This window comes from Shewanella sp. 1CM18E (assembly GCF_023161665.1).
GTDB lineage: Bacteria > Pseudomonadota > Gammaproteobacteria > Enterobacterales > Shewanellaceae > Shewanella.
This window is the reverse complement of record NZ_JALNTW010000009.1, coordinates 1-115,343: the sequence shown is the minus strand read 5'-3', so window position 1 is coordinate 115,343 and position 115,343 is coordinate 1. Positions and strand designations below refer to the sequence as shown.

Genomic DNA, 115,343 nt, shown 5'->3' with positions numbered 1-115,343 from the left:
GATCTTGATAATGCGCTATTAACTAACTTTAGTGGCCAGCAAGTGGGCACCTACCGTGAAAACAGCCATCTATTGCCAATTATTGCCCGCGCACCAGCAGAAGAACGTCTGGACGCGCAAAGTATTTGGAAGCTGCAAATTTGGAGCAGTGAAAACAACACCTTTGTACCTGTCACTCAGGTTGTATCTGACTTTACCACTGAGTGGGAAGATCCGCTGATCATGCGCCGCGATCGTAAGCGAGTGATTTCAGTGCTGGCCGATCCAATTAATGGCACAGATGAAACCGCCGACTCGGTATTTAGAAAGATCAAAGCTGATATTGAGGCGATCTCATTACCGGCTGGCTATGAGCTTGAATGGGGCGGCGAATATGAAACCTCGCTTGAAGCGCAGGAATCAGTATTTAGCTCTATCCCGCTAGGTTATTTGGCGATGTTTTTAATTACCGTGTTGCTGTTTAACTCAGTCAGACAACCGTTAGTAATTTGGTTTACTGTGCCGCTGTCGCTTATTGGTGTGGTTTCAGGCTTATTACTATTTGATGCACCGTTTAGCTTTATGGCGCTGCTGGGGTTACTGAGCTTAACCGGCATGATCATTAAGAATGGCATTGTATTGGTTGATCAAATTAACCTTGAGTTATCTCAAGGAAAACAAGCTTATCAAGCCGTGGTTGACTCGGCGGTGAGCCGTGTGCGCCCGGTATTGATGGCTGCCATTACCACCATGCTCGGTATGATCCCGTTATTGTCTGATGCCTTCTTTGGCTCGATGGCTATCACGATTATCTTCGGCCTTGGTTTTGCGTCAGTACTGACATTAATCGTTTTGCCGGTGACCTACACCTTAGCATTCAGAATTCCTTATCCACGCAAGCAGGCCGCCTAGGCGGATCTCAATCTGTAAGCCTGATAAGGACGCTGAGTATGAGTTCTCAATAAGGAGGTCAACACTCAAGTAATCGTCAACCCCGAAAATTTGCTTCCCGGCGCCCCTGATTAAGTTCGCTTAATCAGGGTTTTTCATTTTCATAGATCCAATATTTAGATAAACAAAAATTTAAGAGTATTTAAGCTATGCGGCTGCTACTGTAGTTGGCAAACTATTGCAGACGAGGAACAGCATGATTTATTGTGCTTCGAATAAGCGGGTTATTAGCACTGTGTTACTCAGCGTAATCCTTACCCTGCCAGTGCAAGCCGCAGCCAAAGAGCAATCTGAAGAATATGCCATTGGCGTTATGGTAAAGTCACTTGACGCTGCGATTGCGCTGCCGTCAGAAGCCTCGCTCAATACCATTAGCCACTACGGCACTGATTCACGTTACTATGTAATGATCCGAGGCTGGTTAGTGCAAGAGTTGCAAGGCGTAGAAAGCCAATTGAGTGCTTATCGCCAAGACGATGAGAACAAAACACGCCTACAACATAAAGTCGACTTTCTAAAGCAAGCGATCCGCCGTATCGATCTTGAATGATCACTTAATTTAAAGACATAGCAGCACACCATGAAGACATCCGTTAAAGCCGTATTGCTATCAGCCCTTGCTTGCCCTGGTGCTGGTCACTTTTATTTAAAAAAGCCTATGATAGGCAGTGTGTTTATCCTCAGCTCATTCGCCGCACTGTCTTACCTTATATGGCATGCGTATGAACGTGCGCAGCTTATTTCACAGCAAATATTGAATGGCGAGATCCCGTTAGAGCTCAATGCGATCTACAGCGCAGTGACTCAAGCACCTGTTGGCAATGAGGCGCTTTATGTCAACCTTGCCACAGCCGGCTTTGTTTTAGCATGGGCTATTGCAGCTCTCGATGCCTACCGCCTAGGTAAGCAAGTCGATGAGCGAGCAAAATAACCAGACATAAAAAAGGGCTACTCGTCAGTAGCCCTTTGCTTCTCAGTTGCGATTTAGCAGACTTGCTAGATACACACATCGCGAATAAACGCGTCTGTTTTAGAGAAATCATGTTGGGTAGTCGGCTTAGTGTAGCTGCGCACTTTTGCCTGAGGGTTTTTCGAAAAATCATATTCACTGGTCGCTGCTAGAGGCTTTGAGAAGTCATGGCGAGTCGACCCTCGTTGAATCTCATTAGATTGCTTAGCTACAGTGATATTTTTTGAAAAATCGTAGTCAGCACGTGCTGCTGCGGTTTTTGAAAAATCTGGTCGTTCTGCCATTGCTGAGGTAGAAATACAGCCAATCGCTAGTGTTAAGGCTACGCTGGTTAACTTTTTCATTTACAACTCCAATCTTATTTGCCTACATTCGCCTAACAACAAGTCTATGTTATTTGTTCATTTTAGAGAACAAAAATGAACCAAGTTTTGCATTTTGATACAAACCCGATCCACGGCAGGCCTAGGAGTGACTGAATTTATAAAGGGTATTTATGCATAAGCATATGAAGTGTTGTGATTTTTGTAATTCTTTTAGCTCGCCTAATAGCGTTACAAAAATACTACGCTGTAACGAAATAATGACACCTAAAATCAGAACAATGCTTAATTAACCATATTTTAATTATGGTTAATTGCTATTTTTAAGCCAACAGCTCTGATAAGTATTGATATGGACTCAACTTATACCAATCACAAAGTCAGCCATAAAAAAAGCGCGATAATTCGCGCTTTTCTAGAGTGAAGTCTTAGCCAATATTAGCCAGGTTTAGCTAATATTTTAGTGGATTAGATTGGAGAGCCCGGTGGGATCGCTAACGGTTTAACAATCAGTTTAAACTCATTATCTGTTAAGCCTTTTTGTACACCTTGCAATAACCACGCGTAATGAGCTGCTTCATAGGCACTTACCCGCTTCACTTTGCGTTTTAGCTGCTTAGTCAAATAGGTTAAGCGTTCTGCTAATTGAGCTTTAACTTCTGGTCGAGTGTTATCGTCATGGTAGCTTGCTAACACGCTATCAACCATGACCGCGTTTACTCGCATCCACACGCCAAGCTCAGGTCCTGTAGGGATATCGCTAAATACAGTGGCAGCAAATACCTTATCGGTAAGCTTAGCGATTGAAAGCTGCTCTTTGTCACTTAGGTAGGCTTGGTTGATTCGGTTAATCCGCGCTGGCGCATAAATTTGCGTTAGCGTAAGTCGACTTAGTGCCTCTGCCATTCCTAAAGGATCGATAATCACACCGAGTGCTGAGTCAAAGCTTTCACGGGTTTTATAATAGTTACCAGCCTTTGGCACTAAGATCTCTTGCAGGCTTTCAGATACAGTTAACTGCTCAGGTGACAGGGTCAACAGTAACGACTCTAGCGCTTGTTGCTGAATCGATGGCGCAACATAGTGCCAAGTCTTACCGTCAACGCTATCGCTGTAGCTATAGGTGCTACCACCAATCATTTTAGCCGCAGCGGCGATCTGAAAACGAGTGAGTAAATAAATTGGCACAAACGCATCTTGCAACTCGCCTTGTGGCTGCTCAGCAAGCAAGGCTTCAACTGAAAAATCTGCGATCGCTTTAGCGCGCACTTCACCGAGTCTATTAAGCTCAGCAACCGGATCGTTGCCGTTATCCCAAAGACTGGCGTAAGCATTACTGGCAGCAGCCGATCTAGAATCAGCCTCACCGATATAACGCAGGCCTTGTTTTGCCACATCGTCACGCAAGCTAGCTAAGCCTGTCGCCTCTGCTTGCGGATCCGCATATTCACTGTAACCATAGGCTACTGTGTATTTGTCCCAAACTCCGATCCCTTCGTCATAAGGCTGGCTAATATCAATTTTATCGCCATTAAGAGTAACTTTAGGGTGTGGATAATCCATCACCGAGGCATTATTATTACTCGATGCGGCAAAGTTATGATCTAGCCCTAGAGTATGGCCAACTTCATGCGCCGATAGCTGACGAATACGCGCTAATGCCAGTTGCATTGATGCTTCATCTGCGGCCTCACGATCTTGCCAACCTGCGGTTAAACCTCGGGCGATCAAATTATCTTGGCGCACTCGCTGACTACCTAGCGTCACATGGCCTTTAATGATCTCGCCAGTACGTGGATCGGTAACCGCTGCACCATAAGACCAACCGCGTGTTGCACGATGTACCCACTGGATCACGTTGTAACGTACATCTTGTGGATCGGCATCTTCTGGCAGTAGTTCAACCTTAAAGCCGTTGATAAATCCAGCCTCGGTAAAGGCATCTTCCCACCAGCGAGCACCATCTAGTAATGCTGAGCGGATCGGCTCTGGCACACCCGGATCGAGGTAATAAGTTATAGGTTTAACCACTTGGCTTGGTGCGCTACCTGGGGTCACCTTTTCTAAACGATGGCGCAGTAAAAAGCGTTGGCGAATATCTTCATCAACGCGGGTGCCGTAATCAAGGTATTCATCAGATAAGTAACCACTTAACGGATGATAAGCTCGCGCTTGATAACCCTCTTCAGGTAAGGCGATAAAAGAGTAACGCATGCGCACTGACAGGTGTTTGGCGTCTGGAGTCACTTGGGCAACATAGTTACCTTTTTTGGCCGAATCGAAGGTAAGTAGCACATCAATATCGCTATTACGCTCAAATGATTTGACCCCTTCAGGCAAAATAAGTGACTTGCTAGCATCTAAGCGATAGCTGCCTTGTTTAGAGCGCTCAAGCGAGTCGCTGATCCCGTGCAGATCGTTCACCACAAGATCGTTAATTGCCACTAAGTTACGTTTACCAGTAACCAGTTTGCCACGCCACAATACTGACTCAGCAAAAGCCTCTTTAACTGCACGCTGCTCGGCGGCGTTGTCAGTATTGGCACGATAATCTGTATTGAGTTGCTTTAAGATCAAATATGGCCCGTGGCGCTCAAACTGCACCATACGAGTGCGACCAAGCTGACCACGATCTAAACCAATATCATTTGATCCCACTCCATGAGGTAAGCTGGTTAGCAGTAAAAATGGCTCATTGAGTTTATTGGCTTCAAGGTAGAGATCGCCAGAGGCTTGCTCATAAAATAGATTAACGAAGCCAGTTGCAGCCTGACTCTTTTTAATCAATGTTGCGGTATTTGTGGTGGCAGCCACTGCACTGGTTACCGGTGCAACAGCGAGGGCGATAGCCAAAGCGAGCTTGTAGGGTCTCATTCGATCTCCTTGATCTTTGTTGGTCGCTACCGTGTTCACTGGGTGTCGGCAGTCTTTATTTTTAGTTAGGAGCTTTAGCCATTTAGCTTAATAAATAGGCTTGCCGCTTAGCAAGCCTATCTTGATCTATTTGAATAACTATCACTTAGCCAGCTTATGGTTTGGATTTTCTACCGCACTCTCCAATCCAGTGACTTAAGGTTTCAAACAACTCAGTAAGTACAATTGGCTTAGTAATATGGGCGTTCATACCAGCCGCTAAGCTTTTCTCTCTGTCACCAGACATAGCGTGCGCCGTCATTGCAATCACAGGCAGCTCTTCACTCGAATAGCGCTTACGCAGCTCTTTAGTCGCTGTTAAGCCGTCCATCACTGGCATCTGAATATCCATCAATACCGCGTCATAGTTAGCTTTATCAATCATGTCTAAGGCGATTTGGCCATTTTCAGCCACATCGACCACATAGCCTGCGCTCTTAAGTAGCTCAGTGGCAACTTGTTGGTTAATGAAGTTATCTTCAACTAGTAAAACATAACCAGCATCTTGATCTACGACTTCTTCATTAACCTCTGGCGTTGGGTTAAGGCGTGGCTCATCGGCAAAGGCTGAAATGATTTCATCAAATAACGATGACGCCTTAAATGGCTTTTGCAGCAAGGCGTATACGTTAGCGTCAGCAACATCTTTTTGCATCGGCTCTGCCGAATAGGCCGTCATCATCATAATAACCGGTCGCTTGTCTAAGCGGCCATCCGCCACCATAGCGTCGATCTTTTTGATCACCTCGATACCGTCCATTTCTGGCATCATCCAGTCGAGCAATAACAGATCCACTGGATTATTTTCAAGCTTATACAAGCCTTCAGGGCCACTTGCCGCGGTATCAACATGGAAGTGGAAATCACGCATCACATTGGAGTAGATCTGTAATGCTGTTGGATTGTCATCAATCACTAAGGTCTTTAGATTACCGAGCGTTTCAGGCACCACTAACGGTAAAACTTCGGCTTCTTCGGCGATCTCAAAACTGATGGTAAAGCTAAAGGTACTACCGGCGCCCATTTCACTTTCAACCTGCATGGTACCGCCCATCATAGACACTAAGTGCTTACTGATAGACAGGCCAAGACCCGTACCACCATATTTACGGGTGGTTGAACCATCGGCTTGAGCAAATGCGTCAAACAAGGTTGCTTGTTGCTCTTTGCTGATCCCGATCCCGGTATCGCGGATCCAGAACTTAAGAGTGATGCGGTGATCGCGCTCGCCGACATCTTCACAACCAAGCTCAATTTCACCGGACTGAGTAAACTTAACCGCGTTTGATAGTAAGTTAATTAGCACTTGGCCTAAACGCAGTGGGTCGCCTTCTAAAATAAGTCCTGCGGTAACTGGTGCATAAAGCAGTAACTCAACGCCTTTTTCCTGTGCTTTAAGGGCATTTAGATCCAGTGCGTGCTCAAGTACTTTATCCAGTGGGAATGCCACCCGCTCAAGCTCAAGCTTACCCGCTTCAATCTTTGAGAAGTCCAAAATATCGTTAATGATCCGCAGCAACGAATGCGCCGAGAAGCCAGCCTTTTCAAGGTAATCCTTTTGCTGTGCGGTTAATGAGGTGCGCTGGGCCAGCTGTAACATACCAATGATCGCATTCATTGGGGTGCGGATCTCATGGCTCATGTTGGCCAAGAATTCACTCTTATATAAGTTTGCCATTTCAGCGTCTTGCTTAGCTTCTAGCATGGCCACTTCATTGCGCTTATGGCGAGTAATGTCCTTATGGGTACCAACCATACGCTTAGGTGTACCGTTGAGCGTAAACTCAACCATTCGCCCACGAGACAGTAGCCAGTGATACTCACCGCTCTTACCTAACATCCTGAATTCAATGTCATAAGCACCGACTGGATCGCTTAGGTATTGTTCACGATATTCTTGTACGCGAATAAGATCGTCCGGATGCACTAACTCATCGATTGTCGATACGAGTGCCGGGAACTCATTAACCTTATAGCCAAGCATTGAATAGTAAGCTGGATTACAGATGATCTGCTCTGAATCTAAATACCAATCCCACAAGCCATCTTCTACCGCGTCCATCGCTAAGTGATAACGCTCTTCCGATAAGCGCAGCTGCTCAGCAGACTCGTACTCGCGGGTAACATCACGCCAAACAGCGATCAAACCCAGCAACTCATGGCGGCTGTTATAGAAAGGTATTTTCAATACATCAAGCAAGACTGGTTTATCTGCGATCTCGACCTTTTCTTGATAACGCAGCGGCACCCTATCGTTGAGTACGCGCTCGTCTTCAGCACGGATCCGCGTAGCTTGCTCATCTGGCGTTAGGGCATCTGAATATTGGCCTATCATCTCGCCTTCACTGAAACCCAGCATACGTTCTGCAGATTTGTTACAGCCTAAATAGCGGCCATCTTTATCTTTAAACACAATCGCTTCAGGGATTGAGTCCAAGAGCGAACGCAGTAAAGCGTACTCTTGCTCACGACGCTCAGTCGTCTCTTTCAAGCGCTCGGTTCTTTGCGCAACTAACTTATCCAGACGGCGATTTTGCTCAGCTAGATGGCGAGTGTATTGCTGGTTCTCTTCAAAAATCCGACTGACTAACTGGAACCATGGCGCCCAGCCAACGGTAATTTTCTCCGGCGGCTTAATTGGCTCTGCCGAACACTCTTCAAGGTGAGTCAGTAGACGCGATGCAGGATTTACAAACGAGCGACGAGTTTGCCAATGCACAATGGTGACCAACAGCGACAGGGCTAATACCACCAGCAAAAACGTCAGTTCTAGTTTTTCCCACGAGTCTTTAAATAACTCATCAACATCTTGTAGGTACAACAAACGCCAGGGCGCGTTATGTAATGCTACAGAATGGATATAGTAGCCATTGCGGATAATGCCTTCATGGGCATCAAACAGTTCTGACTCAGGGATCGAATGCAGCTCAGATGGGATCTTCTGACTAATGTGGTAAACCCGATTAACGTCTGAGGTGTCGATATCGCTGTGGGTCAAAATATTGTTATTTTGATCCAATAAAATTACCGTGCCCGGCATTTTAAAATATAAACGGATTTGCTTACGCAGTGATGCCAGTGTCATGTCTAGATTGATAGAGCCAATAAACTCATTTTCTAAATAGATAGGCACACCTAATGTTGTCAACAAGCCTTTACCTGTAGCCTCTACATAAGCAGGACTCCAGGCGACACTGCGCTGTGGGTTATTCGAGGGCGTGACTAACTGAAACTGTTTCTTATTAAGCAGCTCATCGCGAAAGCGTTGCTCGTCAGATGGCCACGGGAAATAAGACATGATGCGGCGTTTAGAAATATAGTAAATAGATGACGCTTTTGGTGCTGCTTCATTAGCCACAGGAAATGATAACGACAGCTCAAACAGCATCTCAAGTTCTTGATAGAACTTGTCACTACGGCCATTGAGCGATCCTGCACCAGTGATGCGACCCATATTGGTAAACGGCTCGCCACTTTTAGCGTAACTCGGCTCTAGGGTAAAAAACTGGCCACTTTCGTTAAACTTTTCATATTGCGGTAAACGGTCTTTACGCACCAGCTCGCCTAAGCGTAAATGGTCGACAGCAACATTACGTAGGCTCTGCACCGCACGAATACTGGATTCAAGTAATAAATCGACTTGTAATACGTGACGCTCGACTAGCTCTTCAGTTTGCTGAATAAGCTGCGCTTTCTGCCTGTCGAATGACATCCAGGCAGTTAAGCAAGCCATGATGATTACGCCAATATAGGTGTAAAAAACCGCTCTATTATAGTTTTTTAGAATTGTTGACTTCAGCTGAAGAGCCGGTTCAATCCGTTTCATTTACAACCCTTGGTATACTCTTTCGAGATTAATCATAATGCGCCACCCTAATACAGGAGTTCTGAGTTAATAATATCAGTAAGATAGCTTTCAATAATAGCTTAAAAATGTAACTTAAAAGTTAAAAAAGGCCTCAACGAATGTGAGACCTTATTTGTGGTTAAGCAAAAACAGAATGGGCTATAGGTTTTCTTCAGCAAACTCAGCGAGACGTGAACGCACAACGCCATTTAGATAGACGTTTGCACTACCATCAAAGTCTTTAAAACGCTCGACAATATAAGTTAATCCAGAGGTAACTGCGGTAAGATAATTGGAGTCAATTTGCGCTAGGTTACCGCTACAAATTAACTTAGTACCCTCACCCATACGTGTGATCATGGTTTTAATCTGCGATGCAGTTAAATTCTGACACTCATCAAGCAGCACTACCGAGTTTTGAATTGAACGACCGCGCATGAAGTTAATCGATTTAAACTGGATATTAGCTTTATCCATAATGTAGTTCATGCTGCCGCTTGGGTTCACATCGTTTTTGTGTAGCACTTCAAGGGTATCGGTAATCGCCGCCAACCAAGGTGCCATTTTCTCTTCCTCTGTGCCCGGTAGGAAACCAATAGACTCGGCAATTTCTGGCGTATTACGGGTCACGATGACTTTCTCGTATTTGCCACGTTCAACCACCAGCTCTAGCGCAGCGGCCATCGCTAACAGTGTTTTACCACAGCCAGCAGGGCCGGTTAAGATCACCAGATCAATGTCTGGATCGAGCAGCGCCTGCATCGCCATACCTTGATAAATATTCTTGGGTCGTATTCCCCATGCCTCAAGGTTAAGTAGTCGCTCTTGGCCTAAATCTAAAAATTTAAGCTCGGTTGGTGTTTTTTCAATAATACGGCCACAGAAATCACGACCTTCATCTAACAGGTATTGATTGGTGTAAAACATATCGTCACCGAGTTTATCAAGCGGCACGCTATGCACTGTGTGGCGGCCATTACTCTCGGTGGTGACATCATCGGTGTGTGCCCAAAAGTCACCATCAAAACGATGAAATCCTTTGGTTAAAAAGCGAATATCATCAATAAGCTGGTCGGTGCGGTAGTCTTCAACATGTTGAATGCCCGCGCCCTTAGCTTTTAAGCGCATATTGATGTCTTTGGTAACTAATACCACTTTTCTAGGTTGGTGCAATTGTTGTAGATGCAGTGCGGTGTTGATAATGCGGTTATCGTTGTTATCACCTGGCATGCTGCCAATGGTGAATTCGATTTGATGGTCTGGAAATATAGACAGTGTGCCCGATACATCTCCGTGGTCTTCACGAATGGGCAGTGGAACCCCTTGGACAATTTGTTCAGGCGTAGTTGTTCCGCCCAATATATCTTCTAATGCTCTAATCGCAACTCGAGCATCACGGCTGACGTCTCGTTTTCTATCCTTAATCAGGTCCAGCTCTTCCAGAACTGTCATTGGTACGACTACGTCATGTTCCTTAAATGAATATATCGCTAAAGGTTCATGCAGTAATACGTTGGTATCCAGTACAAACAACTTTCTGTCGTCTTGTTCCATGGCGCCTCCAATTGTGCATTAGTATCAATTACAAGATAGGTTCAGCTCCTTTAATGGTTACAGGTTTGTTAACGCTAATTATCATACTGCCACCAATAACCATCGGCTTCAATGTTCTGACTAAATTTTTGCGAATGCTTAATAGATTAATCATTGATATCGAGTCTGTATGACAGTGGCATGACACAAAAAAATACTTCAGTGCAACTGATTATTTAGTACACTATTATTTCAGATTAAGGCGAATATTAGCGGGTTCAATTTTCAATATGCTCGCGATTGGTATAACATACGCGCCCCTTGTGATTCACCCAGTATATGAGAGTTTTAAATGCCGTTTTCCTTAGGTCAACGTTGGATCAGTGACACCGAATCAGAATTAGGTTTAGGTACCGTTGTTGGAGTAGAAGGTCGCATGGTGACCGTGCTTTTCCCAGCCACTGGTGAAAATAGATTGTTTTCTCGCACCGAAGCCCCGCTAACACGTGTTATCTACAACCCAGGCGATAGCGTTGAGAGCCACGAAGAGTGGAGTCTTACCGTTACCGAAGTTGAAGAAAAAGATTCACTGATTATTTACCACGGCACTCATAACGAAACCGGTGAGCAAGTTAGCCTGCGTGAAACTTTGCTTAATCACAATATTCGTTTTAATAAGCCACAAGACCGACTATTTGCCGGCCAAATTGATCGTCTAGATAGATTTAATGTGCGTTACCAATGCCAGTTGCTACGCAACAAGCTAGCTACTTCTGACTTGTTAGGACTGCAAGGGCCACGAGTTGGATTGATCCCACATCAGCAGTGGATTGCACACGAAGTAGGCCAGCGCTTTGCGCCCCGCGTATTACTTGCCGATGAAGTAGGTTTAGGTAAGACCATTGAAGCAGGTTTGATTATCCATCAACAGCTGCTAACAGGTCGCGCTGAGCGTATTTTGGTTATCGTGCCAGACACATTACGCCACCAGTGGTTAGTTGAAATGCTGCGCCGCTTTAACCTGCGCTTCTCGGTATTCGACGAAGACCGCTGTGTTGAAGCTTATGCCGATCATGACAACCCATTCTACACTGAGCAGCTAGTGATCTGTTCGCTTGACCTATTGCGCAAGAAACGTCGCCTAGAACAAGCCTTAGATGCCGATTGGGATCTAATGGTTGTCGATGAAGCGCACCACTTAGAATGGTCTGAAGAAGCGCCAAGCCGTGCTTACCAGATTGTTGAAGCTTTGAGTGAAGAGATCCCAGGCGTACTGTTATTGACAGCAACCCCAGATCAACTCGGTCACCAGAGCCACTTCGCGCGTCTGCGTCTACTGGATCCAGATCGTTTCTACGACTACGAAGCTTTCTTAAAAGAAGAAGATAGCTACAAAGACGTGGCAACTGCAGCCGATGCCCTGGCTTCTGGCGAGTTACTATCTGCTGAAGCGATTACTAGCTTAACTGGCCTGCTATCAGAAAAAGATATCAGCACTAACATCGCATTGATCCAAGATGAATCTGCTGATGTTGATAGCCGTTTCCAAGCGCGCGATGGTTTACTACAAGACTTACTTGATCGTCACGGTACTGGCCGCGTGCTTTACCGTAATAGCCGCGCATCAGTAAAAGGCTTCCCGCAGCGTATTTTGCACACTCACCCGCAAAAAATGCCTGAGCAGTATGTCACTGCTTACCGCGTTAGCTCAATGATGAACAAGCATTTAGATACTAATGCTAAAGTTCGCCAAGTGCTAAGCCCTGAAAAGATCTACCAAGATTTCGATAGTGGCAGTGCGGCATGGTGGAAGTTCGATCCACGTGTAGATTGGTTGATTGATTTTCTAAAGAACAATCGCAGCAAGAAAGTACTGATTATTGCTAGCCAAGCTGAAACCGCTCTAAGCCTAGAAGAAGCATTGCGTACCCGTGAAGGTATTCAAGCGACCGTCTTCCATGAAGGCATGTCAATTATTGAACGCGATAAAGCAGGTGCTTACTTCGCCCAAGAAACTGGCGGTGCACAAGCGCTTATTTGTAGTGAAATCGGCTCTGAAGGTCGTAACTTCCAGTTTGCCAGCAACCTAGTATTGTTTGATCTGCCATTAAACCCAGATCTACTAGAGCAGCGTATTGGTCGTTTAGATCGTATCGGTCAGAAGAACGATGTTGAGATCCACCTGCCTTACTTGGCCAACACGGCGCAAGAAAGACTAACTGAGTGGTATCACCAAGGTTTGAATGCCTTTGAATGCACTTGTCCAAGTGGTCACATTCTATTTAACGAGTTCTCTGCTGAATTACTAGAAACCTTGTTGAATAACGACCAAGAGACCTTGGCCAGCTTACTTGATAACACTAAGACACGTTATCAAGAACTTAAGCTAGCGATGGAGCAAGGCCGCGATAAACTGCTTGAGATCAACTCTCACGGTGGTGAGCGTGCTAACAAGCTAGTACAAAGCCTAGCGGAAAAAGATGAAGATACTCAGCTAATTGGCTCGGTGATTCGTCTATGGGACATTATTGGCGTTGAGCAAGAAGATAGCGGCGAAAATGCGATAGTCTTGCACCCAAGTGAGCACATGATGTTCCCGACATACCCTGGCTTACCAGAAGACGGTATTACTGTTACTTTTGATCGTGAAATGGCATTGTCCCGTGATGATATCGCGCTGATCACCCAAGAGCACCCATTAGTGCAAACGGGTCTAGACTTAATTACCTCATCAGAAACAGGTACGACAAGCGTTGCAGTACTCAAGAATAAGGCATTACCAGCAGGTACTGTGTTCTTAGAGCTTATCTACTTAGCTGATGCGTCTGCCCCTAAGTCGAGCCAGCTATACCGTTACTTACCACCAACACCTATTCGCGTGTTGCTAGATAAGAACGGTAACAACCTGTCAGACAACGTGACTTACGAAAGCTTTAACAAGCAGTTAAGTGCAGTAAACCGTCACATTGCCAGCAAGTTAGTTAATGCATCGCAAGCAATTTTGCACCCGCTATTCGCTAAAGCAGAAACATTTGCAAACGCAGAGCTAAACACACTGACAGAGTGTGCGCGTGAGAAGATGACTAGCCAGCTATCAGGTGAGCTTGAGCGCTTAAAGGCACTTAAAGCGGTTAACCCGAACATTCGTGACGAAGAGCTAACTCACCTTAGTGAGCAGATGAGCGAACTAAACCGTTACCTAGACAGCAGCAAGCTACAGCTTGATGCAATTAGACTGGTATTAGTTAGCCACGCCTAAGTCATTAAATAGAAATCGAAAAGCCCTGAATATTCAGGGCTTTTTTATGGGCGCGAATATACTATACTGATGCGCTTATCATCTATGTTGTCGGTACAAAGGTTGTTTACCAAGATGAAGTTTTCAGCGTTTCTCTCTCAGCTAGTTGTGTTTAGCTGTTTTGCTTATACCCTTTTGGGCCCACATCATCTATTTGCAGCTGAGCAGAAAATGCTTTCAATAGCCGATTATCGCTACTTGCCAGCAAATGAAGTCAAACAGCTGCAAGTTGATGGCAAGCAAGTGCCTGCATTGCTTAGACCTTGGCTGGGTAAAAAACAGTACGGGCTTGCGATAATCGTACCTGACTTATCTGCCCGTGCCGATGCAGCTGGTGTGACGAATTACCTTAGGCTGCAACTCAATCAGTTGGGCTGGGCGACATTAGCAATAACGCCACCGAGTCTTGAAACTCCACCTTATTTTGCCACTAGAGCCGATGATATTAATCAAGCAGGTGAGCAAAATAATTCGCAATTAGCAAACCAAGAAACGCCAGATTTTAGTGCGCAGCAACTAGCCGATATTCAGCAACAACAGCAAACGTTTTTGCAAACATCAATGACCCAGTTAGATAGCTTAGGCAAAGAATTTAGCGGTAAACGAATGCTTATCGCCTTTGGTGAAAGCGCTAACCTGGTAATTGAATTATTAGATAAGCAAGGTTTGCCAGCACCCGATATCTTAGTGGTGATAAACCCTTATAGCGATATTGATAGCGTTAACGCGCAGCTCGCGCCAAAGCTTGCACAGCTGCCAATGCCAATATTAGATCTGCAATCGAAAGATGGCAGCGCTGCTTCAATTGCAACTCAAAGCCAAAGATTAACTTTAGCGCCAGCCAATGCACCAACTCGCTATAGTCAGCAAGTATTAGCGCTGGATCTATCATTAAAGGTAACTTGGGATAACACCTTAAAGCTGATTGCAGGTTTTGCTCAGCGGATCAATAAAGCCTATCCAAATGGATAGGCTTTATCAGTATTTGCTTGGTACTTTTTAGTGCTTAATTAGTACTTATTCAAACTGGGGCTGTTAGTCTTTGCTTAGCTTTAATGCGCCAGCAATTAAGACTACGGTAATACCCATGTAAAGTAGATCCAACATAGATGCCGGCTTCATTTCAGTAAAGAAAGAGAACACTTTAATAATAAGCATCATTAAGATCACTTTGCCTAGCTTGCTCTTTAGTGAGTCTATGCTGCTGATAATAAGGATCTTGCCGCCGGCTTCACTCTTACTCGCTGCATTTAAATTATTGATAAATAACTCATACAGACCAAAAGCAAAAATCAGTAATACCGCGCCTAGTAAAAAGGTATCTAAGATCTCAACCACAACCATAACTAGGTCGTTACGTACCGCATGACTGCCGCTGAATACATACCCCATAATCAACTCAATCATGTGCACAACGTCTCTAAGCCCCATAGCGAACACAACAAAAGCTGCCACGATACAAGATAACACGCCGAACATTACCGATAGGCGGCTGCTCCACAGAAAACGTTCAAAAAGTTCACGCATGAGTATTTAACTCTCCATTGATTAAAGTTAATGCATTTATGATAAACATTAGCAGAATCAATACTCTGCTATCAGATGGAGCGGGAGTTTAAAAGAAGCATGGCGACGACACACATAAAACATGAAATTTCGTGAAGCTGATCACACTTTTAACTTTCGTGTAACTTTACCAACCCGCTTGTCGATTGCTGTAAGATTTTTGTGGATCTTTGCCTTGACGCTTTGCTGCAATAACTCGATTTTTACCTAGCAATAAGCGAACTTGGTACCACGACTCACGGCTTAGTAATTGCCTAATTGAAGCAGACCAATTACGGTTAATACTGGATTTAATTGCCGCATTAGCATCGGGTGAAGTGTTAGATAATTTAGCGGCTAATGCCGTTGCAGCAGCCATAGGTTCAGCTTCAATAGCAGTTATCAAATTAAGGGATTTAGCTTGTTCTGCAGATAAGATATCCGCCGACATAGTAAGCATAACAGCCTGATCTTTAGGCATTAACTCTCTAAGTCCAGCAAGACCTGCCATATCAGGCACTAAACCCCATTTGGCTTCCATGATTGACATTTTGCAATCTGGTGCAGCGATTCGAATGTCTGCCCCTAAAACGATTTGCATGCCGCCACCATAGCAAATGCCTTCCATTACAGCGATAACTGGCACTGGTAAACGTCGCCAGCCTATCGACACTCTTTGAGCAAGATTTGCGTTACCTGGTAACCACTTAAATAACAATCGAACTGCATCGAATGGCGAGCTCATCACACTTTTTACGTCCAAGCCTGAGCTAAAATTACCGCCTTCACCAAAAAGAACAACTGCTGTTAGCGTTTTATCTTTGGCCAAGCTTTTAATGCATGAGTCTATTTCTTTAAAAAGCTTAAAATTCAATGCATTATATTTATCTGGGCGATTCAAACCCACATAAGCAATACCATTGCGCTTGCTAACACTAAGTAAATGATGAGCCATATTTTCAACTTTCCTTGCTAAGTGGTCTGTCCAGATCATCAAGTTAACACATTTGGATTATTTGGTTAATACCTATACCATGTGTGGGGATTATGACGTTCGTCATTTTATTGTCACAAAATAAGCCTTTCTATTGATAGGTTGATATTTGATAATCGGGCCGTGGCGCACCCTCTTCCCAATAAGGGCGGTGTTATGGAAGCTACCCCGAGCGATTTCATTTCGTAGGCAAGATGCCAAGGACATAAAAACGTATTACATATTAAAGTATTACGTTGACGCGCTATTGGCTTTAAAAAGTGACATGCCGTTCTCAGGTGAAGAGTCTCAACCAAATAGAACGACAAGCAAAAAGTAGTAGATGGATAATAGGAAATAATAATAACAATGGCGCTCCCTATATTAATTTGTGACGACTCTGCATTAGCCAGAAAGCAGATGGCGCGCACACTCCCTAAAGATTGGGATGTGGAAATCACCTACGCGACTAACGGATTAGAAGGCATAGAGGCTATTCGTGAAGGCAAAGGCGAGGTAGTTTTTCTCGACTTGAATATGCCAGTCATGGATGGTTACCAAGTATTAGAAGCCATTCAACGCGAAGATCTTCCTGCGCTGGTTATTGTGGTGTCAGGTGACATCCAAATTAAAGCCCATGAGCGAGTTAAAAGCTTAGGTGCGCTCGACTTTATCCAAAAGCCAGTGAGTGCCGACGCCATTAGCCATATTCTACAAGAATACGGTATTTTAGAATTAGCATTAGGTGGCTTAGATAATGAGCCGCCAATGATCCAAGTCGATCTGCGTGACGCCTGCCAAGAAGTGGCTAACGTCGCTATGGGACGCGCCGCAGATCTACTCGCAAAACTGCTTAATGTATTCGTAAAACTGCCGATCCCTAACGTAAATGTGCTTGAGGTCAGTGAACTGACAATGACCTTAAAGGCCACCGAAGAGTACGGCACGGTATCAGCATTATGCCAAGGCTTTATCGGCGCTGGTGTTGCTGGTGAAGCATTATTGCTGTTCCATGACTCTTCTTTTCAAGACATGGCAAAGCTCATGCGGCTTGAAAACCCGGAAGATGAAGAAACAGAACTTGAAGTCATGATTGATACCGCCAATGTGCTGATTGGTGCGTTTCTCAATGGCATCTCTGAGCAACTGCATATGAAGTTTAGCCAGAGTCACCCTGTGATACTCGGCAGGCATTGCAGCGTCAATCAGCTTATCAGCGAAAACTCCGATAAATGGAGCCGCACTTTAGCAATGGAAATCAACTACAGCATTGAAGATCACGATATTCAATGTGATCTATTGCTGCTATTTACCGAAGATTCTCTACCAACGCTCAACTACAAACTCGGCTATTTGCTAGATTAAAATGGACATTAGGATGGCAACAGATCAACAAGCGCTCGACAACAGCGCAATGAACGAACTCCACTGGCTCATCGATATGGTGCAAACCATAGAGGTAGGCTTGGTTGTGCTCGATCGCGATTACAACATCCAACTGTGGAATGGTTTTATGGAGAACCACAGTGGTGTAAGTCCAAATTCGATCAAAGGTAAGAATCTATTTGAGCAATTTGAGTATCTGCCTACTAAATGGTTAAAGCAAAAAATGGAGTCGGTATATCTACTTCAAAACCGCGCCTTTATTAGCTGGGAACAAAGACCGTTTATTTTTGAGTTTAAAAACTACCGTCCTATTACAGGTAGAGCCGACTTCATGTACCAGAATGTCACGCTGCTACCGCTATCATCATTAACCGGTGAGATCACTCATATCAGCATGATTGTCTACGATGTAACTGACGTTGCAATCAATAAGCTACAGCTTAAATCGGCAAATGAGCGCCTCGAGTATTTAAGCCAAATTGATGGGCTAACCCAATTATATAACCGCCGCTATTGGGAGATCTGCTTACAAAGAGAATTTGATCGCTATGCTCGATATGGCAATGAAACTAGCTTAGTCATGCTTGATATTGACCACTTTAAAGCGATAAACGACACCTACGGCCATCAAGCGGGTGATAGAGTGATTCAGAATGTGTCGCATATCATCAACAAGTCACTGCGTGAAACTGACTGCGCTGGCCGATATGGCGGTGAAGAATTTGGTGTTATTTTAGCGAATACCCCAGCAGCCAATGCACTATTTTTTGCCGAGCGTTTACGTAAGAAGATAGAACAATCAGAAATAATGTATGAAGAGCAACTTATCAAGGTCACTATCAGCTTAGGCATTTGCGATATAAAAGCCGACATGACCGATTGTGATATTTGGCTGTCTCAAGCAGACCAAGCGCTTTATCAAGCTAAAGAAGCTGGACGTAACTGCAGCATCACCCAGCAGTAATACAAACAAAAATGCCCATCATATGATGGGCATTTTTAATAATCTCAAACGCTAAAAATTAGTGTAGCGGTTCTTCGTCATCATATTCATCTTCGTCTCTGACTTCTTCGCCATTTTCGTCGATAAAATAGGTGCCCCAACCGTCATAATCAATCTTGTGTTTAGCCGCGATAGTAAGCATTTTCTCACATGCTTCATCAAGCAGATCGGTATCAAGCATCTGACTTGCAACAGCATCAAAACAATAGATCACAGAGCCGTCTTCAAGCTCCATCTCTTCTGCATCATTCACTTCATAGCCTAGCTTAAATGCATCAACTGCCGCTTTTTCTAAGCGATCAAAGTTGGTCGATGAGAAGTGATGCTCAATCGTATACTCAACATCTGGCATTGAACCATCAGCAAGGATAGCCTCAACGATTTCTTTGTTTTCTTGTTTCTGTTCTTTTAACTGACGTTCAATAGACATTGATGACTCCTCAAAAATTTCGCGACCGATTATACCGCTTTGGCCATTAATGCAGAAGCTTCTTGGTTCAACTGAGATAATTTTTCCGACATCATAGTGTGAATGCGCTTTGAAAGCTCTTTCACTTGGGTTTTATCAATACCCGTTGTTTCAATCGGATCCATCATTTCAATAATCACCACGCCGTTATTCCAGCGGTTTAGCTTAATATGACCTTGATTAGACGCCAATACTGGCACCATAGGTACACCAGCAGCTATCGCAGTATAGAATGCGCCCGCTTTAAACGGCAGCAAACCTTTACCACGTGAACGTGTGCCTTCTGGAAAAATCCATACCGACAAACATTTCTCTTTTATCTTACGAGCAGTTGCCGCCATAGTATCGAAAGCTTTACTACGGTTTTTACGGTCGATCAAAATGTTGCCTGATAGCCAGTAAATTTGCCCAAATAAAGGCATCCAAGCTAAGCTTTTTTTACCTAAGCTCACGGTACCTTTTGGCACAACCGCAGTATGGGTAAACATATCGAAGTTGTTTTGATGATTAGCAAGAAAAATACAAGGCTTTTGGCTTTGTTTTTCTGAGTTACGCACAATCACTTTAATACCTAATACCGGTGCCGCCCAAGAAAACACTTTGGCGAACATATGTACGTTGTCTCGGTGACGAGGACGTAAAATACAAGCTAAACCACCGATAACAAAAGCTAATATCAGCATGACTGATAAGATCAAACATCTAAGGATTAACAGCACGATAATCTCCCGCGATTTAATTGGCGCCAGTATAGCCACCAACTAAGTGCGACTCAATATAAATACGACTTATGTCAATGAACAATAGTTTACACGTGTAGCCTGAATACAGGCTAAACCAGAGAAAAACAACGCAACTTTAATGTAAATGACTTAACTGAACTTTAATCGCGTTGAATTTTTGGGAGATTTTAGCTTAGTTCCAATATTGGTAAGGTCAGACCTGCGTCGAATCTTGGGCATTTACTGCGCCATTAACCGCAGTTGTTTTGCTATTTAGACTCAATATTAACCTAAAGATCACCGCGCTTACCGCTAGAGTGGACACTATAGCTGCACCACTAGGTAGATCTAAGCTTGCAGATAACACTAAACCGGCAACGTAGCCAACAAGGCCAACAACATAAGCCCAAAATAGCTTATAACGGCCATAGTAATGGTTCACTGCGAGCGCAGGTAAAATCAAGCTACTAAATACCAAGTAAACCCCAACCAGTTCAACCGATAGCGTAATCACTATGGCAAAAATTAAGTAAAACGCGCGTCCACTTAATAATTCAGGCTTATAAATTAGCGCCGCTAAAATAGAGATATAAAGACAAGCAGGCAAGATTAACTGGCTCCAGCTTACCCATAATATTTGCCCTGACATTAGCTCTTTAAGCATCTCAGCGCCGTGGGGATCATTCGATAGCAACAGCATCGCCGCTACAGCAGCAAGTACATAGAAACAACCAATAATTGCTTCTAACTCATCTGCCATACGCTTAGATAACCAAGCGATAAACCCTGCTCCGCCGATGGCAAAAATAGCAGGCATCCAAACATGGGAGAAAGGCAGCGCTTCGATGTCATGATTCATATGCCCAACGATCGCACCTAAAGCAGCAACCTGGGCAATCGCGAGATCGATGAAAATAATACCGCGCTTAAGCACTTGCTGACCAAGTACCACATGGGTAGATAACACTAAAACTCCTGCAACAAAAGCAGGCAGTAGAATAGATAGAAGATCGAGATCAAACATAACTAAACTCTTATCAAAATAAGGAAAGCTAGGATGGAGCCTAACAAGATGCTCCATCCTAGTATGTGCGCTATCTGCCTGTTAAGTCAGATAGCGCTGCAGGTTAAGTTACTGCTTGGCACTTAACAGTAAATCGATCGCACTGTCATATAAGCTAAACAGATCAACACTCTGATCATTTCCACCTACCGACATCGGCAGAACCAATACCGGCAGTTCTGAACGCTCTGCCAGCCAGTCTGCACCGCGCTCACTTTGATAAGAAGCAATGATGATCGCCAACACGTCCCCTTGCTTAGCGCGATTTAGCAAGCTCGCTAAGTGTGAGCTGCTAGGTGGGATCCCCGGCTTTGGCTCGAGATCAGCAACTTGCTCCATACCTAGCCAGTTAAACAAGTACTTAAAGCTAGAGTGATAAGCTATCACTTTACCGCCTTGTAAGGGCTTAGCTTTAGCTTCCCAGTTTGGGATTGCCGCTTGCCAACGCTTGCTAAAACTTGCGAGGGCTGCGTCATAATCAGACTTAGCTTCAGGATCGAGCAGGATCATCTTAGCAGTTAATGCCTTAGCAACATCTAACATGCGCTCAGGATCAAAGTGCAAATGCGGATTACCTTTAGCGTGCACATCGCCCATTGAACGGTCCACCGAATCTAATTGATCAAGTGTTTCGATCTGCTCTGCAGCAAAAAATAACCCTTGATCGGTAGAGCGAACTTTGGCGTTGGCAGACTTCATTTGCAACATTGGTAGCCAGCCCACCTCAAGATCTGCACCAGCGCAAATCGCAAGGTCAGCTTGACGCATTTTAGCGATTAAGCTTGGACGAGCCTGTACCTGATGCGGATCTTGCAATGCTGTGGTGGCAGAGTAGATCTTAGCGTCTGGCGCTAGCTCTTTAGCCAATGCTGCATACTCAGGCTCACAGGCAAAAATATTTAGCCCGGCAACCGCATTATTAGCAACACCCAATGTTAGCGCTAGAGTCAGCGCCTTTAGGCCTTTTGATAAAGACAACTTAGAATTGATGCGCACCATGAGCCCCCAGAGTCATTACATATTGCAATGTAATTACATTATCGTCTTCTATACCATCAAAGTTAGTCCCTTTCTGATTAGTATATTGTAAACGTACAGTTGAGAAGTGGCTGTGGTGCCAAGCTAGACTAACTTCAGTTTCTTTCAGTTTTTGTGGGTCAAAATGATCGCCGTGCATCATCTGAGTATCCACCTCACCATAGCGTAAACCTGCTGACCAGTTTGGTGAGAATTGGTAAACACTGCTTAGATACCAACCTTCTTGATAATCTTTACCGCCTTCACCATGACCATGTTCTTCATGCTCTTCGTGACCATCGTGGTCCTCATGGTGTTCTTCAAAAGGTTTAAAGTCTGTGACTCTAAAGTACTCACCACTTACAGTAAGGTGTTGGTACTTATAATTGCCGCTTGGTGCCCACTTGTAGACAAAGTCAGCTACATAAGTATTTTCACCTGTGTATTGTGCGCTATGGCTATGGTCATGCCCGTGATCTTCATTAGCTTCCGGCTCTGCATGATCGTGCTCTTCAGCAGCTGTCATACGACCATTTTCATTACGTAAATAGCTTAAACCAGCTTGCCATGAGCTGTTGTCGCCAATATCGCCGCCAAACTTAGTAAAGGCTGTGTAAACACCTAAGTCCTCAAAATTACGCTCACCATGCTCATCTTCGGCGCGCATGCTGTCGCCTTTAAATGCTTCAACGCCCATAGTCCAATATAGATCTGTTGGCGCAACGTAGCTTAAACGCACACCATCATCAAAGTAGTGGCTACCTAAGAATGCGCGGTATGCAGCAGGACGGTCTGAAAACGAGTCTGTGTGTACATGTTGGTTATTAAGGTAACCAATATCAGATAAGAAACGACCGGCACGAATAGAGAAACCGCCAGGCATTGCCAGTGTTTGAATGAAAGCTTCTTCTAAACCAAGTTCAGTTTCACCGTCATGGATTTCAACAATTGCGGTTAATTTACCGTAAAACATATCGTCGATATTGGCGCTCATAGCAAGCTCAGTGTGGCCTAGACCAAAGCCTTCAACACGCTCTGCCATAGGGCGCTCTGCACTTTGATAATATCCGTCAAGCACTGCACTAATTGCTGGGTTAGTTAAAGTTGGATCATTTGCCAAAGCTTGAGTTGAAATTAGTGCGCACGCCGCTGCTACACCTGTAAGGCGCATAGTTGAAACAGTCATATTTACTCCGAAATACAGCTAAGCCTTCCCCGTGGGAATACTCAAAAAATTCTTATTAATTAGTTGTTTTATAAAATGAAGAATTACGCTGTTACTGGAGGGGCGCGGCTATTGAAGAAGCTCACATGACGTGAGGTGGAGACTGGAAGAATGTACTCTTGGCTCTCAACTCCCTGTCGCTCAATCGTTATTTTAAGTTCACAACTTGGCAGCAGGTTATTGACCTGGTGTTGGTGATAACACAGAGTACAATGGTTTGTAGCGCCATCGTCTAAATGACTCAGACTATGAGCTGACGCTGCAAAAGACAGACACAGGAATACGGCTAAAAGCCCCATTACCAGTTTCTGTTTCACGCTACTCATTCGAATCACAGTGTTAACCTTGTGTGTTAAAACGTGACAAGTTTATGTTTCTGATTATTTAAGTCAAGCCTTAATCCTGCCAAAGCGTTACAAAGTTTTTATCTACCGACAGCCTTATTAACTCATGTTCACCGCAAGTAAATTGCAACAACAAATAAGCCGGCTTGCGATTAATAACCAGAATTAAAGGCGCGCCAGCCGCCAGTTTAATAGCCAAAGATAGTGTGAACTAAGTCACCAAAACTTGAAGGCTAATTAATACTGACTTAAGCTGTAACAACTAATATTGCTAGCATGAAATAATATCTATAGTGATATTAGACAAGAGTTTATCTAACGAAAGGCGCAATTATCATGCTTGAATTTCTTCGCTCAAACCTAAAGCTTATCATCATGACTACGCTGTTTTTTGTCGCAATTCTTGGCGGGATTTATTACGTCGAAGCGGCACTTGAAGCACAGGTTCAAGTTATCGATTAGACAGACAATACCGATTAGCTTCCGCTCTAGCTAATCGGTTATTTGTTTAGCTAGTCAGCGAGTTAATTGCTAACTATGCAATTTAGCGATTAAATATAGCCAAACATTTATTTCGGCTTATCTGACATCCCCGATAGCATTTAGCTAATTATCACACCTGAAGCAGCCTCTAGCTGTTGAACTTCTACTTTAAATAATCAATCTAAATATCAGTATCAATCCGACTGTAACTTAAGCCCGCAAACACTCACTTTGAGGCTGCGAGCTCAAAGATATTAGCGATACTTTTTCAGGTGCTCACTATTATCAACAATCTCTTCAATAGGTGCTTCTATCACTTTTAAGCTATCCATCAAATGAGTGATAAACATCACCATGATGCACACAATCGCAATAGGCATAGCCAGTGAACGTGCTTCTGCATCAAAGTAGCTCAATACAAATAAACCTACACCACTGTAAAAGCCGATAATTTTAATCCAAGACAACATGACATTTTTACCAAGCCAAGCCTGGCAAGAAGGACATTGGATCTCACTTCTTAGTCCATTGCCTCTGATGTTTTCAATTTTATCTATCGCTATCTGCTTAGAACAATGACTACATATCACTCGCGTTATCTCTCTTTAAAGGTTTTGCAGCTTCAATTAGCCCCTATTTTGGGGAGCAAAAGTTTAGCAGATTTCCACCTTTAATCCTCACTTTGTTTGCTGCTTTAGCAATAACAAATCGACAGTTTTCCTAAGCCGTAATATTATTACTAAATCCTGGGAACTAACGGACACACCAAATGCATAAAATGCTGCCCAAAATCTTGATAATGATTTTGTGCCTTTGCTCATTTGTAGCAAATGCAGAAAATACAGAGTTAACTAATAATCTTAATAAAATACAGAGCTTAATCGATAGCGATGTAAAAGCATTACCTCACACCAAAGGCGAAATTAAGAACTTTCTTGAATATCGTATTGGCCGTAATGCCGCGTTACTACAAGAAACCTTAAAAGAGCAGATGGACGGTTCAAACCCAGATCTTGCTTTTTTGAAGCCATATATTGCTAAACAACTCGCTTTTACTGATAGCGTTGAAGCTTACTTTAATAAGCAAAAAACCACACTAATGAGTGAAGTCGGTGCTGATGGCGATCGTAAGATCATGCTGGGCCTGATGCAGATCCAACGTGAACAAGACAAACTATTCACCTCAGAACAAGAGTTGTTAGTTTGGGGAAAAGCTGCTGGTATCGATGTTGAAGCAAAAACCGCTGATTTTATCTCAGCGTTAACTTCACGTGCTGATGACTTGAATAGCTTTGTTTACTACAACCAAGAGCGTTTAAGCCAAGCTATTGCTGACGTACAAATTGCTGGTGCAGACGTAAGTGCCGAGCAAAAAGCACTGGTTGTCGAGTTAAAAGAGCGCTTAGATCAAAGCTCAAGCAGCTTATCTACAACGATTGCGATTCTTGACTCTCTCGGGCAAAACACTGCGCTTTATAAGCAAACACTGTTTAGTGTTTCAGGTGATATCACTCAAGATGTATTGAACTTTGATGTAGCAAGTAGCTTACTAACCGAATGGTTAACCATTGCTAAAACACAAGCGATGGAAAACGGTGCTGGCATCATGTTCAAGCTGATTATTTTCTGCTTGATCCTATTCGTATTTAGCTTGATCGGTAAGATTGCTAAACGTGTAGTACAAACAGCGGTAAGTAATTCAAAGCTTAAATTCAGCATGCTGCTGCAAGACTTCTTTATCTCACTATCAGGTAAAGTGGTATTTGCACTAGGTCTATTGATTGCGCTGTCTCAGCTTGGCTTTGAACTTGCGCCACTACTAGCTGGTTTCGGTATTGCCGGTGTGATTATCGGTTTTGCTTTGCAAGACACGCTATCAAACTTCGCTTCAGGCATGATGATCTTGGTTTATCGTCCATTCGATGTGGGTGACTTAATTAACGCTGGCGGTGTAACGGGTCGTGTAAGCCACATGAGCTTAGTATCAACCACAATTAAGACCTTAGATAACCAAAGACTGATTGTGCCAAACAACAAGATTTGGGGCGATACCATCAACAACATTACTGTTGAACACCAACGCCGCGTTGATATGACATTTGGCATTGGTTACGCCGATAACATAGAGCAGGCAGAGCAGGTGCTACGTGACATCGTTATGGCGCACCCATTAGTACTTAAAGATCCTGAGCCAACTATCAAGCTGCATACGCTTGGTGAGTCGTCAGTAGACTTTATTGTACGTCCTTGGGCTAAGCCTGAAGATTACTGGGATGTATACTGGGATATTACTCGTACCGTTAAAATGCGCTTTGACGCTGAAGGTATTAGCATTCCGTTCCCGCAACGCGATGTACATATCTACCAAACTGCAGTTGAAAAATAACTAAGTGTTTCGGTAAATAAAAAGCCCCAACAACGCAAGTTGCTGGGGCTTTTTTGTCTCTATCAACAATAGCAAAAACTAGGCTAAGCCGATGATCTCACCATCATCGTTAACATCAATATTAAGGTAACCCGGTGTTAAACCTAAGCCTGGCATAGTCATCACCTGCCCCACAAGTGCAGTGACAAAACCTGCACCAGCATTTAATCTCAACTCAGTGATAGGTAAATCAAAGCCGGTTGGGATCCCTTTAATATCTGGATCATGGCTAATCGACATCGGCGTTTTAGCCACACATATTGGTAAACCACTGTAGTGATGCTCAGTCAGCCATGCTAACTGTGATTTAGCTTTATCAGATAGGCTCACGCTCGCGGCGCCATAGCCCACTTCCGCTAGTGTCATCAACTTAGATTCTAGGCTCGCTTCAGTTTCATAAAGCTGCTTAAACTCTGATTCTGTTTCAGTCGCACGGTAAACCATTTCAGCCAGCTTAGCTGCGCCCTCAGCGCCCTTGGCAAAGGCTTCACTGATTTCACAACCAAACGCCTTAGTTTGGCCAATGCGCTCAATAAGCCACTCTAACTCAGCATCGGTATCTGTTGGGAAGCGGTTAATTGCTACCACAACAGGTACACCATATTGGCTAACATTATTAATGTGCCACTCTAAATTGGCAAAACCTGCGGTTAATCTTTCACTATCTGGTTGGTTAATATCTTGGTCAGACTGAATACCACTGTTGGCTTTCAATGCTTTAAGAGTAACAACCACAACCGATGCACTCGGTGCGTAACCTGACTCTCTTACTTTAATATTGCTAAACTTTTCAAAGCCCATGTCAGAGCCAAAGCCAGCTTCAGTTACCACAAAGTCTGCAAGTTTCGCTGCAATAGAGTCAGCAATAATTGATGAGTTACCGTGAGCGATATTAGCAAATGGACCAGCGTGAATTAAGCAAGGATCGCCCGATAGCGTTTGCATCAATGTTGGCTCAATAGCATCAACCATTATCACAGTCATTGCGCCAGCAACCCCAAGATCTTCAGCGGTAATCGGCTCACCTTGATAGTTAAGCGCTAATACTAAGCGGCCAATACGCGATCGCAGATCTTTTAAGTCTCGGCTTAACGCCAAGATAGCCATTAGTTCTGATGCAGCAGTAATATCAAAGCCAGACTCATGTACCGGACCGTTAAACGATCCGTAACCCACATTGATCTGCCTTAAGCTACGCTCATTATGATCAACAACGCGGCGCCACAATATCTTGTCAGCATCGATATTGAGTGCTGCTAAACCCGACTGTTCGGTAAACGCCGCAGCGCCTAATCGAGTTTCATGGAACAAACGCGCATCAAGCGCTGCAGCCGCTAAATTATGCGCGCTACTTACTGCATGTATGTCGCCAGTTAAGTGCAAGTTGAGCTCTTCCATAGGCACCACCTGTGCATAACCACCGCCGGCAGCGCCGCCTTTGGTACCAAATACTGGTCCCATGCTTGGCTGACGAATACAGGCACATGTTTTATGGCCGTTATGATTGAGTGCTTGAGTTAATCCTATGGTTGTGACCGTTTTGCCCTCACCAAAAGGCGTAGGCGTTACTGCAGTAACAATGACTAGCTTGGCATTTTTATTATTGGCAAGTCGATTGGTAACCGCTAAAGAAACTTTGGCCTTGTTAGCACCATGCAATGACAGTTCATCAGGATTAATCCCGAGTTTACTGGCTATTTGGCTAATAGGTTGGCAAATATGTTGACGCGAAATTTCAATATCTGACAGCATTCGAATGGTTCCACGATGTATTTTTATGTAGGGTAGGCTTTCGACGGGGAATATAGATGATCTCTGTCACAGGTTAAATAGTCAGCGAACGCTATTTTAGCGTTTTGCAATCTACGTCAACAAAGTCGCACCGTTAAGTAGGGAAACAACATGCAAGAGCCTGCATTGCAGCTATCACAATTTATCGCCGGATTTTGGCGAACCGCCGACTGGAATACAAATACACAGCAACGTTTAGCATTAATCCAAGGTTATTTAGATCTTGGTGTTTACAGCATGGATCACGCCGACATTTATGGTGGTTACCAGTGTGAACAATTATTTGGCGAAGCCCTCGCATTAGCTCCCGCACTCAGAGATAAAATGCAGCTCATCAGTAAATGCGGCATTCGCTTAGTTAACGATCATAATCCAGATGTGTATCTCAACCACTATAACACCACGGCGGAGCACATCATTGCTAGCGTCGAAAACTCATTAACTCGGTTAAAGACTGACTACTTAGATCTGTTACTGATCCACAGACCAGATCCATTAATGGATGCTGATGACGTTGCCAATGCTTTTGAGCAACTTAAGCGCGAGGGTAAAGTGCGTCACTTCGGTACATCGAACTTTAGTCCGCAGCAATTCGATCTACTGCAATCGCGCTGTGATCAGAAACTGCTCTGCAATCAAGTGGAGATCTCACCAAGTAATATGAGCACATTACACGATGGTACGCTCGATCATTGCCAACAGCACAAACTGATCCCAATGGCTTGGTCTTGCCTTGGCGGCGGCAATATATTTTCAGCGCAGGATCCGCAATCAATTAGATTACGTGCAACCCTAACAAGCATTGCTGATGAGATTGGTGCAGAAAATATTAGTCAGGTGATTTACGCTTGGGTACTCGCCTTGCCAAGCAAACCACAGCCAATCATTGGCAGCGGTAATATTGAACGGATCACGTCAGCGATCAACTCCAGTAAACTCAGGCTAACTCGCCAACAATGGTTTAATATTTGGCAAGCATCAACAGGCCATGGTGTGCCTTAAACTGGCGCCAAAAATTAAGATCAAAAAAGGCGCTAATTGCGCCTTTTCGTAATCTTACACGCACTAACTTTATTGTCTCGCGCTTATAAGAAAGTGATCTCACCGCTTAAATGTGGGCGACGACCCTTTTGATCGCGAAGCTCAAATACTGTTTTATCTTCAAGATGCTCAACAGCAAAGCTAACGCTATTTGGCATAAATAGCGGCAACTTAAAGGCCACGTCAATCTTGCATGGCTTATCGCTAATATTTGGCATTAACTGGGCAACACAGCGCCCCTTAGACCACATACCATGAGCGAGTACGCGATCAAAACCAAAGCGCTTTGACATAACAGGATGTAAATGGATGAGGTTATAGTCACCCGATGCTTTAGCATAACGACGACCGAGATCTTCAGCAAGTGTCCAGCTAATCGGATCTTGCCACACCATTGCATTCGCCTTAGGTGGACGCACCCGCTTCGCTTTACCTTCAATGCGGTACAAGTATGTAGAGAGAGACTCCCAAACCAACTCGCCTGCCACAAATGCTTTTGACACTAGCTCGAACTCAAGGCCCGAGTCAGTCATGCGACTGGTCGTTAATACACATTGGATATCGAATGTTTCATCAACTTTGGCTGCGCGATGCATTGTGATGCTGTTTTTCAGGTGAATCATTCCCAACAACGGGAACGTAATACCTTCATGGGTAAAAATAACCGCATGTAGCCTAAATGCCATCACATATAGATATGTCGGTGGTAGGGTTTTACCGTCGAACTCAAAGCCACAGACTTTGGCGTATTGTGCCACTTTGTCTTGCGACAAGGTCACGTTAGGGCTAGAGATATTAATTACTGGCAGCGGTTGCTCATCCCAACCAGGCTTACGACCAAAAAATATTTTGCGATAAAGCGTAAATAGCGATGGTAACGCCTTTAAATCGATGCTGTATTCTTTATTCAAACCAATAAAACCCTTCAAAATGACACGGGAAACCAAAATCGAGCGGCGCATTATACACCAAAAGCAACAAACCTGATAATTGCCAACAACATCAAGCTAGCTGTAAGTTAACCACATTCTTGCTGCCAACAATTTTTTGCCGCGACACCGAGGGGCTGCAAATAAGACTGCACACTCTTTTGCCCCACTAAATGCCCTGCCCCTATAACCACAAATAAAGGCTGCTTAGTATTTGGAGACTGCATCAGCTCAACAATACGCTGCGCCATCGTTTTATTGCGGCCCCAGAGCATTTTTTCCACCATTTCGGTTTCGCCATCACGTAACATCTCCCCTTCCATCAAGTCAGCCAGCTCCGCTTCATTACCGCTACGCCACGCTGAAATAAGTTCCAGCATATCGCTATCAGGCGCTTCAATGGCTTCTTTCACCATACTCCACTGGGTATCTGCATCAAAAGATGACAACAACTTAAATTGAAACTCTGTACTTTCAAGCTCGTACACAGGTTTAGCCCCTGCTTGGCTAACCAGTACCGCATCTACCCCATATATGCCGCTATAACCCAGAGCTGCGTAGCGCCCTATACTTAGCTGCATTGATTGTAGCCAAGGCGCGAAATTTTCAAGTGCTGCACATACTCGCTGCTGATGCTGACAATACGCAGTCATAACAGACTTTGTCTCACTATCCATCGGAACTTTGTCAGCGCCATATTTAGCCAGTAAAGCGGGTACATTAGCGCCTCTTACATCCGCCTCTACAACCAATGCTGCAGATCGTTCAAAAGCCTGTTCGATTTGCGCAGCTAACGGATAAAACTCAGCGCTTCCGACATGAATCGAGCCCAATAAATAAGCGGTTTGGCCTTGATAAGTGATTTGATAAAAAGGTGGTTTGTCGATTTGCTCAGCGCTTACCGCCGCGGAAACCAGACCTAAGCTTAGGCCAACTAATTTGAATAAACGCCTTACGCCACTTGTTGCTATCATCCTTGCCCCTTATAATTCAGCCAAATTTCTATTTGAGAGGCTGTTATGCCACACACACAGGTTATTGAGCAACTTAAAGCCAGTTTGCAAACCGCCTACCGCCAAGCGATTGATGCAGACAACCGTCTCGATGAGCTGAAAAAAGCGGGTCACGTAAAGTTTGACGCTATTTTCTCTGCATCTGAAGGCTTTACCACTAAGAGCAATCGCTTCACGCCATATGTGCAAGAATTAGCGGCCGATATGGAAGCCATGATTCAAAACCCAGAATCACTTGCACCAGCACTGGAAAGCTACGTGCCTAAGCTTGGATTACTGCTGCAAACCATGCAGGCCTTTAAATCTAACACTAAGTAATTCAGTTAGCCTTTAAAAGTTTATCAGCACTAAATATCAGTAAATGTTTAGTGCTTTTTAGGCTTTTCCGCTAAGTACGCCTGATTAGCCATTTATCTCACTGCAATTAAACCACTCTCGCGCCACTGTTCACTCACATATGCACTGTGAATGAGATAAAAAACTCCATAATTTATATCAATAACCCCCAAGTTTCTGTCATTGAATTGTCACACCTGTGTCATAGAATTTTCTACCTCATTAATACTTGGTAGGAAATAATGTCCGCTATCGATCTAAAATTTGAACTCGATAAAATTATCAGCAAAGAAAAAATTAAAGCGGTGTTCCAACCAATTTGCAATATATCTACTCACCAGATCCATGGCTTTGAAGCATTAAGCCGAGGGCCAGAGCATAGTCCATTATTCTCGCCGGTGCCGTTATTTAAAACAGCAGCTTACGAAGGACGCTTATCTGAATTAGAGAGTTTATGTCGTCGAATTTCGATTCAACAATTTAAATACTCCAAATTACAAGGCAAGCTATTTCTTAATATTTCCCCCAAGGCATTACTCGAACCTAACCACGCTAAAGGCTTAACTCTCAGTCTGGTACAAGAACTGGAATTAGAGCCGTCACAAGTGGTTATTGAGCTGTCAGAGCAGTATCCGGCCGATGATATCGATCTGCTTAAATCCTGTTTAAACCATTATCGCAGCCAAGGCTTTTTAACTGCAATTGATGACTTGGGTGCAGGCTATTCAGGTTTACGCTTATGGTCAGAGCTTGCCCCTGACTACGTAAAAATTGACCGACACTTTATTGATTCAATTGACACTTCATCAGTTAAGCAGGAATTTGTACGCTCCATCATTGCGCTTTGCCAAAATCTAAGTTGCAAGGTCATCGCTGAAGGTATTGAAACCCATGCAGAACTGGCCATTCTAAAGCAACTCGGCATTATTTATTGTCAGGGTTTTTTACTTGGCCGCCCTACCGCAGAGCCGAATCGTGATATTCCGTTCAGTCCGATGATTGAACCTGTAACTCCACGAGTTCGCTTTGCCGAATCAGCTGAGAGCTTATGTAGCAAGGCAACCACATGCCAGTTCAACAGCAAGCTCAAAAAAATAGGCGAGACTTTTAACCAGTATCAACACCTGCAAGCCATTGTTGTTATGCGAGCTGATGAAGTGATTGGCATGGTACTGAGAAGTCAGGTTATCGAGTTATTTAGCACGCCTTATGGTCGTGCACTGCATGAGCATAAAACCGTTGAAGAAGTGCTAACAGCAGAGCTTATTCGCATTGAAGCTGATATGCCTATTTCTCAGGTAAGCCAACGCTTAACCAACGAGTCTACCGACTTAGTTGTGCAGCAGTTTATTATTCTCAAACAAGGCAAACTACTGGGAGTTGGCCACACAAAAGATCTACTGGCAAAAATTACTGAGCAGAAGATTGCGGTCGCTCGCCACGCGAATCCATTAACAGGCTTACCTGGCAATATTCCCATTCAAGAAGAGCTACAGCGATTACGCTTACAGAAAAAAGCCTTCTATTTAGCCTATTTCGATTTATCAAACTTTAAACCTTACAACGATATTTACGGCTTCTGTCGTGGCGATGAGGTGATCCGTGAGGTTTCACGGCTTTTGCTGCAACAGCAAGACAGCAATAACTTTATCGGTCATGTGGGCGGCGATGATTTTGTCATTATCAGTACCGCTGCTGAGATCGAGTTACAAGCGCAACGAGTTATCGCTGATTTTGAAGCTAGCAAGTCATTGTTTTATTCTAAAAAGCACTGGCAGGCAAAACAGATGCTGGCGGAAGATCGCAAAGGTGTTAAATGCTATCACGAGCTTATTTCACTAAGCGCAGGAATTTTACCGCCTAGTGTGACTCTAAATTGTAATGAGCATCAATTGTCTATCTATAGCGCTCAGGCAAAAAAACAGGCTAAGCAAGCACAAAGCTCACTTAGCCTATTTAAGCTAGATATGGCGGTGGGTTTGTAACCTTATGTGCTGTAACTAAAGCTGAGTTTACAGCTTAGGTTTAACAGTATCCTTCAACCATGAAGTGAGTAATGCATTTTCATAGCGGTAAGGCTTGTCGTTCATTTTATTAATGGAATACATGAAGCCCATATCTGTCAGCTTTTCATCACCGGCCATCACCACTTTATCGCCTTCTACAATTTTATAGCTAAAGGTAATACGTGGCGGGTAAATATCTTTTACTACCCGAATATCATTGGTTGTTGCGCCAAAGGTTGGTCTAACATCACCAGCTAAGTCTAAGTCGGTAACTACCATTTCAAGCTTTTGTTCTGGCTTAAGAATTTTACTCGCTTCTTTGTTGAGGTTTTTAGTTAACTGCTCGAAAGTACGGTTCTCATAGCGTGATTGAATTTCACCACTAGAGCGAATATCACGGAAGCTACTCGGATCTTGCCATTCAACTTTAACCACGCCATTTTCAGTTACTGGGTTTTCAACGGCTTCATCTGCCGCCCACACTGAACTAGATACGAGTAAACTCGCAACAAGTATATGTTTTGCTTTCATATTAGCCTCCACCGCTATACGTGACTGGATCTTAACTTGCTCAACTGTACAATATTAAACCTGTATAATTGCTTAATCCAAATTTGAATACTGATAAAGTGTGTTTTATAAGCATATTAGTAGACCATAGTATAAACAAATTAGTTGCATCAAGTTGCATCAGTAAGCGCAGGCCGATTGCAAACCCTAGCCAGTTATATTCATTTACAAGCAGATAATTGTCAGCGTTATAGTGTTTGCATTATCTCTTCCAGCCTTTAAGCTTGAGTTATAAGCTGTACTCAAGAGATTATTACCATGCAAAAGCTGGCGCCCATTTTATTTGTTGTTTTACTGTTTATCGGTTTAGGCGCGGCGATTTATCATATCAATCAAACTGAAGTATCCTCTCATCTCGAGTCATGGTCGGCCTTTATCTATAAAGGTGGTTACAACTCTGGAAACTACCATAAGCAAGATGACTTTGATGACTATCCAAGCTGCAAGATCTATGCGGAAAATGAATCTTCAAAACTGAATGATGTTGCTTGGGAATGTGGGCTAAACTGCCGATTTGACTCCATGCGCCAAGGGTTTCATTGTGAAGCCATGAAGAATGAATAACGCTAATCTTGGATTTTTTTGTTACCAATCAAGCTATCAATCACCTTCCCATCCTAAAAAGTAGCTGACTAGTTTTTGTTCAGCTTTGATACAAGTTGTATCGGATAATATAGGTCTCAAGTTAACACGCAACGTCAGATACACAGCGCTAAATGAGTGCAATGTATCTAACGTACAGAAATCATCTTGAGCAAGCTGGTTAATTGAGCCAAGAGTTTCTTAGCACATGCATTTACGCAATTGTTTGGAGCCCAATATGAACTATTCAACCACTAAAATCGCTTTTTCTGGCCGTATGGCACTATTGGCAATCATTTTGAGCGCGTTCGCTTTTGTAGGCCAAGCCAATGCTGAAGAGTTTACCGCTAAAGAAAAAGCGGCAATCGCTGAACACCACCAAATTATAGAAAACCAAATGGCTAAAACTGAGAATGAACTCGAAGCGACTCTGCAATCAGAGTTTGATGCTCAAGTTAAAGATTCTGAGCAAGAGTTTATGCAGCTTGCTTGTACAGCCCATGGACTAGATTTCGACAATAGCATTGGAGTTTGCTTCGAATAACTTAAACAGACTAAGCATCGGTTTAAGTAAGCAATTTAGAATCAAAAACGAGGCGTTAGCCTCGTTTTTGATTTCTAACTGTAATCAGAATTACAATTAAAAAGGAAATGCAGCGCTCAATAGCGGATAAGTCGCCTTTAACTGCTTTTTCTTATGCGAGAACTTTTTGCCCGCAGGTGTTGCCTGCCCAGACGGTACATAAGGAAGTTCATCATCGCTACGCTCTTCATAAAGCTGACCAGCAATAAGATCATATTCATCAAGAAATGGGTAAGCATAACCGTCTTTTTCAGGCCACAACTCAAGCTTGCCCAGCTCATCAGCTGATTCAACTACTTTGTCGTACCATTCCTGACCTAGAGAAATTAAGAAACAACGAAACTCTGCGAATGCATATTCAGAGTCACAGCCTGTAATAATATATGCAGCGCCCCACACTGACCAAGAATAGGTTCGACGCATCTGCTGACCAAATATCTTGTCAAAATCTCGCAACTCATCATTGCTTAACGGGCTAAGCTTTTGCTTTAAGGCTTCAGCTAGCTCAGTTTGATCTTGTTGTGGCGATGTTCGGGTTACTAACGCCCAAAACTCAGATTCAGTCATCGGATTCTCTAATCATACGGTTTAATTGCCGCTATTCTAGCGCATTACTCAGATTGATTGGTATAACAACATCCATCACGTTATAACGTAAATCATACGGGTATAGACGTACCTATGAGATTTTTTTACACTTCAATGCACATTTATTCAATATGATGGCCTTTAGCAGATAATGACCAAACCACATCCACTGTTAGCCTTTTTGATGCTTATCTACGCTGTTTTAGCCGTCGCGGCACTATGGCGCACTTTTACGATGCAAACTTTTGATCTGCTAACTTTAGGTGTTTTGCCTGTACTATACGGCTTATATACCCGCCAGTTTTGGGCTGGAGTGGTATTTAAAATCTATCTTGCAATTCAAACTGTCGCCTTGCTCGCCTTAACGACTGCCGCAGTAATTGCTTATAAAATTACTCCTGAAGATGTAAAAGTTGTCTATCAAGGTCAAAACATTCCTATTAGCGGCCTAGTCGTTCTCGCCATAGTGGTAATGAGCTTTCAGTTTTGGGTAGCCTTTAGCAACAAGACACGCCTTTATCTCGCCTCTGGCAACAACAGTTAAACCAAGGTCGCTGCATAGCTACGCGCTGATTTACGCATAGCTCAGCGCCATAATAAAATAAATAAAAACGGTAATGACACTTATGAGCCATTTACAGCCCAGCGAACTTTCTATCTTGCTTGTAGAGCCTTCAGATACGCAGAGAAAAATCATTTGTCAGCGTTTAGAGCAAGAAGGTGTGAAGCTAATCCAAACAGCAACTAGTCTTGCTGAAGCCATGCAGATCATCAATCGCCATCAACCAGATTTAGTTGCAAGTGCCATGCACTATGCCGATGGCACGGCGCTAGAGCTTTTACAGCAAATAAAATCATCAGCTCACTTTAGTGATATTCAGTTTATGCTGGTTTCTAGTGAGTGTCGCCGCGAGCAATTAGAGCAATTTAGACAATCGGGCGTAGTTGCTATTTTACCTAAACCATTTAGTGCAGAGCATTTAGGTAAAGCAATAAATGCCACCATAGATCTACTTAGCAATGATGAATTAGATCTAACCCACTTTGATGTGCAAGATTTACGCGTGTTAGTGGTCGATGATAGCAAGATGGCGCGTAACATTATTAAGCGAACCATCACCAATTTAGGCCTAAGGATGATCACCGAAGCTGAAGATGGCCAACAAGCAATTGAGCTAATGCAGCAACAAATGTTTGACCTAGTGATCACCGACTACAACATGCCTAGTGTAGATGGCCTCGCGCTTACCCAGTTTATTCGTAACGATAGCCAGCAGTCACATATTCCGATTTTAATGGTGTCTTCTGAGGCCAATGAAACCCATTTGAGCAATGTTTCACAAGCAGGAGTTAATGCCTTGTGTGACAAGCCTTTTGAGCCCAATGTTGTGAAACAGATCTTATATCAGCTATTAGAAGAGTAAAAATTGAGAATTCGCCCCTATTTTTGACTTTAATGCCCATGTCATAAGGCTAAAGCACTTTTCAAATGCAAAAGCTTATGGCATGTTACATAACGCTACTAACAATTAAATCTACGGAAAGAAGAGACTATTCAAATGAATAAGACTGAACTTGTTGCAAAAATGGCTGAATCTGCAGAACTAACTAAAGCTGAAGCCGCGCGTGCATTAAAATCTTTTGAAGAAACTGTTGCAGAAGCAATGAAGAATGGAGACAAGATCTCTATCGTTGGTTTTGGTTCTTTTGAAACAACTCAACGCGCAGCTCGTACAGGTCGTAACCCACAGACTGGTAAAGAAATCCAGATCCCTGCGGCTACAGTACCTAAGTTCAAAGCAGGTAAAACGCTTAAAGATAGCGTTAACTAAATCACTGTTTCCGCAGTTAATAACTAAACCTCCCCTTCGGAGGTTTTTTTATGCCTGCCCCATCTCGGTGCTTCCCGCCCTAAATTGTATCATTATTGAACAACTGTTATTCCTTGAAACATGTAAACAACTGTTTTAATGAGATGTTTATTCTGGCTTAGAGCTTGCTAAATAACTTCTGACCTTCAAAAACAATAATGTTTCACCAAAGGGGAATACTATGAACAAGCTACTAATCAATACTAGTGCAGTACTTTTAAGCTCACTTATCGCGACATCGGCTCATGCAGCCGTAGAAGCCAACATTGGTGCAACTTCAAATTACTTATGGCGTGGTGTAACCCAAACTGATGACGCTGTAGCTGTACAAGGCGGCATCGATTACAGTCATGAATCGGGCTTTTATGCGGGCACCTGGGCGTCAAATGTCGATTTTGGCGATGATACGAGTTACGAGGTAGATTTCTACGCCGGTTTTGCAGGTAACTTTACTGACGACTTTGGCTACGATATTAACTATCTGTATTACGCCTACCCTGATGCTGACGGCAGTATTGATTTCTCAGAGGTAACTGCAGCACTAAGTTGGAAATGGCTCAGCGTAAGCTACTCTCATGTTGTCCATGCAGGCGATGATGTCGCTAGCGAGCCCCTTGATAATAGCGATATGGGTTATGCCCAAGCTAATTTTAGTTATCCATTGTCAGATACACTCTCTATTGGCGCCCATTATGGTTATTCAACTGGCGATGTAATCACTGCTTGGTACAATACCGACAGTTATTCTGATTACTCACTGGCACTGAGTAAAGATACCGACCTCGGTACTGTATCTTTTACTGTCAGTGATACAGATCTTAAAAACGATGATGCCAAGTTTTTACTCGGCTATAGCTACAGCTTTACTCTATAAGATCCTGTAAATAAGGCCATTTATGCTATTTTTAAGTACAAATGGCCAGTTATAAAATAAGCCAGGTTAGTTATTTAATTTCACTAAATCACTAAAAAACATCCACATTAATAAAAAACGAACGATAAATGTAATTTTGTTACATTGATCGCATATTTTTAAATCACTTCCTGCTAAATTCCAAATTAAGCACTCACTGATGGGTTTAATTAAGTAAGCCAAAGAGTGCACACATTGTTTAGTTATTAACCGATGGTATCAAAGTATTCCCTTTTAACGCTAAGTAAGCGATTCGGAACATGGATACCTAGCTAAGAGGAATTCGTGATGGCTCAGACTTTTGAGTTGGTGCCCAACGACGCAGAAATGGAGGCGTACACAACGCCTAAAGATCAGCAAAGTGCTGACGAGTTAGCCCGTAAGAAAGCCGTTAAAAAACGTCTTGAAGACTACCTTGAACAAGCGCAATTGAAGCGCGATTTAAGTGAAGATGATTTTTGGGCATAACCCAAAGTACGTGCTAAGCCATATTTGAGAAGCATCGACTTACTCAGATATATAAAAAAAGCTCCTGACATAATATGCAGGAGCTTTTTTAGTTTTATCACTATTTAGCTTTTTTGCGTTGCCGCATCGGTTTCACGCTTTTTCAAGAAATATTCTCGCGTAAGCGCAAACACCACAGGGCTTAACAGTGCCAATGCAATTAGGTTCGGAATAGCCATCATCGCATTGAGCGTATCCGCCAATAGCCAAATAAACTCCAGCGAGCTAACTGCACCAAGCGGCACAACTAGCGTCCAGATAATTCTAAACGGCTTGATGGCTTTGACACCAAACAGGAACTGCACGCACTTCTCGCAGTAAAAGCTCCAACCTAGAATCGTTGTGAATGCAAAAATAGTCAGCGCGATTGCCACCACATAATTGCCCATTGGGAACGCATGCGAGAACGCAAATGAAGTTAGCGCAGCACCATTTTCACCAGAAGTCCAAGCCCCTGAAACAATAATGGCTAAACCAGTAATGCTACAAACAATTAAGGTATCGATAAATGTACCTAACATTGCCACTAAGCCTTGCGCCACAGGGTTATTAGTTTGCGCAGCGGCATGGGCAATAGGCGCACTACCAAGGCCCGCTTCATTAGAGAACACACCACGGGCCACACCAAAGCGAATCGCCGCCCACACAGCAGCTCCAGCAAAGCCTCCTTGTGCCGCAACGGGATTAAATGCGCTATGCAAAATAAGCTCTATTGCCGCAGGGATCTCCGCAGCGTAAACAATAAGCACTGCTACACCTGCTGCAAGGTAGAAAACTGTCATCATAGGTACAAGCTTGCCCGCCACGTCGGCTATACGCTTAATACCGCCCATAAGCACTGCACCAACAAGTACCATTAGCACCACACCAGTTACCCAGTTTGGTACGCCAAAGTTACTGCCTAATGCGTCAGCAACCGAGTTCGCCTGCACTGTATTACCAATACCAAAACCAGCTAACGAACCAAATAGCGCAAAAGCTGTACCTAGCCACGCCCACTTAGAGCCCAAACCATTTTTGATATAATACATTGGGCCGCCAACGTGGTTGCCGTTGTCGTCGACTTCACGGTACTTTACCGCAAGCACCGCCTCAGCAAATTTAGTCGCCATGCCCACCAGCGCCGTGCACCACATCCAAAACAGTGCACCAGGTCCACCGATAAAAATAGCCGTTGCGACACCGGCAATATTACCGGTACCAATAGTGGCCGACAGTGATGTCATTAAGGCATTAAAAGGGCTAATTTCGCCCTTCTTGTTTTTGTCTTTATCTGGAATTCGACCTGACCACAACAGCTTGAAGCCAGTGCCTAGTTTTAAAATAGGCATTAGGCGTAATCCGACAGTAAGGAATAACCCCACTCCCAAGATCATCACCAGCATTGGAGTCCCCCAGACTACGGAATTGATCATGCTTACAAAATTCGTAATAGCTTCCATTCAAACCTCGTCGATACAGAGAAATTATCGTTATTATTTATATTTATACTTATATTTATAATCATGTATTTAGGGCTTTTTGATCTTTCATTGGCATAGCAAGATCAAAAGGTCCTAATAAAGCGAGTTAGCTATCAAAAATGATAAAACACTCAACCTTAGCAAACAGATTACAACGAATTGTTAACGATTGGAAAGACTAGAAAATAAACTAACGCAGTCAGGTGAAAAGTTGTCATAACGCTTGGCAACGCTATGACAACGATAAGTGGTATCAATTAGGCCAGTGAAACCTATTAGCGCATAGAAGCGCGAGGCAACTTAAAGGAGATAATAAACGTTGTAAGCAACATAGCTGCAGAAATCATTAAACAAGCCGATAAGCCCGCTTCTTGATAAACCCAGCCAGACAAAATGGTGCCCAGTAAACGGCCCATAGCGTTAGCCATATAGTAAAAGCCGATATCAAGCGATACGCCATCTTCGCCCGCATAACTAACGATTAAATAGCTATGCAATGACGAGTTAATCGCAAATACCGCACCAAACACCATAAGTCCGACAATCAGCGCAACCTGTGGTGCAATCCAACCTGTAAACATGACGACTGCAAGTATGCTAGTCACTAATGTCAGCACACCAGCCCATATAGTTGCAGCCTTGCCGTCTGGTGCACCTTTTCTGGCGGTTAATGCTGGTGCGAAAGATTGCACCATGCCATAGGCAATGACCCAAGCAGCAAGAAAAGTACCTACGCTGCTATGCTCCCAACCAAGCTGACTGGCCAAGAACACAGGTAAAGCAATAACAAACCATACATCGCGAGCGGAAAATAAGAATAATCGCGCCGCCGACAGAATATTCACACTGTCACTTTTGGAAAATATCTGAGTAAACTTTGGTTTAGATTTGGCTTTGCCTAAATCCGCTTTGAGACTCACAATGCTATAGATCCACACTAGCAGCAGTGCCGCAGCCATAATCGCAATCGCGCCTTTAAACCCAGCTGTAGATAGCAATACCCCACCTAAGAAGAAACCAGCACCTTTCAATGCATTCTTAGAGCCGGTAAGCATAGCAACCCAACGATAGAGCTTATCTTCTGCGCCTTTAGGCACCAATGTTTTAATGGCACTCTTAGCGCTCATCTTATTAAGATCTTTGGCGATCCCCGACATCGCCTGCGCCGCCATCACCCAAGGTACCGTCAGCATTGCAGTTGGCAACAACAGCATAGAAAGCGCCACAATCTGCAAACCCAGGCCGATGTTCATGGTGCGGTTAAGCCCTAACCTTGCGCCTAACCAGCCACCAACAAGGTTAGTAATAACGCCAAAGATTTCGTAAAACAGAAACAGCATAGCAATCGCTAGTGGCGTGTAACCTAAGTCATAGAAATGCAGCACCACCAACATACGCAATGCGCCATCGGTAAGCGTAAATGCCCAGTAGTTACCGGTCACGATTAAATACTGCTTAATGCTATCCGGTAATGAACGAAGTTTTGTTAGCACAATTGACTCTCTATATGGCAAAGTTCATGTTCTAAAAAATAAATAACAAGCGAAATGCCCACTCAAATAAGGGCTCCAGTAACGATTAAATACTGCTTAATGCTATCCGGTAATGAACGAAGTTTTGTTAGCACAATTGACTCTCTATAATGGCAAAGTTCATGTTCTAAGTATTAAATAACGAGCGTAATACCCCCTCAAATAGGGGCTCCAGTAACAGTTAACTACTGCTTAATGCTATCTGGTAATGAACGAAGTTTTTTAGCACGATTAGCTCTCTATATAGCAAAAGTTCATGTTCTAAGAATTAAATAACGAGCGAAATGCCCTCTCAAATAGGGGCACCGGTAACGATTAAATACTGCTTAATGCTATCAGGCAACGAACGAAGTTTTGTTAGCACGATCAAACCACCTAAAAAGCAGGCACGATTCCAATTTGGCTTTTCCTAGAACCTAGAACCTAGGGTCGAGGCCCTAGGATCTATAAGCGAAGCGTCCTGCTCTTCCTAAGCTCTTATATTTAAGCCTGATCCATTTTACCAACCATAATTGCCAGCTCTGCAGTGCGATTAGCGTAGCCCCATTCATTGTCGTACCAAACATACAACTTAACTTGAGTGCCATTAACCACCATGGTTGAAGGCGCATCGATAATGCTTGAGCGTGGATCAGTTTTATAATCAACCGATACTAATGGGCGCTCTTCATAGCCTAAAATATCTTTAAGTTCGCCTGCTGCAGCTTGTTGCAGCAACTGGTTAACCTCTGCCTCAGTCGTTTCACGCTCAACTTCAAACACACAGTCAGTGATAGAAGCGTTTGCAAGTGGAATACGCACTGCGTGACCATTTAACTTGCCCTTTAGCTCAGGGAAAATATGAGTGATTGCAGTTGCGCTACCGGTTGTTGTTGGGATTAAGCTCAATCCACATGCACGAGCACGGCGCAGATCTTTATGTGGTGCATCTAAGATGGTTTGAGTATTAGTAATATCGTGAATCGTAGTCATCGAGCCATGCTTGATACCAATCTTTTCATGAATCACTTTAACCACTGGCGCTAAACAGTTTGTGGTGCAAGAAGCTGCTGTCACGATTGGATGAATATCTTTATCATAAAGGTCATGGTTAACTCCCATTACGATATTCAACACGCCTTCTTCTTTCACAGGTGCAGTCACTACCACACGTTTAACGCCTTGGTCTAAATAGGCTTGTAATAAGGCTTTAGTTTTCATCACCCCAGAGGCTTCAATCACTACGTCACAAGCTGACCAATCTGTTTCGGCAATCGCTTTATTGCGAGTTGTAGCAATACGCTTGTTACCAATAACAATATCAGTGCCTTCAGCTGTTGCTTCTTCAGACCAGCGACCGTGTACAGAGTCAAATGTCAGCAAATGCGCTAATGTGGTTGCATCACCCGCTGGGTCGTTAATCTGTACAAATTCAACATCGCTATTATGCCAAGCCGATCTTAATGCTAAACGCCCCATTCTACCGAAGCCGTTGATACCAATTTTGATTGTCATAGTCGTCTCTTAATCTGTTCTGAGTTTAAGTTAACTGTTATTGCTTAAATCTAGTTTGTGTAACTAAGAATACATTCATCCCGTTACAGGGGTAATACTTCAAGTATTACACTCTTTACTTGCAGTGCCAGCCTTATTACAGCGGGTTAGCTGCTTACTTCCTCTTCGGCAAACATATGGCGACTGCGGTTAGCTATTGCCACTAAAGACAACATCACCGGAACCTCAACTAACACACCAACCACTGTTGCTAATGCTGCACCTGAGTGTAAACCAAATAATGAAATAGCCACTGCAACCGCAAGCTCAAAGAAGTTTGATGTTGCAATCATGCATGCTGGCGCCGCAACTTTATGGGTTAGCTTCATTTTTTTCGCCGCATAAAATGCAATGAAGAAGATACCGTAAATTTGGATTAATAACGGAATCGCAATCAGAGCAATATTTTGTGGCTCAGCAATAATGGTTTCAGCCTGAAAACCAAATAGCAGCACCACAGTTGCAAGCAAGCCTACCATCGACCATGGCTTTAACTTAGCCACAAACGCATTGACCTGACTATCATCACCTTTTTTCTGCAGCATATAGCGAGTGATAACACCAGCAACTAACGGCAACACAACATACAGGCCAACAGATGAAAGCAGTGTCGCCCACGGCACCTGGATATCACTAACACCGAGTAACAGTGCGGTGATTGGCGCAAATGCTACCACCATAATAAGATCGTTTACTGACACTTGAACTAGCGTGTAGTTAGGGTCACCTTTGGTTAGCTGGCTCCACACAAATACCATTGCAGTACAAGGCGCAACGCCCAGTAAAATCATACCTGCTATGTATTCGCTCGCTGTTTGTGGGTCAACAAAATCAACAAAGAATACTTTAAAGAATAACCAACCAAGTGCAGCCATAGTAAACGGCTTTATCAACCAGTTTATGACTAATGTCAGTACCAAGCCTTTCGGGCTTTTGCCCACATCTTTCACAGCAGAAAAGTCGATTTGTACCATCATTGGGTAAATCATTACCCAAATAAGCACTGCAATTACAAAGTTAACATGGGCATATTCAAGCCCAGCAACCACGGCAAATGTATCAGGTGCTAAGTTACCCAAAAATACACCAGCTAAAATTGCTAGACCTACCCAAACACTTAAATAACGTTCAAAAATACCCATGATATTTAGCCTATTACTACATAATTTCGCCAACCCGACTAGAGTTAGCTTTAGAAGGTTAGCAGCAGTGTTTAACTCTTTCAGGACGATCGCCCATCTGTCCAAGATTAGTTAAATTGCCACCAATAAGTTCGGCTTCATCCTTAGCCAAAGTCTGTAAGATTTCATTTGCCCAACTGGGTAACTGCGGATTAATGCTATAAAAAACCCACTGGCCCTGACGACGGTCAACCAATAACCCAAGCTTTCTAAGCTGGGCTAAATGACGTGAGACCTTTGGCTGGATCTCATCAAGTGCTGCCATCAACTCGCAAACACAAAGTTCAGACTCAGCTTGAATAAGCAGTAAACTGCGCATTCTGGTGTCATCTGCTAGTGCTTTAAAAAAGGTTAAAGGTGTCATCATCAATTCTCGACAAATTAACTAAGTATGAAAAAGCGAATATACGACAAATAATATATACGTTTTTTCATATAAGCAAGCCAGTGTTCGATTTTTATTTATGCTAATTTCAGTTTGCCGCTGTGTGACAGATATAAAAAAGGCTTCCCTTAGGAAGCCTCATTGGTTGTCACTTGCTGATTAAATCTGCATCACGCTTGGCTTAGTTACCAGCAATCTTCATCTTATCCATCAAAATGCCGCCTGTGCGGATTGATGAACGCAGATCTCTGTCTTTAGCCACTGCAACGATATTCTGGTACATATCCTTCAGGTTACCTGCAATAGTGATCTCTTCAACTGGATACAAGATAACGCCATTTTCGACATAGAAACCAGCTGCACCACGAGAGTAATCGCCAGTAACAGTGTTCACACCTTGGCCCATCACCTCGGTTACGATTAAACCTGTACCCATCTCTTTAACTAACTGATCAAAGGTTTGCCCCGTTGTCGATAGTGTCCAGTTATAAATACCACCGGCATGACCAGTGTTAGTCAGTCCAAGCTTGCGCGCAGAGTAACTCGTTAGCAGATAAGTCGCTAAACGGCCGTTATCAATAATATCCCGTGCTTGGGTGGCTACGCCTTCACTGTCATATGCAGAGCTTGCTAGCGCCCCAACTAACAAAGGATCTTCATGAATGCTAAACCAGTCTGGGAAAACCTGAGTATCAATCGCGTCGAGTAAAAAGCTCGACTTACGGTATAAGCTGCCACCGCTGATCGCGCCAACCAAATGCCCCATTAAGCCTGTAGCAATTTCAGGCGAAAACAGTACCGGTAACTGAGTAGTAGCAATCTTGCGACCACCTAAACGACCCGCCGTTTTCTCAGCGGCTTTACGGCCAATAATCTCTGGTGCCGTCATATCGCTAAACTTGCGCGCAACCGTGTAATCGTAATCACGCTGCATGCCACCTTCGTGCTCACCAATAGCCACACAACTTAAGCTATAACGAGAACTGCAAAAGCCATTTAAGAAACCGTGGCTGTTACCGTAAACCTTTACGCTAGAGTGCGCGTTAGCGCTTGCGCCGTCAGATGTTTGTACGCGCTTGTCTGTATCTAAGGCTGCTTCTTCAGCTAATACAGCAAGGCGAGTTAACTCTTCAGGTGAGATATCTTCAGGGTGGTATAAATCAAGATCTGGAAACTGTGTCGCCATTAACGACTTTTCAGCCAAACCATTAAACGGATCAGCCGAAGTAAAACGAGCAATGTCATCAGCAGCTTTAACAGCTTGCTCAATGGCAGCCTTGCTTAAATCAGAGGTCGATGAGCTACCTTTACAGCCATCTCTAAAAACAGTAATCCCTAGGGCACCATCTTTATTAAACTCCACGGTTTCAACTTCTTTCATGCGGGTTGAAACAGACAAGCCTTGTTGCTTACTAATCGCAACTTCAGCACCTGAAGTCCCTAATGTTTTTGCATATTCCAGCGCCATCGAAACGGCATCTTTCAAGGAATCCAATTCAATATCAATGCTAGGTGAAGACACAGTTCTACTCTTTATTTATCGGCAATGGCGCTAGCATAACAAACCCAAATGCCAATCTCATTAAATAATCCCGCTGCAACTGGCTCAATCGCTATGTTGAGCAAAAAAATATCAGCTAACCAGCCACTAAAAGCCGCCATAAAGGCTATTACAGACAAAAATAGGAAAGGAAATAAGCAAGTTTAGATGTTATTATTAGCACAGAATTTGTAAGAGATTTTTAGATATGAAGATTGTCGGTGACTCAGAGCACTTCCACCAGCCCTATGACCAAGATGATAACTACGAAAGTAGAGCGGACGTAAAACGCGAAATCGCTATTTATCAGGAATACGGCAAAAAGCTAGTCGCACTTAGTAAAAGCCAAGTGCAAAAGCTAGATTTAGATGAAACGCTTTTTGATAATATTTTGAAAGCTAAAACAATCAAAATTAATACCGAAGCCTACCGTCGCCACATTCAGTACATTGGTAAACTAATGCGCTATGTTGACCTTGAAGAACTTGAGGTTGCATTGAAGAACGTACTGAACCAAAACAGCAACGAAAGTGCCAAAACTAATGTTGCTGACAAGACTCGCGATCAGCTAATTGCTGAAGGTGACTCAGCAGTACAAGACTTAGTCGAACAACACCCTGAGTTTGACCGCCAAAAACTGCGTCAGCTAGTTCGTCAAACCAAAAAAGAGCTATCTAAAAACGCAGATATCGCTGCGTCGAAGACAGCCAAAGAATTAAGTAAGTATTTACGTAACGAGATCAAAGATTAATCGTTACAAATATAGACATCATCGCTATATATCTACACAATAGCTCTTTAAGTCTTTAACTGACTTAGGGAGCTTTTTTATTTGTTTATACGAATAAAGCCCGCCTAGAATCCAGTACAAATTTGCAGCACAAGGAATATGCACATGCGTCTGCCCCACACACTGGCCACTCTGCCTTTATCTTTTCTTTGCCTATCATTAATCAGTGGCTGTAATGGCTCATCAGATGGCAGCAGCGATACCGACAACGGCGGCACCTACAGCCTATCTTTAAGTTACAAAACCGTTGTTAATGGTGCTTGTGCTGAACCAACCAATTCATTGAGTTTTGACGCTAATGGCGCTTTTTGTGCGGTAGCCCAACTAAAACAAGATAATAGCAATCGCAGCGGTAAACTGATTAGCTTTTCCAGCAGTTTTGGTGAATTATCAGTAAGCACCAAGTTAACGAATGATAATGGCCAAGCAGAAATCATTGTTAGTGACAGTGCAGGCGCTGAAGGTGCTGGCACGCTAACAGCTGATTTTAGCGAAGGTGACAACACTGCCACAGCAACACGCAATTTTGAGTTCACCTCAAGTACTAACCCATCAGAACCTAAATTTACTCTCAACAGTGCAATCATTAATGGCACTCAAGTGGTCACGCAATTTAAAGCTGAAGAAACGGTGCAGCTACAAGCGCAGTTTTTAGATGAGCAGGGCCAAGGCATAGCAGGCAAGATGGCAAGCTTTACAGCGGGTAACGCCAGCCTAAACCCAAGCTCTGCACTGACTAAAGACAACGGTATTGCTCAAGTGAGTTATACCGCAAGTGATAGCGAGCTAGGCGCAGCTAACTTCTCTGTCACATTAGAAAGCGACGGTGTCACTTATCAAAGCTCAGGTTTATATGAAGTACTCGCTAAAGATGCCGTTAGTGACGATGGCGTGATTGTTATCGGTCATTTCTCTGCTGACGGTAGCACTTTTACTGAAAACCTATTAGCAACCACCTTGCCTGATGACAAGACTGTTAGTGCAGGCGGTACCTTTGGTGTCACCGCAGATGTGGCTACTAAAAATGAAGATGGTAGCTACACTCGCCTACAAACCCCAACCAGTGTGACATTCAGCTCAAGCTGCGTACTAAGCAATAATGCCAGTATTGATTCACCAGTCACCACCCTTTCAGGTACAGCTAGCTCAACCTTCCAAAACACTAGTTGTAGCGGTAACAGTGAGCGTGATGATCAAATTACTGCTTCGGTAATTGCTGGTAATCAAACTGTCTCGGCAATCTTGGACTTCTCGCTAGCGAGCCAAACCCTGGCGAATTTGAGCTTTGTCTCAGCAGAACCTACTTCAATCCGCATTAAAGGTGCTGGTGGCACAGGCTCAAGTGAATCATCACTTATTACCTTTAAAGTAGCTGATGCCAATGGTCAACCTATTGCGCAGCAAGATGTTGATTTCTCGCTTGATACTACCGTCGGCGGCATTACGCTAACAGATAGCAGCAACACCAGTAACTCTGCCGGCCTTGTTAGCGCTACAGTATTGTCAGGCACTATGCCAACACCAGTGCGCGTATTAGCTACTGCAACAAACAGCGATGGCGAGTCAGTAACAACCCAGTCAGAGCAACTCACTATTAATACTGGTTTACCTCAGCAACTAGGTTTTAGCTTATCGAGCAGCTTGTTAAACCCTGAAGCAGATTCACACGACGGCGAAAAAGCCACAATTACCGCGTATGCATCAGACAGCTTTGGTAACCCAGCACCTGATGACACTACGATTAACTTCACCTCTGAAGGCGGGCAAATTCAACCAAGTTGTGCCACTGTAAATGGTACTTGTAGTGTTGAATGGACAGCTGCAGACCCACGAGTACCAAATCATCGCATCACAGTACTCGCCTATGCCTTAGGCCATGAGACCTTCTTTGATACTAACGGTAATAACATTTTTGATGATGCTGATGGCGGCGCAATCGCTGCAGCCTGTTTAAACGCTAATGGTAATGCAGTTGCATGTTCAGGCAACGGTATGGATATCGAAACCTACCATGCTGGTGGCTTTAGCGATTTAGGTGACGCCTTCCGTGATGATGATGAATCATTCTCACATACTCCTGGAGAGCCTTATTTTAATACAGGATCAAGTTCAAGTTATGAACTCGCAGACGGCAAGTTTAATGGCCCACAATGTACTGGTAACTTATGTGGTGAAGGCCAAGCCAATAAAACTTATATCCGTAAAGCATTAATCATGACGATGTCAGGTTCTACTGCACATTTTGAAATCCACCAAGACGGTAATCTCATCTATACCGATGGCCAAACAGCAGAAATTATCACTGCAGCAATCCCAGCAGGTGGGTTCTCAGTATTTAATGTACGTTTCTTCGATAGCGCTAACCAAATCCTACCGAAAGGTACCAATATCACAACGACGGCTAGCAAAGGTGAGTTAGATGCGGACCCTTATGAAGTACGCAACCGTAATAGCCATGGTGGCAGCAGTACTAGCTTTGTGTTGACCAATGATATTGACCCAACAAGCACTGATGAGCCAACAAAGGTCAGCCTCGTATCTATTGAGTCAGAAACACCTAAAGCGATAAAGTCAGGTATTTCATTTAGCGTTGAGCTATCAGCACCAACACCCTAATGACTTAAATTAAAAAAGCTTAGTCGCTAAATAGTAAAAGCCCGTGCTCAACATAATGAACGCGGGCTTTTTAGTCTTTATTCATCACAGCTTGAGCAGCTATCAATTGCAAGTATCTAGAAAAACGCTCTACTACATGAGCTGTAAAATCATCTCTCGATAACCGTCTCTCGATAATCATCAAAGGATTATTAAATAAAGCGCCTATACAAGGGCTTTTAAACGCTTAGATACGCCCCAATAAGCCAAAGCAAAGAATATAACTACCATGGCCCATAATTGTAGCCACTGCGGCATAATGCTTTGCCACGATGCGCCCATTTGATTTAACTCTAACATGGCCATAATGCCTGGCACCGCTGGTACGATTTGCGAAACCGCCACCACAGGCTCAGGAATTAACGCTGTAGGCCACACAAAACCCGACACAAACAAAATCGGCATAGAGATCAGCAATAACACTTGGGTAGGTAAATCTCGGCGGGTAAACAAGCTGCTAAATGCTACTCCAGCCGCAGTTGTAGCCAGTAAAAATGGCAACATCAGCAAAGCCACTCGGCCGATACTTGCCTGTAAGCTAACGTCATACCAATAGTAACAATATCCGACGTAGTAACTGCTTAGCAGGCTGTAAATCAACATAAACGCAGCGATACGCCCACAAACAAGTTTGAGTGGACTCACTTGCTGCCAATAGCCTCGTTGACGCCACTGACTTGCACCTAAAATACCTGTGCCAATCAACAAGGTTTGATGCAATATAAGTAAAAATAGTCCCGGCACAATATAGGGCGTATAACCTAAACTTGGATTAAACGCAGGTATGCTATTAAGCTTAACGACATTAAGGCTTTGCTCTACTGCTTTAGCATTATCGCCTTGGGCTAACATACCTAAGCGTTGTATATTTTTACCCGCATCGAGTCCTGCAGAAATCAGCCCTTCCGCAACTGCCGAGTAAATTAAAAAGTAACTAGCATCGCCGCCATAGCTCAAGGTCACGCCTTTACCTAACAGCAAGTCACGTCTGAAGTTGGCAGGGATCACTAACAAACCGTGCGCACGCCCAGTTTCAATCCAGCGCTTTGCTTCATCAATAGAGCCTAGTTCGGCAATCACTGCTATTTTGGGGCTGGCATCAGCATGACGCACTAACTGACGACTCAGCGACGATCTATCATGATCAATAACCACAAGCTGCTGCTCAGTCGGTACCTGATGCAAATACGGCAGTGGATACAAAATCGAGTAAAATAGCACGCCACCAAACACGGTAATAACTATGGTTTTATCTGCGAGGATCGCTTTAAGCTCAGCCCAAATTAGCTGTAACAGGCTCATATATTATTGCTCCTTTACCAAAGCAGCAGAACTTGCAGCCGCTGATGAAGCCTCTAATTCTGCTTCATCAAAGCCCTTCTTCGCAAAAATAACGATAGGAATAAGCAATAGTAAGAAGCCCCAATAACTGAGCATTTGCGGCAAACTGGCAATTAAGCTTTGGCCGTAACTCACCACGGCAATATGGGTTTCAATATAATGGCTAGTTGGCATAATCACTCGCCACCATTGGGCAAGCTCTGGCATTTCATGGGTTGGAAACGTCACTCCCATAAATGCAAAAGCAGGGGCAAACATTGCGGTGCAAAAACTTATCACTCGCGCACTGTCTTTTAGCACGAAGAAAATCGTCAATACAATCAGCCATACCGCAAGCAACATCAATGTTTGAGCAATTAACAGCACAGCAATACTGCCAGCGATAGGCAAGCCCAAATACAGGTAAATTAGCGCTAGAATAAAGCCACCATGCAGCAAGACTAACGGTGTATAGAAGACTATTTTTGCGGCTATCACTTTGCCGACACCTAATTGATACCATTGCTTAGTGGTATTCCAGCGCAGCTCACGATTAAGGCTATTGGCAAATACCATCATGGCCACCAGCTGCAGCAAAGCAATTAATACCGGCGGTACTAAAAAGCCGACATAATTATTGTTGCGGTTAAACAGCGCGGTTGTTTGACTGCTAACTGGGCTTAAGTTAACTGCAACGCGCTCCATAGGCACACCAGCAGCAAGCAACTTAAGCTCACCTAAGGGTTTTAAGCCATCAGCCATGCTCGCTTGTAACTGGCTCGACAATAGCTTACCTACCAGTAAAAACTGGCTGTTATAACGAATATCGATTGTTGGTGTTTTTGAGGTAAGTAAATCGCGCTTAAGACCATAAGGCAACACTAGCAAGGCATAGACTTCACCTTGCTTCATCGCAGCCTCAGCACTTGGCAGCCCGGTATAACTAATCGGCTTAGTCACGGGATTAGCTTGCAGTTGCCGTGCTAAGGCGCGGCTGATTTGGCTATTATCCAAATCAACGACAGCTACAGGGAGCTGTCTTGGTAGCCCTGCACTAAAAAGCAACCATAGAGCAATAATGCTGATTAGCGGAATATAGCTAACCAATGCTAACTGCCAAGGGTCGTCTTGCAGAGCGGTAAACTCTCGCTTTAGCGCCTTTATCACAGCCTGCCTCTCTTGCCTTAAAGGGTGAATAGCACCGACATACCTACTCGTAGATCGGCAATAGGCTGATTAGGACGAAGTTCCACTTGGAATGTTCGCATATCAAAGTCGTGACCACTTTCAGTCGCTCGCCAAGTCGCAAAGTCGCCCATCACGGAAATGTGGCTAACAGTAAACTCAACTTGCTGATCCAGCGCTGGAATTGTTAGCTTTAACACATCAGCTTGCTTGAACTGTTTAAGCTGATCTTCACGTACTTGGAACACCGCCCACGCATCGCTCATATCAATCAAGCTCACCACAGGGAAACCACTTGGTGCTAGCTCGCCAGCTTGTAGTAACACTTCACTGATCTCACCGGTTTTAGGAGAGCGCATTTGGCTGTCTGACAAAATTGCGGTGACTTCATTAACCGCACCTTCTGCCATACGCGCATTACCCGCAGCCGCAGCTTTGGTTTCTACTCGCGCACCTTCATCAGCCATTTGATACATGGCTAATGCTGCTTGTTCGGTATATTTAGCCGCTTGCCACTGAGTAAAAGCTTCGTCGCGCTTTTGTCTGGCCAGTACACCTTCATTAAACAGCACTTCAACGCGATCAAAAGTAGTACGCGCCAGTTTGGCTGCCGCTTGCGCTTTTAACCACTGCTCCTTTGAGGCGGCAACTTGTTGCTTACGCGCACCATTATCAGCCTCTTGCTGCATCGCTAGCGCCGCATCTCGGCCACCCTCAGCTTGCATCAATTTCGCTTTTAACTCAGGGCTGTAAATGGCGTATAGCAAGTCGCCTTCAGTGACTTTGTCACCACGCCTAACAAGAACCTCTTCAACACGGCCAGGCACCTTAGATGACACGTTATATTCACGCGCTTCAATCTGTCCTTGCAGCAGCTGTGGCTTGGGGGTGTAAGCAAGGATTAATCCATATACTAGTGCACCAATTAATACGATTAACGCCAAAATGGCCAAAATACGGTTAGTGCGCATTGGTATCCCCTTGCTGAATGCTTCTACCTATAAATTCATCTAGCTGACCGCTTATCGCCATCAGTCTTGCATATGCTTGTATATAGCGGTATTGGGCGCCCAATTGCTGAGTCGCTACTGCGTTAAGCTTAAGCTCGGCATCAACTTTCTCAATTGATGTCGACAAGCCTTGCTTAAAAGCGATATCTCTTAAACGCTTATTTTCTTCAGCTAAGCTCATTGAAGTATTGAGTGATAATACTTCTTCTTGTGCTTGCAACATTTGGCGGTAGCTTTGATCGAGTAATAAATTTAAGTCTTGCTGAGTTTGCGCCTTGGTATAGCGTGCTTGAAGCAAAGCACTTTGTGCGGCTTCAACCTTACCACTGCGACCATCTCGACTTAGAAGCGGCATGGTAAAGCCAACCCCTAACATCCAATCTGGTTCGATTTGAGAAAATAGACTGTCGTCTTCATACAAGGTGTAATTACCGTAAAGAAATACCGTTGGCAGATAACTGCCCTTCTCTACATCCACTAAGCCTTTCGCTTGTGCTTCTTTAGCCTCTAACAGCTTTAAAGCAGGATGCTGCGCCATAGTTAATTGCGCAAGTTGCGGTAATGATGGCGAGTTATGCAACATAAACAGCGGCGAAGTCGTATCCACTTGTCTCTCGTGCAGCATACGAGATAGTGCAATCATCGCCATTTCAGATTGACGCTTTGCACTACCATAACTAACCCGTGCGTTTTCAAGTGCTACTTGTGCATTGAGTCGCTCGACTTTAGCGATCTGCCCTTGTTGCTCTAATTTTTCAGCGTGAGATGCATGTAAGGTCAACGAATCAACTAGTTCGGCTTGGGTGCGCGCTAGAGAATCTGTTACCGCCACCGCGTAGTAGCGATCCACCAGCTGCAAAAATAACTCGCGACTAGTGAGTTTCAATTGTTGCTCTTTTTCAGCTACCTGAGCTTCGTGGATCCCTTGAGCAGCTGAAATTTTACCACCTGTGTAGATAGGCCACATAGCTTGCAGACTAGAACGAAAAATATCTTGTTCGGTGAAAGGTGTAACGAATAAGCTTCCAGGGATCCCGGCTAATGCGCCACCTAGAGCTGGCGGCAGCGCTCCGGGATCGATTGCAGCAAGGGGATTAAGATCGCGGAGATCGAGTTCAATCGGCTTTTCTAAGCGAGTATAACTACCGGTAAGATTGATCGACGGCAGGTTCATATCTTCACCTGCTTCACGTTCAGCTTCAGCGCGACTCACTTCTTGCGCCCCCGCCTGCAGTTTATCGCTGACTTTGGTCAACTGCTGCCAAGCCTCATCAAAGGTCATTGGCTTAGCTTGGGCAGTAAGCGGCAAAGTCAGTAAAATAGCACACAGCAAACGTTTCATTAACACCTCTAGAGCTTTTACTCTATTCCATTGGTAAATAGTATCATTGCTATATGTTACTCGCTAGGTTTTAAGCAATTGAGTTAATGCCTAAATCCTAGCGGATATTGAACATTTTGCTTTACGGCACTCAATAAAAACTTGAGCGCCTTTGTTAAAAAGCACTCAAAAAAACACTAGAATGCTTAAGCAGCAATTGACTAAGCTGTGCCGCCAACAGTTAATTTATCTAGCTTCAATGTTGGCTGACCAACACCTACAGGTACGCTTTGGCCATCTTTACCACACACACCAACACCTTTATCTAATGCTAGATCATTACCCACCATAGAGATCTGGCTCATTGATTCAGGGCCATTACCAATTAAGGTTGCGCCTTTAATCGCTTGGGTAATTTCGCCGTCTTCAATTAAATATGCTTCAGAAGCCGAGAACACAAACTTACCCGAAGTAATATCTACCTGACCACCACCAAAGTTAGGCGCGTAGATCCCCTTCTTCACTGATTTAATGATCTCGGCAGGATCTGACTCGCCCGCTTCCATATAGGTGTTTGTCATACGTGGCATCGGCAGATGAGCATAAGACTCACGGCGACCGTTACCTGTAGATTGCTGACCCATCAAGCGCGCATTTAGCTTGTCTTGCATATAGCCTTTCAAAATACCGTCTTCAATCAGCACAGTCTTTTGTGTTGCAACACCTTCATCATCAATGGTTAATGAACCGCGGCGGTTTGCCATGGTGCCATCATCCACAACGGTAACCAATTCAGACGCCACTTTCTGGCCGACTTTACCACTAAAAGCACTGCTGCCTTTACGGTTAAAGTCACCTTCAAGTCCGTGACCAACAGCTTCGTGCAGCAGTACACCTGGCCAGCCAGCACCAAGTACTACAGGCATTTCACCCGCTGGAGCATCAATAGCGTGTAGGTTAACTTGTGCTTGGCGTACCGCTTCGCGTGCAAAGGCGAAGCAATATGGCAGGCCATCGTCGCCATCTTCAAGTAGTACGGTGTAATCATGACGACCACCGCCACCTGACGCGCCACGTTCACGCTTGCCGTCTTCTTCTAAAATAACGCTACAGTTAAAGCGCACTAGCGGACGAATATCGGCTGCTAAGGTGCCATCGCTTGCGGCCACCAAAATCTCTTCATGTACGCCAGATAAGCTTACGACCACCTGAATAATGCGGCTGTCTAAGCTACGGATATACGCGTCGGCCTGCTTAAGCAGCTCAATCTTTTTCACTTCTTCCATTGCGGCAATTGGATCGCTGCTGATGTAAAGCGCCTTATTGTCTTGCTTTGACCATGCGTTAACTTGTCCATTACCGCCTGAAGTCGCAATGCCACGCGCTGCTGTTGCTGCCGCTTCTAGTGCGCTTGGCGTAATTTCATCAGCATAAGCAAAACCAGTTTTCTCACCAGTAATAGCACGCACGCCCACACCACGTTCGATATGAAAACTGCCGTCTTTAACTATGCCATCTTCTAGCACCCAAGACTCATGACGACTGCCTTGAAAATATAGATCGGAGAAGTCAATTTGATGCTCGTGGATACGCTTTAAATAGCTTTGGAGATCATCTATTGCTAGCCCATCTTGTAATAAGCTTTGTCCAACTTGAGTTAAAAGTGACATCTATTCTCTCTTTTATTAATTCGATAAAAATATTGGCAAAGCCGAGCAGGTTTATTGCTAACCGACTCGACTCGCTTAAATTTGCTCTATCGCTGTCGTGATTAAATTCTCACAGGTCTACTGCAAAGCTGCTACTCGCAGTTAATCACGACTTAAGCTGTGGCGATACAAATCTGTTGTGGTTTATTACTGGCATTTTCGCGCGAATACTATGTACGCTTTGTACATCTATTTCGGCTTGTAGCCAACCTGTACCTTGAGGCTTTTGTGCAATAACTTCCCCCCAAGGGCTAACAATCATGCTTTGCCCCCAAGTTTCACGGCTACCACCGTTGTGCAGCCCCCATTGCGCTGCGCCAAACACAAAACATTGGGTTTCAATTGCACGGGCCTGCAATAGCACTTGCCAGTGTGCCTCTCCGGTAACCTTAGTAAATGCTGCCGGTACTGCAATCATCTCGGCGCCGGCTTCCCGCAGCGCCCGAAACAGATCACTAAAACGGATATCATAGCAAATCGCTAAGCCGAGTTTCCCTAAAGGTGTATCTACTACAACGATACGGTTCCCTGGGCAAAATGCGTCACTTTCTCGATATTGTTTAGTGCCATCACTCACCTCAACATCAAATAGGTGTAGCTTGTCGTATTGACCTAACACGCTGCCATCAAGGTCAAACACGTAGCAGCGGTTATACACTCGGCCATCTTCAGCCAAAACCGGAATACTACCGGCCACTAACACCACTTGATATTTAGCTGCTAGCTCAGCAAGCGCTTGCTTGAGCTCGCTATCTTCTGCCCGAGTAGCATACTGCAACTGCTGACTTTCTTGACCACCAAATAGCAAACAGCACTCAGGTAGCACCACCATATGTGGCACATCTTCACTGCGCTCTAATTGCTTAAGCTGCGACTCGATAAACGCTAGGTTGTCGGCTACGCTGCGACTGCTTTGACATTGCAATAGGCTGACTTGCATCTAACTCTCCTTGTTGGCGATTATCTTCAAGTGATGAAGCTGGCAATACTTGTGGCTGCACTTGAGGATCATCCAGCTCAGGCGCTGTATCTGGTTTTAACGCTGGCTCTAGTTGTGGCTCTAATACGGTGCTGGCAGCAGAGCCAATATTTGTCTCTGCTGCAATATTTGTTGTATTAGAATCATCAACAGCCGCTGGCTCGCGAGCCAGTTCAACCACTTTAGGCTTGTGAGTCACCTCAGTAAAAGTGGTATTTGGCAGCTTTACAGCATTAAGCTCAACCGCTTGAGTGTTTATAGCTTGAATGCTAATAGGCTGAGGAACGATAGATTGAGTATTTGTGGCTTGTGTATTTGCGGCTGTATCAGTATCGACACCGACGCTATTGTCACTTACAGCCTGAGGATCTAGTTTACTCACCTTATCAGCGGGCGTATTACCTGCAGGCTGACCGTCTTTGTTCGGTAATGTTTTTGGCAATACCGACTCAGGGATCTCAATCTCTTTACTCTTACGCTCTAGTTCTTCCAGTTTTGGCTCTGACATGGTGCCTGTTAGCCTAAAGCGGATCTCAGAAATAACTTCAATCACAGGCTCAAGCACCTTAGTTAACGCAAAAGCGCCAAGGCCAAATGTCCAACCACCAGTGCTTAGTAGCACCACAGTTGGTACGCTCGATGCCAGCTGTGGCACAAAGCGAATATCATAATTTAAGCTCTCGGTGGTTAAATCTGTATATCCACGCACCTTCATATTACCGGCGACGGCATTCATCTCAGTATCGGTTGTTTTAACCACACCATTATCGATTTTCAGCGAACCTGCAAATGAGTCAAAATAGAGACCTTTACCAAACACATCTGAGAAATCTAACGACAACTTGCGCAGCAGTGAATCTAAGCTAAATAGTGAGAAAATTCGCGCACCTTTGTCACTGACTTCAGACAAATGACCTTTTCCTAAATCAAAGCTCACATCGCCATTAAGAGTTTCAAGTGAAAATGCATAGGGTGCGCCTGTCCATGAAATATCCGCTTTCACTTCTGTTGGCGCATCTTTAAGACCAGGGTCAATATCCAATTTTTCCGACAGGTAATCAAACTTACTAGCATCAAGACTTAGCTGGAACGAGGTGATGTTTTTCCCCTCGGTCATGTCCCAGTTACCCTTACCTTTTAACTCAACATTAGGGGCAGTTATTGATACAGTTTGGATCTGATAAGTATCCCCGTTTGGCGTACCTTGCAAAACGAGGTGGCCTAAAGATTTGCCATATAAAGCAAAATCATCAACATCTACGGCCAATGGCGGTAAGTTTGCCATTATGGTGTCTGATTTATAATGAGCAGTTTCTTCTGTTCGCGGCTCTGGTGCCATATGGAACTTTGAAGCAACAATCTTCAAGCCTTGATTCACCCAGTCAGGATAAAAGTCGATACGACCATCAAATTCTTGTGATGTAATATCAAAACGCCACGCGTGATCCGTCGGGTTAGCACTAAAGTGGACATCTTCTAATGGCTGCCCCATAAGGTTAAGCCCGTTAAAGTTGGCATCAATAGAAACTAAAGCTGGGAAGAAGCCTAACGATTCAGCTGTAACAGTCTCGTTTGCAGTATGCTCAACCTCTTTAGCGCCAGTTTGACTCACAAAGCCTTCAATGATCGGCAGCCAAGGTGAAAACTCGGTTTCGTCGATATCAATTTGCAAATGACCTTTAGTTTTACGCAGCATATCGCCCGGCTTAAATAATCGACCGAGTAAAATGTCGTAATGGGCTAAGCGATTACCTGATTTGGCGTCAAAACCGCCCCAAAACTCTAGCTGATTTTCCAGCTTAATGCCGAGCGAGGCCTGCTTGTTATCCCCTATCATTTCAGCGACTAAGCGCTTAGATTCATCTTGGCTTTTAGCAAAAGGAACCGGCAAGTTTAGCTCAGTGCCGATTAAGTCACTCTCTACACGCGCTTGAATACGATAACCTGTAGGATCAAAAATCAGCCTTAAGTCACCGCTCCAATCAGCCTGACCAGCATAATAATCGCTAAGTGGGTTGGCTAACTCTGCAGGCAAATCAGCTAGCTGCCATTGGCCGTCTAGCTCAACATTAACGCCGTAGTTTTGATTCATGCTTTCGGTGTTAAAGCTAAACTGCAAGGGCTGTTGATACATCTTGGCTGTAAAACCTGTGCCCGTAACCACATCATTCACAAACTGCAATTGACCTGTTACACCTGCAAGCGCGATCCCAGGCTCAGTGATATAAACAGGGGTGTCATCAAAAGTCACAGTACCTTTAATGACTTCACTCTCGCCGTCATACAGTGGAATACTCAAATCAATCTGACCAGTAATATCACCAGAGATCTGCACCACATCTAGCGTTGCACCTACTGAACCAACTAGCGGTGACTTTTGGATCACTTTATTGGCAGCTTCCGCTTTAGTTGCAAGATCGAGTTTTACTTGCAGCAGACTCTTTTCCCCAAGCGCCGGAATACCAATGTAAGCACCACTGGCGTTTACATCTAGCAATTGGCCTTGATTGATCCACAGATCCATTGAGTTGTTTTCAAACAGTGCCGACAGGTTTAATTGATCAACTGCCGGCCAGCTTTCTTCAAACTCATAGGTTGCATCGCTAAGAGTAAAGCCTGCCTGAAACAAACCATTATGATTAGTGTAAGGGTAATCAGTAAAAGCACCATGCCACAGCACAACTGCGTCATCAGTTTTACCCGCTTTTAACGCTTGCGTTAAGTAACTCACAAGCGAACTGCTCATTCCGTTTAGCGGAAAATACTGATGCACATTGGCTACATCGTGAATGTTAACATTGGCAAGTAATGCCATATGGGCGGCATCAGCAAACTCTAAACGTACCGCGCCATCTATATCTAAATCCTGATTACTAAAATGGATCTTAGGTAAAGAGAGCGCTAGATCGGCAATATTAAACTCACCGCTAAAGCTGTCACCAGCAAGTTTTAGCGGCGCTTCAAAGCCGCCATTAAAATCAAGGGTGTAGTTCTGCTCAGGTAAAGCAAACTGCACAGTGTCATCAACAAAACTAACTTTAGCGTCAATTGGCGCAACACCTAAAATAGCATCACTGGCCTGCCAGCTTACCTGCTCAAGGGCTACAGCAACTTTTGGCTGTCTGAGTAAATTGTCCCAGTGCGCGCGTATATTTTTGACTTTACCCGTTGGATTTAACGACTGCCAAGCTCTCAGCCCTTCAGGCTCAACACCCGGAACTAATGGCAGCAAGGGTAATAACATACTTAAATCTAACTGATTTAAGCTAGCATCGACACCAGACTCACACTTACGTGCTTTTAGTTCGAGTTCTGGCCACGCTTTACCATTGGTTGCAAAATGCAGGTTATGGCTATTGAGCGTCCAACCTTGCTCAGCTGGTCGCCATAATGCAGCGCCAGATTCAATAGTAAAACGTTGAGGCTGTTTATTTAAATGCCACTCAAGCCAGCTTGGTTCGAATGCAACGGTAACAGTGTCGATATTACGATTAGAAAACTCCGCCCAAGCCTGCAAGTTAACGACACCTTCTAAAGGCAAACGCTTAGTCGCATCGTATGGATTAGGCTGACGTGACGCCCATTCGCCAATATCGAGCGAACTTGCGGCTAGGTAGAATTGCCCCACCAAAGACTCAGGTCGATAACCGCTACCTTTTAAGTCAACATTTAGTGCTAATTGCTCAACTTCTGAGGCATTTTCATCTAAGAATAACTTACCCTCACCGCGGTGACGGCTATTAGCATTACGCCACTTCATATCTTTAATAAAGATGGGGCGATAATCATGCTGCTTACTCAGTAATTGAAAGCGTGCGTCAGTGATCGAGAAGCGATCAAGTTGCTCTAGTAGCAACTTATACAGCCAATCGGTTTGCATCGCAGCCGAGGACTCGCGCGGTGTTAGTGATTTTAAATGATCGAGATCTAACGCTACATTCACGCCATCAAATATCACATCTTCAATTTGCGGGCTGGCAGTCACTATGCTTTGCCAGAAATCGAATTTCACGTTGACCTGATTGAAGATCAGCGTGACAGGTAAGTTATCTTGTGCAGGTAACACAAAGTTATTTACTGTCAATGCAGGGCCATACGCTTGCCATTCAGCCGCAAGTTTACCTACCTGAACTTCTACTTGGTATTCCGATTGCACAAAATTGATCAGCTCGACTCGAACTTGATCAAGTTGTGGTAATAGCCCTCGAAATAGGCTCACCATAAGTGCAAATAGCACTAAAATGATCGCTAGGAATTGCCAGCAAAATCGAGGGAAACTAAAGGAGCGCTTTTTAGGCGCGCATGTCTCTGGTGGCACTACATTATCACCACATCAAATTTGTTTTGGGCATACATAGGCTCGCTTTGTAGGCGAACTCGCTTACCAATATAAACTTCAAGCTCACCAAGCAAATGACTCTCATCGCCTTTAAGGCTGTTGAATACTGCAGGAGCGCAATAAACTAAAAACTCATCAGCATCGTAACCACGATTCAAGCGAATGATCTCTCTAAAGATCTCATAAGATACCGTTTCAACCGTTTTTAAATTACCTGTGCCTTGGCAAGCTGGACACTCACCACAAAGCACATGCTCTAAACTTTCGCGGGTACGCTTACGCGTCATTTCCACTAGCCCAAGACCAGAGAAGCCACTAATATTGGTTTTAACGCGATCGTTAGCCAAAGCGCTTTCTAAGCTGGCAAGCACTCGCTTTTTATGATCATTATTGAGCATATCAATAAAGTCGATAATGATGATGCCACCCAAATTACGTAGACGTAACTGGCGAGCGATAGCATGAGTTGCTTCAAGGTTGGTGTTAAAAATGGTTTCTTCGAGATTGCGATGCCCCACAAACGCGCCAGTATTGATGTCGACGGTAGTCATGGCCTCAGTTTGATCTATGATCAAATAGCCGCCTGATTTCAGCTCGACTTTACGCCCAAGCGCACGTTGCACTTCATTTTCAACATCATATAGATCAAAAATTGGGATCGGGCCGTTGTAATGCTCCAGCTTATCGGCGATCTCTGGCATAAACTCTTGTGCAAATTGTTGTAACTCTTCATAAGTTTGCGCTGAATCGACTTGGATCTGATCAAGCTCAGTACCAACAAAGTCACGCACAATACGCACAGGCAGTGCAAGGTCTTGATATAACAGTGACACACCGCGACGTTTACGACGCTCACTCACTTTTGCCCAAACCCGTCTTAAAAAGCCTGCATCTTGAATAAGCTCATCTTCACCGGCACTCTCTGCAGCGGTACGGATAATAAAGCCGCCGTCGTCATCAACAAATGGCTGGGTAATTTTCTTCAGGCGTGCACGAATAGCCTCTGACTCAATGCGCTGGGAAACCCCCACATGACTTGAGCCCGGCATGAAAACAAGGTAGCGGGAAGGTAAGGTAATATCTGTGGTTAAGCGTGCGCCCTTAGTACCAAGTGGATCTTTAACCACTTGCACCATAATATCCTGCCCTTGCCTAACCAGCTGAGCAATATCACGCACAACAAAGTTGCCTTTCTCTACATCGGCAACACATTCAGTATGCGGCACAATATCTGATGCATGCAGAAAAGCGGCTTTATCTAGCCCGATATCAACAAAAGCAGCCTGCATACCTGGCAGTACACGACTAACTTTGCCTTTATAAATATTGCCGACTAAGCCACGCTTCATGCGTCGCTCAATATGGACTTCTTGCAACACACCATGCTCAACTAAGGCTACACGAGCTTCGGTAGGTGTTACATTGATTAAGAGTTCAGAGCCTATTTTTTTCTGCACTCTGCTTTGCGCGAATCGACTTCTACTCACAACTCACCCCACTTAGGGAAATAGCTAATTTAAAAAGGATTTGGCGTAAATTGTGGTCAGATTAAAGATCAAAGGCTAAAGAGTAAGGCTTTAGCTCTTGATATCGTTTGCAATGAATGACTTTATAGCGCGGCTAATACTGCCTGTTTATTACTACTTGTTATGGCTATAAAACTTGCATCTCACACAATAACGCGCGGGTTTCTACCAAAGGTAACCCCACTACCGCGGAATAACTGCCGTCGATAGCTTCAACAAAATTTCCACCTAAGCCCTGAATACCATAGGCTCCAGCTTTGTCCATCGGCTCTCCTGTGGCGATATATGCTAAAATATCCGCCTCAGTTAACTCACAAAATTGCACTTGAGTAGTAACTAATCGACTGACGGTTTTAGTACCATCAGTAAGTGCTACCGCCGTCATGACTTGATGACGTTTACCAGACAAACTTGCCAAGATTTCAGCGGCATTAGCTTCATCAGTCGGCTTGCCTAAAATATTCTCGCCTTGCACAACTATGGTGTCAGAACCCAACACCACGGCATTTTTAGCTTCGCCGTAAAGTGCTAAACCTGCTAACGCTTTCTCTTTAGCTAAGCGCAGTACAAAGTCTGTTGCTGACTCACCCGCTTGATGACTTTCATCAATATCAGCGGCGAGAATATCAAACTCAAAAGGCGTGTTATTGTCAGCTTTTAAGAATCCTAACTGGCCTAACAGCTCTTTACGACGAGGAGATCCCGAAGCAAGGACTAACTTCATAATCAATTACCTTCTTAATAAGCTTTGATCCACTCCACTTGTTGTTAGCGCAATACTGCTTAGCATTGCGCTGCAAGTAGACACACCTTGTTAGGTTATCGAACCTTGTATAAGCGTCTTACGCGGCGCAAGATCCAGAAGATCCACGGCCACATAATTAAGCTTGAAACAGCTGGGTAAAACAGGCTGATATCAAATACAGCGCTATCAGCAACAAACTGCACCCAGAACACAACTAAGTTATACAGCGCCACCTGCATGGCAACTACAAGTGCTTGTTGCCACATAGGAAAGTTACGTAAACGCTGAAAGTGCAGTACCACAACATACACCACGACTGACATAGCAAAGGCACGAATGCCTAAGGTGGCTCCGAGTAAGATATCGAGCATTACGCCCAGTACCCACGCGGTTAAAATATTGTATCTATGGGGCAAAGCCATTGCCCAGTACATGATAACCAGTAATAACCAGTCAGGACGCCAAGCTTCAACAAGATCAGGCAGTGGCATGATCTGGAATAACATTGCCACTAATAAGCTAAGCCAAACTACCCAGCGGCCATTTGCCACATGTATACTCATTGCGCGCTCTCCTGACTCGCTTTTATAGCTTCTTCGACACCTGCTGGCGGTGTGAGTTCTGCGCCATCAGATTCGATGTCAGGCCAAAGTAATAATAAATAACGAATTCTATCTAATGCTGCTAAAGGCTGAGCAACTACGGTTGCATAACTCTTGCCGTCGTCTTTTTCCACGCTCATCACCCGAGCAACTGGGTAGCCCTCAGGAAAACGCTTACCAAGACCCGATGACACCAATAAATCACCGACGCGAACATCGGTACTCTTAGCGACATGCCTTAGCTCAAGCTCATCAAGAACGCCCGTACCAACGGCAAGTAAACGCACATCATTGCGGGTAATACGTACAGGGATACCGTGAGTGGTATCAGACAACAAAAGCACTCTGCTAGTTAACTCACTCACTTGCACCACTTGGCCAACAACGCCTTGGGCATCGACAACAGGCTGACCAACAAACACGCCACTGCGCGAACCATGGTTAAGCACTACATATTGACGGAAAGGATCGCTCGCAACTTCCATCACCTCAGCAACCACCTTTTTAGCATCCATGTGCACAGGTGAGCCAAGCAGCCCTCGAAGGCGATCGTTTTCTTGGCGTAGATGCTCGAAACGCTGTAAGCGTTCACTCATCAGTAATTGGTGGCGTAGCAATTCTTTATTTTGCTTAGCGAGCATGTTGCGCGTAGCAAGACTTTCAGCAGAAAGATCCAGCAGTGCGCCGGGGATATTAGCCACGTATTGTAGCGGGCTTAATAGCGAAGAAAGAGAGTTACGCACAGGCTCAAGCCTGTCATTAGCGACAAGCAAAATCACTGACATAATAACAGCCAGTGTTAGTCTAAATTGGTTGGATATTCCGCGAGCAAAAATAGGCTTCATAACAAACTAGGGCGGTTGAAAACCGCCCTTTTTAACCGTGATTAGTTTTCTTCAGAGAACAGGTCGCCGCCATGCATATCGATCATCTCTAAAGCTCTACCACCACCACGAGCAACACAAGTTAACGGGTCATCAGCGATCATCACTGGAATGCCGGTTTCTTGCATTAGAAGTCTATCTAGGTCGCGAATCAATGCACCACCACCAGTAAGAACCATACCGCGCTCAGAGATATCTGATGCTAGCTCTGGAGGTGATTGCTCTAGTGCAACCATAACTGCACTCACAATACCTGAAAGCGGCTCTTGTAGTGCTTCTAAAATTTCATTGCTGTTAAGCGTAAAGCTACGTGGTACACCTTCTGCAAGGTTACGACCGCGAACTTCAATCTCTAATACTTCATCACCTGGGTATGCAGTACCGATTGTGTGCTTAATGCGCTCAGCCGTTGCTTCACCGATTAAGCTACCGTAGTTGCGACGTACATAATTGATGATGGCATCATCAAACTTGTCACCACCGATACGTACTGACGAAGAGTAAACCACACCGTTTAGTGAAATGATGGCAACTTCAGTTGTACCACCACCGATATCAACAACCATAGAGCCGGTTGCTTCTGATACAGGCAGACCAGCACCGATTGCTGCAGCCATTGGCTCTTCAATCAAGTACACTTCACGTGCGCCAGCACCCATTGCAGATTCACGGATTGCACGACGCTCTACTTGTGTTGCGCCAACTGGCACACAAACTAATACACGTGGGCTAGGACGGAATACGCTGTTGTTGTGAACTTGCTTGATGAAATGCTGTAGCATTTTTTCTGTCACATAAAAGTCAGCAATAACGCCATCTTTCATTGGACGAATAGCTTGAATGTTACCAGGTGTACGACCAAGCATTTGCTTTGCTTCAGTACCAACAGCCGCTACCGACTTCTGGCCTGAACCACTTCGCTCTCCACGAATAGCAACCACTGATGGTTCGTTTAGTACAATGCCTTCTTCACGGACGTAAATTAGCGTATTTGCTGTACCCAAATCGATCGAAAGATCATTAGAAAAAATGCCGCGTAGCTTCTTGAACATGTAACCAGCCTGTCTATGTGGAATCGTAGAAAAAAGAAATCAGGTAACTTTATCATGCTTCTTAAAATCCACAAGACCAGAGAGGTTAACAATTGCTAATGAAACGGTGTTTTTTTGCGATATATTGAGATATCTATAGCAAAGAGCAAGCCAATATCTTGTCTTGCCCTCCATTACTGACATTTAGTTAACTTCTCGCCAATAAATTATCCGGTCGTGTCCCCGATAAGTACCAAAATAAGCTGTTGCTCGAGGATCTTGTAAACCACTCGCTGAATCGAAAGCCCAATACCACTGTAGCCACTTATCAACATGCTGCTGTAAGCCAACCTCACCGTCAGCATTTGGTGCAGGGAAATAGATAAAGCTATTGCCTAAATAGATAACCCCTGACTTTCCAGTTCCGCCTATTTGGGTGTAGCCTTCAACGTCCTCTAAACCAGCATCAGGTTTAAGATTCAAGCCTATGTCGGCCGACTCTGCAGCAGTCGCTGTATCAAACACCGAACAGCTATCAGCGGAATTCAATACCCAAGTCTCGTTGTCATCGACATATTGAGTATTCACTTCAAGGCGTAACTCTTCAGTCGATGGGCCGTAGGCATTCTGCAGCAGCATGCGGCCATAACGCGTAGCAAAGGCATCGTCTTTTGCAACGTCCTTGAAGGTAAAGCCTTTGCAACCTGCCGTAAGCGCAGCCGCATCTTGATGACAAATACCGTCACTATCTGTGACATCAGCTGTACTCAGTGTTAAGTCAAAACTAGCATTAAAAGGCACAGCCAAAGAATCCGTGCGCGGGTAACTAAGTTTGGTGCCACTCAGATACGCACGCTGAATGCTATTAGCTGAATCTATTGGATAATAATCGACTTGCTCTGAAAGCGGTGACACATCTTGTACAGCAAGCGCTGCACCGTTTACCGAGGTTGCACCAGAGGTGTCGTTATAACTACGATTCGCCCACTGATTACCGTGATAATGCCACCAATCACCAATTTGGTAGTTGCGAGTCTCAGCGCCGACTTTGTTCATCCCTTTGACTTTGATGGTTGGCTCCATTCCCGATTGGAACCCAAAAGGCTGATCCATATAGGTAAAGCTATTACATTGAGCTTGCAGCTTCGGCGTATTAGCCTCAATAGATAGGAAGTAAGGCGTAAAGCGGCCAAAGGTATCGCTACTCGAGTTCGCTTCCGCAATGGTTGTGCCTAGATAGTTAACATCACCATCAAGCGCAAAACTGATAGCGCCAACTTCAGAGTAAGTCTGATTATTCAGGGTAAATGGAGCACTGTTGGCTTTAGTAAAACTAAGCTTGCTTTGCTCTATACCACCTAAGCCACCGTCTTCAGGATCACCGTTACTGACTAGCGGAGCCTGTAGCACAGCTTTAATGTTCAAATCCGAGAATCTGAAGTTTTTAAGTGCTTGGCGATCTTTGTATGGCGTTGCATCGTCAACTCCACAAACCGCTTTAACACTCATAGCAAAATCATCACCAGCCTTGGCAAACTTAGTACAACTCGCTCCGGTACAGCCATTACCTGTCGATGGATTAAAGAAGTGAAAGCCATCAGGCTTAGCCACAAACTGCTCACTATGAGTAAGTACTAGCGTTTCACTTGTTGAGCCATCAGGAGACTCAATTTCTTCGGTAAGCGTTGCTTCAAGCTCTACTCGCCCAGCCTCTGGGTAATTAACATTGAGTTGTGCCTTACCATTTGCATCAAAACGAACTTGCAACTGCTCACTTGCTCCACCACTAATCTCAACACTTGTCTGTGGTGAATTCAGGCTATTAACCGTTAGTTTTTCAGCACTCGTTATACCGCTGGCATTAGGTGTGATGTAATTGAACGCCATAGCAAGTGGTTTAGTTTGATTGGCAAATAGCGGCACACACTGTTGGCTATTTTGATCTTTTTTGACTGCAAACAGTTCAAAATTGGCCGAGTTTTTACAAGAGGTTGAATCTTCAATGTCAAAGTAGATGCCACTATCTTCAAAATTAAGTTGGCACTGAGCATTAGCCACTAAACTTCCATCAATGTAACAGCGATATTCACCACTTGGCGTGGTATTACCCAAACCCAATGTGACTAAGCCCCCTTGTGGATGCCATACGTCAAGACTAGTACTACCATCAAAGGTCGCACTAGTATAATTAACCCCATTTTTAGTTAACGTGATAAATGCAGGGTCGGGTAACAATGAGCTACAGTTATCATCTGCACAGGCTTGTACGGTCACTGATTTTGCGGCGCAGCTTAGCGCTCCAGAATCAAAGCTAATCCGATAATGATTCACTGCTGGCGGCTCGGCTGCATATTCAAAAGCAAAGTAACCGATGCTTTCTGCTAAATGACTTCTATCATTATCTAGCTCAGTGTCTTCATCTAAAGCAAAGCTAACGTGATCATTAAAGTCATCTTTTAGGCAACGACGCACCCAGCCACCATCAGCACCATTACGCTGATTTTTATTGGCAATGGTTATCGGCTGAGCAGGATAATCTTGCTCATAACGATTCGGAAACGCACATTGCTGCCAAAGCGTACGAACGCTAGAGCCGTTACCATGATTCTTTGCATGAGCAAATTCATACATTACAGCTTCACCATTAATGCTGAGTTCACCCTGCCCTAAACCAGCAACATAACCTAATAACTCAGGGTTATTAATTGCGCCGCTAACCTCCGAGCCCTCAATCGCTATGTCAAATTCATCGCCGTCAAAATCAACGTTATTAATCACGGTTGTAATAAAGCGATTATTATTTTGAGTGAGTGCTTGACCAATTATGGCCGGTTGAGCGCCAAATTCATGAACAAAATCAACGTCTTGATATCCCTTATTTGCTCCTGTTGTCCTTTTTCCTTGATAAAAAGAGGTTGATACTTTACCGGCCTGCAGCGCACTGCCTCTTTTAATAAACCTGTAACCGGGCTCCATGACAAAGTAATCAATCTTGCTCATTGGTTTGTTAAGACCAAAGGGCGAATTAGAATTAATTTGCTGAATTTGCGTATATTGATCAGTTAAATAATTGACCCGGATAGTAGATGGCCTTTCGCTATTATCATTAAACCCAGTGATATCAATAGTCGGCATGGCCATAACAACAGGCGCTACAACATAATTATTTTTAAAATAAATCGTTGCAACACCATTGGCATCCAGCTCTGCCTGACCAAATTCAAACTTGGGTGCCGGACACGTTAATAACTGCTCTGTTGGAACTATTGTCAAGCTATTAGCCGATGGTGGCTGCCAATACAACCTAAACGCTTCATAACCAAACGCTTCATGAAACCTTAATTCAATTGTATGGGCACCTTGCTCTAAAGACACTTTGCCTTGTTTATCTGTGCAATCACAAGTAGCGTGAGTTCCATAAAATGCGGTAACAACCTCACCATCAATCAACAACTCAATAGCATCATCACCATCAATTGCAAAGGTATACTCACCAGTTTCAGGTGCATCGATATATCCTTTGAATACACCTAAATACAAGTCCTGATCGCTGTCAGAATTAGAGTGAGGGTTAATCCCGTTGCCCTTTTGATTTAAATTCCCCTCTATTGACTCGCCTATTTGATATTTAGTTTTGCTCACTTTATCAACAAGAGTTTGAAATTCTTCTGGATTAGCGGGGCTATAATTATCTGAATACCACGAATCGGCATTATAGGTACGATATGTTAACCCTTGGACGTTATTTTGTTCTGCTGGGCATATAGGTAAAATCGATGGCTTAGGGGGCTCTGCACCACAATTAGGCTCAATATCAATACTCGCAGCAGTGTCATCATAGTTTACTCGCGCATTCATCGGGATATGAATATAGTCAGATGTTAGTGCCCCGATAGTATTGGAAGATGTACCTAAAGACAGTTGTCCCTCCGCAACAGCATGCCCCCGAAATAAAATGTTTGGAGCAATAGCAATATCTGAATAACCGTACAGTAGAAAAGAATCTGAACTATATGAATGCATTGTGTTTTTCACTGAAAAATCATTTCCAATGAAAAATGCAACTGAGCCTAAGGAGTTGTGCGGGAAACTCACTGTAACACCAGCTGCAATATTTAAGTTTTCGATCCAATACTGCCCGGGAGCTAACTGCAAAATGCCGCTTTTAATATCTAATGACTTAATCCGATATATATTTTCTCCAGTATCTGACAGAAAACTAACCACGCCACCATTTGCGCTCGAAGTAATATTTCTATAGTGACCAACAGGTACTTGAATTTCCCCCTTTACAGCATCAGACGGATCTAAATCGACATTGCTATTTGAGCGACACTGACTAAAAGGTAGTCGGCTACTAGGAAGTTCAGCAGTATCTCTACCAGATTTACAATTTTTAGCTTTCATTCCTGACGGAACACATGATTTTTGATCTTCATAAACATTATAGGATGGCAACTGCCCACGAATAGGAGCATTGTACAATTTGCCATTACTGGTAAAAATAATTTGTCCGCTAGGTGTATAAGAATTGAGACCCTCTAAAAAAGTATCTCTCCAGTTCGTAGCCAATGCGGATTGAACTTGAGTAATAGAAAAAACCAAACAGATGATCAGAAAAGTCCATTTTTTTTGGAAACTAATCACGAGCTTCTACCTCCACCTGTCGACTAACTCGAATACAACTCGCATCACTACTTCTACCTGAGTCACAATCGCCAGAACTACAAGTTGCAGTACTGGTTATTAAATATTGAGTCATGTTACTTGCAGGCAAATTAACCTCAACTTTTGAGCACTTCATTTCAACTTTACAGCCATGAAACCCCACAAGTCCCGTGTCGCTGCCAATATTCCAAGTCGTTTGTACGCTACAACTCCCCGGATTACCATCTAAAGGGAATAGAGTCGCTAAACTTTTATCTGCACCGCTATTGGCTGCAGCAAAGGCGCGGGTACCCCATACTTCAACGCTGATCTGTTGGTCTGCATCATTAAGTACATTTATTAAGGTCGCCGCTAACAAGAACATCACAGTGATAATGAATACACCAATAACCAGTGCACTACCGCGTTGCCTAGTGAAGTTATTCCTACTTGGATTTATTCGCAGTTTATGGAACATTTATCACCTGCACTTGATGATGGTATTGAAAGCTCTGGCCTTGAACATCAAATAATGGATTCAGATGTACCATTGCATTATTTTTTAAGGTTCCCGGGGTGTAGGCCATGGGGCTATTGTTACCGATAGTGTTGACGATATTTTCAGCCATTAATACCCCATCGCCCATACTGTCAGGTGATGGCTGATTTGTAGGGTTATTAAAACCATAGCCGCTATAACGGTTAAGCTGGCTACTTTCAGCACTAACCTGCTCAAAGCAATAGCTAACAGCATCTTGAATGGCAAAATATCGCTGCCTCGGTGAAGCCGTATCAAAACGAACCTGACGACCGAAGTTAACAGTTAAATCATTGGTCGAATTGGCAGAAACAGCATCAATGCGAAATAACTTACCGTCAGTTTTACTAATAGCTGTAGAAGTATAAACATCAGCAGGACTCAATGGATATACCAAAAAAAACTGCCCCGCAGTTAACGAAGATGCCGTAGCACGTGAAGGCATCACTCTAGCTTCCCTTGATTTAGCTGCAGGCATGATTGGCAATTCAATATAGGATGCACTCGCCTGAATTGGCATCATTTCAATACACTGCCATGCTGAACCATTAGTGCGCGTACCATTACTAACCCGAATACTGTTAGGCACAGCATTACGAATATCACGGGTCATTCGTTCTATCGCAAAGCGGCTTTGACTCATCACCTGATCGACCGAGGTTGCATCGACAAAAATGCGCGTCCCAAAGATAAGAAAACTACTCACGCCTAGGACTAGCACCCCAAGAATAATGATAACCGTGACCAACTCAACCAAGGTGAAACCTTTAGCCTTTAGCTGTTTTATTTTTCGTAGCTGCAAGCTAGAAGCTGAAGTTATCGATACAGGCATTAATAGTTACTCCTGATCGCATTGAACGTCATCACTTCACCGCTAGGTGTGGTCACATCAATAGTCACCAGTTTTGTATTTAAACTTGGCAAGTTATCGTACTGCACTGAAACAGATAATGAGTAATTTTTATAACGATCGGCATAGGTATCAGAGCTATTCAGCATCTGGCTGTTGATAGTAAGCCCGGCATAATCATCTACATCGTTATAATCACTGCGATTCTCACCAGCATCAGGGCCTAAGTTAGCAGAAGCTGTACAGTCAAGCCCCGCTGGTAAACCTAGTGCGTCGTTAGCTGACGCACCACATGCTGGTACGCCTCCATTGGCGTTGGTATTTTGATCATATCGTTTGCCCCAGATCTCATTCAAAATGGAATGAGCAAGCTCTGCAGAGCGCACTCGGTGTAAAGTATCTGCCGCACGTTCTGCTTGAGGGAATAGCATGGTACTGAGCAGCACAAAGGCAATACTTATCACCACCATGCCAACAACAAGCTCAACTAACGTAAAGGCTTTTTGTAGCTTTATACTTTTTAATAAATGCAGCCTAGCCTTCATGAATGTATCCCTCAGACTCTATTGCTAAAAATAGAGTTTCATCTGCAAGCACATTTATACAGTTGCCATTACAGCGCGAACCATTGACGATTGGCACTCCTTGACGATTAAACTCAATATTAAAGCTAGTCGCACCACCATTGAAAAGAGAGAGGTTGGCACCACCTTGAAAAGCTTGAGGCGCATCTGTTCGAGCAGGAGTGCCGCTACAGGCGTCATTAAAACGAATAAGTTGGTAGTCGGTTTCAGTGACAGACAAACGATAGCAGCGATCTTGATTATTCATCGCCATAATCTGCACTTTACGCAGCTCGCTAATAAATTCATCACGCAGGGTAAATGCACTGTAACTCGAGGTGGTTAAAAGGCGCGGGATCACCACCACTGCAAGGATGGCAATAAGGATAATAGTGGTAACAAGTTCAACTAAGGTAAAACCTGCTTGTCGCGGCGTTCTGTGCATTATTCGTCCTGAACAGTACTGCGGTGTTTAGATTTCGATTGAAACCATCAAACTAAAGGGATTGAGAGCTAACTCATAGAGTTAGTGTCTAACAATTTAATAAGTATGGCAAATAAAGCCGCTATTAATACGTTAGATACAAAAAAGGCCTGCTAGGCAGGCCTTTTTAAGCGGTTAAAATTAACAACCAGTATCTTTTACTTCGTACTTAGGTGCTGTACTAGCACTCTGAGCTGGAGTGTACTCAAAATGACAATCAACCTTAGGCGTTGAAGATGCATCATATGGTGAGCCATTCTGATAAATAACCGTAGCCTCAGTTAAATTAGCTCCATCTACAATAGTCCAGTCAGCAGTGCTAATATCTAGTGCTTCTAAAATAGAAGCTGAATCATTTTGCAAATAACCATAAGCAATCTTTACAGTATCCGCAGCATCAGCACCAATTTGAACCGTTGTATCGCCATCTTTCTCTTTACTTGCGATAGCAGCTTTTGAGAAAACTAACGAGTTAGCACCCTGTATTGATCCTTTCAGGCCTTGAAGGGTCGAAGCTCGCGCGTCACCTTGTAGGTTGATAAACTTAGGTGCTGCTGTAACAGCCAAAATACCTAGAATGATAATCACAACCACTAATTCAATTAGCGTAAAACCATTTTGTTTTTGCATTTATATATTCTCTCAAATAAGCATTATTATTTTAACAGCCTGTATCAGCAATAGTGTACTCAGGAAGTGATGTAGCAGTTGCTTCTTTGTACGTTAATTGGCAAGTATTACTGTCATTCGGTGCATCACGCTGATAAATCACCATTGTAGCTCCTGAACCAGGAGTTCCAGCTTCAACAACAATCCAGTCTTCAGTACCATTATTCGTATTTGTCGCTTCAGCAACAAAGCTTGCATCAACAGCTAACTCAAATGTTGTCTCTTCAGCTGTCATATAACCATAAGTAGTAGGTACATTTATCACACTACCTGTTGTGCCAATGTCGACATTGACTGGACCAGCATTTCTTTCTTCACCCGCTAACGCCGCTTTAGCAAACACTAAACCATTAGCACCTTGGATAGCACCTTTGACGCCTTGAAGCGCTGATTGACGTGCATCTGTTTGCAAGTTAATAAACTTAGGTGCTGCAGTTACAGCCAAAATACCTAGGATGATGATAACAACCACTAATTCGATTAGGGTAAAACCATTTTGTTTTTGCATATGTAGATCCTCGAAAATTTCTCTTTTTACAGTAGCTATAAAATTAAAAAGCTACAGCTAAAAACACTTCTAAAAACTAAGCAAATCTTAATTAATAAAACTCTGTACTTGGCCGTTACCAGGGTTATAAGTCACCCCTTTGCCAATAGATGTTGTAGGAGCTGGTGTCGGAATACCTGAGTCATTTAATGTCAAAGATTCCACTAAGTGATACACACATAGCTCAACGCCAGCGACATCATTGCCTTCAAGATCGATAACTGTCCCACCTGCGTTGTTGTTAACGCTAACCGCATAACGAGATCCACGAGCATCAGCAGTTGCTTCAACATTACGTGGTGCATTTTGTAAAACAGTATTAAATACTTCACTGCAGCTAGCGACAGTCATATCAGTCGCTTGTCGGCTACTTGCCCCCGTAGGGAAACCGAAACGCGTATCAAGATATACACGAGCACCGTCTAGCACGACGTTATCATTATTGCGGCCGTCAACTTCCCACTGCGAACGCACGAAGCTAACAGCTGTTGCTAAGCCACCGGAAACACCATCAACACTCGCGTCTTCAGCATCTTCGGTAACATTTAAAAATCGTGGAATTGCAGTCGCAGCTAGTAAGCCAAGAATGACTATAACTATGACCAATTCAATAAGAGAAAAACCTTTCTGATACTGTTGTTTCATTTTACCCCCAATCTTGTATGCGGCTATTCTAGCAGTTTGTTAAAATTAGAAAACAGATAATTTCACTATTCATTGATCCCCTGTCAAAAAAATGACCCGCCCAGAATTGAGTTGATAGCTAATACTTCGGCCATCTACGCCAATATATCGGCATGTTTCAGCGTTTATATCATGCTCTGTAACAAAGTGTTGCCCATAACTATCACCCAACAAACTGCCTATCAGCTGTCGACAACCCGCAACATTTGTCTCATTTGGTACAGGCCAGCCGCCAGCAGACATGAGTACATAACTCACCTGCAAAGACTCTTGATTTAGATCTGTACGCCAATCTAGCTTTAGCTGCTGTGGTTGACCACGGATCAACCACTGAGACTTAACGCCCGCTAACACATTTAATAACCTATTGTGCACTGTTTGAATATTAGAGTTCCCCAATAACTTGATGCTATCAAAGTGGCTAAAGGCTAAATAAGACAATATTAACAATAGTATAATTATCGAAAATACTCTGCCTGAAAGACTCAATAATTCACGGTCTGACTTTTGCTGACTCAACATTGCTCAGACTCACAGCAAAACATTAGCTACCGCCTTTAACCACATTGAGCATATCCCACATAGGTAGATAAATACCCAATGCGAGGATCAGTACAATACAAGCTACAAAACCAATTAATATTGGCTCTAGCTTTGCGGTTAGGTTTTTAAGATCGTAATCAACCTCGCCCTCATAAAAGTCAGCGGCATCATTTAGTAATTGGTCAATTTGTCCGGTTTCTTCACCAACGGCCACCATCTGCAGTACAAGCGGGGTAAATAAGTGGCTATTGTTCGATACTCTTAGCATAGATTCGCCTGACTCAATGCCACGGCGCATACCGACAATACGATCATGCATATAAGCATTATCAACAGCATCAGCCACCAAGCTTAGTGCCTGCGTCATGGGCACTCCTGCACTCAACATCATTGAAAAGCTACGGCAATAACGTGACAAAGTAGAACGTTCGATAATGCTGCCGACAGCTGGGATATTTAGCTTCCATTTATCCCATTGCTTTTCACCTTTTTCAGTACTGTGCCAGTAACGAATACCAACAAAGCTAGCGACTAATACCACTATCATGGCAGGCCAATAATTAACAAATACGTTTGATGTATTAATTAGTAACTTAGTTGCCCATGGCAGCTCTGCACCAAATCGCGAAAACATCTCAGCAAATTTTGGAATAACCATGATATTTAAGATCACCATGGCGATGGCAATGGCGATAAGCACGAAGATTGGATAACGCATTGCTGCTTTAATACGGCGGCGGGTTTCTTGCTCACGCTCGATATAACCTGATAGCTGAATAAAGGCATCTTCAAGCTTACCCGTGTTCTCACCCACATGAACCATAGATACAAACAAGGCATCAAACACATCGGGGTGCTGATTCATTGCCGAAGAAAGCGGACGACCAGAGGTTAGCTGTTCGGAAATATCATCGAGTGCTTCTTTCATACGTTGCGAGTGAGTCGTTTCAGAAAGACCCGCGATCGCTCTTAAAATTGGGATCCCAGAGCGGGTCAATGAATACATCTGCCGAGTAAAGATCTGCAGCTCGTCTAAAGCCACTTTTCCTTTAAATAATCCCTTAAGGCTAAACTCTTTAACCTCTTTGGCTAATGTCAGTTCTAGCGGAATCACCCCACGGGACATAAGCTGATCGGCAGCCGCGCTCTCAGAGCTGGCATCAAGTATGCCTTTTATCTGCTCGCCTTGGGCGCTGCGTCCGCGGTACTGATACGATGGCATAACTAGGCCTCACCTTGCTCAAGTGCTATCTCGCTCACGTCTTCAACTAGCTTGGCGACTTCTTCAATCGTTGTCATTCCTTGGGCTAAATACTTGAGTGCAGATTCAGCTAACGGCGTAAAATTAGGGCTTTGATAAGCTGCGCGGGTAAAGTCTTGCGGATTACCGGTACGCATTGCCTCAATCATAGCTTCATCAAGCTCTAGGATCTCAAACACACCAATTCGACCACGGTAGCCACTGCCATTACAGCTCTGGCAACCACTACCAATGCGGAATGTTGCCTTTGAGTAATCAAGCTGGCTCACATTAGATAACCAAGCTTTATCTTGTGCACTAAGGTGATAATCAATCGCGCAGTTTTGGCATACTCGGCGCACCAATCGTTGAGCAATAATGACTCGAAGTGCACTAGCGACCAAGTAGCTTGCCGCCCCCATATCGAGCAAACGCAACGCACTGGTTACCGCATCATTAGTATGCAGCGTTGAAAGTACAAAGTGACCGGTTAATGCACCACGAAGACCAATCTCCACGGTTTCTTGGTCACGCATCTCACCGACCATTATGATGTCGGGATCCTGACGTAACGTAGTACGCAGTACGTGGGAGAAATCTAAACCAATTTTGTGGTTAACTTGAACTTGGTTAATCCGCGGTAACTGGTATTCAACCGGATCTTCTACGGTGATGATCTTGCGATCTGCAGTATTAAGCTCGCTTAAGATCCCGTAAAGGGTTGTTGTCTTACCGCTACCAGTTGGTCCTGTTACCAATAACATACCGTGTGGTCGTTTGATCTGACGGCGGATCCTCGCCAGCATATCAGCAGGCATACCGGTTTCATTGAGCGTTAACAGGCCTGCTGACTGATCAAGCAAACGCATCACCACGGATTCACCGTGATAGATCGGCATAGTCGACATACGTACATCGATCTTATGTCCTTTGATCTCCATGTGGAAACGACCATCTTGCGGTAAGCGTTTCTCAGAGATATCTAAACCAGCCATCAGTTTTAATCGCAATACCAAGGCGGCCGCAATGCTCACCTCGGGTAAAATATTTTCGTGTAACTGGCCGTCGATACGTTGGCGAATACGCAAGGATTTTTCACCAGGCTCAATATGGATATCTGATGCACGCATTTGTACGGCATCTTCAAAAATTGACTGCAACAGCTTAACAACTGTGGTTTCGTTGTCGCTATCGGCTCCAGTTAAACTGCCAAGATCGAAAATCTCATCGGCGGCATATTCTTCTTCGAGCTTACCGGCAATTTGCGCAATTTCATCAGTACGACGATACAGGTTGTCAAAGGCATCAAGTAGCTGTTCTTCTGTAACTACTGCAATTGATATCGCCTTCGGCAACAACTGCATTTCAAGGTTATCCATCGCCTGCAGATCGGCAGGATCGCTCATAGCGACCAGCACGCTATCACCATTATCTTCAACAACTAATGCACGATATCGACGAGCCTGAACCTCTGGTAGCAAGCTAACAACTTTAGCGTTGATGGCCCGTTTACTGATATCAAGAAATGGAATATTTAACTGCTGTGATAAGAACTGCAGTAGTTGTTGCTCTGTGATACACGCTAAGTCAATTAACGTGCGCCCCAGTTTCTTGCCCGTATTACGTTGTTCAGACAATGCCTGCTGCAGCTGCTCTTCTGTAATGATCTGCTCTTGTACTAGCAGATCACCTAATCGCATTTTTAACTTGGGTTTCACTAGTATGCTCCTAACTGCAGCAAACGATTATCGACGTATACTTTTGCCTGGGCGGATAAATTATCTTGCAGTAATGCTTGGTGATAAGCCTGCTTTGCATCACTGTACTTTTGCTGCGCATCTAAGGCGTAACCGAGTCCCATCCACCAGCGACCTTGCGACGGCTCTTGTTGTGCCAGCTGACGGAAACTTTTCTCTGCAACTGGATAGTCTTTTTGCTTTTGCGCTAAATCACTTTGCTGATGCCATTTTTCAACGGCAAATTCACTCGAATCCGGAATGGCGTTTAGGCTAAGCAATGCTTGCTGGTTCTGCCCGCTCGCTTGTAAGACTCGAGCTAACAGTAATGAAAATTCATATTGTTGTGGGAACAATAAGCGACCTTGCTCTAATAGCTGCGCCGCTTGCGGCAACTTGTTTTGACCATAATACAATGCCGCAGCTTGCTTTCTAGCTTGCTCAAGCGATGGGTCATAATCTAATGCTGCTAAATAATAGGTTAGTGCGTCACTGTGTAGCCCTTGCGCCTGTGCATCTGTGGCCAGTTGTAGTTGTTTTTGCGCTAACTGCTGAGGAGAAAGTTTAACCTCGGTAACGGCCATATTATTGCTATTGTGAAGCTCAGCATTACGATCTACCTGATGAGAAATAGTTAATTGCTGTGGAGCTTTGTCAGCCTTTTCAGGTAGCGGCTTGGTTTCTATTTGCGCAACTTTTACAGCTTGTGGCTTATCAATTACTTTTGCTACTTCAGTTGCAACTACTGTGTCAGTTACAGAAACAGGCTTAGCTGCATTAATAGCAGGCTTGCTTGAACTAACATTACTAGGCTCTTGCACTTCTATGGATAAATCACTGTCCCGTACAGACTTTGTCGAGTTTGCAATTTGCGGCTCAGCAGAGCTTTGAGCTGTCATCTGCAGACTCGAATTTGGCTGAGAATTAGTTTGAGTTTGAACCTGCGATACTGACTCTGTAGCTGGCGCTATTGGAGCTTCTAGTTGGCTCAGCTTTTGGACTGGTACTGGCTTTTGTTCTTCACTAACAACGAGCCCATTAGGTGCCTGTTTAAGCCCAGTAAAGTTAAGCGTGATAAATACAGCCAAACCGCCAATAACTAAAGACAAGACACTTGCTAGCAATATTGGCTTTTTGGATGCGGCATTTGGCTGAGTCGAAGCCTGTGGCTGCGCCATGCTTTCAATACCATGAGGCTGCTGGCGTTTATCTAGATCTTTGAGCATTTTGTTTATTACGCTCATACAACGCCTCCCTTAAACCAATACATTGCACTAAACGATATCACTAAGGTAACCACGGCCATTATTGCCAACCAAATGGGCTTGTATTGATGCTTAACGGTATCACTCGTATCGTCAATCGCTGCGCCAACATGATGCTTTTCTACTTGCTGCGCGCCCTCACCAAAACTGACTAATAACGCTTTGTGAGACAACACATTAATCAACCTTGGGATCCCGCGAGCCGCTTTCGCTATTCGTTTTGCATTAGTTTCACTAAACAAGCGACCATTACCACTCCCCGCCACACTCAAACGATGCTGAATATAGGCTGCAGACTCATCATTAGTTAGTGCACGCAGGCAATAGCTAAATGTAATTCTTTGTCTAAGCTGTCTAAATTTATTTTGCGCTAAACGTTCATCCAACTCTGGCTGCGCAAATAGTACAACTTGCAGTAGCTTTCGGCTTTCGGTTTCTAAATTAGTGAATAAGCGCAGCGCTTCCAAACTTTCATCGGGTAATGCTTGCGCCTCATCCAGAACCAGAATTATCGAATGCCCATGCGCACTTAACGCCAATAGCTGCTGCTGGATCAAGCCTGTTAATTGCTGTTGATCTATTTTGTTGGAATGCTTTAAGCCCAGTTCCATCGCTACCGCCCAGCGCAACTCTTCAGGTGTCAGGTAAGGATTAGGTAAGTAAGCGCAGTGAAAACGTTCTGGCAGCTCATTCATCAGTTTGCGACAAATAAGCGTTTTGCCCGTTCCGACTTCACCAGTAACTTTAATAAACCCTTCGCCTGTTTGTAATGCTGTTTGCAGTACCTGTAAGGCTTCCACATGCGGTGCAAGGCCAAAGAAAAATCCCGTGTTCGGTGTAAGTGAAAACGGGGTTTCTGTTAACCCAAAATGCTGCAGATACAAGCTTATTGCTCCTCTGGGTACCAACGGTCAAGCAGCTGCTGCGAACGCTTCAATTCACTTTCCCAAGTGTTAGCGCCAACCACAACAGGCTTAAGCAAAATAACTAATTCGGTTTTTACGGTTGAGTTAGCACGGTTGGTAAATGCTTCACCTAAGTAAGGAATATCGCCAAGCAATGGTATTTTAGAGACCAGCTCAATGTTTTCGCTCTTCATTAAGCCACCAATCACCACAACGTCGCCGCTTGCAGCTTTAATCACTGTATCTGACTCGCGGATCTCACTTTGTGCTAATGGTAGCTCTAAAGTGTTCTCTGAGATCTTAATGGTTTTGGTTTGCTCTTTAATATCAATTACTGATGGATGAATATGCAGTAGCACATTACCTTGCTCATCAATTTGTGGCGTTACATCAAGCGCAATACCTGAGAAGAAAGGCGTTAACTCAACCTCTGGTGTAGTAACGGGAGTATTACCGGCGACCGTTGTTGACGAAACATCAGTAACAAAGTACTCATCGGTACCCACTTTAATCACTGCTTTTTGGTTATTCGATGCAGTAACACGCGGGCTAGACAAAACATCCACATCGCCTTGTGTATCAAGCAAATTAATCATAGTGCTAAAGTCTGAACCAGATAACTTAATTGACGTTACCCCACCCAGCACACTGGTAATTTGATCTGTTAAACCTGTTGTAGGACTAGTGCCAAATTCGATATCTGTGCTACCAACATGACCTAACACACTGTCCCAATGAATACCTTGTTGGTATCCATCCGATAACGTCACCTCTAGTACTTTCGCCTCTAAGATAACTTGACGCTGCAAATGCGTTTCTGCAGTTTTAATAAAGTTACGCACCTGGCGAATTTCATTTGGATACGCTCGAATAGTAACAAGACCAGCCTGTGGCGTTACAACAACTTGACGGCCACCACCGCTGTTACCAATAATCGACACTAAGGTTTCTTGTAATTCTCCCCAAAAATCTGTTTTAGTTTTTGAGCGAATAAAGGTGCCATTAGTTTGCTCATTATTACTGCCATTACTTGAGCTAGAATCGCTATTGGACGAACTATTTGAACTGCTGTTATTACTATTACTACTATTCGAATTAGAGTCGTTATCATCAGAAATTCGGCCAGAATTTACAGAGGTCAACGAAAGGCCTTGCCGCTCCATATACAAATAATTTAACGAGAAAGTTTCAGTGCGCATACCAGCAGGGAAGATACGCAAAATTCGGCCTTCTCGACTCACTTCATAGCCGTAGATATCTTCAACAACTTGCAAGGCTTCTTTTAATGTCACACCTTTAAGCGATAACGAAATTTTACCGGTTACATCAGGATGTACAGCCACACTAAGCGGTGTACCTTGAGCAAGGCTTGGGAAAAATACTTTTGCATCAACATCATTAGCCGATACGTCAAAACGTCGCTCAGTAGGTCTTGCAGGCGTGTAACCTGCTAATAAATTATCAGATGATAACTCTCTTTGAACATCGTCTGGCATTACTGCTGGCGGTGGTGTTGCTGCTGGAGCCTGCTGCGCTGCTAATGAATCAGCCAGCGCCTGCTTTGACTCAACAGGGTTAGGCCTGTCTACCGTTTGGCAAGCCACTAACATTAATGACAGCAAAGGGGTGATATAGGTAATTGAGCGCATTTAATTATTGTCCCTTAAAATCTGTAATAGCTTGAAACATGGTCAACTTACGGCCGTCCGCTAACGACACAGAGTCCTCACCGATCCCAACGATTTTGACACCTTTAACTCTCTCACCCAGCGTGAAAATTTGATTATTAATCACGGCATAAGCTGAGGTATTGTTTTTAACCACACTGTTGAGCACTAAATTGTTATTCGTAGAACTGGTTACAACGTCAGCTTTACCAGAGGCATCACCAGGTAACGTCGGATCTCGCAAAGCTGTAGCATTTACGCTAAAACCTATAGTACTGCACAGGAATGCAATCAATAGCGCACTAATCTTTGTTGGCAACACTGATAAAGTCCTTATTAATACTCAAGGTGTAAAGCTCTAGTGAAATAGCAGCTTTTGGATAAGCGTCAACGCGATAGTCCATGCTGCGCCAATACAATTTATTCGGCATGCTTTCTACAGCTTCAATAAAACGCAACACCGAGAAATAGTCACCAACCAGCTCAAGTCGAATGCCGTGACTATATAAATTAATCTTCTTCTCTTCACCCACTTCCAGTAACGGCTTAGGCGCAATAGATGTAAAAGACTTAAGGGTGATGCCTTTGACTTTAGAAAGTAATCCCGCTAGTAAGGTTGGCATATGATCAGCAGGCACCATATCGACCATTTGGAAAGATAATTGCTCATCAATCTGCTTATTTTGCTGGTTGATATTATTCAAACGATCGCGATACTCAGTATCCGGATCTTTTTGTAAGCTCTCTTCATACATAGCAATTTGCTGTGTTGAAATACGGTTTTCACTTTCGATACTCTGATTTTGCTGTGAAATTTTACCGTGTTTTTCCAAGGCCGACTCAAGCGGTAAATAAAAAAGTAATCCCGCCACCACTAAGGTAGCCACAGCCACCAATACGCGTTCTCGTTGGCTTAAATCATCAAATTTTTCAGCTAACTGCTGCCACTTTTGCTTCATTTCACTAACTCCTTGTCGCTGCCTACGGCATCGCTAGTTAGCTTAAATGCTAAAGGTTGGTTCTCGCCTAGACTCATGGTCATTGAGGCAAATGCGTGGCCTTTTAATGTTGTAGTCGTTTTAAGCTTATCTACCCATAAAGGCACGCCTTCAGGTGAAGAAGTAAAGCCTTCAAAAATATATCTATTTTCATTCACTTGAATTCGATTTAACCATAGCTTGGCGTCAGCAACGCTAGCTAAATCTGTCATTAATGGTGAGTAACCATAACTGGTTAACACTTCTTGTTGGTTCAGTTTGCCAAACAACTTTTGTTTTAATTCCAGTTGCTGTGCTTTTAACTCCACCTCTGCCACTAAGGCTTTATTTGGTCCACGCTTGGCAAGCTCAGCTTCTAAATCTTGTTTTTCAGCATCGAGGCTCTTTTTAACTAGCATCAGCTGTTTTTTATCAGACTCTAAACTCGAATTAAGCCCCCAGAATACAGCCGTGGTCAGCAGTAGTAAGCAGATAAGTGCAATTAGCGCTTTAGTCAATCTTGAAAAAGATAAGCGTAATTCTGGCGGAAATAGCGTATCAGAATATAAGTTAACTCTTAATTTCATTGCGGCTGACCTCGCGTAATTTCAGCCAACGCTAACTGTGCAAACACGGATTCCACCGATATGCCGTCGTAAGGCGTGACGCTCTGATCAAAATTAGCGGCAATTAAGTTTGCTAACGCTACACGTTCACCATCCATAACCAGTTCAATTGAAGATACTGGCGCTTCGCGCAATTGGCTTTCAAAATAATCCATTGAGCGTTGCAGCTCTAAACTTAAGTTATCTGCGACACCGTAAGACAAATCTTCTGCAGAAACTTTATCTATCTGTAAAAAGCCTCGCACTCGGCGCTGCATAAACACTTCACCGGATCTGACTACCGTTAATAGCAACTCCTGCCCTTCTCGGTGGCTAAGGACAAGCCGAGCTTGGCTATCGTCAAATAGGTTGCTCATCGCCATTTCTTCAATAGAAACGCCAACCGTAACTAAACCAACATTTTTGGCAGCAATCAGTAATGCAGATAATTGGGGGGTTTCAGTGACCACCACGTTAACTTTATTGGTGGTTTGTTTGGATGACTCAAAATAATCTAAGTGAATATCTGTAACGGCTTGAGTCACTATGTCTTTTACCGACCAAAGCAAAGCTGCATTGAGCTCTTCTTCTTGCACGTTCGGTTTGTCGACTAAAAGGAGTTGATAAAAATCTGCCGCAAGCACAATTTGAATATTGGCTACGCCAAACTCTTTCACAACTTGAGAAAAGGCGCTATTCCAATCATGTTGATTGAAAACGAATGTCATAGTTTTGGCAGCTACTTGGGCAGTAGAGCCTTGAAAGACCGTTATTTTGTCTGCGCAAATATACACACCTAGATTTTGCTTAGGTGCAGATTTACGCCAAAATTGGATTTTACCCAATAGGCTTTCTTCCATTAATCCATGCCTTAAAATTGTTCAAAAACTAATTCAATTTGCGAAATCAACGCTGTTCCACGCTTAAATTAGTGAATTAAATATTGTCAGTTCTTATTTAAATAGCGCAAGACTGTCATTATCCCTTTAGTGTAGCGGGTTATTCCTGAAAATTATAGATAAAACCCTAATTTACGAATCTTTATTAACAATCATTCTAAAATAAGAAACAAACTATACTTCTTCAATTGGCTCACTGAAAAAGCTCCCTTGGCCCGCACTCACCCCGAGGATTTGTAATGTTTGCCATTCTTGGAAAACTTCAACTCCTTCTGCGCATACCTGCACATCGGTTCTAAAGAGCCCAGCAATCAAGCTACGTACAAATAATTGATTCTCTGCGCGCAAATGAATTTGGTTAACAATAGATCTATGCAACTTGATTAACGAAATTGGATAATGGTGCATGTATTCAGTGCTTACAACCTGTTGGCCAACACGATCAACACAGATACTTGCCCCCATTTTATTAATCATATCCAGTGGATCTTTTAATTGCTGCTGATGGTTAACTAAAATGTCTTCATTAACTTCAAAAATCAGTCTTGGCGCTAAGTGACGATACTCAAGCAATGTTGTTTTAAGCCAGCGCACAAAAGCTCGGCTCAAAAGTGTATCTAAGCTTAAGTTAATACTAAATTTTAAGGAGTTATCTTTATGCTTTGGTAAAACATCAAACATTACCATTTCAATAACTTGTCGTTCTATTTGCGGGGTTAGGCCGCATTTTATTGCCATAGGTAAAAACAGCGTTGCGCGCACCAAATTACCTTGGGTATCTCGCAAACGACAGGTAACTTCTTGATGATGGGCATTTGAGTCACTGTCTACCACCGGCTGAGAAAACAAAAATACTCTTCTGCTTACCAATACATTTTCAATAAAACTGCGCCACCTTACAGAGCCTTTAGATAAGTCGCCGTCAACCGCGCCCTTGTCATACATAAACCAACTACTGCCGCCTTGGAATTGTGCAGAGCGTAGTGCCAGCTCAGCTTCTTCAACTAGTGCATCTTTATCATCACCGACTTTAAAGTAAGCGCCACCCAAATGGATGAAATCGTCAGGTAAAGTCACAAAGCTATTTAGCTGATTGAGGCTCAAACGTAATAGCTTCGCGGCTAATTGATCCGCTTCAACTTGGGAGATCTGCGGTACAACAACAGCAAACTGATTATATGAACGGCGAGAGAAAATACTGTTCGCTTTGTCTGCCAAAATTTGGTTAACCACACCGATTAACTGCAGCAAAAGTTCATCAACTTCATGGTCGGCCAGCTCTTTACCTAATAATTCTAAGTCTTCCATTTCAAACAAATACAAAACGCCCGGAGTGATCATGCCCGAAGATCCACTGAGCGCATCTAAGCGGTTTTTCAGAAACAGGCTATTACCAATGCCAGTCTCTGAATCAAGGAAAGTATTTGAACGAATAAACTGATCAAAGCGGGCACGCTCTTTATGGGCATCATCTAACTCTAATAGCAAATGAGTCAGGGCTCGGTTTATTAATCGCGGCTTGCCCTGACCTCTTTCGGCTAGAGCTTTATCATGCTGCCCCGACAATATAAGACTCGAACGTTGCGCCAGATGTTCAATGCCATTGAGCTCGGCAGAAAACCAACGAAAACCAAAACGTACAAACAAAAATACCGCTACGCAGCCAATAAAGATAATCAGCATGCCATACCAACCAATATCGCTCTTAGCAAACGGCTGCGGCATAGTTAACTGCATAGCTAGCCTGCCTTCTGCTAACTGACTTTTGTACTGAACTCCACCTTTGGCGGTCGTTTCAGGTTGATATTCAAAAATAAGTTTATCGCCTTGGTACAAACTAAAAGCACGAGCGCGATAGGAATTTAATAATGGTGGTAGCCACTCTTGAAAGCCCCAACGTTCGGGGTGGGATGACTGCTGCTCAATCAGCTCTTCAAGCTCTGTTACCTTTTGCTGTTGGAATGTATAGGTTAGTTGGACAAAGCTAACCATGGCAGTTAAAAAGCAGATAAATGCGACACCAACAAGCGACATTAGCCAAAAGCTGGTTAGTTTTTTGGTTAGGATTCTAGTCAGTTTCATTCGTCCGCTTCCCGCAGTTTCTTATTGGTTTTTATACAGTAAAATCACACGACTTGAGTGCTAATCAAGATAAAATTCATACTCTCAATATGAGCGAGTTCTGTGCCGCACTCACTGTTGCGTTAAAAGTACAGCAAAGCAATATCAGTATTTCAGCTTATGTTTAAGTTAACTTGCCTATAAAAAGAGTGCTATACAGAGCAATTACTTATCTTGGCCGCTAAAACGGCTAACTCTAAAATATAATTACAGTTATACGTAATCCAAAAACACTGAGCAACAAAAAAGGGGCCAAAGGCCCCTTTAAGTGACAAATAGAATCTTACGACTCCATATAGCCTTCTGGTAATTCAGTAATTGTTGCCACGCCAGACTCAATTGCAGCTAGTGCTACAGCCTTAGCAACTCTTGGTAATAAACGGCTATCCATAGGCTTTGGCAGAACATAGTTTGCACCAAACTCTAAAGAGTCAACATTTGGATACGCAGCTAAAACCGACTCAGGAACAGATTCTTTTGCCAATCCAGCGATAGCGTGTACAGCAGCTAGCTTCATCTCGTCATTAATACGTGTCGCGCGAACATCTAACGCGCCACGGAAAATGAATGGGAAACAAAGTACATTGTTAACTTGGTTCGGGTAATCACTGCGGCCTGTACCCATAATTAAATCTTGGCGAACTTCATGAGCAAGCTCTGGCTTAATTTCAGGATCTGGATTTGAACAAGCAAAAATAACTGGTTTGTCAGCCATTAATGCAACATCTTCAGCAGCTAACACGTCAGGGCCAGAAAGACCTAAGAATACGTCAGCGCCTTTGATTACATCTTGCAGAGTACGCTTGTCAGTGTTGTTAGCAAATAGTGCTTTGTATTCATTGATATCGTCACGACGAGTATGAATAACGCCCTTTCTATCTAACATGTAAACGTTTTCACGTTGTGCACCACAATTAACAATCATTGTCATACATGCGATTGCAGCAGCGCCTGCACCCATACATACAAACACTGCATCTTCAATCGACTTGCCTTGGATCTCTAATGCGTTAATCATACCCGCCGCGGTTACAATAGCGGTACCGTGCTGATCGTCATGGAATACTGGTACGTTGCATAGCTCAATCAAGGCTTTTTCGATTTCAAAACACTCAGGTGCTTTAATATCTTCTAGGTTAATACCACCAAAAGTGTCAGCAATGGCTTCAACTGTATTGATAAACTCTTCAGATGTTCTGTGCTTAACTTCAATATCAGTCGCATCGATGTTAGCAAAGTGCTTGAAAAGTAGTGCTTTACCTTCCATTACTGGCTTTGATGCTAACGGACCCAAGTTACCTAAACCTAAAATAGCGGTACCGTTAGAAATAACCGCAACGGTATTACCTTTGCCAGTATAACGGTAAGCATTATCAGGATTCGCCGCGATTTCACGTACGGGCTCTGCTACACCTGGACTATAAGCTAATGCTAGGTCCATGCTTGTTTGTGCGGGTTTGGTTAGGCAAACAGCTGTTTTGCCTGGAACTGGGAATTCGTGATAATCGAGAGCTTGTTGACGAAAATCTGCCATTTTTCTGATCCTGAGTGCAACTAATTAATATCCAAAGCGTATAAGGTCGACAACTAAGTGTTCGTGCTGTAACTCAATACTGATCCTTTAAGAGGTATTCTTAATTGAGCAAAAAACAGTTAGTTGATAGGCGCTAAGATACTTGAATCTCAAGTCATTTCAAATAAGATCTTCTCATTTTTTAACTTTATCGCTATATATTATTTCTAAGGTGCATTTTCTATGGTTATCTGGGATAAATGCTGGGCATTCAGGCGATATTTACCGTAAGAAAAATACAGTTTACCACGCACCAAAACCCGATTTTGCAGTAGTTTTAACGTCAAAATGTTACGAAACTTACCAATATCTTGCTGAGATATCATCAATACCAAATTATCATCAATATTGAGCTCAAAAACCTGACCTTTTCTTTCATAACCCGTGACAACTCCTCGGATCTCTCGCCATAAATTAGTATCTTCACGAGTAAGTGCTTCAGCAAGCAGAGGTTGATAACTTTTATGAGCCCATAATCCAACTTTAGTATCGCGCGCTCGTTTTTCCACCGCTTCTAAACACTGCCAGAAATAGTCATTTTGATAAACTCGAGCTTTAGCGAATCCATTGGCCAACATCAACTCTTGTAGATGCTGTAAATCTTTAGTGTAAACATAAGCTAAAGTACGACCAAAAGGATCCAAACGCTTTTTATCAAACGCTAATTGTAATGTTTGCCCAGGCTCAACAACGCTAGATAAATATTTTTTTGCGTCAGTTGCATAAGGTTGAGAAAGGTTGGGGAATTGGAAATCGATTTCAGGTGAGTCGATACCGATAAGCCGGATCAAACGACCATCAGTTAAGGTAATGGTATCGCCGTCATTAATATGCGCTAAGGTAACGGTTTCATCAAACTGAGTTGGCACGCATTGACTCGCCTGTGCAGCATAAGATTGCACAGTGGCTAACAATAATAGCACCAAAGTAATTTGCTTCATGATCCGCTCCATGGCTTATACCAACCAAAACTAGATTACGACAAAATACGGTTGTGTGCAGCTAATGCAAATTTCAGATAGCAAAAAGGCGCCAGAAGGCGCCTTTTTTAAATTCATTGCAAAAGTAATAATTACTTCTTGCCAAGTGCACCAAAGCGCTTGTTGAACTTGTCGATACGTCCGCCAGTATCCATAACTTTTTGGGTACCAGTGTAGAACGGGTGACATGCACCACATACGTCTAGGTGTAAATCTTTACCTACAGTAGAGTTAATTTTGATAACGTTACCACAAGTACAAGTTGCAGTGATTTCTGCATAATCAGGATGAATGCCTGGTTTCATTGGAATTACCTCAGTAAAAGGCCATGTCGCTCTTCCAACCCGAAGTCGGACACCACATGCTGTTAAAATAAAATTATTTAGGCGCGGAATACTACAGCAACTCCATAGTATATACAAGCAACAAAATAGCCGATTAATGAATAATCTTAAACCTTACATTTAGCGGGTTAATCTTGCTACTAACTCAGCTAGCTTAATACCAATCAGTATAAGAATTTGATCTACTCAGAGCGGTTTTGGCAAACTAATTCAAGGCGAATAGCTGCAATAATGGTTATTCCCTTATCAAGCTATTCAACGCAGAAGTAGGCAGCCCAAAGCGCTCCAGAATGGCGAGTTTTAGCGATTCTGATGCTGTGACTCTTAATAAACAAAGAGGGAGCTTGAACCTAGTTCAACTATGCTCTTCACTCGTTGCGAGCAGCATGGATGCTGCGAATGTCATTAAAGCAAGGAGCACTTAATGACATTGCCTCAAAACCGCTAAACTCTCGCTGAGTGACTAAATGTTTATACTGATTGGTATCAGTTATTATTTCATAGCACTAAATTGCTGTTCTGACGCCCCAGGATCCCGGTATTTTTCTAACATAGCAGGTGTTGGGCAGCGCAATATCGCATCCGCCTTTAGACCATGAATACTCTGCTGATTAAATGCGTTTGGGTTGGCTTCAAAAATCGCCAACATGGCGCCATATGGGCTCACTTTCCAAGCACTTAATTGACGATTAGCAACCCGCCAAAGACTTTCTTTACCATTAAAGGCTAGCTGACAATCTTGAGGCTCTGTTACAGGGCCACTGCTTTTAAGCGGTTTAGGATCTTCAGTCCAACCTAACGCTACTGCAAGCTTGTTATCAGCAAGCACGGCATTAGAGACTTGAGTGCCTTGCTTAGTTGGAGTTAAACGGTCTGCGGTATAATGCCTATCCATTGCAGATTCCGGCATACTCTCATTAAATAAGCTAATGACTTTTACTTGATACCAACGGTTAATTCGGTACTCCTTTACGACTAATACCGCGTTTTTATCAGTCACGTCATCAATACCCGAGACTTGTACCATAAAACCAGTAATCGGCTCTGACAGTAGGCGTTCCTCGCCATCAGCTTGCCGCACTGAAAACTGCACTTTCTTCAAGCTATTATGCGAAGAAACTAAATTTAGCTTTAAACTTGGGTGCTGACCCAACTCAAATAATCTTTTATTAATGCTCACATGCGACACCTGCGCATGAGCGGATGTCAGCATAAAGATACCCGCTAAAGCTAATATAATTCTCTTCATCAAATGTATCCCAGTTTAATAAACCTTTTCATTGATTGTCGCTAGGCAACTCGCTAAAACGACAGCTAATCTGTTTCTTCACTGCAATACGAGGGTAAGTAAACATCAAAACCTAACTTCAACGATATAAATGAGCGTTCAAGTTATTGTAGTTTATGTTCTTTACGCTACACATAACATTATAGTTTTAGCCGCACATTTACCTTTAAAACTTAGAAAATATTTTTGCTAACTTGAGCCAAGCCACGGCGAATAAAATCAATTGTCGCTAGCTCTAGTTTCATTGCCTCGGTACACTTAACAACAGTCTCCTTTCGAAACAGTAAATCTATGCCTTTGTTTGTTGAAGTCGCTCTGCCTGTGCCAATGCGACAAAGCTTTAGCTATCAAGTCCCTGAACATATCACTATTGCGCCGCAAAAAGGTATGCGTGTTCAAGTGCCATTTGGTCGCCAACAACTTATAGGCTTAATTACTGCAGTAACCGACAGCTGCTCGCTCACACCTAAACAGATTAAACCCATAGTGGCCATTTTAGATAATGAGCCATTATTACCTGAATCACTTTATAAACTCACCGCATGGGCCGCAAGGTATTACTTTTGCAGCTTAGGACAGATGTTATCGCAAGCCATTCCGGTCGCGCTGCGTAAAGGCGCTGAAGTAAAAGCATCTAGCGTTACCTTATGGACACTGACCAATGCAGGTAAAGAAGCCGATATCAATCAGTTAAACCGTGCTCCTGCACAGCGAAAATTATTACATTGCTTACGTGAGCGTGATTTAGAACCGAGCGATATAACTAATTTAGATCTCAGCAAAGCCGCCGTAAAAGCCTTAGATGACAAAGGCTGGATAGAGAAAAAGACCCGAATACTCGAAACCGATTTAAGCTGGCGCGAATCTCTTGAGATGACCGAGGAGCCGCACAGACTTAACCCCGAGCAAGCCATTGCTGTTGCCACACTCACCCAGCAAACAGGTTATCACTGTACTTTGCTGGAAGGGATCACTGGCTCAGGTAAAACCGAAGTCTACTTAGCAATGCTTGAAACCGTACTAAGGCAAGGTAAGCAAGCGCTAGTACTGGTGCCAGAGATTGGCTTAACACCGCAAACCATCAACCGTTTTCGTCGCAGATTCAACGTTAAGGTTGCGGTGATCCATTCCGGGCTGACCGACAATCAAAGATTAGATGCTTGGCGCCAAGCTAAATCCGGCGAAGCAGCGATTATTATTGGCACCCGCTCAGCGCTGTTTACGCCAATGCTTTATCCTGGGGTGATAATCTTAGATGAAGAGCATGATTCAAGCTTTAAGCAACAAGAAGGTGTCGGTTACCATGCCCGCGACTTAGCGGTTATGCGCGGCCATTTAGAACAAGTGCCAGTGGTTCTAGGCACCGCAACACCATCGTTAGAAACACTGCAAAATGCGCTAAATGGTCGTTACCAACATCTGCATTTAGGCAAACGTGCAGGTGCGGCTGAAAAGGTTCGTCAGGGTATTATCGATATTCGCAATCAACCACTGCGCTCAGGAATGTCACACGCATTATTAAATGAGATGCGTATTCATCTCGATGCCGGTAATCAGGTGATTTTGTTTTTAAACCGCCGAGGTTTTGCCCCTGCACTGATTTGCCATGAGTGTGGCCATCTGCACGAGTGCGATCGCTGTGACGCCTTTTTTACCGTGCACCAAGCGCTCGGTGAAATTCGCTGCCACCATTGTAGCAATCAATATGCGATCCCAAGACAATGCCACAGCTGTGGCAGTACCATGCTTGCCGGGCAAGGTGTGGGTACCGAGCAATTAGCGTCATTTTTAGAGAAAGAGTTTCCTAATCATCCTGTGGTGCGCATCGATAGGGATACCACGCGTAACAAAGGCTCTTTGGAAAGTCACTTAAACGCTATCCATAAAGGTGAGTATAAAATTCTGGTCGGCACCCAGATGCTAGCTAAAGGTCATCACTTCCCCGATGTAACCTTAGTCGGCCTGCTTGATGTAGATGGTGCATTATTTAGTGCAGACTTCAGAGCACCAGAACGCTTCGGTCAGCTTTATACTCAGGTATCAGGCCGTGCTGGCCGTGCCACTAAGCCGGGTACCGTATTACTGCAAACTCACCAAAGCGACAACGCCATGCTACGCGAGCTGATGCATAAAGGTTATGGTGAGTTTGCCCGTAATCAATTATTTGAACGCACCCAAGCGTTATTGCCACCAGCGTGGCACATGATATTAATCCGCGCCGAGGCGCACCAAGCCATCGATGCCGACAACCTACTGAGTCAGATTGGTGCACTGCTACCACAAGATGATGAGTGCGAAGTCATTGGTCCAATGCCTGCGCCACTCGATAGAAAAGCCGGAAAATATCGCCGCCAGTTATTATTCCAGACCAAAAACCGTAATAGACTTCAGGCAGAATTTGAACGTGCATTACCACAAATAGAGCAATTGCCGCTGGCTAAAAAATGTCGCTGGAGTATTGATAGAGATCCACAAGATTTGCTTTAAATCGACTTTATTCGCTTCAATGCAGAAAAAGTTCGCTAGAGGATAGTAATTCACCGCCACTAGCGGCTAAAATAGTCGGTTACTCCTTATTATTTTTCTTTATGTAAGTGTCGATTAAACGCCAATGAAATCACATACTCAATCTTTACTCGCTGAATCTTTAAATGCCCTTAAACAACAAGGGATTGTTCCTGCTGACTTTGAAGCTCGCATTCAAGTTGACCGAACGAAAGATAAAAGCCACGGTGATTTTGCAACTAACTTGGCAATGATGCTAACTAAAGCTGCAGGCAAAAATCCTCGTGAAATTGCACAACTGCTAATTGATAACCTACCAACTTCAGCACATGTTGAAAAAGTAGAGATCGCAGGCCCAGGCTTTATCAACTTCTTTATTGATGATAACGCCCTTGCTAACCAATTGATGACGGCTTTAAACAGCGACACATTTGGTATCGACTTACCAGCGCCACAAACTGTGGTAGTTGATTACTCTTCACCAAACCTAGCGAAAGAGATGCACGTAGGTCACCTACGTTCAACCATTATTGGTGACAGTGTAGTACGCGCCTTAGAATTCATGGGCCACAAGGTTATTCGTCAAAACCACGTAGGCGACTGGGGGACTCAGTTTGGTATGCTGCTTGCGTATATGGAAGAGCTTCAAGCTGCTAATGGCGAACAAGCTAAAATGGAACTGGCGGATCTAGAGACATTCTACCGCGCTGCTAAAGTCCGTTTTGACGAATCAGAAGAATTTGCTACTCGCGCACGTAAGCTAGTTGTTGAACTACAATCAGGCGACGAGTACTGCAACAAACTATGGCGCGAATTTAACGATATTTCACTAAGCCACTGTCATGAGCTTTATGAGCGTTTAGGTGTAAGCCTAACTCGCGCAGATGTGCGCGGTGAAAGCGCTTATAACAGCGATCTTGCCCAAGTAGTTGCCGATCTAGATGCACAAGGTCTATTGTCTGAAAGCAATGGCGCTAAAGTTGTTTTCCAAGACGAATTCAAAAACAAAGAAGGCGAGCCTCTACCGGTTATTATCCAAAAAGCCGACGGCGGTTACCTATATGCGACTAGCGATCTAGCTGCAATGCGTTACCGCTCAAATGTACTAAACGCTGATCGCGCGCTGTACTTCGTTGATTTACGTCAAGCACTGCACTTCCAGCAAGTATTCAAGCTAGCTAAAACAGCTAAGTTTGTGCGTGAAGAAATGAGCTTCGAGCACATGGGCTTTGGTACCATGAACGGAGAAGATGGTCGTCCATTTAAAACCCGTTCTGGCGGCGTAGTGAAGCTGATTGACCTGCTAAAAGAAGCTGATACTCGCGCACTAGAGCTTGTTCGTAGCAAGAACCCAGATATGGATGAAGCGGAACTTGCTGAAATTGCCCGTGTTGTGGGTATTGCATCAGTTAAGTATGCCGATCTTTCTAAAAACCGCGCAAGTGACTACATCTTCAGCTTTGAGCAGATGCTGAGCTTTGAAGGTAACACAGCGCCATACCTACTATACGCTTACACCCGTGTAGCGGGGATCTTCAAACGTGCTCAAGACGTTGATTTAAGCGATGCGAAAATCATTCTAGAACACGAAAAAGAGAAAGATTTAGGCACCAAGCTAGCTCAGTTTGGCGAAGTTATGGCACGTATGGTTAGCAAAGGTCAGCCACATGCCCTTTGTGGTTACCTATTCGAACTTGCGGGTGCATTCTCAAGCTTCTACGAAGCATGTCCTGTACTAGCAGCAGAATCAGAAGAGCTTAAAAAGAGCCGTCTACTATTGTCACAGCTTACCGCTAAGACACTAAAACAAGGCTTAAATCTTCTTGGTCTAGAAACTTTAGAACGGATGTAAGCTTTAGCTCATGACAAATCGTGATTATGCAAATCGTAAGCCTGCTCGAAAAGGTAAGAACAGCGCTCGCAAAAAGAGCTCAAAAGGAAGCGCCCCTAAGCGCTTTCCAATTTTGCTAGGGCTGATCACGCTTGCAGGTATTGCTAGCTTTGGTTATTTACTGTGGATTTTAAGCAGTTCTGGTGAGCCAGAAACAACTGCACCGGTAGTTGTTGAGCAACCTAAGAAAAAGCCAGTTAAAAAAGATTCGGATGCCCTTCCTCCAGTGCCAAAAGAGGAATGGACCTATCTTGAAGAGTTAGAGAACAAAAAAGTTGAAGTTGATCTTCCTGAAGTATCAACTAAGCCAAAGCGTCCTTACCAAATGCAGTGTGGCTCATTTAGAAAAGAGTCTCAGGCCAACGAACTGAAAGCGATTATTGCTTTCCAAGGTTTAGAGGCGCAAGTACGTAAGGCAACAGGCAGCAACGGTGTTTGGTACAAGGTTGTGTTAGGTCCTTATGACAAAAAGCGCGATGCCGAAAGACAACGCCATGTGCTACAAAATAACGGAACCAACGGTTGTCAAATCTGGTTCTGGGAAGGCTAACCGTAAACGCCTAATTGAAAACGCTGCCCCGTGCAGCGTTTTTTTATGCCTGCAAGACAACGCCCCCTTGATATTCAGTAACCCATCCCCATATCTCTATTATCGTCAACCAGCAGGCATAATGTCGCTGGCTAGAGAAGAGGATTTATTGTGACCACTATCGTATCAGTACGCCGAAATAACCAAGTCGTTATCGCCGGTGATGGCCAAGTTTCTCTCGGTAACACCGTTATGAAAGGCAATGCTAGAAAAGTTCGTCGTTTGTACCACAACAAGGTACTAGCGGGCTTTGCTGGCGGTACAGCCGATGCATTCACCCTATTCGAGCGTTTCGAGGCTAAACTTGAAATGCACCAAGGTCACCTAATGCGCGCAGCCGTTGAAATGGCTAAAGACTGGCGCTCAGACAAAGTATTACGCAAGCTTGAAGCTTTGCTTGCAGTGGCCGATGCTGAATCTTCATTAATCATTACCGGTAACGGTGATGTAGTTCAGCCTGAAAATGATCTTATTGCGATTGGTTCTGGTGGCAACTTTGCCCAATCAGCTGCGACTGCACTACTTGAAAACACTGACTTAAGTGCACTCGAAATTGCTGAAAAATCGCTAACAATTGCTGGTGACATTTGTGTATTCACCAACCAATTTAAGACAATTGAAGAATTAAAGTACTAAGCCAACGCGCTGAGTAAAAAAATGCTGTAAAGCATGAGGAAAGAATATGTCTGAAATGACACCACGTGAAATTGTTCACGAACTAGATAGCCACATTATCGGCCAGCAAAAAGCCAAGCGCTCAGTGGCTATTGCACTACGTAACCGCTGGCGCCGTATGCAGCTTGCTGCAGATCTTCGTCAAGAAGTAACGCCAAAGAACATTCTTATGATTGGTCCTACTGGTGTAGGTAAAACTGAGATTGCTCGCCGTTTGGCACGTCTTGCAAAAGCACCTTTCATTAAAGTTGAAGCGACTAAGTTCACTGAAGTTGGTTATGTAGGTAAAGAAGTTGAACAGATCATTCGCGATCTAACCGACTCAGCCATCAAGCTTACTCGTGAAGAGCAAATTAAAAAGTGCAAATTCCGCGCTGAAGAAGCTGCAGAAGAGCGCATTTTAGATGCTTTGCTACCTAAGCCAAAAGAAGATTGGGATAGCGAAAAGTCTGATGACAGCGCAACGCGTCAAATCTTTCGTAAAAAGCTACGTGAAGGTCAGCTAGACGATAAAGAAATTGAGATCGATATTGCTGCGCCTCAAGCGGGCATTGAGATCATGTCTCCTCCGGGCATGGAAGAGATGACTAACCAACTTCAAAGCATGTTCCAAAATATGGGACCAGGTGCTAGCAAGCGCCGCAAAATGCCAATCAAAGAAGCTTACAAGCTATTGATTGAAGAAGAAGCGTCTAAACTGGTTAATCAAGAAGACCTAAAAGAACAAGCGATCGAGCTTGTTGAGCAGCACGGTATCGTATTCTTAGATGAGATCGATAAGATCTGTAAGCGTGGCGAATCGTCTGGCCCAGATGTATCTCGTGAAGGTGTGCAACGTGACCTACTGCCTCTTGTTGAAGGTTGTACGGTTAACACTAAACACGGCATGGTAAAAACAGACCACATCTTGTTTATCGCCTCAGGCGCATTCCAGATGTCTAAGCCATCTGACTTGATCCCTGAGCTGCAAGGCCGTTTGCCAATTCGCGTAGAATTAGATGCATTATCTGCTGGCGACTTTAAGCGTATTTTAACTGAGCCACATGCGTCATTAACTGAGCAGTATATTGCGCTTATGGCTACTGAAGGCGTAACCGTTGAGTTTACAGAAGACGGTATCGACAGCATTGCAGAAGCTGCTTGGCAGGTGAACGAACGCACTGAAAACATCGGTGCCCGTCGTCTGCATACTGTGATGGAGCGCTTGATGGAAGAGCTTTCTTATGAAGCGTCTGACAAGTCTGGCTCTGTTTCAGTTATCGATGCCGAATATGTTAAAGCACATCTAGACAATCTAGTTCAAGATGAAGATTTAAGCCGCTTTATCTTGTAAGCACAGCTTAAATCATTCGCCAAAGTAATGGCAAAATAAGTGATAGCGGTTAAGGACAACTTCGGACTTAACCGCTATTGTGTTTCTAACACTCTTTAAATCATACCGGTTAATAGATGACTCAAGATAACAACACACCTAATGTGGTAGCACTTAAGCTAAAACGTAAATCTCGCCAACTTGAAATGACTTTCGATAACGGCGAGACCCACCAGCTTAGCTGTGAAATGTTGCGTGTGTATTCACCTTCAGCAGAAGTGCATGGTCACGGTAATCCAGTGCTTGTTACCCACAAGAAAAACGTCAATATCAGTGCTATTGATCCTGTTGGTAATTACGCGGTTAAAATCACATTCGACGACGGCCACAATACCGGTTTATTTTCTTGGAAAGTGTTACACGATCTTGCTACTCACCAACTCGATTTATGGGAAAAGTACCTTGCTCGCCTGCGCGCAGCCAAGGCTAGCCGTGAGCCATTAATCGATATGGCAGTGAAGTACCACAAGTAAGCTTATTTTAGTTTGTCTAGGATCGCCTAAACCTGATTAGGTGATCCTCTCTTTTAAATCTCCCCAAAACTCCCCCTAGTATCTCCCGCGCTAGCATGCGTTATCACCGATACAGTGTGAGCTAATACAAAAAACCTCGCAAAATTGACCGATGCGGACTTAAGTCCTCTAAGCCTTTACTGATGCCATTTAATATCACCGGCATTGAACAAAGAGGATAACTCATGACTGCACATATCAACGGCAAACTTGGCGATTTCGCTGAAACTATTATCATGCCAGGTGACCCACTACGGGCTAAATACATCGCTGAAAACTTCTTAGAAGATGCGGTGGAAGTCACCAACATTCGTAACATGCTTGGCTACACAGGTTTTTATAAAGGCCAGCGCATTTCGGTAATGGGCCACGGTATGGGTATCCCATCTATGGTGCTTTACGCTCACGAGCTAGTCGCTGACTTTGGCGTTAAGCGTATTATCCGAGTAGGTAGCGCAGGTGCTACTCAGCACGATGTGAAAATCAATGACGTGATTCTAGCCCAAGCAGCTGGTACAGACTCACCGACTAATACCAAGCGCAGCAGTGGCTACCAAATGGCTACCTCAGCAACATTTGATTTATTGCATAAAGCCTACATGATCGCCCAGCAAAAACAGATGAACGTAAAAGTGGGTAACGTGTTCAGTGGTGATATGTACTACGATCCTGATGAAGATATGATCCCAGCACTTGAGCGTTTTGGTGTGCTTGGTGTTGATATGGAAGTTGCCGGTTTATACGGCCTTGCTCATCACAAAGGTTTTGAATCACTAGCTATTTTAACTGTATCTGATCACTGCTTAACTGGTGAAGAGACAACAGCTGAAGCACGCCAACTAACCTTCAATAACATGATTGAGTTAGCGTTAGAAACAGCCTGCCAATAAGGCATTAGTAACCGAACTAAGCTTCGGCTAATTTCCCTAGTTAGCTGTAATCTAGCTCCAGTTTTATTATCAAACTGGAGCTATTCAATAAAAGCTTCGAGCCCAGCTAAATCTTGAATAATCAGCCCTTCTTTGTCGCGCTTAATTAACTGCAAATCTTCAAGCTTTTTAACTGCACGGCGATATACTCTGTCAGTAGTAGCAAAGCGTTCCGCCTCTAAATAACACTTGCTAAAACCTTCTACCGGTTGAGCATTTAAGTGCTGATGATACAAGTCATAAGCAATATTATAAGCAATTGGATACAGCATACGCCGGGTAAGAATATCGATAGTGTCTTGATAATCAATAGCGATTGCGCTGGCAAAGAAAAGTGCGACTTTCGGGTTCTTTAACAAAGCCTGCTGCAGTTTATCACCATTAATAATCGCAATTTCTAACGGCGCTTCGGCGATGATATCGAGCTGACATTGATAATCACTAAAGAACTCCATTTCTCCAAATAGCTGCGAATCACAAGTCATAGTGCCAAGCTGAAAGCTACGGCCATTTCTTGCTGTATAACCTAGTGATACTCGGCCACTTGCAACCAAAATCAACGCATTTACTCGCTGGCCTTGCTGCATTAACTTATATTGAGCAGCAACCGTTTTAGTTTCAGTAATGCATTCACGCATGATCTGCTCAATAGCATCATGCTCTTGCTCCCAGAGAGATTGGAAGCGACCTTTAGCTAAGGGTTTTAACTGCATAATATGGTTTAAAATTAAGTTCAGGCAGTAGATAAACCAATTATACGCTTTTCACCCTAACACTTAGCCACATTAAGGACTTTTTTTCTGCCAGCTTATTGGGAGTTTCACCTCGTGCCAGAGCGATTGGCACAACTTTTCAGGCTCGGTCCAGTCACCTTTTAATAACCACGCCACCAAGGCATCTCCCACTTCAGGGTAGTGAATAGCCTCAGGCATTGGCGCCTTAAGCCAGCGCCTTAACGACTCGGGATCTAAGTGAGTTTTCATGCACTCAGCTGCGCCAAGCAGCTCTAACGCTGCAACATTCGATAACTGCTCAAATTGCCCAAGCAAAGGCTTTATCAGCAGTTTCTTACCTAAGGTAAGCGCCTCACTCGCCAGTTCAAAACCCGCATTACCAATCACTCCACCACAATTTGCCATCGCAGCTTTAAAACCTGTGCGATCAAAACCATGCCATTGAATATGCTCAGGAAGAGGCTGAGAAGGCTGGTTAGCGTGATAAATCATAAAAGTGTAATCAGTAAACGGCATTAAAAACTGAACGATCTCATCAGGCGATTCAAACGGTAAGTACACTAAAATCTGATGAGCAAGTTGCTGCTCAACAACATCAACCTCAACAAATGGCGGTAAGATAGGAAAGCCAAAATGATGCCAATGGCAGCCTAAGGCGATATCAACGGGAGCAAAGTAACTTAGCATCATCTCGTTAAACCAGTTATCACCGACTTTAGGTACCGCAAAATTCAGCGCGGCTTGGTGACTAATGCCAATAGACGGAACGCCTTGATTCTTTGCAGCCCAAGCTGATACAGGCTCAAAGTCATTCAACACTAAATCATAGCCAGTTAAATCTAACGCTTTGACATCTTTGATAAAGCCAAGCCACGCATTTTCTTTAGCCGTTTTGGCCACGCTTACTCTACCGTTTTCAGTCGCAAAGGTTAGCCCTGACTGCACTTGATATTGACCGAAACACTGCATATCAAAAAACTGTTCTGCTGAGCGGCCAGAAAAGAAAAAATCAACATCAACACCTTGCTTTTGCATTGCTTTAGCCATCACGCGAGCACGGCTTAAATGGCCATTGCCCGTACCTTGTACACCATAAAGAATTCGCAACTTGCTCTCCTAAATCATTTGCTGAGCGATTAAGACCGACACGATGCCAAGAGTAGCGCCAGCAACAATATCGAGTGGGTAATGCACGCCAAGTACCACCCGCGATAAACCAATGGCTACAGCCCAAGTAACTGCAATATAAAAAAGTTGGGGATAGACAAAATAGATGCTTGCTGCCATTACAAATGCCGCAGCGGTATGACCCGAAGGCAAACTAAACTTATCTGCTGGCTCAATACTAGCGCAGCCATCGGCTAACGCATGGCACGGTCTAGGGCGGCGGATCATGTTTTTTAGTGCGAAATATAAAGGCAGCTCAACAAGGTAAGCAATCAACATGGCATGTAACAATGACTCATGATGGCGATCAAATAGCAAACAGACGACTGCTAAATATAGGTAAGCTGGACCATTGCCCGAGGCCGACACCTTAAGCGCCATTGGCTGGAGCTGATGTTGCTGGCCTAGTTGCACTATATATCGATAGAGCTTGCTATCAAGTTCAGTTATTGAAGTCATTTTAGCCCCCTACGCTTCTTATGTAGGCAAGCTATGAAATGTCCATGACGCCAACGTGACAACAGACCTAAAGTTTTATGACAGTGGTAACTGTATTTGTTATTGCAGAGGAAACTAAAGTAAAACAGACACCAGTCCCGTTTAGGACTGGTGCAAAGCGGATGCTATTGGGAAACAAGCTCGCTGCGATGACGATTTCGATACAACTTCACTAAATGATAAATATTAATACAGGCAACAAAAGCGTTCATACCGGCAACAGGCCAAGCTTCAATTGAAGCACCATAAATAACGAACAAACTACAGCCCGTAAAATTAAGGCATCTAAGCCAGATAATGTCTTTCATCATAAGTGATATAGCCACCATAACTGATGCGGCGTAACCAATGATTTCTATCGTATTTACTGCTTCCATAAGGCACCTTTTGTAGGCCTTATGCCTTCCCTAAGCTAATTGGGGGTTCCGTGCCCCTAAAGCGGGTAAAATTTAATGTTTATACCGATTTTAATCGACACCATGATAACAAAGACGCGCAAAAACTGTAATAAAAAACCGTCATATAATGACTCAAATCATATTTTAGTGTTTTATTTAACCAAACCGAAGAAATATTACTACAGTAGTGCCGAGTGTATTGTTATTAGGCAATTGCGTGATTGATAACGCTTTTCTTTTTAAGAATCCCTTATATACTGAGTGCAATTACTTGTTTGCTCGGGCAGCTGGGCGTCTCTATCTATCAGGAGTGTTCTTATGGAATACAACACCTCAGAACTTTGTGACACTTATATCGATGTTGTTGATGTTGTCGAACCCATGTTCAGTAATTATGGGGGTTGTAACTCTTTTGGTGGTTCAATTAGCACCATTAAGTGTTTTGAAGACAATGGTCTTATCATCGATGCAGTTCAAGAAGATGGTGAAGGCAAGGTACTCCTAATTGATGGCGGTGGCTCACTTCGTCGCGCCCTGTTAGATGCAACCATTGCAGCTAAAGCGGTAGAGAACAACTGGGAAGGCATTATCGTTTACGGCACAGTACGTGACGTTGATGCATTGGAAGATTTAGATATCGGTATTCAGGCGTTAGCCTCAATTCCTGTTGGTGCAGACAGCAATGCTGTTGGTGAACTAGAGATCCCGGTTAACTTCGGCGGTGTAACTTTCTTACCTGGTGATCATGTTTATGCCGACAACACAGGCATCATCCTCTCGCCAGAGCCGTTAGATATCGATTAAATCTAACGATTTCCACCAGCGTTATACTCATTTAAAGCCAGTCTCCGTGACTGGCTTTTTTACATCTAAATTATCCCACTAAAATCACTATGACTTGCAGGCAAAAATTATCAGCTTAAACTAGGTCACATCAAAGCTAACAATAAGAATAATATTATGCTGAACCTATCGTTATTCACTGAAGATAATCGACACAGCCTACTTAGCACTCGCGATGGTGAAACTAAACTTGGTCAACAAGTACAACTTGCAAGCGCAGCCCAAAGTCTTGCAGACAATTTAAGCCAAGCTAAAACCAATGGCGCACGTTTTGTTATTTTAGGTATTGGTGAAGATATTGGCCCAAGAGCAAACCTTGGTCGCGGCGGCGCAACCAATGCCTTTGAAAGTGCTATGGCGCAATTTCTAAATCTACAATCGAATCGCTTTCTCAACGGCCAACAGTGTTTAGTGTTAGGTCAAATCAGTACTCAAGATCTACAACTTGATGCTAATAGCAGTGCTGAGCAGCTAAGAGAGCAAGTATCGAATCTAGATGAGCGTGTGATAAAGGTGTTATCAGCAGTATTTGAATCAGGGCTAGAGCCTATTGTAATTGGTGGTGGTCATAACAACGCTTATGGCTTACTGATGGCAGCTAAAACCAGCTTTAAACGCCCACTTGCAGCCGTTAACCTAGATCCCCATTCTGACTTTAGACCCAAAGAAGGTCGTCACAGTGGCAATGGTTTTAGCTATGCCGCCGCCTCAGGTGCCTTGGGTTACTATCATGTACTAGGTTTGCATGAGCTTAAAAATAGCGAAACTACCTTACAACAGCTAGAAACTTTTGGTGGTCACTGGCACAGCCTGCAACAAATCTGGGTTCGCCAAGAACTCAGCCTAGAGACGGCACTAAAACAAATTGCCAAACAGCTGAATAATACGCAACTGCCAGTTGCAATTGAGCTCGACCTTGATGCGATCACCAATATGCCAAGCAGCGCCTCAACTGCTGCCGGGATCCCGCTATTAGATGCACTCAAATATGTAAATTACATAGCTAAGCACTGCCCGAGTGTATACTTACATTTAGCGGAAGCTGCGCCTAGCTGCCACGTAGCAGGAGAAGCCGCAGGCCACCGCGAAACAGGTCAGAGCATAAGCGAATTGATCTACTCTTATATCAACGCACGTATAAATGCTTTGTAGACAGTAATAATTATTCAACATTGCTAAATAGTGTGGTGTAATGCGCTGTCAATTTTGCGATAGCCTGCGTAATAGCGCATTTTTTTATTATCCTCAAACGGATAGTTAACCTTCGTCACAGAGTGATAGATGAAAGATTCAGCAATCCGCTGTGATGACATACAATCGCAACAAATTATTCGCTAACGTTATAGGAACAGATAGATGTCAGACGACACTCCAAAGAGCACTCACTTCGGTTATAAAACCATTGAAGCAGAGAAGAAAGCCGACATGGTTGCTGGCGTATTCCATTCTGTCGCAGCAAAGTACGACATTATGAACGACGTAATGTCTTTCGGTATCCACCGCATGTGGAAGCGTTTTACAATTGAAAGCGCTGGCGCACGTCCTGGTATGAAAGTACTGGATCTTGCTGGCGGTACTGGTGACTTAACGGCTAAATTCTCTCGCATCGTCGGTGAGACTGGCCAAGTTACGTTAGCAGACATTAACGATTCTATGCTGAAAGTTGGCCGTGAAAAGTTAAGAGATAAAGGCATTGTTGGTAACGTTAATTACGTACAAGCCAATGCTGAAGCTTTACCTTTTCCAGACAACCACTTCGACATCATTACTATCGCTTTTGGTCTGCGAAATGTAACTGATAAAGATGCTGCTATTGCCTCTATGTTGCGCGTACTAAAGCCTGGCGGAAAGCTATTGGTGCTTGAGTTCTCAAGACCTCAGCATGAAATTATGCGTAAAGTGTACGACCTGTATAGCTTTAAAGTGCTACCAAAAATGGGCTCTTTAATCACCCAAGATGCAGACAGCTACGAATACCTAGCGGAATCAATTCGTATGCATCCAGATCAAGAGACACTAAAGCAAATGATGGAAACGGCTGGCTTTGAGCAAGTCAACTACACCAACATGACTGACGGTATCGTAGCCTTACACAAGGGTTATAAATTCTGATTGGACTCGCTATGTCTCGTGACCTGCCATTAATTGCCTGCGCCGCGATTGAGATCAGTTTAAATAAACTGATCTCACAATCTCCAGAAGACTACGCTAAGCTGCGTAGTCTGCATGGCAAAGTTCTTTGCATCCAACTTTCTCAACTCAATTGGCCGCTATACTTTTTGTTTGCCAAAGAGATCCAAGTCTTTTCTCGTTACGAAGGCGAAGTCACCACCAAAGTTAATGCTGACGTAACCACGCTTTATCAACTTACAGAAGGTGCCAACCTTACCGAGTTGATCAAGCAAGACAAACTTAGCCTAGAAGGCGATTTAAGTCTGTTACAGACTTTTAGCCATTATATGCAACAAATCGATGTCGATTTTTCAGAGCCTTTATCACGCTATATTGGCGATGTGCCAACACACTTCATTAGCCAAGGTTTCAAACAGGCTAAGAGTGATCTAACCAATGTGTTGCGTAAAACCCGCTCACACCTTGGCCAGCTAACGACTGAAGAATATCGACTCGCTCCCCATAAACTCGAATACATACACCTAAGCGACAAAATCGACGACCTTGCGACCGATGTAGACGCAGTATCAACACGAGTAGACCAGCTTATTAACAGGGTAAAGATGAAACCATGACAGTAAAAAGTATCAGGCGCGCTTATCACGTCATTCGTACTGCATTGCATTACGGATTAGATGACTTAATCCCTTCTAAGTTAACGCCTTGGTACTTCAAACTGTTAAGGGGTTGCTTTTTCTGGTTAGGTAACAAACACAAAGATAAAGTCGGTGGCGAACGCTTAAAGCTTGCCATGCAAGAGCTTGGGCCGGTTTACATTAAATTTGGCCAAATGCTGTCGACTCGCCGTGACTTGTTATCTGACGAGTGGGCTGAAGAGCTCGCCATGCTGCAAGACAGGGTACCGCCTTTTGACTCTGCTATCGCTCGAGCATCTATTGAAGCCGAACTCGGCGCACCAATTGAAAGCTACTTTGACAACTTTGATGACACACCTCTTGCTTCTGCGTCTATCTCTCAAGTCCATACAGCAACACTGAAATCAAACGGCGCTAGCGTTGTACTAAAAGTGCTGCGCCCAGACGTTGAGCAAAAGGTACATGCTGACATTTTATTGATGTCACAAGCAGCTGACTTTCTAGAAAGCTTACTTGGCGCAAATAACCGCCTGCGCCCTGCTGAAGTGGTTGAAGATTACCGCACAACTATTGAGGGTGAGCTTAATCTTAAGCTTGAAGCCTTAAATGCAATAAAACTGCGCAACAACTTTATTGATTCCAATGCACTTTACATCCCATACATGTATGAAGATCTATGCTTCACACGTTTAATTGTAATGGAGCGTATTGAAGGGGTGCCGGTATCTGATAAAGCGGCACTTGAAGCACAAGGCACTAATTTAAAGCTGCTTGCAGAACGCGGTGTCGAACTGTTCTTCACGCAAGTATTTCGTGACAACTTTTTCCATGCAGATATGCACCCTGGCAATATTTTTGTCAGTCGTGAGCACCCCAACGATCCTTTCTATATCGGTTTGGACTGCGGCATTATGGGAACCCTCACCGATGAAGATAAGCGCTATCTTGCCGAGAACTTCTTAGCTTTCTTTAATCGTGACTATCGCCGCATTGCACAACTATATATCGAGTCGGGCTGGGTATCAGCCGATACTGACGTTGCAGCTTTTGAGCAAGCAGTAAAAGTGGTTTGCGAACCTATGTTCAATAAGCCACTCGATGAAATTTCCTTTGGCCATGTTTTACTGGAACTATTCAGAACCGCTCGACGATTTGACATGGTAGTGCAACCACAGCTCGTACTACTTGAAAAAACCTTACTTTATATTGAAGGTCTTGGCCGCCAGCTTTATCCGCAACTAGACTTATGGCAAACAGCCAAGCCATTTTTAGAGCAATGGATGGCTGAGCAAGTTGGCCCTAAAGCGATGGCGGCAAAAGTTAAGCAACAGTTACCATACTGGGCTGAGCATTTACCAGAATTGCCAGAATTAATCTATGACAACCTGAAAATGGGCCGCAACCTATCTAAAAATCAAAATAATTTGTTAGATCGGTATCTCAAACATCAACAAAAAGCTCATAAAAGTAACTATCTTTTGATTACATCGGCTGTTTTAGTGATCTGTGGCACTATTTTGTTAAACCAAGACGCTACACTATGGGCCTCTTATGGCAGTATTGGCATAGGCCTCACTCTGTGGGTGCTCGGATGGCGATCTAGACCAAAGAATCGCAAAATTTAGCTAGACCTAAATAACCAAAGGTTCATAATAGAACCAGTATCTAATTAAGAGGATTCATCCATGGGTGGCATTAGTATTTGGCAACTTCTTATTATTGCTTTAATTGTCGTATTATTGTTTGGAACTAAGAAGTTACGTTCACTAGGCGGCGATTTAGGTGGTGCAGTTAAAGGCTTTAAAAACGCCATGTCTTCTGAAGAAGAAAAGAAGGCTTTAGAAGATAACGCAACTGACAAACCAGCTGCTGACGCTGCAAAAGTGACAGAAACTGCAAAAGTTGCTGAGACAGCTGAAAAAAAAGCTGAGTCTAAAGGCAAAGAACAGGCGTAATCGACTATGTTCGACGGTATCGGCTTTATGGAGTTGCTGCTGATTGGGATCTTGGGCCTAGTAGTACTTGGCCCTGAAAGACTCCCAACTGCTGTGCGCTCAATTTCTAGCTGGATCCGCGCCATGAAAAAGATGGCTAACTCAGTAAAAGACGAATTAGAGCAGGAGCTTAAAATTGAGCAACTGCACTCTGATTTGAAAAATGCAGAGAGTCAGGGTTTAAAAAACCTCTCTCCAGAGTTACAGGATTCAATCGATCAATTAAAAGAAGCGGCTCAATCTGTTAATCGTCCTTATCAAGTAGAAGACGTTCCAGCGGCGAAAGATACTACTCCAGCCAAAGAAACATCAACTGCAGAGACAAGCTCGACAACAAGTGCTAATTCAGACAAACCTAACGGGTAGTCCATGTCACAACAGCAGCCATTAATCAGCCATTTGCTTGAGTTACGCACCAAGTTACTAAAAGCAATTGGTAGTGTTCTTTTGGTGTTTATTGGTTTGGTATATTGGGCCAACGATATTTACCATTATATGGCCACGCCCTTGATGCAAGCTTTGCCTGAATCAAGCAGTATGATTGCAACGGATGTTGCAGCGCCATTTTTTGCCCCATTCAAATTAACATTGGTGCTATCGTTTTTTGTAGCTGTCCCCTATGTTCTTTATCAAGTTTGGTCATTTGTCGCGCCTGGCCTATATAAACATGAAAAACGTTTGGTTGTGCCACTGCTAGCCAGCAGTACGTTATTGTTCTATTTAGGTATCGCTTTTGCCTACTATATTGTATTCCCAGTTGTATTTGGGTTCTTTACCAGCGTTGCACCGGACGGTGTTGAAGTCGCTACCGATATTAGTAGTTACCTAAGCTTTATCCTAAAACTGTTTTTTGCTTTTGGTTTAGCCTTTGAGATCCCTGTAGCCGTTGTGCTTTTATGTTGGGCTGGCGTAACAACTCCAGCAGACCTCAAAGAAAAACGCCCATATATCGTGGTCGGTGCATTCGTTATTGGTATGCTACTAACACCACCAGATATCATCTCGCAAACAATGTTAGCGATTCCAATGCTAATTCTGTTTGAAGGTGGGTTAATTGCCGCGCGTTTTTACAGTAAAGACAATGAAGAAGATGACGAAAACGAAGAAAGAGACGAGCAGAAAGAATCTGAATCGTAATCCACTTCTTTAATCATCTTATGAAAAGGTATTATCTTGTCCTTAACAGGCTCAGATAGTACCTTTTTTGTTTTTATAACAGCTGTACAAATTGATTTTGCGGTTTCAATTAACCTAATAAAATGTAAAATCAGCTACAAGCCTGCTTTATAAAAATAAAAGGAAGTTACAGATGATCAAGCCTCGTTTAATCCTACTCAGTGTTGCATCATTATTTATCTCAACCGCAGCCCATGCATCATTAGAAAGCCAACTATCACAGTGCGCTGCAATACAAGACAAGCTAGATCGCCTAATCTGTTACGACAAGCTCTCATCTTCTTTAGGCCCACAAACCAAAACAAGTATGACAACTGAAGCTATCGCGGTTACAGCGCCAACAGCTGCAGTGGCTTTAGCCGCTACAACTGAAAGCTCTGTAGAAGACAGCTTTGGCAAAGTGAAAAAAGCAGAAGAAGACGAAGTCAGCAAAATCTATTTAGAAGTCGATAAAGTCACTAAAGACCCCTACGGTGCATTAAAGATTTCATTTAACAATGGACAAGTTTGGAAACAAACAGACAGCCGCAGTTACAGAATTAAAGCAGAGCAAAAAGTGTTTATCGAAAAAGCAGCCCTAGGCTCCTTCATGCTTGGTACTGATGACCGCAATACCACTATTCGAGTGAAGCGTTTAAAATAATGCCCCAATATATGGATATAGCTGTCAATTTGATTGGCAGCTCTTTAGAAAAAGATATTCAACGTGTTATTGATGATGCCAAGGCGCACTCTGTTACCTCTATGGTTGTTATTGGCAGCCATATTGAAGAAAGCCAGCAAGCAGCCAAGCTTTGTCAGCAATTCCCAAAACAACTTTATAGTACAGCTGGGATTCACCCTCATCATGCAAGCCAATGGCAAAGCAACAGCGCACAGACTATCCGCGAGCTAGCCAGCACTTCTAGTGTTATTGCTATAGGGGAATGTGGTCTTGATTACAACAGAGACTTCTCTCCGCGAGATATGCAACGTAAAGCGTTCTCTGAACAGCTAGCCTTAGCCGTTGAACTGCAAATGCCAGTACTAATGCATGAACGTGATGCCCATGAAGATTTTATCGCTATACTAAAAGAGTTCCGCAATGAACTGCCAGCGGCATTACTGCATTGTTTTACCGGTAATAAACTGTCACTTGATGCCTATATAGAGCAAGACATATACCTTGGTGTTACTGGTTGGGTTTGTGATGAGCGCCGAGGGCAGGAACTTGCTTCTATTGTTACTGACATCCCAAATAACAGAATATTAATAGAAACAGATAGTCCCTACCTTTTACCGCGAAGCATGCGACCAAAGCCAAAATCGAGTAAAAACGAGCCTAAATATTTACCCTACATAGCGCAATACATTGCCACGCTCAGACAGCAAAACCTTGAAGATTTTGCTGCACAAACGTACTCAAATAGTCGAACTTTTTTTGGTTTAGAAAATTAATGCTGATCCGCTTTCAACGTCTGCTGCTAGCACTCGTTCTAATATTTCCATGTACCTCAACTGCACAGCAAGGCTTATTGATCAGTAATAGCACTGCTGATGTTGTAAAATTAGCGCCAGTGCTTTCTATTGCCGATTTTCCTCAAAATGCTGATATCGATTTGGTAAAAAACGCTTCTGCGTCTAGCTGGAAACCCTTCGTCTCAGAACAAGTTAGAGGGATAACAAAAACGAGTTATTGGGTTAAATTCAATATTACCCAAACTAGCTCGCTGTCGAGACAGCTAATTTTATCATTAACAAATCCACATATAGACACAATTGACCTCTATCACTTCACGGATGGCCAACAAGTAGAGCACTTACTATTAGGCGATCACTATCCTTTTGCCGACCGACCAATTTTAAGTACCAATTTCATCTACTCTTTTTCTAGCAAACAACTAGATAAACATCAGTTTTATATCAAGATTGAGAGTACTGGAGCCACAAATCTCCCCTTAAGCTTATGGTCAAGCGACGCCTACTATCAAAATGCAGAACAAGAGTCTGCACTCTATGGGTTTCAACTTGGAGTTCTTACTGCTATTGGGTTATTTAGCTTATTTATCGCTATAACGTCTCACTCTTTTAGCTACACTTATTATGCTGGCTATGTGCTGTCAATTACCCTCTTTGTCGCCAGCTTACATGGGGTGGCATATAGGTTTATCTGGCCTCAATGGCCACAACTGCAAGATTATTCCCTACCCGCGCTATTAAGCTTATCAATGATGTTTGCATTCTTGTTCTCTGAAAAAGTAATGCAATTTAAATATTATAACCAAGCAATGCTACGCCTTTGCAGGTTGAGCGCTGCAGCATCAGCTTTGTTGCTTCTCTTGTGTTTATTTTTTGACTATACCACCGCGCTAACAGTTAATATTTATGCTGTTATGCTGGCAAGTATTATGCTGATGTACATGTCTACAACACAGGCTATAAAGGGCTACAAACTTGCTAAACTGTTTGCTTTAGGTTGGGTTAGCATGATGTTCGGTGCGCTGTTATCTGGCGCGCTTTACTTAAACGTACTCAACTGGGATATGTCTGCCAATGCGCCATTCATTCTGGGCTTGACAGTAGAAGTTATATTAATGGCGGCACTATTAGCCATTCGTTACAACGATGAACGTCTTGCCAAGTTGAAAATACAACAAGAGGCATTCGAGCAGGTACAGCAAGCTAAAGAACACAAAGAAAAAGCACTACGCATTGAAGCGCGAAGTAGCGAACAGCTAAGCCAAAAAGTACAAGAGCGGACTTTAGAGCTAGAAATTGCATTACGAGAACTCAACGAAGCCAACCAAAAGCTAACCGAGCAAACCAAAGTTGATAGCCTAACAGGCGTTAAAAATCGTGCATCGTTTGATAAAAGAATCATTGCCGAGGGGCGTATTAGTCGAAGACAACAAACACCAATGTCAGTATTGATGCTAGATTTAGATCACTTCAAAGCAATTAATGACTCCTATGGTCATCTTGCGGGCGACCAAGCATTACGAGAAGTCGCAGAAATACTAAAACAGAATTTAAAGCGACCAACTGATCTAGTATCACGTTTTGGCGGTGAGGAGTTTGCTATTATATTACCCAACACTGACCAAGTTGGTGCCTTACAAGTTGCTGAGAGCATAAGAAAAGCGATTAGCAAGACCCCTATAACATGGGGAGAACAGAGCTTTCCTTTAACCGTTAGTATCGGAGTCAATAGTGAAATCATTAACTCCGAAGAGCATACAACTTTGCTATTAGAGCAGGCAGATAAAGCGCTTTATCAAGCAAAAAGTGAAGGACGGAACCGTTCAAATCTGTATAGCCCGCTATAAAATTAATGTCCATCATCTGGAGCAAAATGTGAATATTATTACAAGTGCCTACCCACAACGCAGAATGCGCCGTATGCGTAAACATGAGTTTAGCCGTCGTTTAATGGCTGAAAACCAGTTAACGGTTAACGACTTAATTTACCCAATGTTTGTTCTTGAAGGTAATAATCGCACAGAACAAGTGGCATCTATGCCTGGGGTTGAACGTCTTTCTATTGATCTACTGCTAAAAGAAGCTGAAGAATTAGTAGAATTAGGGATCCCGCTTATCGCACTATTCCCAGTAACTCCAGCCGAGAAAAAAACATTAATGGCTGAAGAAGCCTACAATGCTGATGCATTAGCTCAACGTGCAGTTCGAGCACTAAAAGAAGCTTTCCCTCAGCTAGGCGTTATGACTGATGTAGCATTAGATCCATTCACCACACATGGTCAAGACGGTATCATTGATGAAACTGGCTACATCATGAATGACATCACAACTGAAATTCTAGTTAAGCAAGCCCTTTCTCACGCAGAAGCAGGAGCGGATATTGTTGCGCCATCAGATATGATGGATGGTCGTATTGGTGCAATACGCCAAGCGTTAGAAGAAGCTGGTCATGTGAATACCCAAATCATGGCTTACTCAGCTAAATACTCTTCAAACTATTACGGTCCATTCCGTGATGCGGTAGGTTCAGCTGGCAATCTAAAAGGCGGCAATAAGCATAGCTACCAAATGGATCCGGCTAACAGCGATGAGGCACTTCACGAAGTCGCTTTAGATATCCAAGAAGGTGCAGATATGGTTATGGTTAAACCTGGCATGCCTTACTTAGATATCGTTCACCGTGTTAAAACAGAACTAGCTGTACCGACATTTGCTTACCAAGTAAGTGGTGAATACGCTATGCATATGGCTGCCATTCAAAATGGTTGGTTAGCAGAAAAAGCGATCGTGATGGAATCACTACTTTGCTTTAAGCGCGCAGGCGCAGACGGCATCTTAACTTACTTCGCTAAACGCGCAGCCCAGTGGCTTAAAGAAGACAAGTAAACTCTTCTTACACTATATAGAAACGAGAAAGCCAGAGCACCGCTCTGGCTTTTTTGTGCCTGTAATATCAATCAGCATAGACATTTAGTCGCTCAGCCAGAATTTAGCAACTCTGAAGCAAAATCATTAACTGATTCCTGCTTTAATGACACTCGCCATTCTGGATCTTTTGGCTTCCTACTTCAGCGTTAAATAACTTCACAATGGATAAACCATTCTTTCGGTTATTCGCCTTGAATTAGTTTGCCAAAAAACGTTCTGAGTAGATCAAATTCTTATACTGATTGGTACAAGGCTGCCTTAGCAACCGTATACTGTTAGCTGTATTCTGGATTCTACCAAACAGTAATGAGTTGTATTAAAAATCTATGCAGGAGAGATTCGGCAAAAATGACTAAGTGTTAAGATGAAATGGTATAAGTGCTATTTCTTGGATAAGGATTTATCTATAAAAGCAGGATATTGCAAAAATTACAAACGTAAAAAAGCCCGCGACATGGTAGCAGGCTTTCTTGTTATTTGCCGCCTGGAAATGACCTACTCTCGTAGTTCGCGCAGCGAACACATGGGGGCGGAGAAGCCCTGCTCTGGATGCAACGCATTCAAGGGCTTTAAAGCGCGAGTAACTTGTTACGAAGCCGGAGACCCCGCTCAGCGGCGGGATGACATCGGGGTAGGCATTTATGCCTACCTTAAGTGAAGTTGTCACCTTAACGGGTAGCTGTATTCAGATAAGATAGCGTTCAATATTTTACAAACGCCCAAACGCAAAAAAGCCACCTTAATAAGGTGGCTTCTTCACTACTCTTAACGAGTAAAATAGGCGCCTGGAAATGACCTACTCTCACATGGGGAGACCCCACACTACCATCGGCGATATTGCGTTTCACTTCT

Annotated in this window: 104 protein-coding genes (1 of these 104 running past the window's edge); 41 read left to right on the top strand and 63 right to left on the bottom strand. The window is 43.7% G+C overall.

Annotated elements, in window-relative coordinates:
• The 3 genes from MSG37_RS13415 to MSG37_RS13405 all read left to right on the top strand — a co-directional run.
• Window positions 1-891, top strand: partial view of an efflux RND transporter permease subunit gene (locus MSG37_RS13415; protein ID WP_248471158.1) — the 3' end only. The gene continues 2,190 nt to the left of window position 1, outside the view; the window shows 891 of its 3,081 coding nt (coding positions 2,191-3,081); its start codon lies off the left edge, out of view; its stop codon occupies window positions 889-891.
• 235 nt (window positions 892-1,126) lie between these two features.
• Window positions 1,127-1,480 (top strand): hypothetical protein, encoded by a 354-nt coding sequence (locus tag MSG37_RS13410; RefSeq protein ID WP_248471157.1) that lies wholly within the window; start codon window positions 1,127-1,129, stop codon window positions 1,478-1,480.
• Window positions 1,481-1,510: 30 nt separating this feature from the next.
• A complete protein-coding gene (locus MSG37_RS13405) occupies window positions 1,511-1,861 on the top strand; it encodes a hypothetical protein (protein WP_248471156.1) in 351 nt (116 codons plus the stop codon).
• Between the two features lie 65 nt (window positions 1,862-1,926).
• Here MSG37_RS13405 and MSG37_RS13400 read toward each other — a convergent pair whose 3' ends face one another.
• The 4 genes from MSG37_RS13400 to MSG37_RS13385 form a co-directional block, all read right to left on the bottom strand.
• On the bottom strand, window positions 1,927-2,244 hold the full coding sequence (locus MSG37_RS13400) for a hypothetical protein (protein WP_248471155.1): 318 nt from the start codon (window positions 2,242-2,244) through the stop codon (window positions 1,927-1,929).
• Between the two features lie 447 nt (window positions 2,245-2,691).
• Window positions 2,692-5,097 (bottom strand): zinc-dependent metalloprotease, encoded by a 2,406-nt coding sequence (locus MSG37_RS13395; protein ID WP_248471154.1) that lies wholly within the window; start codon window positions 5,095-5,097, stop codon window positions 2,692-2,694.
• A gap of 154 nt (window positions 5,098-5,251) precedes the next feature.
• Complete coding sequence (locus MSG37_RS13390) at window positions 5,252-8,962, bottom strand: response regulator (protein WP_248471153.1); 3,711 nt, start codon at window positions 8,960-8,962, stop codon at window positions 5,252-5,254.
• 180 nt (window positions 8,963-9,142) lie between these two features.
• Complete coding sequence (locus MSG37_RS13385; RefSeq protein WP_248471152.1) at window positions 9,143-10,537, bottom strand: PhoH family protein; 1,395 nt, start codon at window positions 10,535-10,537, stop codon at window positions 9,143-9,145.
• A gap of 331 nt (window positions 10,538-10,868) precedes the next feature.
• On the opposite strand from MSG37_RS13385, the gene rapA reads away from it, so the two are divergent.
• Together rapA and MSG37_RS13375 are read left to right on the top strand one after the other, a co-directional pair.
• Window positions 10,869-13,775, top strand: a complete 2,907-nt coding sequence (gene rapA / locus MSG37_RS13380; RefSeq protein ID WP_248471151.1) for an RNA polymerase-associated protein RapA — start codon at window positions 10,869-10,871, stop codon at window positions 13,773-13,775.
• Window positions 13,776-13,889: 114 nt separating this feature from the next.
• Window positions 13,890-14,786 carry a DUF3530 family protein gene (locus tag MSG37_RS13375; RefSeq protein WP_248471150.1) on the top strand — a complete coding sequence of 299 codons (897 nt, stop codon included), beginning with the start codon at window positions 13,890-13,892 and terminating at the stop codon, window positions 14,784-14,786.
• A 63-nt stretch (window positions 14,787-14,849) separates the two neighbouring features.
• On the opposite strand, the gene MSG37_RS13370 is transcribed toward MSG37_RS13375, so the two are convergent.
• Window positions 14,850-15,341: a YqhA family protein gene (locus MSG37_RS13370; RefSeq protein ID WP_248471149.1), complete on the bottom strand. Its 492-nt coding sequence runs from the start codon at window positions 15,339-15,341 to the stop codon at window positions 14,850-14,852.
• 166 nt (window positions 15,342-15,507) lie between these two features.
• On the bottom strand, window positions 15,508-16,314 hold the full coding sequence (locus tag MSG37_RS13365; RefSeq protein ID WP_248471148.1) for a crotonase/enoyl-CoA hydratase family protein: 807 nt from the start codon (window positions 16,312-16,314) through the stop codon (window positions 15,508-15,510).
• Window positions 16,315-16,701: 387 nt separating this feature from the next.
• Between MSG37_RS13365 and MSG37_RS13360 the strand changes: the two genes are divergently transcribed.
• Complete coding sequence (locus tag MSG37_RS13360) at window positions 16,702-17,697, top strand: response regulator (protein WP_248471147.1); 996 nt, start codon at window positions 16,702-16,704, stop codon at window positions 17,695-17,697.
• Between the two features lie 13 nt (window positions 17,698-17,710).
• Window positions 17,711-18,682: a sensor domain-containing diguanylate cyclase gene (locus MSG37_RS13355; protein WP_248471146.1), complete on the top strand. Its 972-nt coding sequence runs from the start codon at window positions 17,711-17,713 to the stop codon at window positions 18,680-18,682.
• Window positions 18,683-18,740: 58 nt separating this feature from the next.
• On the opposite strand, the gene rraB is transcribed toward MSG37_RS13355, so the two are convergent.
• The 6 genes from rraB to MSG37_RS13325 form a co-directional block, all read right to left on the bottom strand.
• Window positions 18,741-19,151 carry a ribonuclease E inhibitor RraB gene (gene rraB / locus MSG37_RS13350; protein WP_248471145.1) on the bottom strand — a complete coding sequence of 137 codons (411 nt, stop codon included), beginning with the start codon at window positions 19,149-19,151 and terminating at the stop codon, window positions 18,741-18,743.
• 29 nt (window positions 19,152-19,180) lie between these two features.
• Window positions 19,181-19,909, bottom strand: a complete 729-nt coding sequence (locus MSG37_RS13345) for a 1-acylglycerol-3-phosphate O-acyltransferase (RefSeq protein WP_248471144.1) — start codon at window positions 19,907-19,909, stop codon at window positions 19,181-19,183.
• Between the two features lie 217 nt (window positions 19,910-20,126).
• A complete protein-coding gene (locus MSG37_RS13340) occupies window positions 20,127-20,936 on the bottom strand; it encodes a metal ABC transporter permease (protein WP_248471143.1) in 810 nt (269 codons plus the stop codon).
• A gap of 108 nt (window positions 20,937-21,044) precedes the next feature.
• Window positions 21,045-21,971 (bottom strand): zinc ABC transporter substrate-binding protein, encoded by a 927-nt coding sequence (locus MSG37_RS13335; protein WP_248471142.1) that lies wholly within the window; start codon window positions 21,969-21,971, stop codon window positions 21,045-21,047.
• Window positions 21,955-23,178, bottom strand: a complete 1,224-nt coding sequence (locus tag MSG37_RS13330; RefSeq protein ID WP_248471141.1) for a hypothetical protein — start codon at window positions 23,176-23,178, stop codon at window positions 21,955-21,957. The genes MSG37_RS13335 and MSG37_RS13330 overlap by 17 nt, the downstream gene beginning before the upstream one ends.
• 83 nt (window positions 23,179-23,261) lie before the next feature.
• Complete coding sequence (locus MSG37_RS13325; RefSeq protein WP_248471140.1) at window positions 23,262-23,543, bottom strand: ABC-type zinc uptake system zinc chaperone; 282 nt, start codon at window positions 23,541-23,543, stop codon at window positions 23,262-23,264.
• 354 nt (window positions 23,544-23,897) lie between these two features.
• On the opposite strand from MSG37_RS13325, the gene MSG37_RS21340 reads away from it, so the two are divergent.
• Window positions 23,898-24,023, top strand: a complete 126-nt coding sequence (locus MSG37_RS21340) for a hypothetical protein (RefSeq protein WP_275974212.1) — start codon at window positions 23,898-23,900, stop codon at window positions 24,021-24,023.
• Window positions 24,024-24,298: 275 nt separating this feature from the next.
• Here the strand turns inward: MSG37_RS21340 and MSG37_RS13320 are convergent, their stop codons facing one another.
• On the bottom strand, window positions 24,299-24,634 hold the full coding sequence (locus tag MSG37_RS13320) for a hypothetical protein (RefSeq protein ID WP_248471139.1): 336 nt from the start codon (window positions 24,632-24,634) through the stop codon (window positions 24,299-24,301).
• 179 nt (window positions 24,635-24,813) lie between these two features.
• Here MSG37_RS13320 and MSG37_RS13315 point away from each other — a divergent pair, with 179 nt between their 5' ends.
• Window positions 24,814-26,430, top strand: coding sequence for a mechanosensitive ion channel family protein (locus MSG37_RS13315; RefSeq protein ID WP_248471138.1), 1,617 nt, complete (start codon window positions 24,814-24,816; stop codon window positions 26,428-26,430).
• 78 nt (window positions 26,431-26,508) lie between these two features.
• On the opposite strand, the gene MSG37_RS13310 is transcribed toward MSG37_RS13315, so the two are convergent.
• Complete coding sequence (locus MSG37_RS13310; RefSeq protein ID WP_248471137.1) at window positions 26,509-28,221, bottom strand: formate--tetrahydrofolate ligase; 1,713 nt, start codon at window positions 28,219-28,221, stop codon at window positions 26,509-26,511.
• A gap of 150 nt (window positions 28,222-28,371) precedes the next feature.
• Here MSG37_RS13310 and MSG37_RS13305 point away from each other — a divergent pair, with 150 nt between their 5' ends.
• Complete coding sequence (locus MSG37_RS13305) at window positions 28,372-29,262, top strand: aldo/keto reductase (RefSeq protein ID WP_248471136.1); 891 nt, start codon at window positions 28,372-28,374, stop codon at window positions 29,260-29,262.
• Window positions 29,263-29,345: 83 nt separating this feature from the next.
• On the opposite strand, the gene MSG37_RS13300 is transcribed toward MSG37_RS13305, so the two are convergent.
• On the bottom strand, window positions 29,346-30,212 hold the full coding sequence (locus tag MSG37_RS13300; protein WP_248471199.1) for a MaoC/PaaZ C-terminal domain-containing protein: 867 nt from the start codon (window positions 30,210-30,212) through the stop codon (window positions 29,346-29,348).
• A 107-nt stretch (window positions 30,213-30,319) separates the two neighbouring features.
• Window positions 30,320-31,204 (bottom strand): TraB/GumN family protein, encoded by an 885-nt coding sequence (locus MSG37_RS13295; RefSeq protein WP_248471135.1) that lies wholly within the window; start codon window positions 31,202-31,204, stop codon window positions 30,320-30,322.
• Window positions 31,205-31,249: 45 nt separating this feature from the next.
• On the opposite strand from MSG37_RS13295, the gene MSG37_RS13290 reads away from it, so the two are divergent.
• Entirely contained in the window at window positions 31,250-31,561 is a 312-nt protein-coding gene (locus MSG37_RS13290; RefSeq protein WP_248471134.1) for a prephenate dehydrogenase, read from the top strand.
• Window positions 31,562-31,821: 260 nt separating this feature from the next.
• Window positions 31,822-33,564, top strand: coding sequence for a bifunctional diguanylate cyclase/phosphodiesterase (locus MSG37_RS13285; protein ID WP_248471133.1), 1,743 nt, complete (start codon window positions 31,822-31,824; stop codon window positions 33,562-33,564).
• A 27-nt stretch (window positions 33,565-33,591) separates the two neighbouring features.
• Here the strand turns inward: MSG37_RS13285 and MSG37_RS13280 are convergent, their stop codons facing one another.
• On the bottom strand, window positions 33,592-34,116 hold the full coding sequence (locus MSG37_RS13280) for a DUF3016 domain-containing protein (RefSeq protein ID WP_248471132.1): 525 nt from the start codon (window positions 34,114-34,116) through the stop codon (window positions 33,592-33,594).
• A 297-nt stretch (window positions 34,117-34,413) separates the two neighbouring features.
• Between MSG37_RS13280 and MSG37_RS13275 the strand changes: the two genes are divergently transcribed.
• Both MSG37_RS13275 and MSG37_RS13270 read left to right on the top strand, forming a co-directional pair.
• Window positions 34,414-34,719: a hypothetical protein gene (locus tag MSG37_RS13275; RefSeq protein WP_248471131.1), complete on the top strand. Its 306-nt coding sequence runs from the start codon at window positions 34,414-34,416 to the stop codon at window positions 34,717-34,719.
• A gap of 256 nt (window positions 34,720-34,975) precedes the next feature.
• Entirely contained in the window at window positions 34,976-35,281 is a 306-nt protein-coding gene (locus MSG37_RS13270; protein WP_248471130.1) for a hypothetical protein, read from the top strand.
• A gap of 96 nt (window positions 35,282-35,377) precedes the next feature.
• Here MSG37_RS13270 and MSG37_RS13265 read toward each other — a convergent pair whose 3' ends face one another.
• Entirely contained in the window at window positions 35,378-35,887 is a 510-nt protein-coding gene (locus MSG37_RS13265; protein ID WP_248471129.1) for a DUF4240 domain-containing protein, read from the bottom strand.
• A gap of 172 nt (window positions 35,888-36,059) precedes the next feature.
• On the opposite strand from MSG37_RS13265, the gene MSG37_RS13260 reads away from it, so the two are divergent.
• From MSG37_RS13260 to MSG37_RS13240, 5 genes are all read left to right on the top strand, one after another.
• A complete protein-coding gene (locus tag MSG37_RS13260) occupies window positions 36,060-36,452 on the top strand; it encodes a hypothetical protein (protein WP_248471128.1) in 393 nt (130 codons plus the stop codon).
• Window positions 36,453-36,534: 82 nt separating this feature from the next.
• Window positions 36,535-37,332 carry a response regulator gene (locus tag MSG37_RS13255; protein ID WP_248471127.1) on the top strand — a complete coding sequence of 266 codons (798 nt, stop codon included), beginning with the start codon at window positions 36,535-36,537 and terminating at the stop codon, window positions 37,330-37,332.
• 135 nt (window positions 37,333-37,467) lie between these two features.
• Complete coding sequence (locus MSG37_RS13250) at window positions 37,468-37,740, top strand: HU family DNA-binding protein (RefSeq protein WP_012156924.1); 273 nt, start codon at window positions 37,468-37,470, stop codon at window positions 37,738-37,740.
• A gap of 220 nt (window positions 37,741-37,960) precedes the next feature.
• Window positions 37,961-38,653, top strand: coding sequence for a TorF family putative porin (locus MSG37_RS13245; RefSeq protein ID WP_248471126.1), 693 nt, complete (start codon window positions 37,961-37,963; stop codon window positions 38,651-38,653).
• A 327-nt stretch (window positions 38,654-38,980) separates the two neighbouring features.
• Window positions 38,981-39,160, top strand: coding sequence for a hypothetical protein (locus MSG37_RS13240; RefSeq protein ID WP_248471125.1), 180 nt, complete (start codon window positions 38,981-38,983; stop codon window positions 39,158-39,160).
• Window positions 39,161-39,264: 104 nt separating this feature from the next.
• Here MSG37_RS13240 and MSG37_RS13235 read toward each other — a convergent pair whose 3' ends face one another.
• The 6 genes from MSG37_RS13235 to pmbA all read right to left on the bottom strand — a co-directional run bounded on the left by MSG37_RS13235 (window position 39,265) and on the right by pmbA (window position 46,815).
• Window positions 39,265-40,641, bottom strand: coding sequence for a sodium:alanine symporter family protein (locus MSG37_RS13235; protein WP_248471124.1), 1,377 nt, complete (start codon window positions 40,639-40,641; stop codon window positions 39,265-39,267).
• Between the two features lie 296 nt (window positions 40,642-40,937).
• On the bottom strand, window positions 40,938-42,155 hold the full coding sequence (gene arsJ, locus MSG37_RS13230; RefSeq protein WP_248471123.1) for an organoarsenical effux MFS transporter ArsJ: 1,218 nt from the start codon (window positions 42,153-42,155) through the stop codon (window positions 40,938-40,940).
• Window positions 42,156-42,677: 522 nt separating this feature from the next.
• Window positions 42,678-43,688: an ArsJ-associated glyceraldehyde-3-phosphate dehydrogenase gene (locus MSG37_RS13225; RefSeq protein WP_248471122.1), complete on the bottom strand. Its 1,011-nt coding sequence runs from the start codon at window positions 43,686-43,688 to the stop codon at window positions 42,678-42,680.
• A 146-nt stretch (window positions 43,689-43,834) separates the two neighbouring features.
• On the bottom strand, window positions 43,835-44,869 hold the full coding sequence (gene arsB, locus MSG37_RS13220) for an ACR3 family arsenite efflux transporter (RefSeq protein WP_248471121.1): 1,035 nt from the start codon (window positions 44,867-44,869) through the stop codon (window positions 43,835-43,837).
• A gap of 58 nt (window positions 44,870-44,927) precedes the next feature.
• Window positions 44,928-45,272 carry a metalloregulator ArsR/SmtB family transcription factor gene (locus tag MSG37_RS13215; protein ID WP_248471198.1) on the bottom strand — a complete coding sequence of 115 codons (345 nt, stop codon included), beginning with the start codon at window positions 45,270-45,272 and terminating at the stop codon, window positions 44,928-44,930.
• A 202-nt stretch (window positions 45,273-45,474) separates the two neighbouring features.
• A complete protein-coding gene (pmbA, locus tag MSG37_RS13210) occupies window positions 45,475-46,815 on the bottom strand; it encodes a metalloprotease PmbA (protein WP_248471120.1) in 1,341 nt (446 codons plus the stop codon).
• Window positions 46,816-47,041: 226 nt separating this feature from the next.
• Here pmbA and yjgA point away from each other — a divergent pair, with 226 nt between their 5' ends.
• Window positions 47,042-47,584, top strand: a complete 543-nt coding sequence (gene yjgA, locus MSG37_RS13205; protein ID WP_248471119.1) for a ribosome biogenesis factor YjgA — start codon at window positions 47,042-47,044, stop codon at window positions 47,582-47,584.
• Window positions 47,585-47,728: 144 nt separating this feature from the next.
• Complete coding sequence (locus MSG37_RS13200; RefSeq protein WP_248471118.1) at window positions 47,729-50,239, top strand: Ig-like domain-containing protein; 2,511 nt, start codon at window positions 47,729-47,731, stop codon at window positions 50,237-50,239.
• A gap of 204 nt (window positions 50,240-50,443) precedes the next feature.
• On the opposite strand, the gene MSG37_RS13195 is transcribed toward MSG37_RS13200, so the two are convergent.
• From MSG37_RS13195 to MSG37_RS13025, 35 genes are all read right to left on the bottom strand, one after another.
• Window positions 50,444-51,580 (bottom strand): ABC transporter permease, encoded by a 1,137-nt coding sequence (locus tag MSG37_RS13195; RefSeq protein ID WP_248471117.1) that lies wholly within the window; start codon window positions 51,578-51,580, stop codon window positions 50,444-50,446.
• A gap of 3 nt (window positions 51,581-51,583) precedes the next feature.
• Window positions 51,584-52,765 carry an ABC transporter permease gene (locus MSG37_RS13190; RefSeq protein WP_248471116.1) on the bottom strand — a complete coding sequence of 394 codons (1,182 nt, stop codon included), beginning with the start codon at window positions 52,763-52,765 and terminating at the stop codon, window positions 51,584-51,586.
• Window positions 52,766-52,782: 17 nt separating this feature from the next.
• Window positions 52,783-53,754 carry an efflux RND transporter periplasmic adaptor subunit gene (locus MSG37_RS13185; protein WP_248471115.1) on the bottom strand — a complete coding sequence of 324 codons (972 nt, stop codon included), beginning with the start codon at window positions 53,752-53,754 and terminating at the stop codon, window positions 52,783-52,785.
• A complete protein-coding gene (locus MSG37_RS13180) occupies window positions 53,744-55,135 on the bottom strand; it encodes a TolC family protein (RefSeq protein ID WP_248471114.1) in 1,392 nt (463 codons plus the stop codon). The genes MSG37_RS13185 and MSG37_RS13180 overlap by 11 nt, the downstream gene beginning before the upstream one ends.
• A 200-nt stretch (window positions 55,136-55,335) precedes the next feature.
• Complete coding sequence (gene tldD / locus MSG37_RS13175; RefSeq protein ID WP_248471113.1) at window positions 55,336-56,784, bottom strand: metalloprotease TldD; 1,449 nt, start codon at window positions 56,782-56,784, stop codon at window positions 55,336-55,338.
• A 145-nt stretch (window positions 56,785-56,929) separates the two neighbouring features.
• Window positions 56,930-57,763: a carbon-nitrogen hydrolase family protein gene (locus MSG37_RS13170; protein ID WP_248471112.1), complete on the bottom strand. Its 834-nt coding sequence runs from the start codon at window positions 57,761-57,763 to the stop codon at window positions 56,930-56,932.
• Window positions 57,687-62,120 (bottom strand): YhdP family protein, encoded by a 4,434-nt coding sequence (locus tag MSG37_RS13165; protein WP_248471111.1) that lies wholly within the window; start codon window positions 62,118-62,120, stop codon window positions 57,687-57,689. Before MSG37_RS13165 ends, MSG37_RS13170 begins: the two co-directional genes overlap by 77 nt.
• A complete protein-coding gene (gene rng / locus MSG37_RS13160; protein WP_248471110.1) occupies window positions 62,120-63,628 on the bottom strand; it encodes a ribonuclease G in 1,509 nt (502 codons plus the stop codon). The genes MSG37_RS13165 and rng overlap by 1 nt, the downstream gene beginning before the upstream one ends.
• Window positions 63,629-63,794: 166 nt before the next feature.
• Window positions 63,795-64,391 (bottom strand): Maf family protein, encoded by a 597-nt coding sequence (locus MSG37_RS13155; protein ID WP_282446663.1) that lies wholly within the window; start codon window positions 64,389-64,391, stop codon window positions 63,795-63,797.
• A gap of 95 nt (window positions 64,392-64,486) precedes the next feature.
• The gene (gene mreD, locus MSG37_RS13150; protein ID WP_248471109.1) at window positions 64,487-64,975 is read right to left on the bottom strand and encodes a rod shape-determining protein MreD; all 489 of its coding nucleotides are present in this window, start codon (window positions 64,973-64,975) and stop codon (window positions 64,487-64,489) included.
• Entirely contained in the window at window positions 64,972-65,859 is an 888-nt protein-coding gene (gene mreC, locus MSG37_RS13145; protein ID WP_248471108.1) for a rod shape-determining protein MreC, read from the bottom strand. The genes mreD and mreC overlap by 4 nt, the downstream gene beginning before the upstream one ends.
• A gap of 41 nt (window positions 65,860-65,900) precedes the next feature.
• Entirely contained in the window at window positions 65,901-66,950 is a 1,050-nt protein-coding gene (locus MSG37_RS13140) for a rod shape-determining protein (protein WP_012278897.1), read from the bottom strand.
• Between the two features lie 183 nt (window positions 66,951-67,133).
• A complete protein-coding gene (locus MSG37_RS13135; protein WP_248471107.1) occupies window positions 67,134-71,336 on the bottom strand; it encodes a DUF6701 domain-containing protein in 4,203 nt (1,400 codons plus the stop codon).
• A gap of 232 nt (window positions 71,337-71,568) precedes the next feature.
• On the bottom strand, window positions 71,569-72,054 hold the full coding sequence (locus MSG37_RS13130) for an MSHA biogenesis protein MshP (RefSeq protein ID WP_248471106.1): 486 nt from the start codon (window positions 72,052-72,054) through the stop codon (window positions 71,569-71,571).
• The gene (locus MSG37_RS13125; RefSeq protein WP_248471105.1) at window positions 72,044-72,946 is read right to left on the bottom strand and encodes a type II secretion system protein; all 903 of its coding nucleotides are present in this window, start codon (window positions 72,944-72,946) and stop codon (window positions 72,044-72,046) included. The genes MSG37_RS13130 and MSG37_RS13125 overlap by 11 nt, the downstream gene beginning before the upstream one ends.
• Window positions 72,946-73,509, bottom strand: a complete 564-nt coding sequence (locus MSG37_RS13120; RefSeq protein WP_248471104.1) for a type II secretion system protein — start codon at window positions 73,507-73,509, stop codon at window positions 72,946-72,948. The genes MSG37_RS13125 and MSG37_RS13120 overlap by 1 nt, the downstream gene beginning before the upstream one ends.
• A complete protein-coding gene (locus MSG37_RS13115) occupies window positions 73,499-73,972 on the bottom strand; it encodes a type II secretion system protein (RefSeq protein ID WP_248471103.1) in 474 nt (157 codons plus the stop codon). The genes MSG37_RS13120 and MSG37_RS13115 overlap by 11 nt, the downstream gene beginning before the upstream one ends.
• 180 nt (window positions 73,973-74,152) lie before the next feature.
• Window positions 74,153-74,641 carry a type II secretion system protein gene (locus MSG37_RS21335; RefSeq protein ID WP_282446662.1) on the bottom strand — a complete coding sequence of 163 codons (489 nt, stop codon included), beginning with the start codon at window positions 74,639-74,641 and terminating at the stop codon, window positions 74,153-74,155.
• 31 nt (window positions 74,642-74,672) lie between these two features.
• Window positions 74,673-75,188 carry a prepilin-type N-terminal cleavage/methylation domain-containing protein gene (locus MSG37_RS13105; RefSeq protein ID WP_248471102.1) on the bottom strand — a complete coding sequence of 172 codons (516 nt, stop codon included), beginning with the start codon at window positions 75,186-75,188 and terminating at the stop codon, window positions 74,673-74,675.
• An 87-nt stretch (window positions 75,189-75,275) separates the two neighbouring features.
• Window positions 75,276-75,872 carry a type II secretion system protein gene (locus MSG37_RS13100; protein WP_248471101.1) on the bottom strand — a complete coding sequence of 199 codons (597 nt, stop codon included), beginning with the start codon at window positions 75,870-75,872 and terminating at the stop codon, window positions 75,276-75,278.
• 69 nt (window positions 75,873-75,941) lie between these two features.
• The gene (locus tag MSG37_RS13095; RefSeq protein ID WP_248471100.1) at window positions 75,942-76,433 is read right to left on the bottom strand and encodes a hypothetical protein; all 492 of its coding nucleotides are present in this window, start codon (window positions 76,431-76,433) and stop codon (window positions 75,942-75,944) included.
• Window positions 76,434-76,455: 22 nt separating this feature from the next.
• Window positions 76,456-77,676 (bottom strand): type II secretion system F family protein, encoded by a 1,221-nt coding sequence (locus MSG37_RS13090; RefSeq protein ID WP_248471099.1) that lies wholly within the window; start codon window positions 77,674-77,676, stop codon window positions 76,456-76,458.
• Between the two features lie 2 nt (window positions 77,677-77,678).
• Window positions 77,679-79,412 (bottom strand): type II/IV secretion system protein, encoded by a 1,734-nt coding sequence (locus MSG37_RS13085; protein WP_248471098.1) that lies wholly within the window; start codon window positions 79,410-79,412, stop codon window positions 77,679-77,681.
• Entirely contained in the window at window positions 79,412-80,674 is a 1,263-nt protein-coding gene (locus MSG37_RS13080) for a tetratricopeptide repeat protein (RefSeq protein WP_248471097.1), read from the bottom strand. Before MSG37_RS13080 ends, MSG37_RS13085 begins: the two co-directional genes overlap by 1 nt.
• Window positions 80,671-81,579, bottom strand: a complete 909-nt coding sequence (locus tag MSG37_RS13075) for an AAA family ATPase (protein WP_248471096.1) — start codon at window positions 81,577-81,579, stop codon at window positions 80,671-80,673. Before MSG37_RS13075 ends, MSG37_RS13080 begins: the two co-directional genes overlap by 4 nt.
• 2 nt (window positions 81,580-81,581) lie before the next feature.
• Complete coding sequence (gene mshL / locus MSG37_RS13070; RefSeq protein ID WP_248471095.1) at window positions 81,582-83,249, bottom strand: pilus (MSHA type) biogenesis protein MshL; 1,668 nt, start codon at window positions 83,247-83,249, stop codon at window positions 81,582-81,584.
• Between the two features lie 4 nt (window positions 83,250-83,253).
• Window positions 83,254-83,589, bottom strand: coding sequence for an MSHA biogenesis protein MshK (locus MSG37_RS13065; protein WP_248471094.1), 336 nt, complete (start codon window positions 83,587-83,589; stop codon window positions 83,254-83,256).
• Entirely contained in the window at window positions 83,570-84,226 is a 657-nt protein-coding gene (locus MSG37_RS13060; RefSeq protein WP_248471093.1) for a type 4a pilus biogenesis protein PilO, read from the bottom strand. Before MSG37_RS13060 ends, MSG37_RS13065 begins: the two co-directional genes overlap by 20 nt.
• Entirely contained in the window at window positions 84,223-84,831 is a 609-nt protein-coding gene (locus MSG37_RS13055) for a PilN domain-containing protein (RefSeq protein WP_248471092.1), read from the bottom strand. The genes MSG37_RS13060 and MSG37_RS13055 overlap by 4 nt, the downstream gene beginning before the upstream one ends.
• Entirely contained in the window at window positions 84,828-85,709 is an 882-nt protein-coding gene (locus tag MSG37_RS13050) for an MSHA biogenesis protein MshI (RefSeq protein WP_248471091.1), read from the bottom strand. The genes MSG37_RS13055 and MSG37_RS13050 overlap by 4 nt, the downstream gene beginning before the upstream one ends.
• A gap of 213 nt (window positions 85,710-85,922) precedes the next feature.
• A complete protein-coding gene (gene csrD / locus MSG37_RS13045) occupies window positions 85,923-87,830 on the bottom strand; it encodes an RNase E specificity factor CsrD (RefSeq protein WP_248471090.1) in 1,908 nt (635 codons plus the stop codon).
• Between the two features lie 322 nt (window positions 87,831-88,152).
• Complete coding sequence (locus tag MSG37_RS13040; protein ID WP_248471089.1) at window positions 88,153-89,403, bottom strand: malic enzyme-like NAD(P)-binding protein; 1,251 nt, start codon at window positions 89,401-89,403, stop codon at window positions 88,153-88,155.
• A gap of 206 nt (window positions 89,404-89,609) precedes the next feature.
• Window positions 89,610-90,383: a thermonuclease family protein gene (locus MSG37_RS13035; RefSeq protein ID WP_248471088.1), complete on the bottom strand. Its 774-nt coding sequence runs from the start codon at window positions 90,381-90,383 to the stop codon at window positions 89,610-89,612.
• A 131-nt stretch (window positions 90,384-90,514) separates the two neighbouring features.
• Complete coding sequence (gene rpmE, locus MSG37_RS13030; RefSeq protein ID WP_220762057.1) at window positions 90,515-90,727, bottom strand: 50S ribosomal protein L31; 213 nt, start codon at window positions 90,725-90,727, stop codon at window positions 90,515-90,517.
• Between the two features lie 532 nt (window positions 90,728-91,259).
• Window positions 91,260-92,015 carry a FimV/HubP family polar landmark protein gene (locus MSG37_RS13025; protein ID WP_248471087.1) on the bottom strand — a complete coding sequence of 252 codons (756 nt, stop codon included), beginning with the start codon at window positions 92,013-92,015 and terminating at the stop codon, window positions 91,260-91,262.
• 330 nt (window positions 92,016-92,345) lie between these two features.
• Between MSG37_RS13025 and priA the strand changes: the two genes are divergently transcribed.
• The 7 genes from priA to deoD all read left to right on the top strand — a co-directional run bounded on the left by priA (window position 92,346) and on the right by deoD (window position 100,488).
• Window positions 92,346-94,541: a primosomal protein N' gene (gene priA / locus MSG37_RS13020; protein WP_248471086.1), complete on the top strand. Its 2,196-nt coding sequence runs from the start codon at window positions 92,346-92,348 to the stop codon at window positions 94,539-94,541.
• A gap of 124 nt (window positions 94,542-94,665) precedes the next feature.
• Window positions 94,666-96,411 (top strand): arginine--tRNA ligase, encoded by a 1,746-nt coding sequence (argS, locus tag MSG37_RS13015; protein ID WP_248471085.1) that lies wholly within the window; start codon window positions 94,666-94,668, stop codon window positions 96,409-96,411.
• Between the two features lie 10 nt (window positions 96,412-96,421).
• On the top strand, window positions 96,422-97,000 hold the full coding sequence (locus MSG37_RS13010; protein ID WP_248471084.1) for an SPOR domain-containing protein: 579 nt from the start codon (window positions 96,422-96,424) through the stop codon (window positions 96,998-97,000).
• Between the two features lie 150 nt (window positions 97,001-97,150).
• Entirely contained in the window at window positions 97,151-97,675 is a 525-nt protein-coding gene (hslV, locus tag MSG37_RS13005) for an ATP-dependent protease subunit HslV (RefSeq protein WP_220767023.1), read from the top strand.
• Window positions 97,676-97,721: 46 nt separating this feature from the next.
• Window positions 97,722-99,047, top strand: a complete 1,326-nt coding sequence (gene hslU / locus MSG37_RS13000; RefSeq protein ID WP_248471083.1) for an ATP-dependent protease ATPase subunit HslU — start codon at window positions 97,722-97,724, stop codon at window positions 99,045-99,047.
• Between the two features lie 116 nt (window positions 99,048-99,163).
• The gene (locus MSG37_RS12995; protein WP_248471082.1) at window positions 99,164-99,559 is read left to right on the top strand and encodes a DUF971 domain-containing protein; all 396 of its coding nucleotides are present in this window, start codon (window positions 99,164-99,166) and stop codon (window positions 99,557-99,559) included.
• Window positions 99,560-99,783: 224 nt separating this feature from the next.
• Window positions 99,784-100,488 (top strand): purine-nucleoside phosphorylase, encoded by a 705-nt coding sequence (gene deoD / locus MSG37_RS12990; protein WP_248471081.1) that lies wholly within the window; start codon window positions 99,784-99,786, stop codon window positions 100,486-100,488.
• An 80-nt stretch (window positions 100,489-100,568) separates the two neighbouring features.
• Here the strand turns inward: deoD and MSG37_RS12985 are convergent, their stop codons facing one another.
• The 4 genes from MSG37_RS12985 to MSG37_RS12970 all read right to left on the bottom strand — a co-directional run bounded on the left by MSG37_RS12985 (window position 100,569) and on the right by MSG37_RS12970 (window position 103,303).
• Entirely contained in the window at window positions 100,569-101,240 is a 672-nt protein-coding gene (locus tag MSG37_RS12985) for a Crp/Fnr family transcriptional regulator (RefSeq protein WP_248471080.1), read from the bottom strand.
• Between the two features lie 72 nt (window positions 101,241-101,312).
• Entirely contained in the window at window positions 101,313-102,368 is a 1,056-nt protein-coding gene (locus MSG37_RS12980; RefSeq protein ID WP_248471079.1) for an MJ1255/VC2487 family glycosyltransferase, read from the bottom strand.
• Window positions 102,369-102,377: 9 nt separating this feature from the next.
• Entirely contained in the window at window positions 102,378-102,887 is a 510-nt protein-coding gene (locus tag MSG37_RS12975) for a phosphatase PAP2 family protein (protein WP_248471078.1), read from the bottom strand.
• A 164-nt stretch (window positions 102,888-103,051) separates the two neighbouring features.
• A complete protein-coding gene (locus tag MSG37_RS12970) occupies window positions 103,052-103,303 on the bottom strand; it encodes a YgjV family protein (protein WP_248471077.1) in 252 nt (83 codons plus the stop codon).
• A 339-nt stretch (window positions 103,304-103,642) separates the two neighbouring features.
• Here MSG37_RS12970 and rraA point away from each other — a divergent pair, with 339 nt between their 5' ends.
• The 13 genes from rraA to MSG37_RS12905 all read left to right on the top strand — a co-directional run bounded on the left by rraA (window position 103,643) and on the right by MSG37_RS12905 (window position 115,149).
• The gene (gene rraA / locus MSG37_RS12965) at window positions 103,643-104,128 is read left to right on the top strand and encodes a ribonuclease E activity regulator RraA (protein ID WP_248471076.1); all 486 of its coding nucleotides are present in this window, start codon (window positions 103,643-103,645) and stop codon (window positions 104,126-104,128) included.
• A 156-nt stretch (window positions 104,129-104,284) separates the two neighbouring features.
• Window positions 104,285-105,319, top strand: a complete 1,035-nt coding sequence (locus tag MSG37_RS12960; protein WP_248471075.1) for a formimidoylglutamase — start codon at window positions 104,285-104,287, stop codon at window positions 105,317-105,319.
• Window positions 105,320-105,523: 204 nt separating this feature from the next.
• Window positions 105,524-106,279: a bifunctional demethylmenaquinone methyltransferase/2-methoxy-6-polyprenyl-1,4-benzoquinol methylase UbiE gene (gene ubiE / locus MSG37_RS12955; protein ID WP_248471074.1), complete on the top strand. Its 756-nt coding sequence runs from the start codon at window positions 105,524-105,526 to the stop codon at window positions 106,277-106,279.
• Window positions 106,280-106,290: 11 nt separating this feature from the next.
• Window positions 106,291-106,914, top strand: a complete 624-nt coding sequence (locus MSG37_RS12950; RefSeq protein WP_248471073.1) for an SCP2 sterol-binding domain-containing protein — start codon at window positions 106,291-106,293, stop codon at window positions 106,912-106,914.
• On the top strand, window positions 106,911-108,560 hold the full coding sequence (gene ubiB / locus MSG37_RS12945) for a ubiquinone biosynthesis regulatory protein kinase UbiB (RefSeq protein WP_248471072.1): 1,650 nt from the start codon (window positions 106,911-106,913) through the stop codon (window positions 108,558-108,560). Before MSG37_RS12950 ends, ubiB begins: the two co-directional genes overlap by 4 nt.
• A gap of 60 nt (window positions 108,561-108,620) precedes the next feature.
• Window positions 108,621-108,890, top strand: a complete 270-nt coding sequence (gene tatA, locus MSG37_RS12940; protein ID WP_248471071.1) for a Sec-independent protein translocase subunit TatA — start codon at window positions 108,621-108,623, stop codon at window positions 108,888-108,890.
• A gap of 6 nt (window positions 108,891-108,896) precedes the next feature.
• On the top strand, window positions 108,897-109,295 hold the full coding sequence (gene tatB / locus MSG37_RS12935; protein WP_028766634.1) for a Sec-independent protein translocase protein TatB: 399 nt from the start codon (window positions 108,897-108,899) through the stop codon (window positions 109,293-109,295).
• A gap of 3 nt (window positions 109,296-109,298) precedes the next feature.
• Window positions 109,299-110,066, top strand: a complete 768-nt coding sequence (gene tatC / locus MSG37_RS12930) for a twin-arginine translocase subunit TatC (RefSeq protein ID WP_248471070.1) — start codon at window positions 109,299-109,301, stop codon at window positions 110,064-110,066.
• 172 nt (window positions 110,067-110,238) lie between these two features.
• On the top strand, window positions 110,239-110,748 hold the full coding sequence (locus MSG37_RS12925) for a hypothetical protein (protein WP_248471069.1): 510 nt from the start codon (window positions 110,239-110,241) through the stop codon (window positions 110,746-110,748).
• Window positions 110,748-111,542, top strand: coding sequence for a TatD family hydrolase (locus tag MSG37_RS12920; protein WP_248471068.1), 795 nt, complete (start codon window positions 110,748-110,750; stop codon window positions 111,540-111,542). The genes MSG37_RS12925 and MSG37_RS12920 overlap by 1 nt, the downstream gene beginning before the upstream one ends.
• Window positions 111,542-113,410 carry a diguanylate cyclase gene (locus tag MSG37_RS12915; RefSeq protein ID WP_248471067.1) on the top strand — a complete coding sequence of 623 codons (1,869 nt, stop codon included), beginning with the start codon at window positions 111,542-111,544 and terminating at the stop codon, window positions 113,408-113,410. Before MSG37_RS12920 ends, MSG37_RS12915 begins: the two co-directional genes overlap by 1 nt.
• A 28-nt stretch (window positions 113,411-113,438) precedes the next feature.
• On the top strand, window positions 113,439-114,449 hold the full coding sequence (hemB, locus tag MSG37_RS12910) for a porphobilinogen synthase (RefSeq protein WP_248471066.1): 1,011 nt from the start codon (window positions 113,439-113,441) through the stop codon (window positions 114,447-114,449).
• Window positions 114,450-114,855: 406 nt separating this feature from the next.
• Window positions 114,856-115,149 (top strand): hypothetical protein, encoded by a 294-nt coding sequence (locus MSG37_RS12905; RefSeq protein ID WP_248471065.1) that lies wholly within the window; start codon window positions 114,856-114,858, stop codon window positions 115,147-115,149.
• Window positions 115,150-115,343: the final 194 nt, after the last annotated feature.

What these genes read in the sequence shown, in the direction of transcription:
- MSG37_RS13410 (WP_248471157.1), top strand. Translation starts at nt 1,127, where the DNA reads ATGATTTATTGTGCTTCGAATAAGCGGGTTATTAGCACTGTGTTACTC.
- MSG37_RS13405 (WP_248471156.1), top strand. Translation starts at nt 1,511, where the DNA reads ATGAAGACATCCGTTAAAGCCGTATTGCTATCAGCCCTTGCTTGCCCT.
- MSG37_RS13400 (WP_248471155.1), bottom strand. Translation starts at nt 2,244, where the DNA reads ATGAAAAAGTTAACCAGCGTAGCCTTAACACTAGCGATTGGCTGTATT.
- MSG37_RS13395 (WP_248471154.1), bottom strand. Translation starts at nt 5,097, where the DNA reads ATGAGACCCTACAAGCTCGCTTTGGCTATCGCCCTCGCTGTTGCACCG.
- MSG37_RS13390 (WP_248471153.1), bottom strand. Translation starts at nt 8,962, where the DNA reads ATGAAACGGATTGAACCGGCTCTTCAGCTGAAGTCAACAATTCTAAAA.
- MSG37_RS13385 (WP_248471152.1), bottom strand. Translation starts at nt 10,537, where the DNA reads ATGGAACAAGACGACAGAAAGTTGTTTGTACTGGATACCAACGTATTA.
- rapA (WP_248471151.1), top strand. Translation starts at nt 10,869, where the DNA reads ATGCCGTTTTCCTTAGGTCAACGTTGGATCAGTGACACCGAATCAGAA.
- MSG37_RS13375 (WP_248471150.1), top strand. Translation starts at nt 13,890, where the DNA reads ATGAAGTTTTCAGCGTTTCTCTCTCAGCTAGTTGTGTTTAGCTGTTTT.
- MSG37_RS13370 (WP_248471149.1), bottom strand. Translation starts at nt 15,341, where the DNA reads ATGCGTGAACTTTTTGAACGTTTTCTGTGGAGCAGCCGCCTATCGGTA.
- MSG37_RS13365 (WP_248471148.1), bottom strand. Translation starts at nt 16,314, where the DNA reads ATGGCTCATCATTTACTTAGTGTTAGCAAGCGCAATGGTATTGCTTAT.
- MSG37_RS13360 (WP_248471147.1), top strand. Translation starts at nt 16,702, where the DNA reads ATGGCGCTCCCTATATTAATTTGTGACGACTCTGCATTAGCCAGAAAG.
- MSG37_RS13355 (WP_248471146.1), top strand. Translation starts at nt 17,711, where the DNA reads ATGGCAACAGATCAACAAGCGCTCGACAACAGCGCAATGAACGAACTC.
- rraB (WP_248471145.1), bottom strand. Translation starts at nt 19,151, where the DNA reads ATGTCTATTGAACGTCAGTTAAAAGAACAGAAACAAGAAAACAAAGAA.
- MSG37_RS13340 (WP_248471143.1), bottom strand. Translation starts at nt 20,936, where the DNA reads ATGTTTGATCTCGATCTTCTATCTATTCTACTGCCTGCTTTTGTTGCA.
- MSG37_RS13330 (WP_248471141.1), bottom strand. Translation starts at nt 23,178, where the DNA reads ATGACTGTTTCAACTATGCGCCTTACAGGTGTAGCAGCGGCGTGCGCA.
- MSG37_RS13325 (WP_248471140.1), bottom strand. Translation starts at nt 23,543, where the DNA reads ATGAGTAGCGTGAAACAGAAACTGGTAATGGGGCTTTTAGCCGTATTC.
- MSG37_RS21340 (WP_275974212.1), top strand. Translation starts at nt 23,898, where the DNA reads ATGCTTGAATTTCTTCGCTCAAACCTAAAGCTTATCATCATGACTACG.
- MSG37_RS13315 (WP_248471138.1), top strand. Translation starts at nt 24,814, where the DNA reads ATGCATAAAATGCTGCCCAAAATCTTGATAATGATTTTGTGCCTTTGC.
- MSG37_RS13310 (WP_248471137.1), bottom strand. Translation starts at nt 28,221, where the DNA reads ATGCTGTCAGATATTGAAATTTCGCGTCAACATATTTGCCAACCTATT.
- MSG37_RS13305 (WP_248471136.1), top strand. Translation starts at nt 28,372, where the DNA reads ATGCAAGAGCCTGCATTGCAGCTATCACAATTTATCGCCGGATTTTGG.
- MSG37_RS13295 (WP_248471135.1), bottom strand. Translation starts at nt 31,204, where the DNA reads ATGATAGCAACAAGTGGCGTAAGGCGTTTATTCAAATTAGTTGGCCTA.
- MSG37_RS13290 (WP_248471134.1), top strand. Translation starts at nt 31,250, where the DNA reads ATGCCACACACACAGGTTATTGAGCAACTTAAAGCCAGTTTGCAAACC.
- MSG37_RS13285 (WP_248471133.1), top strand. Translation starts at nt 31,822, where the DNA reads ATGTCCGCTATCGATCTAAAATTTGAACTCGATAAAATTATCAGCAAA.
- MSG37_RS13280 (WP_248471132.1), bottom strand. Translation starts at nt 34,116, where the DNA reads ATGAAAGCAAAACATATACTTGTTGCGAGTTTACTCGTATCTAGTTCA.
- MSG37_RS13275 (WP_248471131.1), top strand. Translation starts at nt 34,414, where the DNA reads ATGCAAAAGCTGGCGCCCATTTTATTTGTTGTTTTACTGTTTATCGGT.
- MSG37_RS13270 (WP_248471130.1), top strand. Translation starts at nt 34,976, where the DNA reads ATGAACTATTCAACCACTAAAATCGCTTTTTCTGGCCGTATGGCACTA.
- MSG37_RS13265 (WP_248471129.1), bottom strand. Translation starts at nt 35,887, where the DNA reads ATGACTGAATCTGAGTTTTGGGCGTTAGTAACCCGAACATCGCCACAA.
- MSG37_RS13260 (WP_248471128.1), top strand. Translation starts at nt 36,060, where the DNA reads ATGACCAAACCACATCCACTGTTAGCCTTTTTGATGCTTATCTACGCT.
- MSG37_RS13255 (WP_248471127.1), top strand. Translation starts at nt 36,535, where the DNA reads ATGAGCCATTTACAGCCCAGCGAACTTTCTATCTTGCTTGTAGAGCCT.
- MSG37_RS13250 (WP_012156924.1), top strand. Translation starts at nt 37,468, where the DNA reads ATGAATAAGACTGAACTTGTTGCAAAAATGGCTGAATCTGCAGAACTA.
- MSG37_RS13245 (WP_248471126.1), top strand. Translation starts at nt 37,961, where the DNA reads ATGAACAAGCTACTAATCAATACTAGTGCAGTACTTTTAAGCTCACTT.
- MSG37_RS13240 (WP_248471125.1), top strand. Translation starts at nt 38,981, where the DNA reads ATGGCTCAGACTTTTGAGTTGGTGCCCAACGACGCAGAAATGGAGGCG.
- MSG37_RS13235 (WP_248471124.1), bottom strand. Translation starts at nt 40,641, where the DNA reads ATGGAAGCTATTACGAATTTTGTAAGCATGATCAATTCCGTAGTCTGG.
- MSG37_RS13225 (WP_248471122.1), bottom strand. Translation starts at nt 43,688, where the DNA reads ATGACAATCAAAATTGGTATCAACGGCTTCGGTAGAATGGGGCGTTTA.
- arsB (WP_248471121.1), bottom strand. Translation starts at nt 44,869, where the DNA reads ATGGGTATTTTTGAACGTTATTTAAGTGTTTGGGTAGGTCTAGCAATT.
- MSG37_RS13215 (WP_248471198.1), bottom strand. Translation starts at nt 45,272, where the DNA reads ATGACACCTTTAACCTTTTTTAAAGCACTAGCAGATGACACCAGAATG.
- yjgA (WP_248471119.1), top strand. Translation starts at nt 47,042, where the DNA reads ATGAAGATTGTCGGTGACTCAGAGCACTTCCACCAGCCCTATGACCAA.
- MSG37_RS13200 (WP_248471118.1), top strand. Translation starts at nt 47,729, where the DNA reads ATGCGTCTGCCCCACACACTGGCCACTCTGCCTTTATCTTTTCTTTGC.
- MSG37_RS13195 (WP_248471117.1), bottom strand. Translation starts at nt 51,580, where the DNA reads ATGAGCCTGTTACAGCTAATTTGGGCTGAGCTTAAAGCGATCCTCGCA.
- MSG37_RS13185 (WP_248471115.1), bottom strand. Translation starts at nt 53,754, where the DNA reads ATGCGCACTAACCGTATTTTGGCCATTTTGGCGTTAATCGTATTAATT.
- MSG37_RS13180 (WP_248471114.1), bottom strand. Translation starts at nt 55,135, where the DNA reads ATGAAACGTTTGCTGTGTGCTATTTTACTGACTTTGCCGCTTACTGCC.
- tldD (WP_248471113.1), bottom strand. Translation starts at nt 56,784, where the DNA reads ATGTCACTTTTAACTCAAGTTGGACAAAGCTTATTACAAGATGGGCTA.
- MSG37_RS13170 (WP_248471112.1), bottom strand. Translation starts at nt 57,763, where the DNA reads ATGCAAGTCAGCCTATTGCAATGTCAAAGCAGTCGCAGCGTAGCCGAC.
- MSG37_RS13155 (WP_282446663.1), bottom strand. Translation starts at nt 64,391, where the DNA reads ATGAAGTTAGTCCTTGCTTCGGGATCTCCTCGTCGTAAAGAGCTGTTA.
- mreD (WP_248471109.1), bottom strand. Translation starts at nt 64,975, where the DNA reads ATGAGTATACATGTGGCAAATGGCCGCTGGGTAGTTTGGCTTAGCTTA.
- mreC (WP_248471108.1), bottom strand. Translation starts at nt 65,859, where the DNA reads ATGAAGCCTATTTTTGCTCGCGGAATATCCAACCAATTTAGACTAACA.
- MSG37_RS13140 (WP_012278897.1), bottom strand. Translation starts at nt 66,950, where the DNA reads ATGTTCAAGAAGCTACGCGGCATTTTTTCTAATGATCTTTCGATCGAT.
- MSG37_RS13135 (WP_248471107.1), bottom strand. Translation starts at nt 71,336, where the DNA reads ATGAAAGCTAAAAATTGTAAATCTGGTAGAGATACTGCTGAACTTCCT.
- MSG37_RS13130 (WP_248471106.1), bottom strand. Translation starts at nt 72,054, where the DNA reads ATGTTCCATAAACTGCGAATAAATCCAAGTAGGAATAACTTCACTAGG.
- MSG37_RS13125 (WP_248471105.1), bottom strand. Translation starts at nt 72,946, where the DNA reads ATGCCTGTATCGATAACTTCAGCTTCTAGCTTGCAGCTACGAAAAATA.
- MSG37_RS13120 (WP_248471104.1), bottom strand. Translation starts at nt 73,509, where the DNA reads ATGAAGGCTAGGCTGCATTTATTAAAAAGTATAAAGCTACAAAAAGCC.
- MSG37_RS13115 (WP_248471103.1), bottom strand. Translation starts at nt 73,972, where the DNA reads ATGCACAGAACGCCGCGACAAGCAGGTTTTACCTTAGTTGAACTTGTT.
- MSG37_RS21335 (WP_282446662.1), bottom strand. Translation starts at nt 74,641, where the DNA reads ATGCAAAAACAAAATGGTTTTACGCTAATTGAATTAGTGGTTGTGATT.
- MSG37_RS13105 (WP_248471102.1), bottom strand. Translation starts at nt 75,188, where the DNA reads ATGCAAAAACAAAATGGTTTTACCCTAATCGAATTAGTGGTTGTTATC.
- MSG37_RS13100 (WP_248471101.1), bottom strand. Translation starts at nt 75,872, where the DNA reads ATGAAACAACAGTATCAGAAAGGTTTTTCTCTTATTGAATTGGTCATA.
- MSG37_RS13095 (WP_248471100.1), bottom strand. Translation starts at nt 76,433, where the DNA reads ATGTTGAGTCAGCAAAAGTCAGACCGTGAATTATTGAGTCTTTCAGGC.
- MSG37_RS13090 (WP_248471099.1), bottom strand. Translation starts at nt 77,676, where the DNA reads ATGCCATCGTATCAGTACCGCGGACGCAGCGCCCAAGGCGAGCAGATA.
- MSG37_RS13080 (WP_248471097.1), bottom strand. Translation starts at nt 80,674, where the DNA reads ATGAGCGTAATAAACAAAATGCTCAAAGATCTAGATAAACGCCAGCAG.
- mshL (WP_248471095.1), bottom strand. Translation starts at nt 83,249, where the DNA reads ATGCGCTCAATTACCTATATCACCCCTTTGCTGTCATTAATGTTAGTG.
- MSG37_RS13060 (WP_248471093.1), bottom strand. Translation starts at nt 84,226, where the DNA reads ATGAAGCAAAAGTGGCAGCAGTTAGCTGAAAAATTTGATGATTTAAGC.
- MSG37_RS13055 (WP_248471092.1), bottom strand. Translation starts at nt 84,831, where the DNA reads ATGAAATTAAGAGTTAACTTATATTCTGATACGCTATTTCCGCCAGAA.
- MSG37_RS13050 (WP_248471091.1), bottom strand. Translation starts at nt 85,709, where the DNA reads ATGGAAGAAAGCCTATTGGGTAAAATCCAATTTTGGCGTAAATCTGCA.
- csrD (WP_248471090.1), bottom strand. Translation starts at nt 87,830, where the DNA reads ATGAAACTGACTAGAATCCTAACCAAAAAACTAACCAGCTTTTGGCTA.
- MSG37_RS13040 (WP_248471089.1), bottom strand. Translation starts at nt 89,403, where the DNA reads ATGGCAGATTTTCGTCAACAAGCTCTCGATTATCACGAATTCCCAGTT.
- MSG37_RS13035 (WP_248471088.1), bottom strand. Translation starts at nt 90,383, where the DNA reads ATGAAGCAAATTACTTTGGTGCTATTATTGTTAGCCACTGTGCAATCT.
- rpmE (WP_220762057.1), bottom strand. Translation starts at nt 90,727, where the DNA reads ATGAAACCAGGCATTCATCCTGATTATGCAGAAATCACTGCAACTTGT.
- MSG37_RS13025 (WP_248471087.1), bottom strand. Translation starts at nt 92,015, where the DNA reads ATGAAGAGAATTATATTAGCTTTAGCGGGTATCTTTATGCTGACATCC.
- priA (WP_248471086.1), top strand. Translation starts at nt 92,346, where the DNA reads ATGCCTTTGTTTGTTGAAGTCGCTCTGCCTGTGCCAATGCGACAAAGC.
- argS (WP_248471085.1), top strand. Translation starts at nt 94,666, where the DNA reads ATGAAATCACATACTCAATCTTTACTCGCTGAATCTTTAAATGCCCTT.
- MSG37_RS13010 (WP_248471084.1), top strand. Translation starts at nt 96,422, where the DNA reads ATGACAAATCGTGATTATGCAAATCGTAAGCCTGCTCGAAAAGGTAAG.
- hslU (WP_248471083.1), top strand. Translation starts at nt 97,722, where the DNA reads ATGTCTGAAATGACACCACGTGAAATTGTTCACGAACTAGATAGCCAC.
- MSG37_RS12995 (WP_248471082.1), top strand. Translation starts at nt 99,164, where the DNA reads ATGACTCAAGATAACAACACACCTAATGTGGTAGCACTTAAGCTAAAA.
- deoD (WP_248471081.1), top strand. Translation starts at nt 99,784, where the DNA reads ATGACTGCACATATCAACGGCAAACTTGGCGATTTCGCTGAAACTATT.
- MSG37_RS12985 (WP_248471080.1), bottom strand. Translation starts at nt 101,240, where the DNA reads ATGCAGTTAAAACCCTTAGCTAAAGGTCGCTTCCAATCTCTCTGGGAG.
- MSG37_RS12975 (WP_248471078.1), bottom strand. Translation starts at nt 102,887, where the DNA reads ATGACTTCAATAACTGAACTTGATAGCAAGCTCTATCGATATATAGTG.
- MSG37_RS12970 (WP_248471077.1), bottom strand. Translation starts at nt 103,303, where the DNA reads ATGGAAGCAGTAAATACGATAGAAATCATTGGTTACGCCGCATCAGTT.
- rraA (WP_248471076.1), top strand. Translation starts at nt 103,643, where the DNA reads ATGGAATACAACACCTCAGAACTTTGTGACACTTATATCGATGTTGTT.
- MSG37_RS12960 (WP_248471075.1), top strand. Translation starts at nt 104,285, where the DNA reads ATGCTGAACCTATCGTTATTCACTGAAGATAATCGACACAGCCTACTT.
- ubiE (WP_248471074.1), top strand. Translation starts at nt 105,524, where the DNA reads ATGTCAGACGACACTCCAAAGAGCACTCACTTCGGTTATAAAACCATT.
- MSG37_RS12950 (WP_248471073.1), top strand. Translation starts at nt 106,291, where the DNA reads ATGTCTCGTGACCTGCCATTAATTGCCTGCGCCGCGATTGAGATCAGT.
- ubiB (WP_248471072.1), top strand. Translation starts at nt 106,911, where the DNA reads ATGACAGTAAAAAGTATCAGGCGCGCTTATCACGTCATTCGTACTGCA.
- tatA (WP_248471071.1), top strand. Translation starts at nt 108,621, where the DNA reads ATGGGTGGCATTAGTATTTGGCAACTTCTTATTATTGCTTTAATTGTC.
- tatB (WP_028766634.1), top strand. Translation starts at nt 108,897, where the DNA reads ATGTTCGACGGTATCGGCTTTATGGAGTTGCTGCTGATTGGGATCTTG.
- tatC (WP_248471070.1), top strand. Translation starts at nt 109,299, where the DNA reads ATGTCACAACAGCAGCCATTAATCAGCCATTTGCTTGAGTTACGCACC.
- MSG37_RS12925 (WP_248471069.1), top strand. Translation starts at nt 110,239, where the DNA reads ATGATCAAGCCTCGTTTAATCCTACTCAGTGTTGCATCATTATTTATC.
- MSG37_RS12920 (WP_248471068.1), top strand. Translation starts at nt 110,748, where the DNA reads ATGCCCCAATATATGGATATAGCTGTCAATTTGATTGGCAGCTCTTTA.
- MSG37_RS12915 (WP_248471067.1), top strand. Translation starts at nt 111,542, where the DNA reads ATGCTGATCCGCTTTCAACGTCTGCTGCTAGCACTCGTTCTAATATTT.
- MSG37_RS12905 (WP_248471065.1), top strand. Translation starts at nt 114,856, where the DNA reads ATGAAATGGTATAAGTGCTATTTCTTGGATAAGGATTTATCTATAAAA.